This window comes from Pseudomonas sp. PvP009 (assembly GCF_017832995.1).
Taxonomy (GTDB): Bacteria; Pseudomonadota; Gammaproteobacteria; order Pseudomonadales; family Pseudomonadaceae; genus Aquipseudomonas; species Aquipseudomonas syringae.
This window is the reverse complement of the sequence record NZ_JAFIBG010000001.1, coordinates 57672-173014: the sequence shown is the minus strand read 5'-3', so window position 1 is coordinate 173014 and position 115343 is coordinate 57672. Positions and strand designations below refer to the sequence as shown.

Genomic DNA, 115343 nt, shown 5'->3' with positions numbered 1-115343 from the left:
TTTCTTGACGTACTGTTCAAGCATCGGGGTGGCATCACTGACGAAGCGGGCAAGGTCGGGAAGTCTACTCTGCGCACCGAAAGACGACCATACGAATGACAGGGCTTTGCGGCGCAGTCGCCGCTATAATGCGGGCCTTTTTGCATCCCCCTCTTCTACCTACATCAGGCACCGTGGAGCCCGCATGACCCAGGATCAACTCAAACAGGCAGTCGCTCAGGCAGCTGTCGACTTCATCCTTCCGAAGCTCGATGACAAAAGCATTGTGGGCGTCGGCACCGGCTCCACGGCCAATTGCTTCATCGACGCGCTGGCCAAGCACAAGGCCGCGTTTGACGGCGCTGTCGCCAGCTCGCAAGCCACTGCGGCGCGCCTGAAGGCGCATGGCATTCCGGTCTATGAGCTGAACACGGTCAGCGATCTGGAGTTCTATGTCGACGGAGCCGACGAAAGCGACGAGCACCTGAACCTGATCAAGGGCGGCGGCGCGGCACTGACTCGCGAGAAAATCGTCGCGGCCGTGGCCAAGACCTTCATCTGCATCGCCGACGGCAGCAAGCTGGTACCAGTGCTGGGCGCGTTCCCGCTGCCGGTCGAAGTCATTCCGATGGCCCGCAGCCACGTTGCGCGACAACTGGTGAAACTGGGCGGCGACCCGGTTTATCGCGAAGGTGTTCTGACCGACAACGGCAACATCATCATTGATGTGCACAACATGAGCATTACCAACCCGGTGGAGCTGGAAGCGCAGATCAACGCTATCGTCGGCGTGGTTACCAACGGCCTGTTCGCCGCCCGGCCGGCCGACCTGTTGCTGCTGGGCACCAACGACGGCGTGAAAACCCTGACGCGCTGATAAAACCGGTCGTGCCCACGCAAGGTGGGCATGACCCTCACAGGCTCAAGGCTTGCGGAACACGTAAAACAGGTTCGGCTCGCTCACCAGATACAACGCCCCTTCAGCATCCATGGCCATCCCTTCAGCCTGCGGCACGTCCTTGCTCAGCCCCATCGCCCCTTTTGCCAGCGAGCCGCTGCCAATCGGATGACCACTGGTGTCGAGTTCGAGAATGCGCTTCGACTCATCGGACAACGCCAGCAAATGGCCGCTGGTCTCATCGAATTGCAGGCTGGAGAGGTCACGAACCGACAGTCGGCCATCGCGCTTGCTGTTGGAGATGACCTGCAGATTGCCGGGAGCCTCGGTGTTGGTCTTGGGAAAGCCGCGCACCTCGATGATCTGCACCGGATCACGCTCCCGGGCGACAAACAGGCGCTTGCCCACCGAATCATAGGCCAGCCCTTCATAGCCCTTGTTGCCGCTGGCGGTGATGCCCAGCGTCAATTGTTCTGCCTGGGCGGCGTCCAGACTTTTGGTGTTGTCATCGACGTGAATCTGAATCAGCCGGAGCCGACGCTCATCGCTGATCACGTAAGTGCCCGGGCTGATGTATTCGACGGCCTCTGCATCACCGAAACCCACCAGCGGAATGCGCCGCAGCACACGACCGTCCAGGCTCAGCTCGACCAGTTCGGGGTTCTGATTGGTCACCGTAAACAGGCTCTTGCGGTCCGGGTCGTAGCTCAGGCCCGAGACATCATCCTGCAGCCCGTCGATCACCTGTGCTTCTGTGACGACGCGGTACTGATCCAGACCAATGGACTGAAGCGAGTCGGACTGCCAGAACACCTGCCAGTCGAACAGGGCGCTTTCAACATAGCGGTATCGCTGATTGGCGATCACGAACACGACGATCAGGGGTACAAGGGCCAGAAGCAGAACTAAAGAGCGAGTAGAGCGACGCATGAAGGGTGACTCGGACAGATTGAGCGGACGGGATTGATACCATGCCATCCTGAAAGCAAGCTTAATGGCATGGTGCTATATGTTTGCCGAATGTGTATCGGCGACCTGTGTAGCGGCCGTCCTGGCTCAGTGCTTGTGAAGCGCCCTGTGAAACGAATAGAACAGGTTCGGTTCGCTGACCATGTACAGCGTACCGGCCTCATCGAGGGCCACGCCTTCTGCGCGCGGAATTGTATCCTTCAAACCGTTCATGCCGCCCAACAATGTCATGAAGCTCACCTGCTCGCCTTGCTCGTCGACTTCCAGCAACATGTGCGAATCGGCAGACAGCGCGAGCATGTGGCCCGTGCGCGGGTCGATGCTCAGCGAGGACAGATTGCGCATGTCCAGCGAGCGACTTGATAGCGGCTGCTTGTCGCCTGTCAGCACGTCACTGCCATCACTTTTCCACGTATACAGCGCGGGAGGTCGCTCCTCGCCCAGTATCAGCTGCTGACGCTGTGGGTCCCAGGCGATGCCTTCGTAGCCCTTGTTCTGGTTGGCGGACTTGCCGAGTTCATACTGGGGGAAATCCGCGATGTTCAGGGTGGTGGTGTCGGCATTCACTTTAACGATGGTCAGCTTGTGCTGGCGCTCGTCAGTGATCGCAATCAGGCCATCGTTCATGACGGCAACGCCTTCCGGATTGCTCCAGCCCACCAACGGGATCTTGCGCAGTACATCGCCCGTGAGCGTCAGCTCCACCAGAAACGCATTTTTGCCCATGACCGCAAACAGCGTTTTGGTCACCGGGTTATAGGACAGGTCCGACGCCTCGTCCTTTTCCATGCCGGGCAGCACCTTGGCGTCGATATCCACGTGGTAGTCCGGCAGCCAGATGCTGGCGTGACGGCCTGCCTTGCTCTCGAACCGCTCCTGAAACCAGAGCAGCGCGCGGTCATCCCAATGCATGATGAACGCCAGCCCATAGCCCAGCAAAGCAACCACTAACAACCACGAATACCAACGCATGTTGCGCAGATAAGCGAAGCGTTTTTTGGTACGAGGCGGCGTTGCGGCAGTACTGGCCATTCATGTGTTCCTGAGCAAATGAGACTTCATGACGACGTGGTGCCCTTGCAGGGACGGCCGGATTATCCAGAACAGGTGTGAAAAAAACGCAAAACCGACTGGACTATCAGTCACCCCACAAACAAAAGCCACCCGAGAGTGATCCCGTGTGGCTTTGGGCGCTGCCTGAAAGACTGTCGGCTTACCTGACGACGCTCTCGAAAGGCGTCTGCCCGACCAGTTCCAGCGCGATCTGGTCGCCGGCTTCAAACGGCCCGACACCGGCAGGCGTGCCGGTCATGATCAGGTCGCCGGCCTGCAGCGAGAAGTTGGCTGCCATGTGCTGGATCATCGGCACGATCGGGTTGAGCATCATGTTGCTGTTGCCGTCCTGAACCACCTTGCCATTGAGGGTCAGGCGGATACCGATGTCCTCCAGATCCGGGAAGGTCTCGGCGGGCACGAACGGCGGGATCACCGCAGCGCCGTCGAAACACTTGGCCAGCTCCCACGGCAGGCCTTTCTCACGCAGACGAGACTGGACGTCACGCAGCGTCAGGTCCAGACCAGGTGCAAAGCCGCTGATCGCGTCGAGCACCTCTTCACGCGACGGGCTCTTGCTCAGGGGCTTGCCGATCAACACCACGATCTCGGCTTCGTAATGCACCGAACCGCGGTCTGCCGGGATGGTGAAGCCACCCTCCAGCGCAACCACCGCGCTGCCGGGTTTCATGAACAGCAGCGGCTCGGTAGGCACCGCGTTGCCCAGTTCCTTGGCGTGTTCGGCGTAGTTACGCCCGATGCAGACCACTTTACCCAGCGGGAAGTGAATGTTGGTGCCATCGACATATTTGTGCTGGTAGCTCATGACGTCTCCTGAGGCTGTAAGAGGTAGCCTGCTTATTGTTGCGACGGATCAAATGGTTGCGACGGATCAAACGGCGAAGATTTTGCCGGGATTCATGATCCCGTTGGGATCGAACACCGCTTTCAATGCCTTCATGTATTCGATTTCGACCGGCGAGCGACTGTACGTCAAATAGTCACGCTTGGTCATCCCGACGCCGTGCTCGGCCGAAATCGAGCCGTTGTACTTTTCGACGGTCTCGAACACCCACTTGTTGACCCGGGCACATTTGACGAAGAACTCGTCCTTGTCGAGGCTCTCGGGCTTGAGGATGTTCAGGTGCAGGTTGCCGTCGCCAATGTGGCCGTACCAGAGCACTTCGAAGTCCGGATAGTGTTCGGCAACGATGGCATCGATTTCAGCCAGAAACTCCGGCACTTTCGAGACAGTGACCGAGATATCGTTTTTGTAAGGCGTGAAATGCGAGATGGTTTCGGAGATGTACTCGCGCAGCTTCCACAGGTTGCGTAATTGCTGTTCGCTCTGGCTCATCACGCCGTCCAGCACCCAACCCTGCTCGACGCAGTGCTCGAAAGTCGCCAGGGCCTGATCGGCGAGGTCTTCGGTGGTCGCTTCGAACTCCAGTAACACGTAGAACGGGCACGGCGTGTCGAAAGGCGACGGCACATCACCGCGCGCCATGACGCGGGCGAAGGATTTGTCCGAGAAGAATTCGAAGGCGGTCAGGTCGAGCTTGCCGTGAAAGGCATGCAGCACCGGCATGATCGAGTTGAAGTCGGAAGTGCCCAGCACCATCGCAGTGAGGTTCTTCGGCGCACGGTCGAGGCGCATGGTCGCTTCGACGACAAAGCCCAGCGTACCTTCGGCACCGATGAACAACTGGCGCAAATCGTAGCCGGTGGCGTTCTTGATCAGGTCCTTGTTCAGCTCCAGCAGGTCGCCCTTGCCGGTGACCACCTTGAGGCCGGCGACCCAATTGCGCGTCATGCCGTAGCGAATAACCTTGATACCGCCTGCGTTGGTGCCGATATTGCCGCCGATCTGGCTGGAGCCCGAAGAAGCGAAGTCGACCGGGTAATAAAGACCGTTTTCTTCAGCCAGTGCCTGCAATTGCCGGGTGATCACGCCAGGCTGACAGACCGCCGTGCGGTCGGTGAGGTTCAGATCCAGCACCTGGTTCATGTAATCGAACGAGACGACCACTTCACCGTTGGCGGCCACCGCAGCTGCCGAAAGCCCGGTGCGTCCACCCGACGGCACCAGCGCCACTAGCCGCTCATTGGCCCAGCGTACGATGGCCTGCACCTGTTCGGTGGTCTTGGGGAATACGATGGCCAGTGGCGCGGGGGTGAACTGCTTGGTCCAGTCCTTGCCGTACGTCTCCAGAGAACCGGCATCAGTGAGTACCTTGCCAGGGTCAACCAGGGTCTGCAGCTCATCAATCAAAACGCGATCGGTCATTGAATCAACTCTCGAACGATTCATGGGCATCCTGAGAACGGTTCACGTTCGGGATGAGGTTTCGCGGGGCTCATATGCTAGCATACGCCCCCCGCGAGTCGTGCCCAGAGCCGATCCGGCCACCCCCTGCCAATTTTCTTCGGGACACAGGTTTACGCAGATGAGCAAGACTTCCCTCGACAAGAGCAAGATCAAGTTCCTTCTTCTCGAAGGCGTCCACCAATCCGCTGTCGACGTCCTCAAGGCAGCCGGTTACACCAGCATCGAGTACCACACCAAGTCTCTGCCGGAAGCCGAACTGAAAGAAAAGATCGCCGACGCCCATTTCATCGGTATCCGCTCCCGTACTCAACTGACCGAAGAGCTGTTCGATTGCGCCAAGAAACTGGTTGCGGTCGGCTGCTTCTGCATCGGCACCAACCAGGTTGACCTGAACGCGGCGCGCGAGCGCGGTATCGCAGTGTTCAATGCGCCCTACTCCAATACCCGTTCGGTCGCCGAACTGGTGCTGGCCGAAGCCATCCTGCTGCTGCGCGGTATCCCCGAGAAGAACGCATCCTGCCACCGTGGCGGCTGGATCAAAAGCGCGGCCAATTCCTTCGAGATCCGTGGCAAGAAGCTGGGCATCATCGGTTACGGTTCGATCGGTACGCAGCTGTCGGTGCTGGCCGAAGGTCTGGGCATGCAGGTGTACTTCTACGACACGCTGACCAAACTGCCGCTGGGCAACGCCACTCAGGTGTCGAGCCTGAACGAGCTGCTGGGCATGTCCGATATCGTCACGCTGCACGTTCCGGAAACCTCGGAAACCCAGTGGATGATCGGCGAGAAAGAAATCCGCGCGATGAAAAAGGGCAGCATCCTGATCAACGCCGCGCGTGGCACGGTGGTCGAGCTGGACGCACTGGCTGACGCCATCAAGGACAAGCACCTGATCGGCGCCGCCATCGACGTGTTCCCGGTCGAGCCGCGCTCGAACGACGACATCTTCGAAAGCCCGCTGCGCGGTCTGGACAACGTGATCCTGACGCCGCACATCGGTGGCTCGACTGCCGAAGCGCAGGCCAACATCGGTCTGGAAGTGGCGGAAAAACTGGTCAAGTACAGCGACAACGGTACGTCGGTGTCCTCGGTCAACTTCCCGGAAGTGGCGCTGCCTGCGCACCCTGGCAAGCACCGCCTGTTGCACATCCACGAAAACATCCCGGGCGTGCTCAGCGAGATCAACAAGGTCTTCGCCGAAAACGGTATCAACATCTCCGGTCAGTTCCTGCAGACCAACGAGAAAGTCGGCTACGTGGTCATCGACGTCGACGCCGAATACTCCGACCTCGCCCAGGCCAAGCTGCAACAGATCAAAGGCACCATCCGCAGCCGCGTGTTGTTCTGATCAGAGCGCCGTGCCCACCCTGTGTGGGCACGAGCGATGGTCTTGCGGGCACCTATCGTTCCTCACACCACTCCAGCGTGGAAATGCAGTTCACGACGCTCCGCGTCGCAAGAGGACGCAGAGCGTCCAGAAAGGCATGCGACGCAGAGCGTCGCACGATAGTTGCGATAATCGTTCCTCACGCTCCAGCGTGGGAATGCCGTTCGTGACGCTCTGCGTCACACCAGCACTGACAGCCCTACTTCACATTGATGGTGATCTTCTTCGACTCGACCGAAGGGTTCAGCGGCATGTGGCCTTTGTCGCCCATCAGCAATTGCAGGGTGTGCTGGCCCGGCGGCAGGTTGATTTCGGTTTCGGTCTGGCCCTTGCCGAAGTGACGGATGTTGTCGCTGACCGGCAGTGGTGCATTCATCGACGGCTGGTCCTTCACGTCGATCAGCAGGTGATGGTGACCGGTCTCGGGAACATCGACACCCGCAGGCGCGACGCCCATGCCCTTGAGGCCGAATTGCACCTTGAACGGTGAAGTGACCGTTTCACCGTCCTTGGGCGAGATGATGTACACCTCGGCGCCTTCAGGGGCTGCGGTGCGTGGTATATCGGCGGCGCTGGCCAGCATGGATGCGCTGAGCAACAGGCCGGCGACCATCGTTCCAGAAAATAAGGATTTCATGATTGCTCCGGCTGCAGTTGGCGTAAGTCGACCCTCACACGACGAATCCGTCGGTTCAGGAGTGCTCACGATAGACCGCAGTCCGGCTCAATGGCTCATTACGTTGATGAAACTGTTTTCATGAACGCAGCCTGCAGGTCACTGGAACAGCTCGTTACCCCGGCGTCTGAACCACCCCGTCAGTGACAGGCGATCACGATTGGCGGGCATGACTTCGTGGGGAATTTCGCCGGACAGAAAGACCACCAGGCAGCCGCCCGTAGGCTGAACGTCGTAAGCTACCTCGTCCTTGAGGTACATGCGCAACTGACCGCCGTGCTCGGGCAGCCAGGCGTTGTTGAGGTAGAGCACCGCCGACACCATGCGCCTGTCGTCATCGCGGAATCGGTCCACATGCCTGAGGTAGCGGGCACCCGGCGGATACAGCGCGAAATGGCTTTCGTAATCTTCCAGCCCGAGGAAAAGGCCGCGATTGAGCGCCTGACGCAAACTGTCCATCAGCTCGAGATAGCGGTCGCAGCACTGCACCTGCCCCGGCTCGAGCCACTGGATGCGGTCGCCACGAATCCCCTCGCGTATTTCCAGCGCGGTTCCCTTGCCAATCGCGGCCGGCTCGAGCTCGCCTTCGGCCGCACGTTTGCGGCACTCTTGCTCAAGTTCCAGAGTCAGAGCTTCGGGCAGGAAAATATTCTGCTGCGACCAGCCGTTGGCGGCCAGATCGTCGACGATTCGTAACAGCAGTGGGTGGTCAGAGGGTATGCGCATGGCGTGCATAGTATCCATAAGCCCTGAAATCGGACAGAGGCTTATACAGGCGGCATCACACGCATGAGATTTCATTCACCGAAGCCACTCATAACTCGACAAATCCACGCCAACACCGGGAGAATAGCGGCCTGCCGACAGGAGTCCCCAATGCGTCGTTTGTTTGTTTTGCTGTTGATGTTCTGCACCTCACCTGCCTGGGCAGACAGCTACGATCAGTTGTACAAGTCTGCAGGCTGGCCGGAACAGCGCGCGCATTTCAACGATGCCCTCAAGGCTGCCCAACAGCGTTACAGCAACAACCTGCCGCCCGCGGTTTATCAAGCGCTGGTCAACAACAGCAATCAGCGTTTCGCCCCCCAGGCCATGGACCAGCGCGCCTCGAAGCGCCTGCGTGAAAGCCTCAAGGACCCTGCCCCGTCGCTGCAGTTTTTCCAGTCACCGCTGGGCCGCAAGATCGTCAATGCCGAGCTGACCGCCACCCGCGCCGATCAACTGGCCAAACATGCCCATGGGCTGCCGCATATCGAAGCGGACGCGACGCGTCAGTTGTTGATCGGCCATCTGGCCCAGGCGCTGCCTGCCAGAGAGGCCGGCGCGGAAGTCAGCCTTGCCATCGCAGGCGTTGCCGCAGACAGCCTGAGCCAGATGATTCCCGGCCTGCTCGGTGGAGGCCAGGCGCAGGGCATGCTCGAAGGCCAGCGCGAGCGCCTGATGGCGCAGATGAGTGCTGATCTGAACAACACGCTGCTGTACGTCTATCGCGACCTGTCGGACCCTGAGCTCGAAGAATTCTCGACCTTCGCCGAGTCGCCGGAAGGCAAAGCCTATTACCAGGCCGCTCTGGCCGCGATTCGTGCCGGCCTGGCCGTCGGACAGAGTGCGTCGAGCCTCAATCCCTGATCATCACCAGAACGCCTAGCGCAAGCGCCCTTTCAGAAAATCAAAGTACCGAGCCCGCAGCTCTGGCGTTTCGTTGGCCAGATGATGCCGGGCGTGCCCGAGCATCAGAATCTGCGGCTGGCTGAACTTGTCTTTCAGGATCGCCAGATTGTGCGACCAGTCGACCGTCATGTCCGCCTCGCCCTGGATGATCAGTGGGCTGCGCAGGCTGCGCGGCGCGCTTTCAACACGCACGATCCATTGCGCCAGCGCGCCGACCCAGGCCGTGGGCAGTCGCAGCGGCTGTAACGGATCGGCCATCAGAAAAGGCAGGAACGCGGGTGCATTGGAGTTTTCGGTGAAACGGCGGGCAATGCCGTTCACGAACGGTTTGAGCAGGTGATAACTCAGACGCGACCAGCCCCAGGCGCGCGGCCTGACCAGCGGCGCCAGCAGGATCACCTCCCCCTGCGCGGGCGAATCTGCCCCCTGATGAAGCAGGTGATCCGTCACGATGGCACCGCCCATGCTTTGGCCGCACAGGTGCCAGGGATGTGGCAGCCCAAGGCCTTCGGCTTCGAGCAGCAGGCGTTGCAACACCAGCTGATACTCAGAGAAGTCATTGATGCAGGCACGACTGCCGCTCGACAGACCATGCCCCGGCAGGTCGCAGGCGATCACGGCAAAGCCCTGCTCCAGAGCCCACTCGATCACATGCCGGTACAACCCCATGTGGTCATAGAAGCCGTGAAACAGAAACAGCGTGGCGACCGGGCTGTCAGGCAGCCAGACCTGCCCGACCACCTCGTAGCCCGCCACATCGAGGCGCCCCAGCCAGCTGCGTATGACGTTCTCGCCACACAGTCCGGCAAGACCGTAGAAGCGCTGATAGGCCAGTCCTTCCATGGAAAGCGGATCAATAACGCTCAGCGGCAGCAGGCTGGCACGCAGGTTATCGGGGTCGAACGTGGCGGACATGTGGTTTCCAGATTTCAACAAATGGCTCGTAAAGTTGTGTAACGATATTCTTCTGTCTGCCACGGCATGGCAAGCTAAGCCGCTGTAATCGCAGACATCTGTCATTGAACGTGCACATTACTGTCTGCACACTGGGCCGTGCTTGCGAGCTCGCCCGCCCGAATTCGCCCTGAAGCCGCTTCAAACGGCTCTTGTGTCGGGTTTCATCGAGTCAACTGCGTCACAACGATAGTCTCCATTCCTGCCTACGCCATTTACAGAGAAACCGGATGAAACGCAGCCTCTTCATTCTAGCCATCATCATCGCCCTGCTTGCAGGTGTCGCGGGCTGGTACGTAAATAGCAAGTTGCCGGTACGCGACGGCGAGATCGCCATGAGCCGTCTTCAGGCCCCCGTCACCCTGAGCTACGACGAGCGTGGCGTGCCGCACATCCGCGCCGAGAACGAAGCCGACCTTTACCGTGCGCTGGGCTATGCCCATGCTCAGGACCGGCTGTTCCAGATGGAAATGCTGCGTCGCCTGGCACGCGGCGAGCTGGCGGAGGTACTGGGGCCGAATCTGGTCGAGACCGACAAACTGTTTCGCACCCTGCGCATTCGTGAACACGCGGACGCGTATGTCGCACGTCAGGACAAGAACACCCCGACCTGGAAAGCGCTGGAAGCCTACATTGACGGCATCAACCAGTATCAGGACACCCATGCAAGGCCGATGGAGTTCGACGCACTGGGCATCCCCAGACGACGCTTCACCACAGAGGACACGGTCAGCATCGCCGGCTATCTGGCTTACAGTTTTGCCGCGGCGTTCAGAACCGAGCCGCTGCTGACCTACGTGCGCGATCAGCTTGGGCCGGAGTACTTGAAAGTCTTCGACCTGGACTGGCACCCGGACGGCATGCTCGACTCGAAACCGGCACTGGCCGACGCCGACTGGAAGGGCCTGAATCAGCTGGCGCAGTTGAGTCACAAGGCGCTTGAAGACGCTGGCCTGCCGCAATTCGAAGGCAGCAACGCCTGGGTGATTTCCGGCAGCCGTACGCAAAGCGGCAAGCCGATCCTGGCGGGTGACCCGCACATTCGCTTCTCGGTGCCTTCGATATGGTACGAAGCGCAGCTGTCTGCGCCGGGCTTCGAGCTGTACGGGCACTTTCCGGCGCTCAACCCGTTCGCGCTGCTGGGCCACAACATGGATTTCGGCTGGAGCCTGACCATGTTCCAGAACGATGACGTGGACCTGATTGCCGAGAAGACCAACCCGGATAACCCGAATCAGGTCTGGTACCACGGGCAATGGACGGACATGAAACGCTCAGAGCAGCAGATCGCCGTCAAAGGCCAGGCCCCGGTCACACTGACGCTGCTGGAGTCGCCGCACGGCCCTATCGTCAATAACGTGATGGGCAAGAACGCCGACCAGACACCTATCGCGATGTGGTGGTCGTTTCTGGCGTCTGCCAACCCGGTGCTGGACGGTTTCTACGAGGCTAACCGCGCCGATACACTGGACAAGATGCGTAGCGCAGCCGAGAAGATTCAGTCGCCGGGCCTCAATATCGTCTGGGCCAACGCCAAAGGCGATATCGGCTGGTGGGCGGCGGCGCAACTGCCGATCCGTCCGCAGGGCGTCAACCCCAGTTTCATTCTGGACGGCAGCACGGCACAGGCCGATAAGCTCGGCTTTTACCCGTTCAGCGCCAACCCGCACGAAGAAAACCCGGCGCGTGGCTACATCGTGTCGGCCAACTTCCAGCCGCAGTCGCCGACCGGCATGCCGATTCCCGGCTACTACAACCCGGCCGAACGTGGCCAAGAGCTGAACCGGCAACTGAGTGACTCCAGCATCAAGTGGGACTTGGCCGCCAGCAAAGCGCTGCAACTGGGCACGCAGACCGACTATGCACCGAGCATTCTCAGGCCATTGATTCCGGTACTGCGCAGCGTTGTCAGCGACCCGGACGAACGGGCACTCGTGGAGCGACTGGCCAGCTGGAAAGGTGATTATCCCGTCGATTCGGTGGGTGCCACGCTGTTCAATCAGTTCCTGTTCGACCTGACCGAAGAGACCTTTCACGACGAATTGGGCGACGCGATGTTTGAAACCCTGCTGTCGACCCGCGTGCTGGACGCCGCCCTGCCGCGCCTGGCCGCCGATGCCGATTCGCCGTGGTGGAACAATCGCAATTCACCCCACGAAGAAAGCCGCGCCAACACCGTCAAGGTGGCCTGGCGCGCCAGTGTTTCGCATTTGCGGTCGCTGTACGGCACCAACCCGGACGAATGGGTGTGGGGCAAGGCGCATACCCTGACTCAAGCCCATCCGCTGGGTTCACAAAAGCCGCTGGACATGATTTTCAACGTCGGCCCTTACGCAGCGCCGGGTACGCACGAAGTGCCGAACAACCTGTCGTCGAGCATCCGCCCCGCCCCGTGGCCAGTCGGCTACGGCCCCTCGACCCGCCGCCTGATCGACTTCGCCGACCCGGCGCACAGCCTGGGGATAAACCCGGTAGGACAAAGCGGCGTGCCGTTCGACAAGCACTATTCCGATCAGGCCAAAGCCTTCGTGAACGGCGAGTACCTGCCACAGCGCTTCAGCGAGAAGGACATTGCCGAGCATACGGAAGGGGTTTTACGGTTGGTGCCGGGGGCTTAGCGATACTCTCTGTGCCGAGCCCGGAAATGGGGCTTCTGCCCGGAGGGCGTGGGAGCGAACTTGTTCGCGAACTGTCGGGAACCGACAGTGAAACCGTCACGTACGGTACATCAGGCACAACCGAGGTCGCTGGTTTGGCTGCCGGTCCCCGGCAGTTCGCGAGCAAGCTCGCTCCCACGCCCTACGGGCAGAATCAAGAGCGGGCTTGTGTATCGCGCATGATCAGGCTGCTTCCAAGGGTTTTACGGCTGGTGCCGGGGGCGTAGCGATACTCTCTGCGCGGGCCCGGAAATGGCGCTTCTGCCCGGAGGGCGTGGGAGCGAACTTGTTCGCGAACTGTCGGGAACCGACAGTGAAACCGTCACGTACGGTACATCAGGCACAACCGAGGTCGCTGGTTTGGCTGCCGGTCCCCGGCAGTTCGCGAGCAAGCTCGCTCCCACGCCCTACGGGCAGAATCAAGAGCGGGCTTGCGTATCGCGCATGATCAGGCTGCTTCCAAGCATTTTGCGGCTGGCGCCGGGGGGCGTAGCGATACTCTCTGCGCGGGCCCGGAAATGGCGCTTCTGCCCGGAGGGCGTGGGAGCGAGCTTGCTCGCGAACTGTCGGGAACCGACAGTGAAACCGTCACGTGCGGTACATCAGGCACAACCGAGGTCGCTGGTTTGGCTGCCGGTCCCCGGCAGTTCGCGAACAAGTTCGCTCCTACGCCCTACGGGCAGAATCAAGAGCGGGCTTGTGTATCGCGCATGATCAGGCTGCTTCCAAGGGTTTTACGGCTGGTGCCGGGGGCTTAGCGATACTCTCTGCGCCGAGCCCGGAAATGGGGCTTCTGCCCGGAGGGCGTGGGAGCGAGCTTGCTCGCGAACTGTCGGGAACCGACAGTGAAACCGTCACGTGCGGTACATCAGGCACAACCGAGGTCGCTGGTTTGGCTGCCGGTCCCCGGCAGTTCGCGAACAAGTTCGCTCCTACGCCCTGCGGGCAGAATCAAGAGTGGACTTGCGATCAACGTCTTCGCGAGCAAGCTCGCTCCTACGCCCTACGGGCAGGATCAAGAGCGGGCTTGTGTATCGCGCATGATCAGGTCTTCACGCCGCCGGAGCACGTCTCGGATCAGGCTGTTTCCAGGCGTCTGCCGCGCTTTCCTCGATAGCCTGCTGGATCGCACGCTTGCGGTTGTTTTCGGCGCGGCGGGTGAAGAACCAGACCAGGAAGGTCGCCAGTGACACGGCCAGCAGGATCAGGCTCGCCACTGCGTTGATTTCAGGCTTCACACCCAGGCGCACGGCAGAGAACACTTCCATCGGCAAGGTCGTCGAGCCGGGCCCGGAGACGAAGCTGGCGAGTACCAGGTCGTCCAGCGACAGCGCGAAGGACATCATGCCCCCGGCTGCCAGCGATGGCGCGATCATCGGGATGGTGATCAGCAGGAACACCTTCCACGGACGGGCGCCCAGGTCCATTGCGGCCTCTTCGATCGACAGGTCCAGCTCACGCAGGCGCGCCGAGACCACCACCGCCACGTAGGCCGCACAGAACGTCGTGTGCGCGATCCAGATGGTCATGATGCCGCGTTCCTGCGGCCAGCCGATCAATTGCGCCATGGCCACGAACAGCAGCAACAGCGACAAACCGGTGATTACTTCCGGCATGACCAAAGGAGCCGTGACCAGCCCGCCAAAGAACGTGCGGCCTTTGAAGCGGCTGATGCGTGTCAGCACAAACGCCGCCATGGTCCCCAGCGCCACCGCAGCAACGGCGGTGTAGCAGGCGATTTCCAATGAGCGCATCACCGAGCCCATCAGTTGCGAGTTGTCCAGCAGGCCGACGTACCACTTCACCGACCAGCCGCCCCAGACCGTCACCAGTTGCGAGGCGTTGAACGAGTAGATGACCAGAATCACCATCGGCGCATAGATGAACAGCAAACCCAGCACCAGCATCAGGTTCGAGAATCGAAAGCGGTTCATGCCTTGCCCTCCAGTTCTTTGGCCTGACTGCGGTTGAACAGGATAATGGGCACGATCAGCACCAGCAGCATGATGACCGCCAGCGCCGAAGCAACCGGCCAGTCACGGTTGTTGAAGAATTCCTGCCACAGCACGCGGCCGATCATCAGGGTTTCCGGGCCGCCGAGCAGCTCGGGAATCACGAACTCGCCCACCACCGGAATGAATACCAGCATGCAGCCGGCGATCACGCCGTTCTTGGACAGCGGCACGGTGATTTTCCAGAAGCTGTTGAAGGTGCTCGAGCCCAGATCGGAGGCGGCTTCCAGCAGGCTGGTGTCGTGCTTCACAAGGTTGGCGTACAGCGGCAGGATCATGAACGGCAGGTAGGAATAGACCACGCCGATGTACACCGCCAGGTTGGTATTGAGGATCTGCAACGGCGTGTCGATCAGCCCCAGCCACATCAGGAACGCATTGAGCAGCCCGTTGTTGCTGAGGATACCCATCCAGGCGTAGACGCGGATCAGGATCGCTGTCCAGGTCGGCATCATGATCAGCAGCAACAGCACCGTTTGCAGGTCCTTGCGCGCGCTGGCAATGGCGTAGGCCATCGGATAGCCGATCAGCAGGCACAGCAAGGTGCTGATGAAGGCCATCTTCAGCGAACCCAGATAGGCCGAAACGTACAGATCGTCGCCGCTGAGCAAAGTGTAGTTGGCGAAGTTGAGGACCATCTGCAGCTTTTCATCGGCGTAGCTGAAGATTTCGGTGTACGGCGGGATCGCGACGTCGGCCTCGGCGAAGCTGATCTTGAGCACGATCAGAAACGGCAGAGCAAAGAACAGGAACAGCCAGAGGAACGGCACGCCGATGACCATCTGCCGCCCGTTGGGCTTTATGCGCTCGAACGCGCGCTTGATCTTGCGCATTTTCATGAGCGCAGTACCACGCCGCTGTCGTCTTCCCACCAGACGTAGACTTCATCGCCCCAGGTAGGCCGCGCGCCTTGACGCTCGGCGTTGGCGACGAACGACTGAACCAGCTTGCCGCCCGGCAGCTCGACGTAGAACACCGAATGACCACCCAGATAGGCGATGTCGTGGACCTTGCCGCGCGACCAGTTGTATTCGAAGCCTGGCTGCTCGGTGGTGATCAGCAGTTTCTCCGGACGCAGTGCGTAGGTGATGTGCTTGTCTTCCACCGACGTACTGACGCCGTGGCCGACATAGATATTGCGCTCCAGCTCGGGGCTGCGGATCAGCGCATGGGCTTCCATGTCTTCGATCACGTCACCTTCGAACAGGTTGACGCTGCCAATGAATTCGCAGACCAGACGGCTGGTCGGGGTCTCGTAGATGTCGATCGGGCTGCCGATCTGCGCGATCCAGCCCAGGTGCATGATCGCGATGCGCTCGGCCATGGTCATGGCCTCTTCCTGATCGTGAGTCACCATTACGCAGGTCACGCCGACGCGCTCGATGATCTCCACCAGTTCCAGCTGCATCTGCGACCGCAGTTTCTTGTCCAGCGCGCCCATCGGCTCGTCGAGCAGCAACAGCTTGGGCTTTTTGGCCAGCGAACGGGCCAGGGCCACACGCTGACGCTGACCGCCGGAGAGCTGATGCGGCTTGCGCTTGGCGTACTGGGTCATCTGTACCAGCTTGAGCATCTCTGCCACGCGGGCTTCGATTTCCGGCTTGCCCAGCTTGTCCTGCTTGAGGCCGAAGGCGATGTTGTCCGCCACGGTCATGTGCGGGAACAGCGCATAAGACTGGAACATCATGTTGATCGGGCGTTCGTACGGCGGCATGTCGGTGATGTCGACACCGTCGAGGTAGATGCGCCCCTCAGTCGGCCGTTCGAACCCGGCCAGCATGCGCAGCAGTGTCGATTTGCCGGAGCCAGAGCCGCCAAGCAGGGCGAAGATCTCGCCCTTGTTGATCTGCAGGGACACATCGTCCACCGCGATCGTCTCGTCGAACTTTTTCGTGACCCGATCAATCTTGACCAGCACCTCTTTGGGTTGCTGACCGCCTTCGATGGCTTTCTTGTAGGCGCCGGAGGCAACTGCCATGGGTGAAACTCCCAACAGGTAGGCAACCCGGCCCATATGGCCGGGTGCTGGATTTTTATTTGCCCGACTTGACCTTGGTCCAGCTGCGGGTCATCAGACGTTGCACCTTGGGTGGCAACTCGCTGTTCACGAACAGGCGGTCCAGCACTTCCTGAGGCGGATAGACCGCTTCATCGGTACGGATGCTCTGGTCCATGAACTCGCCGGAGGCGGGATTGGGGTTGGCGTAGCCGACTTCATCGCTGACCTTGGCGATCACCTTGGGGTCGAGCATGTAGTTGATGAAGGCACTGGCCGCCTTGATGTTCTTCGAGTCCGCCGGGATCGCCAGCATGTCGAACCACAGGTTACCGCCCTCTTTCGGAATGCTGTACGCGAGCTTCACGCCCTTGCCCGCTTCTTCTGCACGGGCCTTGGCCTGGAACACATCGCCCGAGAAACCTGCAGCAACGCAGATGTCGCCATTGGCCAGGTCGGTGATGTATTTGGACGAGTGGAAATAGGTCACGTAAGGACGAATCGCCAGCAGCTTGACTTCGGCCTTCTTGTAATCGGCTTCCTTGGTGCTGTTGGGGTCCAGCCCCATGTAGTTGAGCATGGCTGGCAGCATTTCATCGGCGGAATCAAGAAACGCTACGCCGCAACTGGACAGCTTCTTGATGTTCTCCGGCTCGAACAGCACGGCCCAGGAGTCGATCTTGTCGACGCCCAGTGCCGCCTTGACCTTCTCGACGTTGTAACCGATGCCGTTGGTACCCCACAGGTACGGTACGGCGTACTGGTTACCCGGATCGTTCTTCTCCAGACGCTTGAGCAGCGCCGGGTCGAGATTCTTGTAGTTGGGCAGCAGCGACTTGTCGAGTTTCTGGAACGCACCGGCCTTGATCTGCTTGCCGAGGAAGTGATTGGACGGCACCACCACGTCATAGCCTGTGCGTCCGGCCAGCAGCTTGGCTTCCAGGGTTTCGTTGGAGTCGAACACGTCGTACATCGGCTTGATGCCGGTAGCGGCTTCGAAGTCGGCCAGGGTGGTCTTGCCGATGTAATCGGACCAGTTATAAATATGCACGGTGGACTCAGCCTGGGCACTGATCGACAGTGTCAGCCCGGCAGCCGCCAGCAAGGCTTTGGAAAGAATAGAAATAGACAAAGAATGAGTCCTTTTAACAGAGGGGCCTGAGCGCCGGAGGGCGTCCCGAAAACCAAACCGGCGCGCAACTTACCGTCTATGCGTCCAACCAGCAAAGGTTTAGGCGATATTCCTGTCTACTGGATGTTGCGCGGCCGAGGCTACGCAGCATCCACAGGTTTGATGACAGGCTTATTTACCCGATTTTATCTTGGTCCAGCTGCGGGTCATGATCCGCTGCGTGGCAGCAGGCAGATCAGCGATTGCATACAGTTTGGCCTGGACGTCGGCAGGTGGATAAACGCCAGGGTCACTGGTGATTTCCTTGTCGACCAGCGCCGTAGCCGCCGCGTTACCGTTCGGGAAGCGCACGGCGTTGGTGATCTCGGCCATGATTTCCGGCTTCATCAGGAAGGTCATGAACTTGTAGGCACCCTCGACGTTTTCGGCACCCTTGGGAATGGCGACCATGTCGTAGAAGCTGCCGGCGCCTTCTTTCGGAATGTTGTAAGCAACTTTGACCTTGCCACCGGCTTCGGCAGCGCGGGACTTGGCCTGATAGATATCACCCGAGTAGCCGACCGCTACACAGATGTTGCCGTTGGCCAGATCCGAGATGTACTTGGACGAGTGAAAATAGCCAATCGACGGACGAATCTTCAGGAACAACGCTTCAGCTTCGGCGAGCTGCTTCTTGTCCTGAGAGTCGGTCGGGTAGCCCAGGTAATGCAGGGCGATCGGCAGCATTTCGGTTGGAGAATCGAGGAAGCTGATGCCGCACGACTTCAGCTTGGCAGCGTTCTCCGGCTTGAACAGCAGGTCCCAGGAATTGACTGGCGCGTCAGCACCCAGGGCGGCCTTGACCTTGTCCGGGTTGATGCCGATACCGATCGAACCCCACATGTACGGGAATGCGTGCTTGTTATCCGGGTCGCTGACCGACACGGCCTTGAGCAGCGACTCGTTGAGGTTCTTCCAGTTCGGCAGCTTGGACTTGTCCAGCTCCTGATAAACGCCGGCCTTGATCTGCTTGGCCAGGAAGTTGTTGGACGGCACGACGATGTCATAGCCGGATTTGCCCGCGAGCAATTTGGCTTCGAGCGTCTCGTTGCTGTCGAAAACGTCGTAGACCACCTTGATGCCCGATTCTTTCTCGAATTTGGCAACGGTGTCCGGCGCGATGTAATCGGACCAGTTATAGACGTGCAGCACTTTGTCATCGGCCTGCGCAGCAGTGGCCACAACGCCCATCAGTGACAGCGCGAGAAGGGTCTTGCCAAATTTTTTCATGCGTAGCTCCAATGTATTTTTATCACTGACCGTCAGTTAGCGGCGTGTAGCCATTAGTCTGGCAACTTCCTGGGCAGGCTTTCAAGCCGAAGCCCCTCAAACAATGCACATTGCGCTTGAATCGACGCTTTTTTTGGCATTTTCAGCCCTGCAACACCGCCAGCGTCAGATCCAGGCATTTGCGCGCCTTCTCTACCAGCTCATCAATTTGCGCAAAACTGATCACCAGCGGTGGCGCAATGATCATGGTATCGCCCACAGCCCGCATGATCAGGCCATTGTCGAAGCAGAAGGTTCGACAGATCATTCCCGCGCCCTTGTCGGTATAGCGCTCGCGGGTGGCCTTGTCCTTCACCAGTTCAATGGCCCCGAGCAGCCCGACACCGCGGACTTCGCCCACCAGCGGATGATCGCTCAACTCACGCAAACGCTTTTGCAAATACGGTGCCGTTTCCGACTTGACCCGTTCGACGATCTTCTCTTCGCGCAGGATACGGATGTTCTCCAGCGCCACCGCGGCAGCCACCGGGTGCCCGGAGTAGGTAAAGCCATGATTGAAATCGCCGCCCTCATTGAGCACCGCGACGATTTCATCGCGCACGATCAGGCCGCCCATCGGCACGTAACCGGAGGTCAGTCCTTTGGCGATGGTTATCATGTCCGGCTTGAGGCCATAGAAATCGCTACCGAACCACTCACTGGTACGCCCGAAGCCACAAATCACTTCATCGGCGGCGAACAGGATGTCGTAGCGGGAGAGGATTTCCTTGATCTTCGGCCAGTAGGAATCAGGTGGGACGATCACACCGCCTGCGCCCTGGATCGGCTCGGCAATGAACGCACCGACGTTCTCGACGCCCAGCTCGAGAATTTTCTTCTCCAGTTGCTCGGCAGCCCAGATGCCGAACTCGTCCGGCGTCATGTCGCCGCCTTCGCCGAACCAGTAGGGCTGGGGAATGTGCACCACCCCCGGAATCGGCAGATCGCCTTGCTCGTGCATGTACGTCATGCCACCCAGACTGGCACCGGCGACGGTGGAGCCGTGGTAGCCATTGACGCGGCTGATGATGGTTTTCTTGTTAGGCTGGCCTTTCAGCGCCCAGTAATGACGAACCATGCGCAGCATCGTGTCATTGCCTTCAGAGCCAGAACCGGTAAAGAACACATGGTTCATGCCCTGCGGTGCAATCTCGGAAATGGCCTTGGCCAACTCCAGCACCGGCGGGTGGGCGGTCTGGAAAAACAGGTTGTAGTAAGGCAGCTCGCGCATCTGTTTGCTGGCTGCGTCGGCCAGTTCTTCGCGGCCATAACCGATGGCCACGCACCACAGCCCGGACATGCCATCGAGGATCTTGTTGCCCTCGCTGTCCCACAGATAAACGCCCTCGGCACGGGTGATGATGCGCGGGCCTTTCTCTTTCAATTGTTTGTAGTCGCTGAACGGTGCCAGGTGATGCTCGCTGCTCAGGGCCTGCCATTCGAGGGTTTGCGGGTTGTTGGCACTCATGCAGCACTTCCTTTGATCAGGTCAGTTGGCAGAGCGCCGCGCATCAACCGCAGCGGCGCTCTGCGTGATCAGACGGCGAAAAGCAGGAATTCCCGCTCCCACGAACTGATCACGCGCTTGAAGTTTTCATGCTCGGCGCGCTTGACCGCGACGTAACCGATGATGAATTTCTTGCCCAGGTATTTTTCGATGGTCTTGCTGTTTTCCATACGCTCCAGCGCGTCTTCGATGGTCAACGGCAGACGCAGATTGCGTCGCTCGTAACCCCGTCCGACCACTGGTGCGCTCGGGTTAATACCTTCGACCATGCCGATGAAGCCGCACAGCAGACTGGCGGCGATGGCCAGATAAGGGTTGGCATCCGCGCCCGGCAGACGGTTTTCCACGCGACGGTTCTGCGGCACGGCATCCGGCACACGCAGGCCGACGGTGCGATTTTCTTCGCCCCACTCGACATTCACTGGCGCCGAGGTGTCGGGCAGAAAGCGGCGGAACGAGTTGACGTTGGGCGCGAACAGCGGCAACAGCTCGGGGATGAACTTCTGCAGGCCACCGACGTGGTTCAGGAACAGCTCGCTCATGGTCCCGTCTTCGTTGGAGAAGATATTCTTGCCGGTCTCGATGTCGATGATGCTCTGGTGCAAGTGCATGGCACTGCCTGGCTCGCCGGTCATCGGCTTGGCCATGAAGGTCGCCGCGACATTGTGCTTGAGGGCGGCTTCGCGCATGGTGCGCTTGAACACCAGAATCTGATCGGCCAGCGACAGGGCATCACCGTGCCGGAAGTTGATCTCCATCTGCGCCGTGCCGTCCTCGTGGATCAGAGTGTCCAGGTCCAGGTTCTGCAGTTCGCACCAGTCATAGACGTCTTCGAACAGCGGATCGAACTCGTTGGCCGCTTCGATCGAAAACGACTGACGGCCCGTTTCAGGACGCCCGGAGCGCCCGATCGGCGGCTGTAGCGGGTAGTCAGGGTCGTCGCTACGCTTGGTCAGGTAAAACTCCATCTCCGGCGCCACGATGGGCTGCCAGCCCTGATCGGCATAGAGCTTGAGAACCTTCTTCAGCACGTTGCGCGGCGACAGCTCGATGGGGTTGCCTTGCTTGTCGTAGGTGTCGTGGATCACCTGTGCAGTGGGCTCGACCGCCCAGGGCACCAGATACACCGCGTTCTGGTCGGGGCGGCAGATCATGTCGATGTCTGCCGGGTCCAGCAGCTCGTAGTAGATATCGTCCTCCACGTAGTCACCGGTCACCGTCTGCAACAGCACGCTTTCAGGCAGACGCATGCCTTTTTCAGCGATGAACTTGTTGGTCGGCGAGATCTTGCCGCGCGTGATCCCGGTGAGGTCGGACATCATGCATTCGACTTCGGTAATCTTGTGTTCTTTCAACCAATCGGTGAGCTGGTCGAGGTTGGTACTCATAAATACCTCAGGGTTTTATTGTCCTGATCGTGATCAGGCGTTCCAGACGCATCGGCGTCATGATGTACAACTCGTTTCGGCAGACGCCGAATAGGGGTAAGGTGACAGCTGCGGGGCCGGATTTCCAGACGGCCGCGGTCACACTGACGATGCCGTTATAGTGGTAATGTCCAGCGTTGAGCGTAGAGCAGACTGGCTTCGATAGCCGTTCAGGGATGTCGCAAAGTGTGGCAGCCCACCACGAGCACCGAGATCACAGGCATGATGGGCGCCGTACGGACTTGATAGTCGCGTGTCGACCAGGGAAAGGTGAAGCATGGGACCCCCGCTAGTGTTGCTCTACTGGGTTGCGATCGAGCTTAGCCTCGTTCATTTTTTTATACAACAAGCCGTTAAGAATAGAAGACAGGCCGCTCTAGCTCGTATTTAACAACGGTCAAAAACGGAATTAAACGCCCTAAATAGCAGCAAAAAAGGCCATTTGGCGCAGTTTTAGGGCAAAAAAAGGCTCTATTGACTTCATCATGGCTTTCGGATTGACTGAGATCCGCAATCATTGATGATTGATATTTTTAACAACAAAGGTGTTGCATCATGTCGGTACCCCCGCGTGCCGTTCAGCTTAACGAAGCGAACGCGTTCCTTAAGGAACATCCTGAGGTTCTGTACGTTGACCTTCTGATTGCAGATATGAATGGTGTGGTGCGTGGCAAACGCATCGAACGCACCAGCCTCCATAAGGTTTACGAGAAGGGCATCAACCTGCCTGCCTCTTTATTTGCTCTGGATATCAATGGCTCCACGGTGGAAAGCACCGGCCTGGGCCTGGACATCGGTGATGCTGACCGAATCTGTTATCCCATCCCCGACACCCTGTGCAACGAGCCATGGCAAAAGCGCCCTACTGCGCAATTGCTGATGACCATGCACGAACTCGAAGGCGATCCGTTTTTCGCCGACCCGCGTGAAGTATTGCGTCAGGTCGTCGCTAAATTCGACGAAATGGGCCTGACTATCTGCGCAGCGTTCGAGCTGGAGTTCTACCTGATCGATCAGGAGAACGTGAACGGTCGCCCACAACCGCCGCGCTCGCCGATCTCCGGCAAACGCCCGCATTCGACACAGGTCTACCTGATCGACGACCTCGACGAATACGTCGATTGCCTTCAGGACATCCTCGAAGGTGCGAAGGAACAAGGCATTCCTGCCGACGCCATCGTCAAGGAAAGCGCCCCGGCCCAGTTCGAAGTCAACCTGCATCACGTCGCCGACGCGATCAAGGCGTGCGATTACGCCGTATTGCTCAAGCGCCTGATCAAGAACATCGCCTACGATCACGAGATGGACACGACCTTCATGGCCAAGCCCTATCCGGGTCAGGCGGGTAATGGTCTGCACGTTCACATTTCGATTCTGGATCGCGACGGCAAGAACATCTTCACCAGCGAGGATCCCGAGCAGAACGCCGCATTGCGTCACGCAATCGGCGGTGTGCTCGAGACCCTGCCGGCACAAATGGCTTTCCTGTGCCCGAACGTCAATTCGTATCGACGGTTTGGTGCGCAGTTCTATGTGCCCAACTCGCCGACCTGGGGTCTGGATAACCGTACGGTCGCCGTTCGCGTACCGACCGGCACCGCCGATGCGGTACGTATCGAACACCGCGTTGCTGGTGCCGATGCCAACCCGTACCTGGTGATGGCTTCGGTCCTGGCGGGCGTGCACCACGGCCTGGTCAACAAGGTCGAGCCTGGCGCCCCGGTAGAAGGCAACTCGTACGAACAGCACGAACAAAGCCTGCCGAACAACCTGCGCGATGCATTGCGCGAGCTGGACGACAACCCGGTGATGGCCAAGTACATCGACCCGAAATACATCGACATCTTTGTGGCGTGTAAAGAGAGCGAGCTGGAAGAGTTCGAACACTCCATCTCCGACCTCGAGTACAACTGGTACCTGCATACGGTCTGATTGAGGCTGAGCAACACAAAACGCCGCAAAGCCTTTAGCTGTGCGGCGTTTTTGTTTGGTGTGTATCCCGACGCTTATCGTTCCTCACGCTCCAGCGTGGGAGCGATAATCGTTTGGCAACGACAGCGATTCATCCCGTTGTAATCCCTTACAATGCCCGCAGCCCAACCAAGAGCCACGCCCATGACCCGCGCCGCCACGCCTCGCAAACCTCAAGCACGTAGCCAGGCCAGAATCGATTCGATTCTCGACGCCGCGCGCACGCTGCTTGCCGAACAAGGCGTGGCCAGTCTGTCGATCTACAGCGTTGCCGAGCGAGCCGGCATTCCACCCTCGTCGGTGTACCACTTCTTCGCCAGCGTCCCCGCGCTGCTTGAAGCACTGACCGCCGACATCCACGCCGCCTTTCGCGCGTCGCTGCAGGCCCCCATCGATCACGACCAGCTTACCACCTGGCGCGACCTGTCACGCATCGTCGAGCTGCGCATGCTGGCCATCTACAACGCCGACGCCGCCGCTCGCCAATTGATCCTCGCCCAGCACGGCCTGACTGAAATCAACCAGGCCGACCGCCAGCACGACATTGAGCTGGGGCAGCTGATGCTTGAGGTATTTGATCGCCACTTCCAGTTGCCCGCACTGCCGGACGATGTCGACGTGTTTGCGCTGGCGATGGAACTGGGGGATCGGGTGTATGCGCGGTCGGTGCAGTTGCATGACGAGATCACACCGCGCATGGCTGAGGAAGGGATGCGGGTGTTTGATGCTTATTTGGGGTTGTATTTGCCGGTGTTTTTGGTGAAGAGAGCCGATTGAGAATTATGACCGAGTGGATTTATTTTTTTCTCTCGGGTTCTGTAGATACTTAGCCTGGTCCCTTTTTTCTCGCTTCAATGCTGTGACCTGATTTGCATAGGTGGTTGGATTATAATTATCAGTACCTTTAATACTGGACATATAATTTATCTTCGCTTGAAAATACTTAATTCTTGTAGCAAACGCTTCAGTTTCCAGCTTGCCATCAATATAGACAGGACTATCAGGCTTAGGCTTTTTAATACCAGCAGCTTTAAGTGCAGCATAATATTTTTGGCGTGCACTCCTCACGGCAGGATCTCTGCTGGCAAAGCCTGTTTGATAGCCTCCTCGTCTTCTACTCGGCCTCGATGAAGCTGCTTTACTACCATTGGATGGGGCCAACGAATTTAATTTTGTAGTTGAGCCTGCTGAAATGACATCGCCAATACCGCCCGATGAAGTTGTCGCGCTTGACGAAGCAATCGGCGAAGGGCTGGATAAAGTAGCGGGGAGCCAGACGGTCCAGCGGGTCGTAGCGATACGTGCATAGCACTGTCTGGTCGGGGGAGGTCATGGCAGTTGTTTCACATAGAACCAGCCGTCAGCATCCAGCAAAACCGATACGTCGCCTACCTCGCATAACTGCTAGGTAAAAAGCAAAAAAACCCGGAGGGTCAGGACCGTCCGGGGTGTTTTTTGCCCATCGTTTACAGCTTGGCGATGGAGACTTCAGTGGACTTCACGAAGGCGATGACTTCGCTGCCGACGACCAGCTCCAGCTCCTTGACCGAGCGGGTGGTGATGACCGAGGTCACGACGCCCGATGCGGTCTGTACGTCGATTTCCGACAGTACGTCGCCGTGGACGATTTCCTTGATGGTGCCTTTGAACTGGTTGCGAACGTTGATGGCTTTGATAGTCATGGCATGTCTTCCTTTGGGGATCAGGGTTAATTTGCCCAGCGCAATTGCGTAGGCAGTGGCGAAAACGGTTCCGGGTCAGGTGGCGAACCCGGCAGGGCCAGCACGCGGTTGAGCACTTCGGCCTCCAGCGCCGCGAGGCGATGCGAACCACGAACACGCGGGCGTGGCAGGTCGACCAGCAGATCGAGGCCGATCTGCCCTTCTTCGATCAGGATCACCCGGTCGGCAATGGCCACGGCCTCGCTGACGTCGTGGGTTACCAGCAACACCGTGAAACCATACTGGCCCCACAGTTTTTCGATCAGTTGCTGCATTTCGATCCGGGTCAGGGCATCCAGCGCGCCCAACGGCTCGTCGAGCAACAGCAGGCGCGGCTTGTGAATCAGCGCACGGGCCAGGGCAACGCGTTGCTTCTGGCCACCGGACAATGCGGCAGGCCATTCATTGGCGCGCTCGGCAAGGCCGACGGCCTCAAGCGCTTCAAGGGCCTGCGCCCGCCAGTCGCCGCTCAGGCCAAGGCCGACGTTGTCGATGATCTTTTTCCAGGGCAGCAAGCGCGCTTCCTGAAACATCAATCGCGTGTCTTCGCGGGCATCGTCCAATGGCGCAGAGCCTGCAAGTAGCTGGCCCTGCGTCGGTTTGTCGAGGCCGGCGAGCAGGCGCAACAGGGTGCTTTTGCCGCAACCGCTGCGGCCGACGATGGCGACAAACTGACCGGCAGGGATGTGCAGGTCGATGTCCTTGAGCACTTCGCGGGCGCCGAACGCTTTTTTCAGCTTGCGTACCGCCAGCGGGATGCCACGAAGCAAGTGTGGAGGTTGCTGTTTCAGACTGGTCATGCGGCACCGCCTTTGCTCACTTGATAGGCCGGGTGCCAGCGCAGGCAGACACGTTCCAGGCCTCGCGCCGCCAGATCGGCCAGCTTGCCGAGTACGGCGTACAACACAATGGCCAGCACCACGACGTCGGTCTGCAGAAATTCCCGTGCATTCATCGCCAGGTAGCCGATACCGGAGCTGGCGGAAATGGTTTCCGCGACGATCAGCGTCAGCCACATGAAGCCCAGCGCAAAGCGCACGCCGACCAGAATCGAAGGCATGGCGCCCGGCAGGATCACATGACGGAACAGGCTGAAACCTGACAGGCCGTAGCTGCGGGACATTTCTACCAGCGCCGGATCGATGTTGCGGATGCCGTGGTAGGTGTTCAGGTAAATCGGGAACAGAGTGCCCAGTGCGACCAGGAATATCTTGGCGGTCTCGTCGATGCCGAACCACAGGATGACCAGCGGAATCAGCGCCAGGTGCGGCACGTTGCGAATCATCTGCACCGAGCTGTCCAGCAGACGCTCACCCCATTTGCTCAGGCCGGTGATGAAGCCCAGCGCCAGACCGATGCCGCCGCCAATGGCAAAACCGATCCCGGCACGCCAGCCGCTGATCGCCAGATGCGTCCAGATTTCGCCGCTGGCGACCAGGTTTATGCCCGCTTCGATGACCGCGCTGGGTGCGGGCAGAATGCGTGTGGATAACCAGCCGGCGCTGACTGACAGCTGCCAGACTGCCAACAACAGGACTGGAAGTGCCCAGGGCGCCAGTCGGTGAATGATGCGTTGCGAAGCACTGAGGCTCATGGAGTTGTCTCCTCGAAGGGCCTGACGATCACTGTGCTTGAGCAACAGCAGCAGGAGGTGTCCAGACCACATCAGCAATGCTGAGCGGCTTCGGAATCAGCTTGAGCTGGTAGAAGGTGTCAGCGATTTTCTGCTGTGCTGCCACCACCGGCGGGGTAAGGAACTGCGCGCCGTAGCCCTGCCGCTTCACTGAAGTCAGGGTGATGTCGGCCGGCAGCCCCAGCAACGGCGCGACCTGTTGGGTCACTTCATCGGGATTGGCCTTGGACCACTCGCCCACCGCTCGGACCTCTTCGACCAGCGCCTGAATCACCTTAGGGTTTTTCTGCGCGTACGGCTTGGTGGCGAGATAGAACTGATGGTTGTCGACAATGCCGGTGCCGTCTTTCAGGGTTCGCGCCTGCAATTGCTTTTCAGCAGCGGCCTGGTACGGGTCCCAGATGACCCAGGCATCCACACTGCCGCGCTCGAAAGCGGCACGCGCATCGGCCGGAGGCAGGAAGACGGTCTGGATATCGGTGTATTTCAGACCCGCATCTTCCAGCGCCTTGACCAGCAGGTAATGGACGTTCGAGCCCTTATTGAGGACGACTTTCTTGCCCTTCAGGTCTTTGACCGAAGTAATCGGGGAGTCTTTGGGAACCAGGATGGCTTCACTGGTCGGTGCTGGCGGCTCGTACGCCACATACAGCAGGTCCGCGCCCGCGGCCTGAGCGAAGACCGGCGGCGTTTCGCCTGTTACGCCGAAGTCGATAGAACCGACGTTCAGGCCTTCAAGCAACTGAGGGCCACCGGGGAACTCGGTCCACTGGACTTTAACGCCCTGCTCGGCCAGGCGTTTTTCCAGCGAGCCCTTGGCCTTGAGCAGCACCAGCGTGCCGTACTTCTGGTAACCGATGCGCAGATCTTCCGCCTGAGCCTGAGTGACCGCACCAAGAGCGACCGCAGCAGCAAACAGCGCGACAAGGCTTCGACGCAAAATGACAGTGCGCATATGCGCTCCTTTACCTATTTGGGGTGGTCCCCTGCTCGACCGCTGAGGAACGAGCAAGGTGGGAATAGGCACGACATTAACAGCCCTTTTTTATATCTATAAATCTTATTTATTCATTTAGTTATTCCATAAATGAATATAAAGAAAATGCCGTTGCCTGCACCCTCCGGACCTGTGACGCAAAGCGTCACGACATGCATTCCCACGCTGGAGCGTGCGGAACGATAATCTCGACTATCGTGCCCATGCTCCGCGTCCGCGATTGATAAAGCGACGCAGCAGGCGGCTATGAGGAAGGAATAAAAAAGGGCCGATAGATCGGCCCGAATAACCCCACGCTTGGTAGATCGGAAATCAGCGGTTTGGCTGTGGTGTCAGGCGCAGATAAGGCGTGACCGCTTTATAGCCCTTGGGAAAGCGTTGTTTGATCTCGGCTTCATCCTTGATCGACGGCACGATCACTACGTCATCGCCGTCCACCCAGTTGGCGGGCGTGGCAACCTTGTAGTTGTCGGTTAATTGCAGGGAGTCGATGACGCGCAGAATCTCGTGGAAGTTACGCCCGGTGCTGGCCGGATAGGTAATGGTCAGACGCACCTTCTTGTTCGGATCGATCACGAACAGCGAGCGCACAGTCAGCGTGTCGTTGGCATTGGGGTGAATCAGGTCGTACAGGTCGGAAACTTTGCGATCAGCGTCGGCAAGAATCGGGAAGTTGACCAGGGTGTTTTGCGTGGTGTTGATGTCGTCGATCCACTTGATGTGCGAATCGACAGGGTCCACCGACAGCGCAATGGCTTTCACGCCGCGCTTGGCGAACTCCTCTTTCAGTTTGGCAGTGAAGCCCAGCTCTGTGGTGCACACCGGCGTGAAGTCAGCCGGATGAGAGAACAGCACACCCCAGCTGTCGCCGAGCCACTCATGAAAACGTATACGCCCCTCACTGGATTCCTGCTCGAAATCAGGGGCGATGTCGCCAAGTCGCAGTGTCATGGTGTTGCTCCTTGTCTGTATCGGGTAGGCCTTGGTATAGCACTACTGTGCGCCCTGTCGAGAGAAGTTAAAAAGAATAAATAATGCGCCCAATAGACCTGTCAGGAATATCAAAAAACAGGCAAAAGAAACCCCGCACGGGGCGGGGTTCCTTTAAGCCTCAATGCACTTACATGAAGTTGTAGGTGTAGTTGAAGATCAGACGGGTTTGGTCGGTGTTGGTCGAGTTGTTCAGGTCGCCATCGGCACGGTAAGTACCGTGACGCAGGGTGGTGCCGAAACCTTTCATCGGACCGCTCTGGATCACGTAGTCAACACGCATGTCGGTTTCCCACTCGGAGTATTCTTCTTTACCGGTAGTGCGATCACGAATGTCGTCTGCGTGCAGGTAAGCGATGGCTGCTTTCAGGCCTGGAACACCCACCTTGGCGAAGTCATACGAGTACTGACCGAACGTGGTGTTTTCACCCGCGCGGTTGAAGCCGTTGATCATCGAGTCAGTGAACAGGTAGAAGCTCGAACCGCCGTTGCCTTCAAGACTCGAAGTGCTGGTGCCGTTCTTGGTGACGTTGCCCTGGTTCAGGAAAACCATGCCGCCGTCATCGCCAATCTGCTGATGGCCAACCATGAACGCATGGCCGCCCAGGGCGTAGGTGAACATGGCGGACCAGGTGGAGTTATCCACTTCGCCAGCGTTCTTGGCATAACCGTTGTTGTTGTTGAAACGGTAGCCGGTTGCTGCGTCGCTGTTCTTGCCGTCAGAGCTGCTGTTGAAATAACGCAGGTCAGTCTTGAAGGACTGGTTGGCGTCGATTTGGTAAACGTGCACCAAACCGAGGAAGTGTTGCTTGTAGAAGTCTTCCAGATTTGCGTAGTAGTACTGCAGGGTCAGGTCTTTGGTGACTTTCCAGTCAGCACCGGCGAAGCGGAACTGATCGGCAGTCTCGGAAGCGCCGGCAATGGACAGGTCAGTCCAGTTGCTCGAAGCACGGCCGATGGATTTGTTCAGCTGACCGGCAGTGAAGGTGACGTTGTCCAGATCCTTGGAAGTCAGGATGCCGCCCTGGAAAGCCTGAGGCAGAAGACGACCGTCGTTGCTGACCAGAATTGGCAGGTTAGGTGCCAATGCGTTACCGACTTTCAGCTCGGTTTTCGAGAAGCGTACCTTGCCGTTGGCGCCCAGACGGCTCCACTCGCTGACAGCAGAACCGTCGCTGTCGGTAGGCAGAATGCCGCCGTTCGCTGCAGGACCGTGGTTGCCACGGCCGCCATCAAGGTGAACACCGACCAATCCCTGGACGTCCAGACCAAAACCGACAGTACCCTGAGTGAAGCCCGACAGGTAGTCGAATTTCAGGCCAGTGGCCGTCTCACGGTTGTTGTGAGTAGTGCCTTCGCGGAAATCGTTGTCAAAATACAGGGTACGAGAACTGACGGACGCTTTACTGTCTTCCAGGAAACCAGCTGCGCTGGCCTGCTGAGCCAATACACCAACGGTGACGGCCAAAGCCAGGGTGGACTTCTTCATTACTACGCTCCTCGTGAATCTAATTTTTTATATCCATGGTGCCGGGCTTGGCCCTGACCCACGGATTAGCGATAGGCGACAGTCCCGATCCGAGATCAATGGATTCTGTTCGCCCTGACTTTTGACTAGACCGCTTTGGTCGATGCCAACACGTCGGTGCAATGCTTTTATGCGCTGAAGAAACCGTTGCTGGAATCTTGAGAACATCCAGTCATTTGTCACAACTCGTGTCAGCAAAGACGTCACGGAGTGTATCGACCTGACTACCCATTTCCCAAAACTTATTTTGGTACCGTTCGTCAGATCTATCGTTTTCGTGCCCCCGACCGGAAAAATGCCCCTTCACCGGTCTCGATCTCCGCCAGCAGAGTGCTGATGCAAAACTGGCGAAAGCCTTGTATTACGGGAACTTCGGGGAGATTAGTCAGTTAATGTGACAGTTGTCATCACTTTGACGGCGCGCCTTGTTCAAGCACAAAAAATTTTTTTCACTTTGCTTTTTTGGGCCATTTTCAAGCGATTTTCGGCCTTCAGAGCCGTCCTTCACTGTAGTCCATGTGAACAAAAAGGCAATTCTGGTGTCGGGCACCATGGCAGCCAGCCGATTGGCCAATGCGCAAACGGCTCATTTGTGCACGTGAGGGGCACCGATCCATCATCGAGTTCGGATGGACGAGTGCATCAGTATGGGTTTCTGCACGCTAGTGGTGCGCAAATTGAGTGCGCTTCTGGAAAACCGGAAGGCTGGAACGTGTACTGCGTTATCAAGGATGAACGACGCGGCACTACAACTCCGCTCTATAGCCAAATCACTTCCGGCACACGAGCAACATGTATAAATATTTATAATTCAAAGAGTTATGAGTTTCAGGAATAAAGCATGGCCTCACGCAGTGAGGATCCGCTTCTCACGCGAATACGTTTTTTCTGAAACGATTTGAAAACTGGCACGCCCCCTGCAACAGGTATTACATCACCAGTTTTGGGGACCTTGGTACAGGCAGGCCGGGGATTCCCCTCTTTTATTCCTCCCGGAGACTGACCTCCAGTCTCCAGCGCCCGTCCACCTTCTCAGTGCGCCAGTCGCCGTGAAGCGGACGGGCTGCCAGGAGCGTCAGCACCAACCCCTTCTCTCCTCGTTCCACCTTCCAGCGCGCAACCCGATTGTCGAACCTCAGTTGGCCCGTCCACGGCTGTCCTGACGCATCGACGTTGACTACCACTGCACCATCGACTGTCGCGCCGCGATACTTCGGTTCTTCGTTGAACCAGAGCGCCAGACCGGCAGGCAATTCTTCGATCTGCTCCAGCTCGACCGGATCAGGCTGCTGCAGGCGGCCGATAATGGTGCCCACGGTAAACCCGACAATCGCCATGGAACCAAGAACACGCGGCCATAGCTTCGGCCTCGGGTCCTCTTCAAGGGTAGAATGCATCCCGTCCTTTCGTTCGGAGCCGTGCATGTTTCACGTCATCCTTTTTCAACCAGAAATTCCGCCGAATACCGGCAATGTCATCAGGCTATGCGCCAACAGTGGCTGCACCCTGCATTTGATCGAACCCTTGGGTTTCGAGCTGGACGACAAGCGCTTGCGCCGTGCCGGGCTCGATTATCACGAGTATGCCACGCTGCAGACACATGCTGACCTGGCAAGCTGTCTGGAGAAGATAGGCAACCCGAGGTTGTTTGCCTTCACCACCAAAGGCTCTCGGCCTTTTCATGATGCGCGCTTTGAGCCAGGCGATGCCTTTCTGTTCGGTCCGGAGAGCCGTGGCCTGCCCGCCGATATTCTCGACTCGCTGAGCAGCGAGCATCGCCTGCGGCTGCCCATGCGTGAGGGCTGCCGCAGCTTGAACCTGTCCAACACGGTGGCCGTGGCTGTCTATGAAGCATGGCGTCAGCACGGTTTTGCCTAGACCGAGCGGCCATGCACAAAAAAGCGCCCCGAAAGGCGCTTTTTGTTTGCAGCGGTAACGCTTACTGAACAGTCGGCGTTTCGCCAGCTTCCTGCATGCGCTGCAGTTCTTGCGCGTACAGGGCGTCGAAGTTCACCGGAGCCAGCATCAGCGCAGGGAACGAGCCACGTACGACCAGGTTGTCGATGGCTTCACGAGCGTAAGGGAACAGGATGTTCGGGCAGAACGCACCGAGGGTGTGGCTCATTGCGCCGTCGTCCAGGCCCTTGATCAGGAAGATACCGGCTTGTTGCACTTCAACGATGAAGGCAACTTCGTCGCCATTGTTGACGGTCACGGACAGGGTCAGTACGACTTCGTAGAAATCGCCTTCCAGCTGCTTCTGACGGGTATTGAGGTCCAGGCTGACGGTCGGCGTCCACTCCTGGCGGAAGATCGCCGGGCTTTTTGGCGCTTCGAACGACAGGTCGCGAACGTAGATACGCTGCAGGGAGAATTGTGGGCCGTTTTCTTCGTTGGCAACGGCGTCGTTGTTCGGTTGATCGGTCATCTCGGATCCTTGTCAGATTAGGCTGAAAGATTAAGGGGTATCAGGCCAGCAGCGCATCGAGCTTGCCGGCACGCTCCAGAGCAAACAGGTCATCGCAGCCGCCCACGTGGGTCGAGCCGATCCAGATTTGCGGTACGGAAGTACGACCGGCCTTCTTGGTCATTTCGGCACGCAGCTGCGGCTTGCCGTCGACCCGGATTTCCTCGAAGGCCACGCTCTTGCTCTGCAGAAGCTGTTTGGCACGTATGCAATACGGGCAGTAGTCGCTGGAATAGACTATGACTTGAGCCATGTTCACTTCACCAGAGGAAGGTTATCGCCGCGCCAGCTGGAAATGCCGCCGGACAGCTTGGCCGCCTTGAAGCCGGACTTGAGCAGCTCGCGGGCGGTGGTGCCAGCATGCTGCCCCATTGCATCGACTATGATCAACGTCTTGTCCTTGTATTTCTCCAGTTCGGCGGTACGGGTCAGTACCTTGTCCTGCGGGAAATTCAGAGAGCCGACGATGTGCCCTGCGGTGTAATCCTTTTTCGAGCGCACGTCGATGACCACACCCTGATCGCTGTTGACCAGCGCGGTCAGCTCGCGAGTGCTCAGGCTGGCGCCGCCCTTGCTCATTTCGTAAGCAATCAGCAGTCCCAGCAAAATGACGAAGGCACCGGTGATCAAATAGTGGTTAGTGGCGAATTCAAGCAGGTGAGCAACCATCAGTAGGTTCCAGGGCGTTAAAATGTCGGCCAGTATACACAGCAGCCAAGGTCGGCCAAAGTCCGTACGGCGGTGACGCCGTTTGAACTTGTCCTTAAAATGCCGTTCCCTTGTACTTTGTTCATCTCTTTATCCAATCAGCATCGAGTGGGTTCTATGACTGCCACGCCAAAACCTCTGGTTCTTATCATCCTGGATGGCTTCGGACACAGCGAAAGCCACAAGGGCAATGCCATTCTGGCCGCGAAGATGCCCGTCATGGATCGCCTCTACCAAACCATGCCCAATGGCCTGATTTCCGGGTCGGGCATGGATGTTGGTCTGCCGGACGGGCAGATGGGCAACTCCGAGGTCGGGCACATGAACCTGGGTGCCGGGCGCGTGGTGTATCAGGACTTTACTCGGGTGACCAAAGCGATTCGCGATGGCGAGTTCTTCGAGAACCCGACCATCTGCGCCGCTGTGGATAAAGCTGTCAGCGCCGGCAAGGCCGTGCACATCATGGGCCTGCTCTCCGATGGCGGCGTGCACAGCCACCAGGACCATCTGGTGGCGATGGCGGAACTGGCGGTCAAACGCGGAGCAGAAAAAATCTACCTGCACGCCTTTCTCGACGGCCGCGACACGCCACCGCGCAGCGCGAAGAAATCCCTTGAGCTGATGGACGCAACCTTCGCCCGCCTGGGCAAAGGCCGCACCGCCACGATCGTCGGCCGTTACTTCGCCATGGACCGTGACAACCGCTGGGACCGGGTTTCGTCTGCCTATAACCTGATCGTCGACAGCACCGCCGATTTCCACGCAGACAGCGCCGTTGCCGGGCTCGAAGCCGCCTACGCACGCGACGAGAACGACGAGTTCGTCAAAGCCACCCGCATCGGCGAAGCCGCCCGCGTGGAAGATGGCGACGCGGTGGTGTTCATGAACTTCCGCGCCGACCGCGCCCGTGAACTGACCCGTGTGTTCGTCGAAGACGATTTCAAGGACTTCGAGCGCGCCCGTCAGCCGAAGGTCAACTACGTGATGCTGACCCAGTACGCGGCCAGCATTCCTGCGCCGTCCGCTTTTGCTGCGGGCAGCCTGAAAAACGTGCTGGGCGAGTATCTGGCGGACAACGGCAAAACCCAGCTGCGCATCGCCGAAACCGAGAAATACGCCCACGTCACGTTCTTTTTCTCCGGCGGGCGTGAAGAACCGTTCCCGGGTGAAGAGCGCATTCTGATCCCGTCGCCGAAAGTCGCCACCTACGACCTGCAGCCGGAAATGAGCGCACCGGAAGTGACCGACAAGATTGTCGATGCCATCGAACATCAGCGTTATGACGTGATCGTCGTCAACTACGCCAACGGTGACATGGTTGGCCACAGCGGCATCATGGAAGCCGCGATCAAGGCTGTGGAATGCCTGGACGTGTGTGTCGGGCGCATCACCGAGGCGCTGGAGAAAGTTGGTGGTGAGGCGCTGATTACCGCGGATCACGGCAACGTCGAACAGATGACCGACGACGCCACCGGACAGGCGCATACTGCGCACACCTCCGAGCCGGTGCCGTTCGTTTATGTTGGCAAACGTCAGCTGAAAGTTCGCCAAGGCGGCGTTCTGGCCGATGTCGCGCCGACCATGCTGCATCTGCTGGGCATGGAGAAACCGCAGGAAATGACCGGCCACTCGATCCTCGTGACCGAGTAACCCGGTAAAAACCGGCCTTTAGCCATCAGGCAAGGCCGGTTTTTTATGTTTCAGGCCTCAAAGCAGTGGCTGCGAGGCGTTTTTTTTGCAGCGCATGGCGGGCATACTAGGCCTGACATTTTTTCTCACAATTCCTCGGTATCGCCCACCCACATGCTTCGCGCCTTGATTGCCCTTGCTCTGATCTGCCTGCTCAATCCGGCGTTTGCCGAAGACGAGCGTGTGCAAACCCAAAAACAGATAGATGCTGCGCGTCAGGATGTGGCGGAGCTGCAAAAAGTCCTGGGCAAGCTTCAGGAAGAACGTGCAGGCGTCCAGAAGGACCTGCGCACCACTGAAACCGAAATGGGCAAGTTGGAAAAGCAGGTCGAGGTCCTGCAAAAGGAACTAAAAAAGACCGAAACCGAGCTGCAAAAGCTCGACAGTGAAAAAAAGAAACTGAACAGCGCCCGCGTTGAACAGCAACGCCTGATCGCCATCCAGGCCCGCGCCGCTTACCAGAGTGGCCGCCAGGAGTACCTCAAGCTGCTGCTCAACCAGCAACACCCCGAGAAGTTCGCCCGAACCCTCACGTATTACGATTACCTGAGCCAGGCGCGCCTGGAACAGCTACGCAACTTCAATGAAACCCTGCGCCAGCTGGCCAATGTCGAAAAAGACATCGACCTGCAACAGGCCCAACTGCTGGTGCAGAAAAGCAGTCTGGACAGCCAGAGCGAAGAGCTGGCCAAGGTTCGCCAGGAACGTCAGCAGGCGCTGGCCAAGCTGAATCAGGACTACAAGGCCCGCGATCAGAAAATGCAGGCCCGTCAGCAGGATCAGGCCGATCTGGCCAAAGTCCTCAAGACCATCGAAGAAACCCTGGCCCGCCAGGCACGGGAAGCCGAAGAAGCTCGCCAGAAGGCGCTGGTTGCCGCCCGCGAGGCGGAAGAGAAGCGTCAGCGCGAAGCTGAAGCCGTCGCCCGCAATAACAGCAGCAACAGCAGTAGCAAAAGCGATGATGAACCGGCACCGCGTCGCCCGGTCAAAGCCCCCGGCGCAGTCGTTTCCAGTGCCGGAGTTTCCTACGGCGGACCTTTTGCACAGGCCAAGGGAAAACTTCCATGGCCTATCGATGGTCGACTGCTTGCGCGTTTCGGTGAAGCCCGCGGTGATGACGAACGTACCAAATGGGACGGCGTCATGATCAGCGCCGCAGCCGGAAGCCAGGTACGTGCCGTGCATGGCGGACGAGTGGTGTTCGCCGACTGGTTGCGCGGTGCCGGGCTTCTGGTCATTCTCGACCATGGCAACGGTTATCTGACCCTTTACGGGCATAACCAGAGCCTGCTCAAGTCGGCAGGTGACATTGTAAAAGCCGGTGAAGCGATTTCCACGGTCGGCAATAGTGGCGGTCAGGACACGGCAGCGTTGTACTTTGCTATTCGTCAGCAGGGTCGCCCCAGCGATCCGGCCCAATGGTGCCGCACTCAAGGATAAGTCGGCGTCAATATTTGTAGGAGTTCGTTAGACATGCTGCATTTGTCCCGCCTCACCTCGCTGGCCCTGGCAATTGCCATCGTTATCGGCGCGCCTCTGGCGCAAGCTGCCGAAAAGACCGCGCCAGCCACGCCTGCAGCAGTCTCGCCCGCCAAAACCAATGCCACCGCAAAGCCACCGCTGCCGCTCGACGAGTTGCGCACCTTTGCTGAGGTCATGGACCGGGTCAAGGCGGCCTATGTGGAGCCGGTCGACGACAAGACCCTGCTGGAGAACGCCATCAAAGGCATGCTCAGCAACCTTGATCCGCACTCTGCCTACCTCGGCCCGGAAGATTTCCAGGAGCTGCAGGAAAGCACCAGCGGCGAGTTCGGTGGGCTGGGCATCGAAGTCGGCGTCGAGGACGGTTTAGTCAAGGTGGTTTCGCCCATCGACGACACACCGGCGTCCAAGGCTGGCATCGAGGCAGGCGACCTGATCGTAAAGATCAACGGCACGCCGACCCAGGGCCAGAACATGCAGGAAGCGGTCGACAAGATGCGCGGCAAGATCGGCGAAAAGATCACCCTGACGCTGGTTCGCGATGGCGGCACGCCGTTTGACGTGACCCTGGCGCGGGCAACCATTCAGGTCAAGAGCGTCAAGGCGCAGATGCTGGAAAATGGCTACGGCTATATCCGCATCACCCAGTTCCAGGTCAAGACCGGTGACGAAGTCGGCAAGGCGCTGGCCAAATTCCGCAAGGACAACGGCAAGAAGATGAGTGGCCTGATTCTCGACCTGCGCAACAACCCGGGCGGCGTGCTGCAATCGGCGGTGCAGGTGGCGGATCACTTCCTCACCAAGGGTCTGATCGTCTACACCAAAGGCCGCATCGCCAACTCCGAACTGCGTTTCTCGGCAGACCCGGCGGACGCTAGCGAAGGCGTGCCACTGGTAGTGCTGATCAACGGCGGCAGCGCCTCGGCATCGGAAATCGTTGCCGGCGCCCTGCAAGACCAGAAGCGCGGCATCCTGATGGGCACTGACACCTTCGGCAAAGGCTCGGTGCAGACCGTCCTGCCGCTGAACAACGATCGCGCCCTGAAGATCACCACCGCGTTGTATTACACGCCGAACGGCCGCTCGATCCAGGCCCAAGGCATCAACCCGGACATCGTGGTACGCCGGGCCAAGGTCACCAACGAAGCGGACGGCGAGAACTACAAGGAAGCCGACCTGATGGGTCACTTGGGCAATGGCAACGGCGGCGCAGACAAACCGACCGTCAAGAGTGGCGCAGCCGCCAAGGCGCGTCCGCAGGATGACGACTTCCAGCTCAGCCAGGCACTCAGCCTGCTCAAAGGGCTGAGCATCACCCGCGGCAACTGACGGATGCGCTTTCTGGCTCTGCTACTGCTGACCCTCTCGATCACTGGCGTTGCTCATGCAGCGCCAGCCGAGAACAGCGGCAAACCGCCCAAGGCTTACCTGAGCCTGATCATCGACGACCTGGGCCAGAACCAGGATCGCGACAGCCGCACACTGGCGCTTCCCGGCCCGGTCACCCTGGCGATCATGCCCGACACCCCGCATGCCACCGAGTTTGCCCGCCAAGCTCATCGCGCAGGCAAAACGGTCATGCTGCACATGCCCATGGACCCAGCGACCGGTCCTTACGCCTGGCACCCCGAACTGCCACTGCCCGAGCTGGAAAGCCGTCTCAATGCTGCCCTGCTGAAAGTGCCGTATGCAGCCGGTATCAACAACCACATGGGCAGCCGGATGACCGCCGAGCCGGTCGCCATGACCTGGCTGATGGCCGAGCTACAGCGCCGTCACCTGTTTTTCGTCGACAGCCGCACCAGTGCGAAAACCGTGGCAGCCGCCGAGGCGCAGCGTATCGGGCTGGCCAGCGTCTCGCGCGACGTGTTCCTGGACGACGAACGCACCGCAGAAGCCATCACCCGCCAATTGCAGACCGCGATAAAAATCGCCCGCAAATATGGTTCCGCCGTGGTTATCGGCCACCCCTACCCTGTCACGCTGGACGTCCTGGAACGCGAACTGCCCAACCTCAAAGCGCAAGGCGTCGAATGGATCGACCTGCGCAGCATGATCAGCGAACGCGGCAATCAGGCGAGTGCGGCGCATGGCAAGAATGGGATTTATCGCTGATCGCGCCTCTTGCGCGTCAGCACTTTCCATACGCTAAGTCCGACAAATCTACTTTCCGTGTCCACCACCGTTTCTGCCTTGATAGACGTGTCAATTCCGGCTTAAAGGAAGGTGCCCCCAATGACGGGGGCCAGACACATTTATCAGGGATTGATGATGAAACCGAACATGATGACGGGTGCGTGCTGCATTGTCGCACTGCTGCCTTTTTCCATCCACGCCACGCCTGAAGACCTGGGCGAAGGGCTGATGGCTCTCGCACCTTCGACAGCCCTGCTCAACGCTGACGGCTCACGCGACCACTGGAACGGCATCGGCCGTATCGACAGCAGGTCAGGGTCAAACTGTACGGCGACGCTGATCGATAGCCGAAGCGTCGACAGCCCGTCTGACGCGCCCGCCTACGTACTCACCAGCGGCCACTGTATCAATCGTCAGAATGGCGTGATCATCGCCGATGGCGAAGTCGAAGGCAGCGTGCAGTTCAATTTCTTCACTGACAGCAAGGCCCGCAGCTATCCATTGAAGCGCGTCAGCTGGAGCAGCATGCAGGGTGTCGACCTGGCGGTCGTCGAGTTGCAGCCCACGCTTGAAACGCTCGTCAACGACGGTATTCAGCCGATCAGGCTCGCCAGGGAGATGCCCGAACAGGGTCGCGACATTTTGTGGGTGGGCGCACCGCTCGACAAGGATACCGGGCACCTGCGCATGGCGGCCTGTGTTCACCAGACGTCGGAGGTGATCATGGAGCAGCCTTGGGTCTGGCGTCACACCGTACGCAATCAGTGCCGGGATGTCGGTACGGGCGCGTCCGGCAGTCCGCTGCTGACCCGTGACAACGGCGAGCTCTATGCGGTCATGAACCTTACCAACCAGGCTTCGTCGGATAACCCGACCGAAGACCTTAGTGATGAAATACCCGGCTTTCCGCCCATGGTCGCCGACAGCAACTATGGCAACCCGGTCACGCTGTTGAAGAAGTGTTTTGTCAGCGGCACGCTGAGTACGGACCCGGCGACGTGCGATCTGTTTCCAGTCTTCTCGGTCGATTTCGAAACACTGGGCCGGCAGCCTGCACAGCATGCCAGAGTACAACTGGATGCCGAGGGCAGGAATGTCTATCCATCCTGGGACTTGCGCTTCATGGTCGACACGCCCTTGTATCGCTACAAGAAGGTCGCTTCGGCCATGCAGTGCGAAGACCCGGCGGGTTACAGCCATACCATGAGCTCGCAGGACGCGGCCATCGATGACTCTGTGGACAAACAGATCGGCATCAACTGGCTGTGCATGGTCGGTGTGTCTTCGGCCGAGCAACGCCCCAGCATCGGTCTGATGCGCAACGCACTGACGCTTGCGATAGAGCTCCAAGCGGCAGGCCCTACTCCGGAGCCGCACGTGCAGATAGGCAAAAACCGCTTTGGTACGACATCGGTCATCTGGTCGCACGAGCACCGGCTGATCGACTACTACACGGTCAAAATGGGCAAGCCGGACACCACCGACTGCTCAGCCTCTGACGGTTTCAAGCCGCAGTTTCGCAATCTGTTATTACGCGCGAAGTCGTTGCCGTTGAAGATCTGCACCTACGCCCACGACATCAACGGCCAGCCATCCGCCTTGCGCGAAGACATCATCCCGTCGCCCACAGCAGGTTGAGGGGCTACTGATAGCGCGCCTTGGCGGCATCGACCCAGCCTTCGGCGCGCATCTGATCGAGGGCCTTTTGCAAGCGTCTGACGACCTCGTCAGGCGTGCTCTTGTTGACTGCCAGGTAAAGTTCGGCGCTGTTGAACCGCAGCGCCGTCTTGAGGCCCGTCACGCCTTCCAGTTTCGCCAGATAGCGGCCCACTGGATCGCCTACTGCCCACAGGTCGATCTGGCCGTTGGCGAGTTTTTTCACGTTATCGCGGTCACGCAACATCAGAATCGGGTTCAAGCCCATGGCTTTCAGACGCTCGCCAATGGCATCGCCCTTGTAGGCGCCGATCCGGTAATCCCTGGCCTGTCCCAGCGACGTCAAGGTGATCGGGCTGTCGCCGCGCGCCAACATGATCCAGTCGTAGGAACCTACCGGGCCGACCCATTTGAAGAGGTTTTCACGTTCGGGCAGGCGGGTCGTGGAAAACACGCCGTAACCGGGCTTTTCCAGGGCCAGTTTGTAGACCCGGTCCCACGGAAAGCGCAGCGTCATGCTGTAGCCGATATTCGCGCGCTTGAACATCTCGCGCACCACCTCGGCGGCGCTACCGTCGATGTTGTTTTCCTGGGCGAAATTCTTGCCGTCGACCGCCATGTTGAACGGCGGGAAGTTCTCGGTCAGCAACACCATGGAATAAGGCGTCGACTCGCTGGCCCGGACACCCTCACTCGACAAGACACCGACCCCGATCAGTGCAAGCAATAGGCGTTTGAACATGTTCCGGCACTCGATCGTGAACGACGCATGCAGAGTGCCGTGAACCCGGCGCACTGTCTAGCACGCTGTCCGGCGATGTCGCTTAGAGGCAATAGTCAAATGCCAAAGGGCTGAAACAAAGCGAGCGCCGGCTGTTTCAAACCCTTGGCCTGAAACAAGCGGCGCCCGCCTTTATGCGCAGTGACTTAGCGCACGACAATCCCACGGCTGGCCATGTAAGCCTTGGCCTCGGGGACCGTGTATTCGCCAAAGTGGAAAATACTCGCCGCCAACACTGCGCTGGCGTGGCCCTCGATGACGCCGGCAGCCAGGTGCTCGAGGTTGCCGACACCACCCGAAGCAATCACCGGAATACCCAGCGCATCGCTGATGGCGCGCGTGACGCCCAGGTCGAAGCCGTTCTTCATGCCGTCCTGGTCCATGCTGGTCAGCAGGATCTCGCCAGCGCCCAAGTCTTCCATCTTTTTCGCCCAGAGCACCGCGTCCAGCCCGGTGGGTTTGCGCCCGCCGTGGGTGAAGATTTCCCAGCGCGGGGTTTCGCCCGGACCGGAGACCTTCTTGGCATCGATAGCGACCACGATGCACTGCGACCCGAAACGCGCGGCGGCCTCACCGACGAACTCGGGGTTGAACACCGCGGCCGTGTTGATCGAGACCTTGTCGGCACCGGCATTGAGCAGGTTGCGGATGTCCTGCACGGTACGCACGCCGCCGCCAACGGTCAGCGGGATGAACACCTGACTGGCCATGCGCTCGACGGTATGCAGCGTGGTGTCACGGCCATCGACGCTGGCGGTGATGTCGAGGAAGGTGATTTCGTCGGCACCCTGCTCATCGTAACGACGAGCGATTTCCACCGGATCGCCTGCGTCGCGGATGTTCTCGAACTTGACGCCCTTTACCACTCGACCGTTGTCGACGTCCAGGCAAGGGATAATGCGTTTGGCTAGGGCCACAGGGTCAATCTCCAGCTGTTCAGCGTTGTTCGCGGTCGCAAAGCGCCTGAGCTTCGGCCACATCCAGTGTGCCTTCGTAAATCGCACGGCCGGTGATTGCGCCGATGATGCCCGGAGCCTTCGCATTCAGCAGCGCCTGGATGTCGCCCAGGTTATGGATGCCACCCGAAGCGATCACCGGGATCCGCGTGGCAGCCGCCAATGCCGCGGTGAACGGGATGTTGCAGCCCTGCATCATGCCGTCTTTGGCGATGTCGGTGTAGACAATGGCCGACACGCCATCGGCCTCGAAACGCTTGGCCAGATCGATGACCTGCACCGAGCTGACTTCAGCCCAGCCGTCGGTGGCGACGAAACCGTCTTTGGCATCCAGACCGACAATCACCTTGCCGGGGAACGCACGGCAGGCTTCGGCCACGAACTCGGGCTCCTTGACGGCCTTGGTGCCGATGATGACGTAGCTCACGCCCGCCTTGACGTAATGCTCGATGGTTTCCAGCGAACGGATGCCGCCGCCGATCTGGATCGGCAGGTTCGGGTAGCGTCGGGCGATGGCCGTGACCACATCACCGTTGACCGGCTGACCTTCGAACGCACCGTTCAGATCGACCAGATGCAGACGACGGCAGCCACCCTCGACCCACTTGGCGGCCATGGCCACCGGATCATCGGAGAACACCGTGGAATCTTCCATCCGGCCCTGACGCAGACGGACGCAAGCACCGTCCTTGAGATCGATAGCGGGGATAATCAGCATGCTTATTCCTTGGTCTGAAAGAGCGGCAAGCTGCAAGCGGTTAGCTGCAAGTATGCGTACTCACTGATTCTTGCGGCTTGAAGCTCAACGCTTGAAGCTGCTTTATCTAATTCTTTTCGAGTGCCCACAAGTCACTTTCGATACTCTCGAAGCGCTCCTTGAGCTGCTGCTGAACATCGAAAATGGCGCGATTGTAGTAATGCGGGGCAATCTCGCGCGTGAACAGCTCGAGGACTTCAGCCACTTCGAACGAGCCCAGATCCAGCTCGAAACGCTCTGCGAACAGGCGCTTGAGCTTGTCGATCGCCTGTTGCTCGTGCTCGGGCGAGAGGGTCAGGATCGGCGGCTTGCCCTTGGCTTTGCTCATGTGCTTACCAGCGACCATCCCAGGCGGCGAAGTTCTGCAGCAACTGCAGGCCGTGGGTGTGGCTCTTTTCAGGGTGAAATTGCACGGCAAAACGCGAACCGTCGGCCAGCGCGGCGGCGAAATCGAGGCCGTAATGGCCACGCCCGACCACCTGACGCTGATTGGCAGCATCGATATAGAAACTGTGCACGAAGTAGAAACGCGCCTGGTCCGGAATGTCATGCCACAGCGGGTGATCCACCGCCTGAGCGACCTGGTTCCAGCCCATGTGCGGCACTTTCAGGTGCTCGCCTTCCTCATGCAGGTCCTTGCCGAAGAACTTTACCTGGCCGGGAAACATGCCGATGCAGTCCACGCCGCCGTTCTCTTCGCTGCTGTCGAGCAACGCCTGCATGCCGACGCAGATTCCCAGAAAAGGGCGATCCTGGCTCACTTCCTGAACCAGCGAATCAAAGCCCAGACGGCGAATCTCGGCCATGCAGTCGCGAATCGCGCCCACCCCCGGAAAGACGATGCGGTCGGCTTCGCGAATCACCTTGGCGTCACTGGTAATCAGCACACGGCCTGCGCCCACATGCTCCAGCGCCTTGGCGACAGAGTGCAGGTTGCCCATGCCGTAATCGATGACCGCAACTGTCTGCATCAGAGCACACCCTTGGTGGATGGCATCTGCCCGGCCATACGCTCATCCAGCTCGACCGCCATGCGCAGCGCACGACCGAAAGCCTTGAAAACGGTCTCGATCTGGTGGTGAGTGTTGGTGCCACGCAGGTTGTCGATGTGCAGCGTCACGTTCGCGTGGTTGACGAAGCCCTGGAAGAACTCCTGAAACAGGTCCACATCGAAGCCGCCTACAGTGGCGCGGGTATACGGCACATGCATCTGCAGGCCCGGACGTCCGGAGAAGTCGATGACCACGCGCGACAGCGCTTCGTCGAGCGGCACGTAGGCGTGGCCGTAACGTCGAATGCCCTTCTTGTCGCCGATCGCCTGGCTGAACGCCTGGCCCACGGTGATACCGACGTCTTCCACCGTGTGGTGATCGTCGATTGCCAGGTCGCCCTTGCATTCGATGTCCAGATCGATCAGCCCGTGCCGGGCGATCTGGTCGAGCATGTGCTCAAGGAAAGGCACGCCGATATCGAATCGGGCCTTTCCGGTACCATCCAGGTTGATCGAGGCTTTGATCTGGGTTTCCAGAGTATTGCGCTCGACGTACGCCTTACGTTCGGCCATCACCAGCTCCGCAAAATCATTGGGCGAAAAAAAGGCGAGCATTATAGGCCCAGAAGCGCCCGCCATGAAGCAAACAGACGACCAGCAGGGTATTTAACGGGCGAAGAGGCTCGCGATTGCGTCACATACCTTGTCGATATTCCCTTCATTCAAACCTGCCATACACACTCGGCCACTGCGCAGCATGTAAATGCCGTGAACATCTTTCAGTTCGTCGACCTGCTGCGGGGTCAGACCGGTGTAGCTGAACATCCCGTTCTGCCTGAGGATAAAGCTGAAATCGTGGCCGGAGACCTTCTGCGCCAGCACCTCGACCAGCCGCGTGCGCATGTCGATGATACGCAGGCGCATGGCCTCGACTTCACCCAGCCACTGCTCGCGCAAGTGCGGCGTGTTGAGCACTTTCGAGACCAGGAAGGCACCATGCGCAGGCGGGCTGGAGTAGTTGCGGCGCACGGTCGCCTTGAGCTGGCCGAACACGTTGGCCGCGGACGCCGCGTCTTCACAGACCACCGACAGCCCACCTACCCGCTCGCCATACAGCGAGAAGATTTTCGAGAATGAGTTGCTGACCAGCGTTGTGATACCTGCGTTGGCCATCGCCCGGATGGCATAGACGTCTTCGTCGATGCCTTTGCCGAAGCCCTGATAGGCGATATCCAGGAAGGCGATGAGCTGACGATCCTTGATCACGTCGATCAGGCGGTCCCATTGCGCCACCGTCAGATCGGCACCGGTCGGGTTATGGCAGCACGGGTGCAGCAGGAGAATGCTCTGCGCAGGCAGCCCCTGCACCGTGTCGAGCATGGCCTCGAACCTGACGCCGCCGGTCTGGGCATCGAAGTACGGGTACGCGTTGACCTTGAAGCCCGCCCCGCCGAACAGCGCGTTATGGTTTTCCCAGGTCGGATCACTGACCCAGACCTGTGAGTCCGGAAACGCATACTTAAGGAAATCGGCACCTATCTTCAGCGCGCCCGAGCCGCCCACGGTTTGAATGGTGGCGACGCGGCCTGCCTGAACCAGCGGGTGATCGGCACCGAACAACAGGGTTTGCACCGCCTGCCGATACGCTGCCAGGCCTTCCATCGGCAGGTACACGGACGCTGCCTGTTCGCCCTCGGCCAGTTGCTGTTGCGCCGTTGCTACGCATGCCAACTGCGGGATGCGGCCCTGTGCGTCGTAATACAGGCCGATGCTCAGATTGACCTTGTCCGCACGCGAGTCCTTGCCAAAGGTCTCCATCAGCGAAAGGATCGGATCACCGGCGTATGACTCCACGTGGGCTAGCATGCAAACAACTCCTTCGGGCAATAAAATCAGGGCTGACTAATGTAGCAGCGTATGCACCGGAACGGGCAGTGCATCGAATACATAGGGTCAACTGAATATCGCTATCGCGACGAATAAAATCCGGACGCGATGATCAAAAGCGCAGCGCACCAAAAACCCAGGCAAAAAAAAGCGCCTGCACCGAGGTGCAAGCGCTTTTCTGTTACCGGCAGGCTTTTAGTGGAACAGCACTGCGGTTTTTTGCAGGGTAATCCAGACGCCCCACGCCAGCGGGATGCCTACGGCCAGCCAGGCGGCGATGACCAATGGCTTGCTGCCTGCGGATGCTTTCCACTCCAGCGAAGTCGTGGCGTTGGCACCCTTGTCGTGACCGATGGCTTGTTCAGCCGCCAGTTCGGCGTCGGTCATGAAGTACTTGTCGGCAACCGGACGAATCAGCAGGTTGCAGATAAAGCCCAGCACCAGCAGACCCGAGAGGATGTACAGGGTGATGTCGTAGGCGTCGGCACGTGCAACACCGTGGGCGAGTTGATACTCACGCAGGTAGTTGACCAATACCGGACCCAGCACACCGGCCGCAGCCCAGGCAGTCAGCAGACGACCGTGGATCGCGCCGACCATCTGCGTACCGAACAGGTCAGCCAGATAAGCCGGAACCGTCGCAAAACCGCCACCGTACATCGACAGCACGATACAGAACGCGGCTACGAACAGCGCAATGCTACCCATATGGCTCAGGGTCGGAACCGACGCATAAAGCAGGAAGCCCAGTGCGAAGAATACGAAGTAAGTTGCCTTGCGACCGATGAAGTCCGAGCACGAAGCCCAGAAGAAACGACCGCCGATGTTGAACAGACTCAACAGACCGGTGAAGCCGGCTGCAATCGCAGCAATGGCTTTCAGCTGGTCGGCATTGAGCTGGCTGAAGGTCAGGTCGAGGCCCAGCAGTTTACCGGCGAAGACTTCCTGCAGCAGCGGCGAAGCCATGCCCAGAATACCGATACCGGCCGATACGTTAAGGCACAGCACCAGCCAGACCAGACGGAACTGCGGTGTTTTCCAGGCCACGCTGACGTGCACGTGACGGTTGGTGATCATCGAGTTCTTGGCCTTGGCAGCCGGAGCGGTCCAGCCTTCAGGTTTCCAGCCGGTTGGCGGAACGCGGTAGCCCAGTGCACCGCCGATCATGAAGATGAAGTAGATCACCGCCATCACCACGAAGCTCTGCCATACGCCAACGCTTTCAGCCGAAGCGAAGTGCCCCATCAGAGCCGTAGCCAGCGGTGCACCCACCATCGCGCCGCCGCCAAAGCCCATGATCGCCATGCCGGTCGCCATGCCGCGCTTGTCCGGGAACCACTTGATCAGGGTCGATACCGGGGAGATATAGCCCAACCCCAGACCAATACCGCCGATTACGCCCGAGCCCAGCCACATCAGCCAGATCTGGTGCGTATAAATGCCCAGTGCGGAAATCAGCAAGCCACCACACCAGCAGAGGGCCGAAACCACACCCGCCTTGCGTGGACCTGCGTGCTCCAGCCAGCCACCCCAAATGGCAGCCGAGCAACCCAGGAAGATGAAAAACAGTGTGTAGATCCAGCCCAGCATGGAGATCTGCCAGTCACAGGTCGACGCGAACATCTGCGCGAAAAAACCCATGTCCGGTGTGCAAGCGACAGGTGCCGTAACACCGATAGCCTTCGACAGCGGCAACCAGAATACCGAGAAGCCGTAAGCCATACCGATACAAAGATGGATGGCCAATGCTGCAGGTGGAACAAGCCAACGGTTGAAACCTGGCTTGGCGATAATGCGCTCTTTGGACAAGAACGCAGGCTGAACGGCATCGCCGCCCAAGGCTGTGCTTGTGCTCATTATAATTACCCCAATGTGTGAAGCTCGCAGATGGTCCGCTGGTCCGCCACAGACTCAGTGCCGAGCGGCCATGTCTGTTTTATCGGCAGGTTATTCAGATACGTGACAAAAAGACGCACCCGACCCAGCAAAAACGGAGACTATCACTCTCTGATGGCAAATAAGCATCTCGTCATATGCTTTTTATTGTCTATTTTCGCAAGTTAATCCACGTGCTCTATCGAGTCATAGATACAACCAATTAAGCACTCACGAAAACCTGTCTTGAGCTTAGTTGGACCGGCACCTGCGTGCTGTACGGCCGGCTTGCGAAGATTCGGAAGATATATCGCAACAAGACCACTCGCACTTTTCATCGGCTCCCAAACGTAGTGGCGCACGGTGCCAGCGTCCCGAACCGGAGACCAGACAGCAATAACGGTATCCGCAGCCCGGTCGGCTCGTCAGAGCGGTATACTCGTGGGCTATTTTTGAACATCGACACAAGGACTCGCCCATGAAAGCGTTCGGCAAAATCCTGGGGCTGTTTATTCTCGGGTTGTTGCTGATCATCGTGGCTCTCGGCTTTGCCCTGACCCACCTGTTTGATCCCAACGACTACAAAGACGAGATTCGCCAGCTGGCACGCGACAAGGCCAACGTCGAGCTGACGCTCAATGGCGATATCGGCTGGAGCCTGTTTCCCTGGCTCGGCCTGGAATTGCACGACGCCCATGTCGCCACCCTGACCGCTCCCGATCAGCCGTTCGCCGATGTGCAGATGCTCGGCCTGTCCGTACGTGTCCTGCCTCTGCTTCGTCGCCAGGTACAGATGAGCGACATTCGCGTCGAAGGCCTGAACCTGACCCTGCACCGCGATGAAAACGGTCATGGCAACTGGGAAGACATCGGCAAGCCTGCCGTGGCAAGCACTGAAGCACCTGGCGAGACAACGCCAGCCCCGGCTCCGGACGCGCCCAAAGCGGATCGCCCTTCCCAGCCGATCCGTCTGGATATCGACAGCCTGACCGTCAACAACGCCCGCGTGGATTACAGCGATGCCCGAAAAGGCCGGACCTTCATGGCCGAGAGCATTCAACTGAGTACCGGGCCGATTCGTGAGGCGTCCGATATCCCGATCAAACTGACGGCGTTCCTGAGCACCAACCAGCCCGTCGTGCGCGCCAAGACCGAGCTGGTCGGCGCATTGCGCATGGACCGTGTGCTCAAGCGTTATCAATTCGAAGACATGCGCCTGTCCGGTGAAGTCGCCGGCGAGCCGCTGCAAGGCAAGACCGTGACCTTCTCGGCGCAGGGCCAGTTGCTCGTCGACCTGGCCGCCAACATCGCTGAATGGAACAGCCTCAAAGTCTCGGCCAACCAGTTGCGTGCACTCGGCGAACTGCGTGCCCGCGATCTGGACAAAACGCCTCAGATCAGCGGCGGCCTGTCCATTGCCCAGCTTGATCTGCGCGCGTTCTTCGAGAACATCGGCCAGCCGTTGCCAGCCATGTCCGAGGGCGCGCTGAGCAAGGTTGAAATGGTCACGCGTCTGGCAGGCACGCCTACCAGCCTTGCGCTGGAAAACCTCAACCTGAAAGTCGACGACAGCACCTTCACGGGTCGCATCGCGGTGGACGACTTCGCCAAGCAGGCGCTGCGTGTCCAGCTCAAGGGCGATACCTTCGACGCCGACCGCTACCGTCCGGCTGAAAGCGAAGAAAGCAAAGGTGCCAAGGCCGCGCGCAAATCCGAGGTGCAGTCCGGTGAAGCCGCCGCCGCTGCGGGCGACTCGCCGCTGCCCGAACAACCGACCAAGGCCGCCTGGAGCACTGCAAAACTGCTGCCGCTGGAGCGCTTGCGCACGCTGGATGTCGAGGCTGACCTGAGCTTCGGCAAACTGACCCTGAACAAACTGCCTATCGACAACGCAGCGCTCAAGACCCAGGCCAACGGTGGCCTTATCAAGGTCGATACGCTGAGTGGCGATCTGTACAACGGCAATTTCGAGGTCAAGGGCAATCTGGACGCGCGTCCGGACACGCCTGTGGCCACGGTGCAGACGCGCATTGCCAAGGTACCGGTCGAACGCATTCTGGAAAGCCAGGGCCAGACACCTCCGGTGCGCGGCATGCTGAACCTCGACAGCAACCTGACCGGCACAGGCAACAGCGAAAAAGCCCTGATCGACAGCCTGAACGGCACCGCCAGCTTTGCGCTCAATAACGGCGTACTGGTCAATGCCAACCTGGAGCAGCAGCTGTGCAAGGGGATTTCGATCCTCAACCGCAAGACGCTCAGCGGCGAACCGCGCGCCAAGGACACTCCTTTCCAGCAGCTCAACGGCAATCTGGTGATACGCAATGGCGTCGCCAGCAACCCGGACCTCAAGGTCCGTACGCCGGGCATGGCCGTCAACGGTAACGGCGATGTCGACCTGCGCGTCCTGGGCATGAACTACCGCGTCGGCATCATCGTCGAAGGCGACAAGAGCGACATGCCCGACCCAGCCTGCGAGATCAACCCGCGCTTTGTCGGCATCGAGTGGCCGGTGCAGTGCCGTGGCCCGCTGGAACTGGGCGCCAAGGCCTGCCGTCTGGACAAGGAAGGCGTCGGTCAGATCGCTGCGAAACTGGCGGGCGACCGGATCAGCGAGAAGCTTGAGGACAAGCTGAACGACAAACTCGGTGACAAGGTCAGCCCCGAGCTCAAGGACGCCCTCAAGGGACTGTTCAAACGCTAGGGCAACGTGAACTGCTCAGGAGCGCCCTCGCGGCGCTCCATTTCATATCCCGACTCACATCTCGACGAGAGCCCTCCAGGCCATGCAACCCGAACAATTCTCCAGCGCCGTGCTGGACTGGTACGACCGTCATGGCCGACATGACCTGCCCTGGCAACAAGACATCACGCCGTACCGGGTCTGGGTATCGGAAATCATGCTGCAGCAGACCCAGGTCAGCACCGTTCTGAGCTACTTCGACCGTTTCATGGAGGCCCTGCCGAGCGTGCAGGCGCTGGCCGACGCGCCCGAGGACGAAGTGCTGCACCTGTGGACCGGGCTGGGTTACTACACTCGCGCTCGCAACCTGCAGAAGACGGCAAAAATCGTCGTCGCCGATCATGGCGGCGAGTTTCCCCGCGATGTCGAAAAACTCATCCTGCTGCCCGGCATCGGCCTGTCCACCGCAGGCGCGATTGCCAGCCTGAGCATGGGCATTCGTGCGCCGATCCTCGATGGCAACGTCAAACGGGTGCTGGCGCGCTTCACCGCGCAAGAGGGCTACCCTGGCGAACCGAAGGTGGCCAAACAGCTGTGGGCCACCGCTGAACGCTTCACGCCGCACAGCCGGGTCAACAACTACACCCAGGCGATGATGGACCTGGGGGCCACACTCTGCACCCGCAGCAAACCCAGCTGCCTGCTCTGCCCGCTGGAGCGCAGTTGTGAGGCGCACATGCTGGGCCTGGAAACGCGCTACCCGATCCCCAAGCCGCGCAAGACCGTGCCGCAGAAACGCACGCTCATGCCGATGCTCGCCAACGAAGACGGCGCGATCCTGCTTTATCGCCGCCCTTCCAGCGGCTTGTGGGGCGGCCTGTGGAGCCTGCCGGAACTGGATGACTTCGATGACCTTCAGCACCTGGCCACGCAACACGCGCTGCAACTGGGCGAGCACCATGAACTGCCGGGACTTATCCACACCTTCAGCCACTTCCAGTTGAGCATCGAACCCTGGCTGGTCAAGGTCCGCGAGTCCGCCGATCACGTGGCCGAGGCCGACTGGCTCTGGTATAACCTCGCCACCCCGCCACGCCTGGGCCTTGCTGCCCCGGTGAAAAAGCTGCTCAAACGCGCAGCCGACGTATTGAACGCAGGAGAGTCGTCATGACCCGCACCGTAATGTGCCGCAAATACAAAGAAGAACTGCCCGGCCTGGAACGCGCCCCGTATCCGGGAGCCAAGGGCGAAGACATCTTCAACCACGTCTCGCAGAAAGCCTGGGCCGACTGGCAGAAACACCAGACCCTGCTGATCAACGAGCGTCGCCTGAACATGATGAACGCCGAAGACCGCAAATTCCTCCAGACCGAGATGGACAAGTTTCTCTCGGGCGAAGAATACGCCCAGGCCGAAGGCTACGTTCCCCCCGAAAAATAAAGCGTTTCACGCAGTGAAGGTCGTAAGCGTCGGTAATAATTCAAATTTTTTAAAAAACACGCTTGACGACCTCCTGAAAAACACGTCTAATGCGCCCCGTTGCCCAGATAGCTCAGTCGGTAGAGCAGGGGATTGAAAATCCCCGTGTCGGCGGTTCGATTCCGTCTCTGGGCACCACCTTCCGTTTTCAGGTGATGCCAAGCACACCTGAAAGCACACAAAAAGCCCGCCTCGTGCGGGCTTTTTGTTGTCTGGGGTTTGCGGATGCTCCCCGGCAGGCCACAAAGATCGAGGGCGGACCCAGCTCGGTCTGGAAATCTAGTCAAAACAAGCCAGCAAAGCGCTCACCTCACCAAGGTCAGATACCACAAAAACGAAGTGAAGCTTATACCTTGGACGGGAGGATGCCAGCTCATGACACAAGACGCATCTACCGCTTCGTGGCAACCCGGTTTGACTTCATCACTGCTAATCGCGCGCATGAAATCGTTGGCACCATATTTTCGCTTGCTCGAATTTCTTAGCACATGACAGAGTAACCAGCTGCCACCGAAATGGAGGCTGTGTCGTAGGGCGCGGCGGGATTTTCAACCTGCGCCACTATAAAACAGTCATGACTTAAGAAAAGGACGTCGCATGAAAAGGCCATTTGTCGCACCGCGGCTTGTCGGCGCACGGTTTGATGACCATACGATTCCATTGGAGCTGCTCAAGGATTTGGCAGCCCTCGAAGAATTCGTGGTGGCCGTAGCCAAGTGGAAGTTCGTACAGCAACACGGCAGAGTCCGAGCGCCTAAAGGGTTTACGGATCACTTATCCATAAACCTGTCTTCTGTCGGCGAGGGAAGCGCTGTCCCCAGCATCGTGATTGAATACAATGACCCCACCGCCGGGCTATTCGCTGCTGCTAATGAGGGCTATTTCTTTCAAGCGGCGCAGTCGATCGGCAATGCAATCGACGCTGCCGAACAGGGTTTTTCGATTACAGAGCACATACCCGCTACGCTGCTTGGCTATTTCGACAGATTCGGCAGAGGTTTGCGTGATGGGGAGGTATTGGAATTTAGACCAGGTACTGATCGGCCTGCCAGGCTTTCAAAGGTAACCCGGCGTAGGCTTCTGCTAGCATCACAGAATCAGGTTCTTACGGATGAAGTCACTGTCCGAGGGTTAGTACCTGAGATTGATCAAGCGAAAATGAGCTTTGAGCTGCTGTTACCCGATAGCAAAAAAATTACTGCAAAAATGGATGCAATACATCTCGACACCATCCTTGAGGCTACGCGAGGATTTCGTGAAGGCCTTAAAATCTCAGTGTCGGGTGTTGGCAGATTCGACCGGATGGAAAAGCTCCACTCTCTGGACCTTATTGAGGACGCAGTCATTATTGAATCTAATGACCCGCTAGCACGACTGGATGAGCTCAGACTTTTGAGAGTCGGATGGCTTGACGGTCGCGGCGTGGTTCCCAGCCCTCAAGAGTTTGATTGGATAGAGTCATTCTTTAGGGACCAGTACCCAGCTACGCTGCCAACACCATTTATCTACCCTACTGCCGAAGGTGGCTTCCAGCTGGAGTGGAGGACAGGCAACCAAGACGTCAGCCTTGAAATCTTTCCAAAAGAAAAAACAGCTGAGCTACATGGGCTTAACATCCAGGATGGAGCAGACACCTTTATGGAGCTGAATCTCGAAGCCAAAGCTGACGTTGATTCGCTAATAGATTTCATTTCCAAGGCGGCAAAGGGTGAAGTGTGATGGATGATCAAACTCAGTTGCTGCGCCAGGTTCACCCTAGTTTTGTTCAAGACGGGAAAATCACCTCTCAAGTGTTTCGCCCAACCCCCAAGGACGACAAAAAGCTTTCTTCGTATGACGGTGACTTGATTACGCCAGACGCTTCGTACGCTCACTTCACCGCAAGGGAGGACTGCCGTTCTGCCTGCGTTGTTTCTATCACCGCGGGAGAGTGCCTAGCACTTGGACTGCCAACCGTGGCCGACCCAGAAGAGTTTCCCGAGCACGTCCTGATCGATTTCAGTGATTACGAAAAGAAAGAGATCGAGAAAAAAGCAAAGATCCTTAGGGCTAATGCCGAGTCTCGCGACTGGCTCTATAAGCCATAGCGTAGAGCCCGGCTTGGCGTCGGGTTTCTCATTGCGCACATTTGCGCCTCTGATTCAGCTAAGCGGTAGAGATACATTCCTAATCAGGGTTGGTGATAGCAAATGAGCTAGATAGTCAGCCATTCGCTTTCAACATTCTCTGCTTGAACTCATCGGCGCTGAATGGACGAGGTTCCCCGCTGGACTCGCCTTCGATCAGCGCAAGCCGGATGGCTTCGATGTCTGCGCTCCGGGCCTGTTTGCGAAGAATCAAGTCGCGAATATGTTCGCTGTCGCGGGTGTACGTGTCCACGTCAGTCTGCGCGCTTATCGAGGCGACTTGTTGATCGGTCATCCGTACGGTCTCCATAATTGAACTCAAGAATCGGTTATCGACTGCGAGAGGCCTTCGCGTGGAGGAGGCATGCTCACACATGCGTTATGCAGCGCGGAAGCCCGATGCTTCGACCGCCTCAAGACCAGCCATCCAGAGCTCTGCCACCTCCATCCCATTGAACTAACTCCCGCCGTCCACCCTCGAAGCCATACATTTGCTTCCACAAGGAAAATTCCGTGCTCAAGTTAACCGCCTCCGCCCTCATCCTCGCCGCCACTCTGGGTCTGGCTGCCTGCGACAGCAAATCCGAACAGAAGGCACAGGACGCTCAGGCGCATCAGGAGAAATCCCAGGAGAAGATGGAGTCTGCTCAGGACAAAGTGAACGAAGCGGCCAAAGAGAACACCGAAGCGGCCAAGGATAAAGCCGAGTCCAAGGAAGCGGCTGCCGAAGAGTCGAAGACCTTCGTGCCGACGTCCGAAGTGACAAATACCATTCAGCCTGAAAAAAAGTAAAACAGTGAAAACTCTTCACAAAGTTTTCACAGCGGCCACGTCATTGTAGAGCTGCTCCCAAGTGTGAATCCTTAAGCCCGCTCCCCCATCGCGGGCTTTTCTTTGTCCGGAATCTGGCGGGCAAATCACCTCCGCATTAGCCCCGAACTCATTGCCGAATGCTTTTCCTGGCAAATCAGACCTGCGCGTCTTCTGGCGTAAAAAAAATACTTGATTTATTTTTTCGATTGTAGCAATGCACATTCATGCTGCAGCCTTTCGAGTCGATAGCCTCATCACAGTAAGTCCGCAAATACACCAAGGGGCACGTTATGTTCGGAAATAAGAACAAAGCTGAGCTGACGGCCATGAAGGCCCAGGTAGATGGACTCAACGGACTGACAAGCGCGCTGGAAAAATCGATGGCGGTGATCGAGCTGAGTCTCGATGGCAAAATACTCCGTGCCAACGATAACTTCCTCGCAGCGATGGGCTATCGGGCCGAAGAACTGACAAGCAAGACGCATCGCGACTTCTGCGAACCGGAAATGCTCCGCAGCCGCGAGTACGCTGATCTCTGGGCGTCCTTGAAGGCCGGGAAATTCATCTCGGGCACCTTCAAGCGCGTCGGCAAGAATGGCCACAGCGTCTGGCTCGAAGCCAGCTATAACCCGGTAAACGATGCGCAGGGCAACGTAGTCAAGGTGGTCAAGTACGCCCTGGACGTCACCACACGCGTGATGTCGGAGAACGAAACCAGCAGCAAGCTGGCAGCGGTAGACCGGGCGATGGCTATCTGCGAATTCGAACCCAACGGCAATGTGATAACCGCCAACAACAACTTCCTGAACGTCATGGGTTATGCGCTGACCGAGATCAAGGGTAAGCACCATCGATCGTTCTGTGAGCCGACACTGGTCAACAGCCCGGAATACGCCGAGTTCTGGCGCAAACTGAACCACGGCGAGTTCATCGGCGACCAGTTCAAACGTATCGGCAAACATGGCCGGGTCGTCTGGCTGGAAGCAACCTATAACCCGGTTTTTGATGTCGACGGCAAACTCTACAAAATCGTCAAGTTCGCCAGCGACATTACCCAGCGCGTCGAAAAACAGGAAGCAGACGCGCACGGTGCATCGCGCGCTTACCATATCTCGGCAGAAACCGAGAAAGTGGCCGAACAGGGAACCCTGGTCATTCAGGACACGGCGCGGGAGATGCGTCAGATCTCCGAAAACATCGGTGCATCGGCGAAGCTGGTGAGTCAGTTGGGGGATCGCTCCGAGCAGATCACCGCCATCGTCAACACCATTCGTGGCATTGCAGATCAGACCAACCTGCTGGCGCTCAACGCAGCCATCGAAGCGGCACGGGCGGGCGATCAGGGCCGCGGGTTTGCCGTGGTGGCCGACGAAGTCAGGCAACTGGCGGGACGTACCAGCGGCTCGACCACCGAAATTGCCGAAATGATTGGCAAGATCCTCGCCGAAACACGTGAAGCGGTGGCAAGCATGGACGCCACGCAGGAAGGAGCCATTCGCGGTGTGACACTGGCAGACCAGGCCGGGCAGGTCATCGTGCAGATCCGCGACGGCGCTAGCGATGCGGTCGAGGCGGTCAGCATGTTCGCCAACCGCATGGATGAAGCCGAAGCGTTCGCAAAGCCGGGTAAGCGGTGACGCGCCGGTAACACCCCGCAAATCAAAAACCCGCACGTTGCGGGTTTTTTATCGACTGCTGATTACTGCACAAACCTTGGTTATCAGGCCCGTCTGCGCTTCAATAGCGCCCATTGCACCCCACGCCAGCCAAAGGACCGCTCATGGCCTCGCCAGACAAGCAGCAAAAACGTGCCAAGCGCGCAAAGATCAAGGCCAAGCAGAACCGCTCGGGCAAGGCTGCAACCAGCCTGGTTCATCCGGTGTTTGCCTCGGCGCTGGTCAACCAGCCGTTCGACGACATCGAGCTCGACCTCAATACCTTCGACTTCAGCGACATTGTCGAGAACGGTTTTGACCCGGCCGACTACGACGACCTGTTCACGGCCATGAAGCAAGCGGAGGCCATCAGCCAGCTCGCGCTGTGCGTCGTCTTCCTGCAGTACCCGGTGCTGGCACTGGTGATTTCCGAAGAGGACGAAGACCCGGCCACGGACTTCATGATGGGCCTGCTCATCGTGTACCGCGCCATGTACCACGATGAAGACGAAGACAGCGCAATCGAGTGGATCGAAAGCCCTGCCTTCCAGAAGGATTACACGCTGGCGTCCGACCTGCTGATGAAGAGAGACACCAGAGCCGCACGCTGATGCAAGCTCGTGCCAATGCGTGGCATTGGCACGAACGTCACCCGCCCAAGGGCGCGATCAACTCAGCGCAGCAGCGCCTACGCGACCGGCCTTGCGGCGACGCGATACGATCAGGCCAGCGCTGATCACCAACAGGCTGAGCACGCCGGTGGCGATGATTTCGAGGCGATGCTCTTCCTGCAGCAGCATGATGGTCAGCACCGCGACGATGAACGCGATCACGGCCCAGGTCAGCCATGGGAACAACCACATCTTGAAGTCGATGGCCTCGCGCGCAGCAATGCGCTTCTGGCGCATACGTAGTTGCGACACCGCGATCACCAGGTACACCAGCAGTGCGATGGCACCGGAGCTGGCGAGCAGGAAGTCAAACACGGCCGCAGGCGCAATGTAGTTGGCGAACACGGTCAGGAAAGCCGCCGCAGTCGACATGATCACCGCCCAGTGAGGCGTACCGCCCTTGCTGGTGCGTTTGGACAGCGCCGGAGCATCGCCGCGCTTGCCCAGCGAGAACAGCATGCGCGAAGCGGTGTACAGGGCCGAGTTCAGGCAACTGGTCACAGCGACCAGGACCACCAGGTCGACGATCAGCTTGGCGTTCGGAATGCCCATTGCATCGAGCACGGTCTGATACGAGCCCACTTCGGCCAGGCGCGGGTCGTTCCACGGCACCAGCGACACAACGATGAAGATCGAAACCAGATAGAACAGGAAGATCCGCCAGATCACCGAGTTGGTGGCCTTGGTGATCTGCTTGCCAGGGTTCTTGGACTCGGCCGCTGCGATGGTTACGATCTCGGTGCCCATGAACGAGAACATGGTGGTCAGCATTGCTGCCAGCACCGCGCCCATACCGTTTGGCAGGAAGCCGCCGGAGTCGAACAGATGGCTGACACCGCTGACGTTGCTGGTGGGTAGCAGACCGAAGATCGCCGCAACACCTAGCACCACGAAGGCGATGATCGCCACGACCTTGATCAGCGCGAACCAGAACTCGAATTCACCGTAGTTCTTCACGCTGAACAGGTTGGTCGCCGTCAGCAGCAAGGTGATGACCAGCGTGAACATCCAGATCGCGATGTCGGGGAACCAGGCGTGGAGGATGGTTGCAGCAGCGTTGGCCTCCAGCGGGATGACCAGCACCCAGAACCACCAGTACAGCCAGCCGATGGTGAACCCGGCCCAGTGACCGATAGCGCGATCGGCATAGGTTGAAAACGAACCGGTGTCAGGCGAGGCAACGGCCATTTCGGCCAGCATACGCATCACCAGCACCACCAGCGTACCCGCAGCGGCATACGCCAGCAGCACGGCAGGCCCGGCTTCGGCAATCGCGTGGCCGGAGCCGACGAACAACCCGGCGCCAATCACGCCAGCAATCGACAGCATCGTAATGTGTCGAGGTTTCAGCCCTTGTTCGAGCTCGGAAGAGTTAGCGGTACTGCTCATAAAACCACCTGTGCAAGACGAGCGAGGCACACCGGAGCGTTACGTAAAAAGAAACCTACGGTGCCGTTCTTTATATTTGACGCAAGAATTGCGCCAAAATATTTCGAAAACGACGTCGCTTAGAGAATACGAGGCCTGTGGCTTGACCCGTGAAGCATGCAAGACGATGGCTTTTATACGCAGTCTGTAGGATTTGTTACCAAACGCCTCAGATTCGTCTCTATGCACGCACCAAAAATGCCCCAAACCTTCTTCTAAGCGCGAACATGGTGCAGAAATCAGACCGCCGCTCAGCAAATGCTACTTCCAACACCCGGCCAAAGCTGGCAACATCGCGCCTTTTTCGCGCACGTCCCCGTTTTACAGGGCACCGTGCTTGCCTTCTTGCGACCGTCCGCTGCCCGGATGAGACAACCCGTCGAGCGCCTCCACGCTGGACACAATACGTCGATGGTTGTCCTTTAAACGCTGTGCTAGCTTGGCGTTCGCTGGCAGCCAGCGCGCACACTTCAATGAGGACCCCACATGGCCGAGGCCACGCCCGCCCTGGAAATCCGCAACCTGCACAAGCGCTACGATCAGCTGGAGGTGCTCAAAGGCATCTCGCTGACGGCTCGTGACGGCGACGTCATATCGATCCTCGGCTCCTCCGGTTCCGGCAAGTCCACTCTGCTGCGCTGCATCAACCTGCTGGAGAACCCGCATCAGGGCCAGATCCTGGTGGCCGGCGAAGAGTTGAAGCTCAAGGCTGCGCGCAACGGCGACCTGATTGCCGCCGATAACCGGCAGATCAATCGCCTGCGCAGCCAGATCGGCTTCGTGTTCCAGAATTTCAACCTGTGGCCGCACATGAGCGTGCTCGATAACATCATCGAAGCCCCGCGTCGCGTCCTCGGTCAGAGCAAGGCCGAAGCCATCGCGGTGGCTGAAGAGCTGCTGGCCAAGGTAGGTATCGCCGACAAGCGCCATGCCTACCCCGCACAACTTTCCGGCGGACAGCAGCAACGCGCCGCCATTGCGCGTGCGCTGGCCATGCAGCCAAAGGTTATCCTGTTCGACGAGCCGACCTCGGCCCTCGACCCGGAGATGGTTCAGGAAGTACTCGGCGTCATCCGCGCACTGGCTGAAGAAGGCCGGACCATGCTGCTGGTGACCCACGAAATGAATTTTGCACGTCAGGTATCAAGTGAAGTGGTGTTTTTGCATCAGGGAATGGTCGAAGAACAGGGCACACCGCAGCAAGTATTCGAAAACCCGCTGTCGGCAAGGTGCAAACAATTCATGTCGAGTCACCGCTAACGGAGCAACACCCATGCAGTCGTACAAAAAGATCTTGCTGATCGCAGCGGCCACCCTTGCCTTCAGCGGCAGTGCCTTTGCTGAAAAAATGAAAATGGGCATCGAAGGTGCCTACCCGCCGTTCAACAACAAGGACGCGAGTGGCCAGGTGGTGGGCTTCGACTATGAAATCGGCCAGGCCCTGTGCGCCAAGATGAAGGTCGAGTGCGAAGCGGTGACGTCCGACTGGGACGGCATCATCCCGGCGTTGATGGCCAGCAAGTTCGACTTCCTGATCTCGTCGCTGTCGATCACCGAAGAGCGCCAGCAGGTGGTCGATTTCACCAACCCGTATTACTCGAACAAGCTGCAATTCATCGCGCCGAAAACCTCCTCGATTGACGTATCGAGCATTGAAAAGGCCAAAGAGAGCCTTGCCGGCAAGTCAGTGGGTGCACAGCGCTCGACACTGGCCGCCACCTGGCTGGAAGACAAGCTCGGGATCATGGACCCCAAACTCTATGACACTCAGGAAAACGCCTTCCTCGACCTGTCCTCCGGTCGCGTCGACGCCATGCTGGCCGACAAATACGTCAGCTTCGAGTGGCTGAAAAGCGAAGCGGGTCAGAACTTCGAGTTCAAGGGCGAGCCTGTCGTGGAAAACGACAAGATTGGCATCGCCGTGCGCAAGGGTGACGATGCCTTGCGCGAACGCCTGAACGTTGCCCTGAAAGAAATCATCGCTGACGGCACCTACAAGAAGATCAACGACAAGTATTTCCCTTTCAGCATCCTCTGATTCACCTGACCGCGTCGCCGCTGCTTCCTGTTGAAGCGCGGCGACCGGCCCTGACAAAGCCTGCCCATGAACATTGATCTCCACGGATTCGGCCCGGCCCTTGCGGCTGGCGCGCTGATGACGGTCCAGCTTGCACTCTCGGCCCTGTGCCTGGGGCTGATACTCGGACTGCTCGGCGCCTTGGCCAAGACCTCGCCCTACAAGCCGCTGCAATGGCTGGGCAGCACCTACTCAACCCTGGTGCGCGGCATTCCCGAACTGCTTTGGGTGCTGCTGATTTACTTCGGCACCGTCAACGGCATGCGCGCCTTGGGCAAACTGTTCGACATTCCCGACCTGGCCCTGAGCGCCTTCGCTGCCGGGGTCATCGCCCTGGGCATTTGCTTTGGTGCCTACGCGACCGAAGTGTTTCGCGGCGCGATTCTGGCCATCCCCAAAGGCCATCGTGAAGCCGGGCTGGCGCTGGGCATGTCACGCTCGCGCATCCTCTTCAAACTGGTCCTGCCGCAGATGTGGCGCATCGCCCTGCCCGGCCTGGGCAACCTGTTCATGATTCTGATGAAAGACACCGCGCTGGTCTCGGTGATCGGCCTGGAAGAAATCATGCGTCACGCGCAGATCGCCGTGGGCTTCACCAAGCAAGCGTTCACTTTCTATATGGTCGCGGCCTTCATGTACCTGGGCCTGACCGTGCTGGCCATGGCCGGTATGTACTTCCTTGAAAAACGCGCCAGTCGCGGCTTTCTGAGGAGCGCGTCATGAACTGGGAAGTCATCATCAAGTGGCTGCCACGTCTGGCACAGGGCGCGACCCTGACCCTGGAGCTGGTGGCGATTGCCGTCATCGCCGGGCTGATCCTCGCCATCCCGATGGGCATCGCCCGCGCATCGCGGCACTGGCCGGTGCGCGCCCTGCCCTACGCCTACATCTTTTTCTTCCGCGGCACACCGCTGCTGGTACAACTGTTTCTGGTCTATTACGGGCTGGCGCAGTTCGAGTCGGTGCGCCAGAGTGCGTTGTGGCCGTACCTGCGCGACCCGTTCTGGTGTGCCGTGGTGACCATGACCCTGCACACCGCCGCCTACATCGCCGAGATCCTGCGTGGCGCCATGCAGGCGGTGCCGCCAGGCGAGGTCGAAGCGGCACGGGCGCTGGGCATGTCGAAATGGAAGGCGCTGTTCTACATCGTCCTGCCACGCGCAGCACGTATCGGCCTGCCGGCCTACAGCAACGAAGTGATCCTGATGCTCAAGGCCAGTGCGCTGGCCAGCACCGTCACCCTGCTGGAACTGACCGGCATGGCGCGCACGATCATCGCCCGCACCTACCTGCCGGTGGAAATCTTCTTCGCCGCCGGCATGTTCTACCTGGTCATGACCTTCGTGCTGGTGCAAGGCTTCCGGCTGCTGGAAAAACTATTGCGTGTAGACGCCAGCCAGGGTCGCTGATATGAAAGGTGCTGGCGTCGATCCAGTCAGCACCTTGCCCCACGAGGCCGCCACCATGCCCTCTGAACCTCCCTTGCAGGATGAACACCTCGACAGCCACTTCGGTGCGCTGGACAGCTTCCTGTTCGCGCATCAGGCCTTGTGGCGGCCCAAGCCGTTCACGCACCTGGCCCTGCCGTGGGAAGACAAATACCCGGACCTCGCGCACTGGCTGCGGCAACGCACGCTGGAACAGGCCGAGGCCGCGCACAACCACCCGGAACACCTCGACGCGCCCTTCCCGTTCAAGCAACTGGCCGCCGAAGCCGTCGCGCTGAGCCATGTTGCCGAACTGCCCGTGCACGCTCTGCAGCCGGTCGAGCCGCGCATGAGCGTCGATGTGCCGGGGCGCAAGTGGCAGCAGATCGAAGCCTTCGCCAGCCATCTGGACATGCGTGACAGCACAATTCACTGGCTGGACTGGTGCGCTGGCAAAGGCCATCTGGGGCGCCGCCTGACCGGGCCCGGCCAGCGTCTGACCTGTCTGGAGCACGACCCGGCGCTGATCGAAGCAGGCCTGGCCCTGAGCACGCGGCAAGGCATCGACGCCAGACATGTGCAGCAGGATGTCATGGCCGACGACACGTGGCGCTACCTGCAACCCGAACACACGCCTGTGGCGCTGCATGCCTGCGGCGACCTGCACATTCAGTTGATGGAGCTGGCCAGCCAGACGGGCTGTAGGCGTATGGCGATTGCGCCGTGCTGCTATAACCGCACCCGGCACGAGCTTTATCAGGCGCTGTCCAGCGATGGCAAGGCGTCCGGCCTGAAGCTGTCGCGAGACGAGCTCGGTCTGCCCCTCAGTGAAACCGTGACGGCCGGGGCGCGCGTGCGCCGTCAACGCGACATCTCGATGTCCCGTCGCCTGGGCTTCGACCTGCTGCAGCGCCGCCTGCGCGGCATCAATGACTACTTGCCCACACCGTCGCTGCCGACATCCTGGCTGGATGCGTCCTACGCGGACTACTGCAACCATCTGGCAAAACTCAAACATCTGCCTGCACCGGGTCAGCAGGACTGGGCAGCCCTGGAGGCCGCTGGCTGGAAAAGACTGGCCGAAGTGCGCAATCTGGAACTGGTCCGCGATCTGTTTCGGCGTCCGCTGGAGATGTGGCTGGTGCTGGACAGGGCGATGTATGTGCGTGAGCAGGGTTACAGCGTGAGCGTTGGCACTTTCTGTGACAGCCGAATTACACCGCGCAACCTGCTGATTTTGGCCCGAAAATTGTGACTCAAATCGGTTGAGCAACCTGTGGATAAGTCTGTTGATGAAAATGTGGATGAGTGCGTTAAAGCTTGGCGCGCCAGTTACTGAAGCCCCTTATTTTTTTCCGCAATCCTTCCCGTAACCCGCAAAAACAATGCCTTGCGGCTCAATGCGCCCGACTGCACATAATTACCCGGCTGCGCAAATCTTTATCAGCAAATTGTGCATAAAGATTTGGTAAAGGCTCTGGCGCAAGCGTTTTGCGTGGCCCAATCGTGCACATGCAGGCGCTTGTGCACGAGCTGTCCGACGTGAGATTTCAGGCCTCTTCGACACACTCCAGCGAGCGCTCGACCATGACTTTGGCCATTTCCAGCATGTGCATGGAAGCGAACGCCAGATCGCGTTGCGAACCGGTCAGTTCATCGCCGAGTTCGTGAGCGGTGGCCGATGCGCAGCGCAGAAAATCCAGCGCGTGCACCAGGGTGGCTTCCAGGCTGATGAAGTCGAACTTGCTGTCGTGGGGTTCCTTGGCCGGTCGGGAGATTGGCAGGTAACACTCCATGGCGCGCTTGACCACAGCCTTGTCGAAGACCGGTGCGGTGCTGGACTGTTTGTCGGGTGGATCGGGGGTTACTTTGACCATGCTTTAGCTCCTTCTATTGAAGTCGCTGCCTTTCCGCTACTAAACGAAAAGGCGGCAACTGTACGCGAGTTAGTAGACCGGTGAGCTAAGAACCGGCGCACCCGAAGGTGCCAAGCGCACAGTCGCCATAGCATCAGGACGAAGCCTAATGAAACGCGGCTGTGTTACGCCTTAACTCACTGCGGGCTACTAAACCCGATCGCTGATAGGCAGCGACGGGCGGAGAGTAGAAGCCCAGACAGAGGGGCGCAAGCGGTCGGGGATTCTCTCGGAAATGTCCTTCAAAAGAAAGAGACGGTGCCTGCAAAAACGCGCCTGAAAGCGTTGCAAAAGGTGAGTTCACAGTACGACGCTTTGATTCTGGCCGAAGGCCGTAGGAGCGAACTTGTTCGCGAAGACTGAATACGCAGCGCCGCATTCCTGTCATGACTCACTACTAAAACTGATCATCCTTCAACCGCGCAAACGGCACACTGCGGTTCTGCAGCTTGCGCAACGTCAGCTTGTAGGCACTGGACTTGATCTGACTGCCCATCGGCGTCTCCTCCAGCAAAATCCGACCCGAGGCAAAGGCGCAGCCCGTACTCATCATCTTGTACTTGAGCAGGTACAGCCCCGGGTCCATCTTGGCGAACGTAAACACCGCCCCGGCCGGCACGAACGCATGCCGAAACGCCCTGCGCCCCACCGCATCCGTGACCTTGGCATACACCGCCGACTCGCCCGCCGAGTTATCCACAGTGATCTGCGACCAACCGTTGTCCTTGAGCACCGGCATGTCCTTCACATAGCCCGCCTTGTCCGGCCACGGCGCGCCCATCGGATCGAGCGCCGGCACGCCACACTCGGACGCCGCCGCATCCACCGGCTTGGCCGGGCTCGCTAAAGGCTCCTCAACCGGCGCGGCAGGCGTGGCAGGTGCGGGCTTGACCCACGTCTGCGCAACCGGCGCAGGCTCGGACGGCACAAACGACTTGCCTGCACCCGGGTCATAGCCCATCCACGCGCCACCCGCGCAAAACACCACAAACAACAGCGCCCAACGCCACGCACTGCGACGACGCTTGTCACGGGAAGGGGATGCAGAAGCATAGGAAGAAGACTTGGGCGCAGGTCCCGAACGAGCCGCCTGAGACGGCGCGGCAGCAGTGGCTGCAGAAGTGGCCGCATACACATGCACCGCCTGCCCGCGCGCTGCATGCGCCTGCTTACGGCGCGCAGCGTCCATACGCGCCTTGTGCTCATTGGCAGCGAGCTGCGCATCATAAGCCGCACGCCGCGAAGGGTCAGCCAGCACATCGTGAGACGCGTTGACGACGCCCATCATGTCCGAGGCGTAAGGATCTGGATTCTTGTCCGGGTGCAGCTTCTGCGCCAGCTTGCGATAAGCCTTCTTGATCTGCTCAGGAGAGGCATCGCGAGCGACACTCAGCAGCTCGTAATGCGTAGGCGTTCTCTGCATTGCACTTGCTGTCCATGGCTGACTGCCATTTTCGATACAGCTGTATCGGCCAAAAAGCCGGTAGCTCCAGTGCAAATCCGACGCAACAGCAACCAGCCCACAAGAAAATGCCCGAATCCAGAGGATCCGGGCATTTCTTGAAACATCGATGAAGCCTTCGTCGGCATCCAGACGCACATTCATGCGATTCAGACAGCCATCCTCAGCCCCACCCTGCGCAAAGCCGACAGGCCAGGCGCACCTGCAAATATCCTTCAACAACTCTTCAGCGAATGACCAGCCTGCGGCAAACAACACCCCAACCCCGGTTACGATCCATCGCATCACTCATCAGATAGTCCTTTATCTGCATGGCTGAAAAGCTAACGACCCGTGCTGCTGACTCAGTAGCCTGGGCCGTTGAGAACAAGCCTATGCAAAGCCCTCCTGCCCCGCAACTGCCCAAAAATGGCGGGGTCGGATGGGTGCCTGTTCATACGCCAAATCGCCATCAACGCTGGACCCATTGGTTTGCGCGACCAGGTTAAAAATCCAGCGTTCTGTCAGGCACAAGCGACGAGCGCCAAAGGCAAAATCAACGCCCGAATTCAACGCCATCCGCCCTGCCACGCAGACCAATCTGTCAAAACCGAAGGACACGTCCTGCACCACCACCCGCCCGCATCCGATCCGAGGCGCCAATGGTCGATTTTTTTCAACTGAATCAGACAGCTATGCTTTACAAGCGCATCAGACTCTATATACTCGCAGCCCATTAGCCGGTATAGCTCAGTTGGTAGAGCAACTGACTTGTAATCAGTAGGTCCCGGGTTCGACTCCTGGTGCCGGCACCATATAAATCAAGGGCTTGCAGCGATGCAGGCCCTTGTTTTTTCCCCCAGACGTAATAAGCCACGTAACAAGGCCACCGATCGGGCCTGTCTTACGCGCTCCACGTCGAGCTCCAACCGCAGCTACAGACGCTCATGAGCAGTAGCGCGAGACCCTGGCCAACCGCTCGGCACAGGGTGCCCCGCTCAAAATCTGAGGGGGGTCAGAAAAAAGGTAATATTAGTAATACGGCTCGGGAAAAATGGCTGCAGCCCTTGCAGGCCGTGGCTTTCAGCGTCTCCGGGCAAAGGTAATATTGAAGCGAGACAAAGGCGATAATATTACCTTTTACTAAAGCTATATTTTCATTTCCTAAAACCCAATGAATCCGGGGGTTTCAGGAAAATATTACCTTTCATATCGCTTCATATTACCTTCCAATGTAATACGCAGAGCCCAGTAAAACCTGGGCCTCCAGCCTAGATTCATATGCGTATCGCTCATATCGCTATTTTTTCGACCCCACCCCGTTAATCAGAACGAATTCCCGCATATCAGTCAAATTTCACCTAGAAAAGCGAAGTCTCCCGGGGGAGAGGCGCTTCGGACGAAACGCTGCAGATACCCATAAGCACGTTTCGCTGGGCTGCCCGAACGATGCCAAAAATAAACTTTAGGTTTTTTGGTCTGTCCCGGAGGAGACACGCTTCCTGGCAGCATTGCTGCCTAGGTGACTAGCGGTTCTTCCCTGCGCCCAAGCGCTTCCAATTTCAGATTCATAATGCCACTATCCATGTCTAACTCAGTAGCTGTTAAAAAACATGGAATGAGTGATGGAAGACGTAATCAGGAAGACAGTTGTAACGACGTATGACTATAGATACGACTTCGGAACAATGAATGTATTTAGGCAATTTATAGGTAGACAACGTGACGCTTGGAGATGGATAGATGATCTGCCCTCTCCTTTTGCAACTGAAGAATACAGAAGTAACTTCATAGACGAACCCTTAAAACTAGCTGAGCTGGAATTCGCGGCAGATGGTCCGACGAATCGTCATATACACATACAATCTTATGTCTCCTCCGATGGAGAGCTTGGTACTCTTGCACAAGAGATAAAAAAGGAACACGGTGCCATCGTAGGATTTATGTTTCTGCTCGTATCACACCCAGAGATTACTGGCAAATTAAACCTGTATAGCTCGCTAAATACCTTCTTAAAAAATGAAAATCTTTACTATGAACGCGCCCTAGCAATGCAACTTTATTTCGAATCAATTGACGCTACTAAAATCACCACTGCTAGCCGTCATAATGCAAAAGAAAAGGAGATTCTTAATTTTAGACGTGCTCATGAAGCAGCAATTGAAAATGCTTCCTCTAGATTGAGAAATGCGGTCACAGAGATCGAATTTTTGCGGGATGCGCAAATCCAGGACACTCAAGCTGCATCACGTAAAAACAAGCGTCGTGTAGAGCTTTACCGAGCTTTACTTACTAAAGCCGCAAGATCAGGGAATGAAAGCTTAAAAAAATCCCAGACTGCTTTACAGGCGGCACGAGAAGATTTGGTAACTGCCCAGGATACATACCATGCTCAGATTGATTTAAAGGCTTCTGTTCAGTACTGGACGGATGAAATGAAGCGACACAGCAGGACAGCTTCAATATGGCTAATCGCGGTGGTAGTCACCACCGGCCTGACCTTCCTCGCCCCTGTTATCTATTATCATCTAGGAGGGGTAACTGCCTTATCTCCCTCGACCAGTGAGCAGGCTGCACTCGTTGACAGCTCCAAGACTGTCACAACTCATTATCCGGCTAGCGCTAATGCTCCAGCACTAAACGCAAATGTACCTGGCGATCAGAAAACAACTCAGGATCCGACCTATTCGCCCCTTGTCGCTCACATTGCTGATTTGACCGGTGCGGCGTTGCTTATAGCCCTTCTAACGATATTTATCAGGTTGACCCTTCGGCAATTCAATACTCATTCTTATTTGAAACATGAGTCTGCTGAAAGACTGGTAATGACTAAAACATACCTAGCCCTATCAAACGAAGGTAAACTCAGCGCAGATGGAGACAGAAAGCTTGTACTAGAAGCTTTATTTCGTGCGACCCAGTCTAATGGTGTGCCCGAGACATCCATATCTACCCCAATAGAGCTAATTATCAAAGCTGTGACAGAAAAAAGATCGGCTCAGGACTAGACAGCTTTGAAAGCTTGGCGTCTGAGACGCCGAGCTTAACTTGATAAACAAAACTTTCAGAACAACCCTCCAAGCAATGACAAATCCCAGTTTGCAATCACTAACTCCCCGCTTATATCAGCCTTGCCTACACGCTGGCTAGTACTACTGTAACGGATACTCAGACTCTCAATATAGAAGCCCTTAAATACCTCTTGAATATCAGGATGATCGTTGATACTCACCATCACCTTCCCTTTGCAACGACGCATGAAATCAGCGATTCGCTCATAGTTCTCAAACGCAAAGTCCACTCCATATCCTGCGGTCTGCCAATAAGGCGGATCCATGTAGTGGAACGTATGGCTGCGGTCGTATCGTTCAGCACACTCCAGCCAGGGAAGATTTTCGACGTAGGTTCCGGACAGCCGCTGCCAGGCTGCGGATAAATTCTCTTCGATGCGCAGAAGGTTGATAGCCGGAGCTGTAGTAGCCGTACCGAACGATTGCCCAGTGACCTTGCCGGCAAATGCGTGATGCTGCAGATAAAAAAAGCGCGCTGCTCGCTGGATGTCCGTGAGCGTTTCAGGCCGGGTCATTTTTTGCCACTCGAAGATCTGGCGTGAACTGAGCGCCCATTTGAATTGGCGCACAAACTCTTCTAGGTGGTTCTGCACTACCCGGTACAAAGTCACCAGGTCACCGTTGATGTCATTGAGGACCTCAACAGGCGCACCTTGCGGCCTCATGAAGTAGAGTGCGGCACCTCCCGCGAAGACCTCGACGTAGCACTCATGTGGCGGGAACAGCGGAATCAGGCGGTCAGCAAGACGACGCTTTCCGCCCATCCAAGGGATGATGGGTGAAGACATAAAACAGACCTTTTTACTGTATATATAAACAGTATTTGATCATGCTAGAATTGTGCATCCCGCGATGTGATTTTGTGAAAAAGCCGGGTATCGGAAAATAGCCTCTAAGCCCCGGTTTAGAAGGGTCTACGGCCTTAGTGGCTTTTAGAACGCCTGCACGAAAGAGCCGCGCACCTAGCCAATTAAGTATTGAAAATACGCCACAACCAACCTTTTTATTTTTTCGGCTCAACGGGGCCGGGGAGCATAGCGAACAGAGACACTTCACCATACCGTTCGCCCGTGCACGTCCAGCGCTGCATTTGTTGTCAAATCCTTGCATTCAGTGCAGCTTGCGATCTTCGCCGAAAGCCCCCGGACTGCGGTGGCTACAGCCTTGTTTGCACACCTCTTAGATTTGCAAAAAAAACAGACACAAAGCTCGTCGGCGGGAGGGGGATAAGTGCTTTTCCCGAAGCTTTTTTATTCCTGAGCAAATTTTGTCGTCCATGATTTTCTGAGTGCACTCAGTCATTTCATCGGAAAGCGCTGGAAAAGTACCGCACCTGAAAATACTGTTTGTACATACAGTATATTTGAGAGTGTACCCCCCATGACCACCTCGATCACGGAGAAGAAAGCAGCAGTGGCGAAATGGGCTTCGCTGCTCAACGACAGCACAGCATTGCTTGCAACTCCAGGCGTCCACCACAAGATTTTGATCAAGCGTGCGGCGAGCTACATAGCTTGCAGATCGTCAGTCCAGAAGAGTTCAGTGACATGCTGGAGCTCGCTGACGGTGCTTTGACCTATGCGATTGAGGCTCAGTTGGACCTTCCGGCACTAGATGATGGTTCGTGATGCATGTCCTGGTCGTTCCAATGAGGCGCGAAGGTGTGGCACTGAAACCAAAGGAAAGGTATTGCTACGAGGCTATCAAGGGCAACGTCATCGTCAGATCGGCCCACTGTGAACGCCTCGGCAGATATTCCAATATTGCCTGGCTCGATGCAGGTATGCACAAAGAGGGCAAGCGGTTACCGGATCTGCTGGACGTCACACTGGCTACGATGGCTCACAACGGCTTGTTTTGAGTGGGATTGAATACGTCGACGGCTGTGCCTATGCTCAGTCATGGTGGTGCAGGCATCAGCGATGCGAAATATAGACACAAACAGGTTATTCGCATGCTCCTACATAAAAATTAGGCATCCAATACATTTAAGGCTTCTTTTTTAGGTACTAAACATGAATATATTTGAGATAACTGTCCCGGGGATGTCTTTGGATTATGCAGACAGAGACTGGTGTCGGAATGTCGAAAACCTTTTACGTGGTCTTCGCTCAGAATTCTCTAAGGCGAACTGCGCTCTTATTCTGTTTGATCAAACGACACAATCTGAATGGGATTTTGAGACAGCAAAAGCTAGGTGGCAAGCGGACCGTACTCGAGTTAGCGATCTTGTGAGTTCGACGACTCAGGACAGAACATTCACTTATGATCGCGATAAATATCAAGATATTTACCTTCAGGCCCAAACAATCGTAAAGAGAGAGCACTGGGCCTCTGGAGAGTTACCTAAAGAATTTGACTCTCAATTACCCTCCATCTACGCACAAACCTTTGTTTACGCTCTTGATTCATTTGAAAAGCTTTTGGGTGTCATATCAAAAATCGAGAACATTCCCGAAGAAATCTCCAACCTTCATGAGGAAATTACTGAAGTATTTCCGCACCTTCGAGAGGTCCGGAATTCTGCGCATCATATGGAGGACAGATTACGTGGACTAGGACGAAACAATAAAACTATGGATCTGAAGCCATTTAATACTGGGCCAGGGGGGATAGTGAGCCTTGGTAACGGGTTAGTGTTAAACAACCTCACTGGTTCATCGTATGGGTATACCATGGCAGATGGATCATTTGGTGATGTTTCTATCACACCTCAGTCCATGGCAGCTCTTCAAGATATACTTACACGAACCTTGAATACATTCCGGTGGACTGGCCCGAAGGTACACCACCCAAGTTAGTACTTAGCCCTACTTCTTAAGCAATAACAAAGGAGGACTGACAACCCAAATACAAAGTCAACTTAGCTTCGAGCTGTAACCAACTTTAATTTATTTGCTAACAGCGTCGCCCTGGTTGCGCCAACTGTAAAAGTGGATTCGTTGTTTGGGACTGGCGATACTCCATGAGTATACCCCGCCACGCGTAAGACGTTTCCGATTTCCTCAGATATCTCCGCTCACGCCTCAAAATCCTATAGCTATTTCGCAGCCCATCGTAGTAGCGTTGCGCCTCTATCGATTATCGATAGGACTGAGGGCTCATGAGCCCGGCACGGAGCAATAAAAATGGATTTTCTTGAAGCACTCAATTCCCTTTCCGCAAAAGTCCGCCAGCAAGCTGCTTCCATCCGCACCGAAGAGGCTACCAAAACGGCTCTGGTCATGCCGTTTATCCATACCGTGCTGGGCTACGATGTATTCGATCCTTCTGAGGTTGTGCCGGAATACACCTGCGATGTAGGCACCAAGAAAGGCGAGAAGATCGACTATGCCATCGTTAAAGAGGGCAATATTCAGATCCTCATCGAGACCAAGAAAATCGGCGAGCCGCTGAACATCAATCATGCCAGCCAGCTTTTCCGTTACTTCCATGTGACCACTGCAAGGATTTCGATCCTCACCAATGGCCGGGTCTACAAGTTTTTTACAGACCTGGACGCGCCTAACAAGATGGATGAAAAACCATTTCTTGAACTGGACCTGCTGGCGATTGATGACCATGCCATTCCGGAATTGCAGAAGCTGACCAAGTCGTCCTTCGACGTTGAGTCAATTCTCAATGCCGCTGGCGAGTTAAAGTACGTAGGTCAGATCAAGCGTGTAATTGCGGCCCAGTTCAGTCAGCCGGACGACGATTTCGTCCGGTACTTCGCGTCACGCATTTATGAGGGCGCTATTACTCAGAAGGTACGTGAGCAGTTCACGATTCTGACCAAAAAGGCCACCTCGCAATTTCTGAACGATCAGGTCAACGACCGGTTGAAGCTGGCAATGAGTGGAGTTCAGGCGCCCACGGTGGCCGAAACCATCATCGAAAATAACACTCAGCCTGAAAAGGAAGAGCCGATAGACGACCGGATCGTGACGACTGTGGAGGAAATGGAAGGCTTCCATATCGTCAAGTCGATCATCCGCACTGTGGTTGAAGCGAAACGTATTGCTCATCGTGATACACAAAGCTATTTCGGCATTCTTCTGGATGACAACAACCGTAAACCCATCACCCGCCTGCATTTCAATCGCGCTCAGAAATACATCGGCATTTTTGAAAAGGACAAGGGCGAAACCCGCCACCCAATCGCTTCCCTGGATGATATTTACGGTTTTGCCGATGCCCTCAAGGACACCGTATTGAGCTACGCAGAGTCTTGAAAAAGCATCAATTCCGTTAACAAATATTTGCAGGGCGTGTGGCAATGCGCGCCCTGCAAGTACGTCGGGATATTTTCCGTCCCCCGACCTCCCCTCAAGCTCCCCCCTCCTTCGTCGATACCCTCCATACAACCCCGCAATCATGGATCGATGAAATGGTTATCTCACTCACCCCCGGCAACAACACATCTCCCACCATCACCCTGCCCAATTCCGGCATCACCCTCACTCCAAAGCCGCTCACCGATGCGCAGAAAGAAGCGTTTAAGAACGCTGCTGCCAGTACGCCCGCTGTCGTCTATCACCCGAGCACCGAAGTGCCTGCGACCACTGAGCCGATGGAAGCAGTGGATACCTGGATAGGCCGTTCGCAGTCACCTGACTTCCCGCAGAAGGCGGCGCAACATACTAACTCTACGGAGGCGTTGAAGACTTCGTATGAAGCGTTCACGTCGACGCTGGCGTCGGTGTATCCGGATCTGGCCAGCAAGAAGTTCGGCTTCACGATCGAGGCGGACGGTAATCTGAAGGCGATCAACAGTTCCGGTGAGTTGAGCGAGGCGGATACCAAGCAACTCAATACATTGTTGAATGCGTCCAGTGGGCTGAAAGCCGCTGCGGCTACCTATCGGGAGACGGCCATTGATCTGGTCGACGCCGATTCGCCCTGGAGCGGCAGTTATCTGGGTCGCTACAACCTGAACAAAGAGAACTTCGCCAATTCTCTGGACTTGGGCGCGCTGTTTATTCCCAAGACGTCGACGCCATCGAAAGATCAGATCGACGGCATGTTCTTCAATCAGTTGGCCTACAAAGGTGAGCTGCATACCCAGGAATCGGAGGCGGCGATGCTCGCTGCACGTGCGGCGGAGAAAGCTGCCTAGGCGGGTTGATCCCAACCCTTCAGCACATCGGCAGACGTTGCGGGCGGAGGTAGTAGTTGTCGAACTCGCCGCTCTCAACGAGCTGAAACCCGTGGCGGACGTAGAAGCGGTTGGAGTCGCTTTCTTTCAGGGCGCCCACTCGTACTGTGGATGCGGTTGCGTCCGCTTGTGCGAACACTTGCCGAAGCACGGCAGCACCAATGCCCTGCCCTTGAACAGCAGGCTTGATGTACAGGTGATCCAGCAACAGGCCGTCGCTGGTTGGTTTGACGACTACGAAGCCGACCTTGCTGCCGTCTACCTGGATGTAGTGTGTGCATGATGCAGAAAACCCTTCACGAAAACGCTCTCGGGCGCGCACCGGATCGAACCGGCCAACGCGCTCGAGGCTTTCGCGCATGGCTTCGATACGTATGGCCACCAAGGTTTCGAAGTCTTCGGGCTGGACCGTTACCAGGGTGATGTCGAGCTCGGTGTTGCGGGTCAACGGCATTCGGGTCGCTCCCTGTTTATTGAGCAATATCACTTGGGCTGGTGGTTTTTGGCAACAGGATAACGCCCGGTCGGCCTCTATGTCAGACGTTCGAAGTGCCTGCTTGCAGCGCTCGCGCCAACCACTCCTCCCGCGTCATCTCCCAAGTTTCCACCTCGAACCGTCCGCCGACGAACTCCCCTTCCTGCGTGCTCACCTTGCGCATGCCTTCGTTGATCGAGATGCGCCGCGAGGCTTCATTGGGGGCGGCTTTGGGTACTTGCATCAGGGGCATGCCCATCACGTCGAACCACTGTCGATTGATCACGCGGCAGGCCTCTTTCATGTAGCCGTGGCCTTGCCAGTCCGGGTGCAGCCAGAAGCCGCGGTTGTTGCCGGGATGGGTCATCAGGGTGATGCTGCCGATGATGTCGTGCGGCGCGCTCTGCAGGCGGATCATCCAGTGCCATTCGGTGCCGTTTGCTATGGCGGGCAGTGCGACGTCCTGAATGTAGCGCAGCGCACCGTCCTGTGGATAAGGCCACGGGACGCGGTTGTTCAGGTAGCGCACGATGTCCCAAAGCGGAAAGCGTTGCTGAACCGCAGGCGCATCCTCGAGCTGCAGTGGCGTCAGCAGCAGACGGTCGGTGTGCAGCGTGGGGGTAATGGTCATGACGATGTCCCTGTTCGTCGAAACGTGCTCACTGGATGAACGGTCCCGTATGCCGGGGATTTAAGTCGAACTGCCGGCCGCAGGAGGGGGTCTATCCAGCACCTTTTATACATCGGTAACACCAGTGCCCAGAATCATAACGGATGAAACACCCGCGAAGGTCGTGGATGAGCAGCAGGTCAAATTGTTTGGCTCGCCCAAGGAACGGCTGGACTTTTATCGACGCGAAATTCACTACGAAACCACCAACCTTTCCAACCGTACCAATGCCTATTTGTCGGCGCAGTCATTTCTGGTGATCGCTTACGCGTCGTCGATGGCTAACATGAACACGGCCTGGGGCGCGATGTTCACGCTGGTGGTGCCGCCGATGCTGGCCTTGCTGGGGCTGCTCAGTACGCTGTTCGCCTGGCCGGGTATTCGGGCGGCGTGCGACATCATCCAGCACTGGCACCACAAACAGGCGCAACTGCTGCTCAGCGAGCCGGTTATCGGGCTGACCTATGACGATTCGCCGTTGTTCAGCGATTGGGAGTCCAGCGAAACCGGGCCGAAAAAGTCCTTGCTGTTCTCCAAGCGCAGTCCTTGGCTGTTCAGCTTTTTCTGGATATTCCTCGGCAGTTTCGCAGTGTTTGTTCAGTTGGTCGCGGACTGAGTCGGGCGACGGCCTTTGCCAGGCCGTCGCCTTCAGGTCAGAAAACGTTGATCGGGTAGTCCACGAAGATGCGTGTCTCGTTGCCTTCGCTGTTGTAGGCCTGTGCGTCGTCTGAGACCCGCAGGAACGAGTTGCGCAGGCGGATCGAGAGGTCTTTGGCCGGCCCGCTCTGGACCACGTAGGTCAGCTGGCTGAATATCTCGCGCTCAGTGCCGTCGCCACTGCCTGCGGTGCCATCGTCGATGTTGTCGCCGCGTACGTAGGCAGCCTTGTAGCTCAGGCCAGGCAGGACCAGCCCGGACAGGTCCACGCCATAAGCCGCCTGCCACGAGCGTTCGTCCTTGCCGTTGAAGTCGGACCAATAGGAGTTGGCGAGGTAGATGGTGTTGCCGCCATCACCAAAACCACCGTCGTTGCGATAGCCTCCGTAGGCGTAACCCATGTCACCGGTGCTGCGCTGATGCGCCAGGGTGAAGGAGTGGATGCCCACAGCCCAGGTCGCGGCCAGGCTCCAGATTTTGTTGTCGCGTGCGTCGCTGGCAGTGAAGTCTTTATCCAGTCGAGTCTTGTAGCCGTTGAAGTCGAAGGTCAGCGACTGGTCTTGCGGCAGGGCGAAGACGTAGTTCAGGTTCAGGTACTGCTTCTTGAACACGTCTTCGTTGTCGGAGGCGTAGAAAGCGGCGCTGAACTCATCGGTGAATTTGTAGCTGGCGCCGTAGACGTTGATGCTCTTCAGGTCACCACTGTCGCGACCTTCGGCGCTCTTGCGCGCTTCCTGAGTGAAACGCCCGGCGACCACTTCCAGCCCATCGATCTCTTTGGAGGTGATCAGGGTGCCGGTGTAGCTTTCCGGCAACAGACGGGAGTTGTCGTAGTTCAGCACCGGCAATTGCGGCATCTGATCGCCGTATTTGATGACGGTATTCGAGAAGCGTGCTTTTACCGCAGCGCCTGCACGGGACAGGTCATCGGCAGCCGCGCCGCTGTCGCCCTGCTTGAAGAAGTCGATGCCGCCGTTACCACTGCGGCCCTTTCCGCCATCGAGGCGAATGCCGTACAGCGCAAAGGCATCGACGCCCACGCCAACCGTACCTTGAGTGAAGCCGGACGCGAAGGTGCCCATGAAGGCCTGGCCCCATTCGGATTTGTCTTCTCGGTCGTTTTTGTAGTCGCGATTGATGTAGGCGTTACGCAGGTTGACGTTCAGGCTGCTGTCTTCAACGAAGCCCTTCGAATCCGCCTGGCCCTGAGCCACGGCCTGACCGGCGCTGATGATGCCCAAAGCGAGCATACCCATACGTGTGTTAAGCATCTTGTCTTCCTTGTTCTGCAAATGACATGCGCTGTGGCGGCGGCCAATGGCCGTCTGGCTTCCCGCCGCTGATCAGGCTGTGGAAGCCGCACGAGGTCATCGCAGTGGACTACGAAGCACGTACAGGGGGTTGGGCCACAGGCAGTGGGGCGCGAATCCTAGTTCGGGTGCCTGGGGGTGTCAAACGTGTAGATGGCCGGGGCAAGGTCTGGTGTATTGCTTAATCTGTCAGCACGCGCGCCAACGCTTCGAATTCGGCATCGTTGAACAGACCTGCCGGATAGCGCTTCAGGAGCATGGCCCGTACGTCCGGTCTGGCTTTCACGGGCCTGGTCGTCCTCAACCAATCCGCCACTCGCTGGCGTGCCTCATTACTGAGCGAAGCAGAAAAACCACGAACTCGCTGTTGGTTCATACCTGCATTCATAACCAAAACCTCTTGATTCGTGAGGGGCTAAATCTACTGGTGCCATGTGACAGTCAAGCTAAGGAAACGGAGTTTCGCCAGTGGAATTTAGGAAAACTGCCGATAAATCTGATGAACTTAGTTATAACGTAACGCATAAAAAAGCCCATCTGATGATGGGCTTAATACAGCAAAAACGGGACCAACTATCCAGTCGTTAGATACAACTAGTTACTAAGCGCTAGCGGTTGTGGGGCGCTGGCTGTTGCTGTGTCAGGCAGTGGATATTGCCCCCACCCAGCAGCAACTCACGGCCCGGCGCCATCACGACCTCATGCTCTGGAAACAGCTTTTGCAGGATCTCGCGGGCCTTTCCGTCCATCGGATCGTCGAAACTCGGCGCAATGATGCCGCCGTTGACGATCAGAAAGTTCACATACGACCCGGCCAGACGCACCGAAGGATTGCGCTCCTGGCTGCCATGCACCTGATCGACGCCTGCGCATTCTTCTTCTGTTGCGAACAATGGGCCCGGAATCGGCATTTTATGCACGATAAACGCACGACCCTTGGCATCCAGGGTGTTTTCCAAAATACTCAATGCCGCGTGGCAGCGTGAGTAGTTGGGGTCTTCGGGATCATCGGTCCAGGCCAGTAACACCTCGCCCGGACGGATGTAGCAGCAGAAGTTATCCACATGCCCGTCGGTTTCGTCGTTGAACAGGCCGTCCGGCAACCAGATGACTTTATCCACAGCCAGGTAATCGCCGAGGATCGTTTCGATCTGTTCGCGGGTAAGGTGCGGGTTGCGGTTGCGATTGAGCAGGCACTCTTCGGTGGTGATCAGCGTGCCCTCACCATCCACATGGATCGAACCGCCTTCGAGCACGAAGCCTTCGGTGACGTAACGCGGGCAGCGCTCGATTTCGAGTACCTTGCTGCCAAGCTGGGAATCGAGGTTCCACGGCGCATACAGGCCGCCATCGAAGCCGCCCCAGGCATTGAATTCCCAGTTGACGCCACGCACTTCGCCACGGTCGTTGATGACGAAGGTCGGCCCGCTGTCGCGCACCCAGGCGTCGTTGCTGCTCATTTCCACAACGCGGATGTTCGGCATGTCCAGCCGCGCACGGGCGTTGTCGTATTGTGCAGCGGACACCGCCACCGTGACCGGCTCAAAGCGGGCGATGGCCTTGGCGATGGCGACGTGGGCAGCCTGGGCGGGCTTGCCACCCAGGCGCCAGTTATCCGGGCGCTCGGGCCAGACCATCCAGACCTGGGTTTGCGGTGCCCATTCGGCCGGCATATGAAAACCGTCGGCGCGTGGCGTGCTATTGAGCGTGGTCATGGCGATCAGGACTCCAGCGAACCGTCGAGGGTCTTCACCGCGCCGTACAGGTTAGGGCGGCGATCACGGAACGTGCCCCATGCACTGCGGGTGTGCTCCAGCTCGTCCAGGTCGAAGCTGTGGACCAGCACGCCTTCTTCGGTTTCGTTGAGCTCGGCGACTTTTTCACCGAACTGGTTGGCGATGAACGACGAGCCGTAGAAGGTGATGTCGTAGCCGTCCTGCTCTTCGTTGCCGATGCGGTTGCTGGCGATCAGCGGCATCAGGTTTGCGCCGGCGTGACCTTGCTGCACGCGCTGCCAGTGGTCGCGCGAGCTGATGGTCTTGTCGTGCGGCTCGCTGCCGATGGCAGTCGGGTAGAACAGAATTTCCGCGCCCTGCAACGCCATGCTGCGCGCGCACTCCGGGAACCACTGATCCCAGCAGATACCGACGCCGATTTTCGCGTAACGGGTCTGCCAGACCTTGAAGCCGGTATCGCCCGGGTTGAAGTAGTACTTTTCGTGGTAGCCAGGGCCGTCCGGGATGTGGCTCTTGCGGTAGATGCCCAGGTTGCTGCCGTCTGCGTCGATGATCGCGATGCTGTTGAAACGCGCACGCCCTGCCAGCTCGAAGAAGCTGATCGGCAAGACGACCTGCAGTTCTTTGGCGATTTTCTGGAAGTGCTTGATCGCGACGTTGGATTCGAGAGAAGTCGCCAACTGCAGATAGTCCGGGTTCGGCTTCTGGCAGAAGTACGGGGTTTCGAACAGTTCCTGAATCAGGATGATCTGGGCGCCCTTGGCGGCAGCTTCACGTACCAGCTTTTCAGCGGTCTCGATGTTGGCTTCCAGATCCCAGGAGCAGGCCATCTGGGTAGCAGCGACAGAAACGATACGGCTCATGAAAATATCTCCAGGGGCGGTTGCAAAGGACTTATCACCATAGCAGACAGGCGATGACGATTATGAACGCCTTTATAGCGGATATAAATCGGCACTAAAAGCAAAAAAAATGTTTGGAGCGCATTAATTTTCGAATTTTACCGATATTAATCTGTTTAATACCCATGACGGGGCTCATTTCTACGAGCTGGGTAGGACGCGGAGGCCCTTTTCGCGAACAAGTTCGCTCCTACGGCCTTCGGCCAGAATCAAAAACAGATCCGGGTATGACGGTAGTGTCCGGCGGCGGCCCCTTTCGCGAACAAGTTCGCTCCTACGGCCTTCGGCCAGAATCAAAAGCAGATCCGGGTATGACGATAATGTCCGGCCAACCCCTATCGTACCCATGCTCCGCGTGGGTATGCCGTTCTGGACGCTCTGCGTCCTCTATTCCAGTTCGCGCAAAACCTTCGATACGTTGTCGACGAAAAAGTCCACGCTTCGCCGGGTGGTGCACATCGGGGGTTTGATTTTCAGGATGTTCAGGTAGTCGCCGGTCGGCTGCATGAAGATGCCCAGTTCACGCAGGCGCTCGCACAGGCGGGCGGTTTCTTCTGTAGCGGGTTCCAGGGTGTGGCGGTCGCGGACCAGTTCCATGCCCAGATAAAACCCCATGCCGTGCACCGCGCCCACCAGCGGATGTATATCGGCCAGGGCCTGCAGCCGCGCCTTGAAGTGGTCACCCACGATTCGGGCGTTGTCCCAGAGCTTTTCTTCCTCCATGACATCCAGCACCGCCATGCCGATTCGGCAACTGACGGGGCTGCCACCGGATGACGAGAAGAAATAACCCTCGGCCTCCAGCGCCTCGGCGATCTCACGGCGGGTGATCACCGCGCCCAGCGGATGGCCATTGCCCATGCCTTTGGCCATGCTGATGATGTCCGGCACCACGCCCTGCTCTTCGAAGCCCCAAAAGTAATGACCCAGCCGGCCATAACCCACCTGCACCTCATCGGCAATGCACACGCCACCCACCGCGCGGACCTTCTGATACACCTGTTGCAGATACCCCGGCGGCAAGGAAATCCCGCCCGCATTGCCATACACCGGCTCGCAGATGAAGCCCGCCACCTGCCGTTGCTGCTCAGCCAGCGTGGCAAGGGCCTGATCGACACTGCGCAGGTACTCCGGCGCACTGTCCGCGCCCCTGAACGGCCCGCGATAGGTGTTGGGCGCGGTGACCGGATGCACCCAGTCCGGGCGGGTGCTGAGTGCCTGCGGGTTGTCGGCGATAGAGGTTGAAATGGCATCGGTCGCCACCGACCAGCCGTGATACGCCTCCAGCACACTGAGCATGTCGCGGCCACCGCTGTAAGCCCACGCCAGCCTGATCGCGAGGTCGTTGGCCTCGGTGCCGCTGTTGACCAGAAACACGCGGTCCATGCCCTCGGGCGCCAGCTTGAGCAGGCGCTCGGAAAACTCGGCGATCGCGGCATAGTGAAAGCGCGAGTTGGTGTTGAGCAGCGACCACTGCCGCGCCGCCTCGTGGGCCATGCGCGGGTGGCCATGACCGAGAACGGCGACGTTATTGAGCATGTCCAGGTAGGAGCGGCCCTGCATGTCGATCAGGTGATTGCGCCAGCCGCGCTCTATCTGCGGCGGGGCCTGGTAGTAGTGCTTTTGCGAGCGGGCAAAGCTGGCATCACGGCGCGCCAGCAATTGCGCGGCGTCTTGCAAGGCTGGCGCGTCACAATCAAACCCGAGCAGAGCCGACGGCGACGGGCACACTGCGCGCCAGACATCTGCCCAGGCCGGTGTAGTGAACAGCGGCGGGCTGAGGTCTGGCGCCGTACACAATTGCAGCAACAGCGAACCACCGCCCAGCCCGATCAACGTGCCCGCCGCCACCTGACCCGCTAGCGAAGCCTCCGGCAACACACCCCACAGCTTCAAACTGATGCGCTCGCCGACCAACAGCACCGCAGCATCGGCCGTCAGCCGCAAGGTGCCATCGAAAGGCGCATGCAGCGGCGTTGCTGCGGGCACGTGTAATTCGACGTGCAGCGCAAAGGTCTCCGGCTCGCTGGCGCAATCAGGCAAGGTGCGTGACAGACGGTATTCACCGAACCTGCTGGCCGCCAGACCATTGTCCCCGGCCGCTTGCGACAGCAGATATTCATCGATGCCGCTCTGCTCCCAGTTGCCTGCCATGAAGTGTTCGCTGAGCACACCCAGATCCACCAGCACCGGCTGAAGCCCCGCCAGGCTGGGCAACAACGGCGAATAGGCAGGTTGCTCGACGGGCGGCAGGTCCAGACCCACCGCGCGCAGAATGGCAGCTTCCATCAGCGCCATCGGCACCGAAGTGGCGACATCGAAAATGTTCCATTCGCCGGCAAGGTTGGCCTGGATATACGCATTGCCAGGCTCGACGCTGGCCTGTTGTTCGCTGCTGAGCACAAGCACTGCGGATCGAGCAACGATCAGCGGCCAGAGCGCCTGCAATTCCTCGATCTTCAGCGGATTGAGGGCGTGATAGGCGGCAATGGCCGGGAGGATGTACAGCGGATCGCCCTCGGCATGGTGCAGCAGCGCCGCGCAGGTCACCGACAGGTCAGCCACTCGCCAGGTACTGAGCAGATCGCCGAAATCAATCAGCCCCTGCAAGTGCCACGGGTGCCCCGCCTCGCGCCGCCAGACCGCGTTGTGCTCGGAGATGTCCAGATGCACCGCCTGTATCGGCAGCGCCGCAATCAATGGCAACAAACGGCGATGAGCCTGCTCGCCCGCTTCGATCAGACAAGCGCGGGCGTCGGCATCCTTGATCACCGGCAGCAGGTGCTTGATCAATGCGTGGGCGTGGCGCGGGTCCCACTGCAGGATGCGCTGCAGACCGGGGTGGTCGAAATCGGCCAGCGCGATATCCACATGGGCACACAGCTCGCCCAGCTCGACCACGATGTCACGCCCCAGATGCTCGACATGCCCCAGCGATTGCCCGTCGATGAACTCCAGCAGGCGCACATGCACCGCCTGCCCGTCGATGTCGACCGACAGTAACTGCTCGGCGTCGTTGGCGCGGATCACGCCCGGCACCTTGAATGCACTGTGGCCGGCCAGATGATGCAGCGCCGCGTGCTGGGCGTTCAGCTCGGTGGTCGAATACGCGCCGTGGCAGATTTTCAGCACATAACGCCGCGTGCCGGTATCCAGCAGAAAGTTGCGATCCTGCTGGCTGCCCAACGCTTTCAGCGTGCCGCTCAGCCCGTAGTGCTCAGAGAGCAATTGCAAAGCCTGGTCCACGCTGACCTCGGGGCAAGGCAGACTGGATCGGCGGATAAGCGTGGCAAGCGGCATGGAGAACCTCGTTCTTGTTGTCAGGCCCAGGCTCGTCGAGCAAGGCGTGAGGGGCAGTCGCGCAACTATAGGGGCATTGACTATAGGGGGATTGTGCTGCGCGACCAATCCGCACCTGCACCCCGGCGCGTAAACTACCCGGAGTTTTATTCGACCTGCTGCTCGGGTTTAATGGTCCGATCATGCCATACGCCCTCAAGCGCTATGCTGCATTACTCCAGAACACACAAGAAGGTCAGTTCATGCGAATACTCGTTACCGGAGGCGCAGGTTTCATCGGCTCTGCACTGATCCGCCACCTGATAAACAACACCGAACACGAAGTGCTGAACTTCGACAAATTGACCTACGCGGGCAACCTTGAATCGCTGCAGTCGATTGCGACCGACACGCGCTATGAGTTCGTGCAGGCGGATATCTGCGATCAGGCCCGCGTCAGTGCGGTGCTTGAGCGCTTTGCGCCGCAGGCGATCATGCACCTGGCGGCTGAATCCCACGTCGACCGCTCCATCGATGGCCCGGCCGAGTTCATCCAGACCAACATCGTCGGCACTTACAGCCTGCTGGAAGCCACGCGCGCCTGGTGGCTGAAACTGCCGGAAGCGCAACGCCAGGCGTTCCGTTTTCACCATATTTCCACTGATGAAGTGTATGGCGACTTGCACGGTGTCGATGATCTGTTCACCGAAACCACGCCCTATGCGCCCAGCTCACCCTACTCGGCGAGCAAGGCTGCGTCCGACCATCTGGTGCGCGCCTGGCACCGCACCTATGGCCTGCCGGTGGTGGTGACCAACTGCTCCAACAACTACGGGCCGTTCCACTTCCCGGAAAAGCTCATCCCGCTGGTGATTCTCAACGCCCTGGCGGGCAAGCCGCTGCCGGTATATGGCAATGGCCTGCAGGTGCGCGACTGGCTGTACGTCGAGGATCACGCGCGGGCCCTGCTCAAGGTGGTGACCGAAGGTGAGGTCGGCGAGACCTACAACATCGGTGGCCACAACGAGCAGAAAAACATCGACGTTGTGCGCGGTATCTGCGCGCTGCTCGATGAGCTCGCCCCGCAGCACCCGGCAGGCGTCGCTCAGTACAGCGACCTGATCACCTACGTGGTCGACCGTCCGGGCCACGATCAGCGTTACGCCATCGACGCCAGCAAGATCGACAAGGAGCTCGACTGGACGCCCGAAGAAACCTTCGAGTCCGGGCTGCGCAAGACTGTGCAGTGGTACCTGGATAACCTGGACTGGTGCCGCAGGGTTCAGGACGGCAGTTATCAGGGCGAACGACTGGGCTTTACCGAGCCTAAAGACCTGATTGCCTGATCAGCACCCTTCTCGGCAGGCGCGCCTCAGGGCAGACTGTCGAGTCGCCACGACTTATTCAACATTGCAGGGGAAGCCACGTGAACGTAGTCGCAACAAAATTGCCGGAAGTCCTGATTCTCGAACCCAAGGTATTCGGTGATGAGCGAGGCTTTTTCTATGAAAGTTTCAACGCCAAGGCTTTTCAGGCGGCCACCGGTCTGACCCGTGAGTTCGTGCAGGACAACCACTCCCGCTCGCAGCGCGGCGTCCTGCGCGGGCTGCATTATCAGATCGAAAATGCCCAGGGCAAACTGGTGCGCGTCACGGTCGGCAAGGTGCTGGATGTAGCCGTGGACATTCGCCGCAGCTCGCCGAACTTCGGCCAGTGGGTCGGCGTCGAGCTGTCCGCTGAAAACGCCCGTCAGCTGTGGGTTCCGGAAGGCTTTGCCCATGGTTTCGTAGTGCTCAGCGAACACGCCGAGTTCCTCTACAAGACCACCGACTACTACACGCCTTCGGCCGAACGCTGCATCGCCTGGGACGATGCGGATCTGGCCATCGACTGGCAGTTCGACGGCCAGCCCAACCTGTCGGCCAAGGATCAGCAAGGCAAGCGCCTGAAAGAAGCCGACCTGTTTCCCTGAGCCCGCCACCAAAGGCCGCCCGGCGTAATGTCCGGGTGCCTGACAAGCCGGCGGCGGGCATAATACGCGCCTGATGCCCACGTCAGGATCGACCGGGTGTTTCTGTTGCCTGCGACGGCGTGATCGCCAGCAGGCATCGTCAACCCTTCGGCGACGGCCAATCGATGACCATGACTCCCGCACTGCCGCGCCGCCCTCGCTGGCGCAGCCTCGCCCTTCTGGCACTCTGCCTGGCGCCGTTGCTGTGGCCGCTGGAACACCTGGCCGAACGTTATTACCGCAACGTGCTGGCCAACCAGAACCGTCAGACCCTGGACCTGTACGTCGCCAACCTGCTTGGCACCCTGCACCGTTACGAAACCCTGCCGCAGATCCTCGGCGACCTGCCTGCCTTGCGCGCTGCACTGGCAGCGCCGGGCGACACACCGACCCTGGTAAACGCCAACCGTCTGCTCAGCGAAATCACGCGTCAGACCGGTGCCGATGTCATGTATCTGATGGACGCAAATGGCCTGACTCTGGCGGCTTCGAACTCGGAGCAGAAAGACAGCTTCATTGGCCGCAACTTCTCTTTCAGGCCCTATTTCATCGATGCGCGGGCGGGCAGAACCGGGCGGTTCTTCGGCCTCGGCACGACCTCTGCCAAACGTGGCTACTTTTTCGCCGGCCCGGTGCGTGACGGTGAGCGAATCATCGGCGTGCTGGTGGTCAAGGTTGATCTGGACCACACCGAAACCCTGTGGGGCAAGACGCCCGAACAACTACTGCTGACCGACCAGAACGGCGTGGTGATTCTGACTTCCAACCCCGAATGGCGCTTTCGGGCGACCCGCGACCTGACCGATGACGAGAAAAAAGCCATCGTCGCGATCCAGTCCTACCCGACCCGCGATCCGCGTCCGTTGAGGATCGATGAACACGCCTGGCTGACTCAGACCCAGGCCATCGAAGAAACCGGCTGGAACGTCAACATCCTCGCGCCTCGCGCCCTTGTCGACCGTCAGGTGCGCACAGTGGTGGCGATTGGCGGCGCAGCGCTGCTGGTGCTGATGTTGTTGCTGGGCCTGATGATGCAACGTCGTCGTCATTATCTGGATCGCATCGCGTTCGAGGCCAAGGCGCGCCGCGAGCTGGAGATGCGGGTTATCGAACGGACCAGCGATCTGGAGGGGCTCAACAGCCGTCTGCGTCAGGAAGTGCTGGAGCGCGAACAGGCGCAACAGGAGCTGGTGCAGGCTCAGGATGAACTGGTGCAGACCAGCAAACTGACGGCGCTGGGCACCATGTCGGCGAGTATCAGCCATGAGCTGAATCAGCCGTTGGCCGCCATCCGCAGTTACGCCGAAAACGCCGAAGTGCTGCTCGATCATAAGCGCACCGAGGATGCACGCGGCAACCTCAAGCTGATCAGCGAACTGACCGGGCGCATGGCCTCGATCATCGCGCACTTGCGCGCCTTCGCCCGTCGCGACCGCCACGCCCCTGAAAGCGTGGCACTGCAACCGGCGCTGGAAGATGCGCTGGCGCTGCTGGCCAAGCGGCGGCGCGCCATGGAAGTCGAGCTGATCCGTGACCTGCCGGACGCCACGATCTGGGTGCAGGCCGGTGAAACCCGTCTGCGTCAGGTGCTCGGCAATCTGATCGCCAACGCGCTGGACGCCCTCACTGAAAAAGGCCCACCGCGCAGGCTGTGGATAAGTGTCGAGCAGACCGCCGAGGGCGTTAACCTATACATTCGTGACAACGGCCCCGGCTTTTCCCAGGAAGCACTGGCGCGGGCCCGCGAGCCCTTCTTTACGACCAAGACCCGCACCCAGGGCCTTGGCCTCGGTCTGGCCATCTGCGATACGCTGATGCGCGCGCTGGGCGGCGAGTTGCTGTTCGCCAACCATCCCAGCGGCGGTGCGCTGCTGACCCTGCGCCTGCGGGCCGGTGCTTCCGGAGCCAATCTTCAACCGCCAGAGGACCTTTCTGCATGAGTTCGGACACAGCCATCGACAGCCAGATTCAGGTGGTGCTGATCGACGACGATTCGCACCTGCGTCAGGCCCTGCGCCAGACGCTGGACCTGGCGGGCCTGAACGTTCTGTCGCTGCCCGAAGCGACCGGGCTGGCCGAGCGCATCGGCCGCGACTGGCCGGGCGTGGTGGTCAGCGATATTCGCATGCAGGGCATGGATGGCCTGGAACTGCTCGACCAGCTTCACGCGCAGGACCCCGACCTGCCGGTGCTGCTGATCACCGGGCATGGCGATGTACCGTTGGCGGTAAAGGCCATGCGCGCCGGGGCCTACGACTTTCTGGAAAAGCCCTTCGCCAGCGACGCCATGCTCGACAGCGTGCGCCGTGCCCTGGCGTTGCGCCGTCTGGTGCTGGATAACCGCAGCCTGCGCCTGGCCCTGAGTGATCGCCAACAACTGAGCACACGCCTGATCGGTCAGTCGCCGCCGATCCTGCGTCTGCGCGAACAGATCGGCGCATTGGCCGGGACGCGGGCCGACGTGCTGATCCTCGGCGAAACCGGCGCAGGCAAAGAAGTGGTCGCCCGCGCGCTGCACGATCTGTCCAACCGCCGCAGCGGCCCGTTCGTGGCGATCAACGCCGGCGCGCTGGCTGAATCGGTGGTGGAAAGCGAGCTGTTCGGCCACGAGCCAGGGGCCTTTACAGGCGCGCAGAAGCGGCGTATCGGCAAGTTCGAGTTTGCCAACGGCGGTACGCTGTTCCTCGATGAAATCGAAAGCATGAGCCTGGACGTGCAGGTCAAACTGCTGCGCCTGCTGCAGGAGCGCGTGGTCGAGCGAATGGGCAGCAATCAGCAGATCCCGCTGGACATCCGCATCATCGCCGCGACCAAGGAAGACCTGCGTCACGCGGCCGATCAGGGCCGCTTCCGGGCGGACTTGTATTACCGCCTGAACGTGGCCTCGCTGCGTATCCCGCCGTTGCGCGAACGGGGTGAAGATGCGCTGATGCTGTTCGAACATTACGCCGATGCCGCGAGCATGCGCCACGGCATCCCCAAGCACGAACTCAAGCCAGGCCAGCGCGCGCTGCTGTTGCGGCATAACTGGCCGGGCAATGTCCGGGAACTGCAAAACGCTGCTGAGCGTTTTGCGCTGGGTCTGGAGCTGGAGCTGGAAGGCGCTGATGCAGAACAGGCGCCACCGCCGGGCGGCGGGCTGAGCGATCAGGTGGAAAGCTTCGAGCGCGCGTTGATCGCCGCCGAACTGGCGCGCCCGCACAGCTCGGTGCGCAGTCTGGCGGAAGCGCTGGGTGTGCCGCGCAAGACCCTGCACGACAAACTGCGCAAGCACGGCCTGACGTTTGGCGACAGCAGCGGAGCTTCCGATGACAACGATTGAGCCTGAACATGACGCCGCCCACGCACTGGAGCAGGTGCTGCACCACGACATCCCGCTGACCCGCGAGATGGGCATGCGCGTGATCGACTGGCACAACCAGACCCTGCGCCTGCACCTGCCGCTGGCACCCAACGTCAACCACAAGAGCACGCTGTTCGGCGGCAGCCTGTATTGCGGCGCAGTACTGGCGGGCTGGGGCTGGCTGCACCTGCGACTGCGTGAGGCCGGGATCACCGATGGGCATATCGTGATTCAGGACGGACAGATCAGTTATCCACTGCCGGTACGCAGCGACGCCATCGCCCGCTGCGACGCGCCCGAGCTGGCGCAGTGGGAAAAATTCATCGCCACCTACCAACGCCGAGGCCGCGCCCGCCTGACCCTGCACACCTGCATCAGCGAGCAGGACAGCGAAGAACAGGCCGTGCGCTTTGTCGGGCAGTTTGTGTTGCACCGGTGAGGCTGCGTGCAGTTGATGCACTGGTGAAACTGTCTCAGCGCCATATGCAGACCTGTGGGAGCGAGCCGGGCGACGCTTCGCTTGCTCGCGAAGAGGCCAGTGCGATCCGCAAAAACTCATCGCCTGAACCATAGCCTTCGCGAGCAAGCTCGCTCCCACAAGAACGCGCCTGACCCTGCATACCTGTATCAAGCGAAGAACACGCCGTGCGCCTTTGCACTGGTGAAACTGTCTCAGCGTTGTACGCAGACCTGTGGGAGCGAGCTTGCTCGCGAAGAGGCCAGTGCGATCCGCAAAAACTCATCGCCTGAACCATCGCCTTCGCGAGCAAGCTCGCTCCCACAAGAGCGCGCCTGACCCTGCATACTTGTATCAAGCGAAGAACAGGCCGTGCGCCTTTGCACTGGTGAAACTGTCTCAGCGTTGTACGCAGACCTGTGGGAGCGAGCTTGCTCGCGAAGAGGCCGGTGCAATCGGCAAAAATTCATCGCCTGAACCATAGCCTTCGCGAGCAAGCTCGCTCCCACAAGAGCGCGCTCGCCACTGCATACCTGTATCAAGCGAAAAACACGCCGTGTGCTTTGTCGGGCAGTTCGTGTTACGCCAGTGAGGCTGCGCGTAGTGGATGAACTGGACGCAGACCTGTGGGAGCGAGCCGGGCGACGCTTCGCTTGCTCGCGAAGAGGCCGGTGCAATCGGCAAAAATTCATCGCCTGATCAATCGTATTCGCGAGCAAGCTCGCTCCCACAAGAACGCGGCCGCCCCTGCATCAGCGAAGAACAGGCCATGCGCTTTTGCACTGGTGAAGCTGTCTCAGCCAAGCGTCTCAGCGCTTTTGTAGGAGCGAACTTGTTCGCGAAGGCGTCGTTTCAAGCACTGGATTTGCTGTGGATGCACCAGCCCTTTCGCGAGCAAGCGAAGCGTCGCCCGGTTCGCTCCTACGCTCGCCGGGCAGAGGCCTTGAAGCTGGCCTCAGGACTGCGCCAGCACCAGCAGTTTGTCGCGCCATTCGGCGTTGGCGGGCAGGGCCAGGAAGAACGGGTTGAGCAGCGATTCGCGGGCCGGGTAGCTGAACGGCTGGCCGTCCAGTTGCAACACTTCGCCTCCTGCACCCTCAAGCACGCCCTGCGCCGCAGCGGTGTCCCATTGCGAGGTCGGGGCCAGGCGTGGGTAGCAGTCGGCGGCGCCCTCGGCCAGCAGGCAGAATTTCAGTGAGCTGCCGATGTTGGTCAGTTGCAAATGACCCAGCCCGTTCGACAGGCCGGCGAGCAAATGCTCCTGCTCCGGGCTGGAATGGCGGCGGCTGGCGACCACGGTAAAGGTCTGCCCTTCGCCAAGCTGGTTGCGCACTGCGATCGGCTGGATGTGGTCGACGCTATCACTGCGCCAGGCACCCAGCCCCGCGCCGCCGAAGTAGCAGCGGTTATTGGTGGGCATCGAGACCACGCCGAATACCACGCGGCCACGCTCGATCAGCGCGACATTGACGGTGAACTCTTCACTGCCGGAGATGAACTCCTTGGTGCCGTCCAGCGGATCGACCAGCCACCAGCGCTCCCAACCTGCCCGCTCGCTGAAGGGGATGTCAGCGTCCTCTTCGGAGAGCACATGAATGTCCGGATCAAGCGCCTGCAAACCCTCGACCAGCACCTGATGGGCGGCCAGATCAGCGGCGGTCACCGGCGAGTCGTCAGTCTTGGTGGTCACGGTGACGTTGGCGCGCCAGAACGGCAGGATCACTTCGCCCGCCAGTCGCGTCAGTTCAATCACCGGGGCGAGCAGCGGATGTGGCAGGTTGTGCAACGAGTCGGTCATGGCTGAAACAATCCACGCTGGGTCAGCAGGTCACGTGTGAGGTACAGCGCGGCCAGCGCCCGGCCTTCGCTGAACTGGGCATTCTGGGCAAGGCTCGACAGCTCGCGCAGGTTGATCCGGTCGACCCGGATCGGCTCGGGCTCGTCGCCTTCCAGCCGCTCTTCGTACAGGTCGGTGGCCAGGACCACCTGAATTTTCTGGCTCATGTAGCCTGGGGACAGCGACAGCTCGGTCAACAGTTCCAGCTCCCGCGCACCGAAACCGGCCTCCTCCTTGAGTTCACGGTTGGCAGCCGCCAGTACGTCTTCGCCCGGCTCGATCAGGCCCTTGGGCAGGGACAGCTCGTAGGCATCGGTGCCGCCGCAATATTCTTCGATCAGCACAGCGTGATCGGCATCGAGCATGGCCACGATCATCACCGCCCCGGGGCCCGTACCTTTGCTGGCCAGACGCTCATAGGTCCGCTCGACGCCATTGGCAAAGCGCAATTGCAGCTCTTCAACGCGGAACAGACGACTACTGGCGACGATTGCGCGGGCAAGTACGGTAGGTTTCTGACGCATGACAGGCTCCTTTACATGAACGAGGTACTATACCGAGCTTTTCCCGATGTCTGTGTCGGATATGCTTACCCGCTATCAACCCCTTGACGAGGCCAGAATGCTTTCCATGCCCTGGAGCGAAATCGATACCGTCCTGCTGGATATGGACGGCACGTTGCTCGACCTGCATTACGACGAACACTTCTGGATGCAGCACCTGCCGCAGCGCTACGCCGAACTGCATGGCGTCAGTTTCGCCATGGCCTGGCTGGAATTGAAACCGCTGTTCGAAAACAACGCGGGCACGCTCAACTGGTACTGCCTGGATTTCTGGAGCGCCGAGCTTAACCTGTCGGTCCGCGACCTGAAACGCGAAATCGCTCACATGATTGCGCTGCGCCCGGACGCCGAGACGTTTCTCGCGGCCCTGCAAAAAGCCGGCAAGCGGGTGATCATGATCACCAATGCGCACCGTGATTCGTTGTCGCTGAAGATGGAGCGAATCGAGCTGGCGCCTTATTTCGAACGCCTTATCAGCTCTCACGATTACGGCTTTCCCAAGGAAAGCCAGCATTTCTGGGACGCCTTGAAGGCCGAAACAGCGTTTGACCCGGCACGCAGTCTGTTCATCGACGACACCCTGCCGATCCTGCGCAGCGCTCGACACTTCGGTGTAGCCCATTTGCTGGCAGTCAGCCAGCCCAACAGCCAGAAAGGCCCGAAAGACACCGAAGAGTTCGCCGCAGTGGACGACTATCGAGAGCTGAGCAAGGGATTGTAAGCAACGCCGTGTGCCCGCCTGAAAAAGGCGGGCAGCGTCTTCAGATCACTTCGGAATGCGCAGCTTCTGACCCGGATAGATCTTGTCCGCGCTCTTGAGCATCGGCTTGTTGGCTTCAAAGATTTTCTGGTACTGGTTGGCATCGCCATACACGCGCTGGGAAATTTTGCTAAGGGTGTCGCCCGACTTTACTTCCACGTAGTCGGACTCTGCGCCTGCGCTGCCCTCGACGGTCATCTGGTCGTCGACTTTTTCCACGCCGTGGATATTGCCCAGGATCAGAACGATCTTTTCCCGCTCTTCCTGGCTGGAGACTTTGCCTTCGACGATGACCGTGCCGCCGTCGACCCGGGTCTGCACATTAGGGTTGCCCAGACCGACTTCGGAGATATGCTTTTTCAGCAACTCATCGGCGTTGGCTTTATCTGGCAGAAGTGCATCCAGAATTTTCTCGCCTGCTTCTTTGATGAAACTGATAAGACTCATTTTCTGGTTCTCCGTAAGTAGGTTTGAGGAATAGCGTGATGAGTGTAGCCCTTGTAAATCAAGGGCTACAGGCTTCCGACCAATGTAGCCCGACCATCGTTCAGCCTGAACGCGTAGAATCGGCTGTCTGGACGGCTTACCGGAGTGAACATGGACATCAAGCAACTTAAATTTCTGATCGCCCTCGACGAGACGAGGCACTTCGGCCAGGCGGCTGCGCGCTGCAATATCACCCAGCCGACGCTGTCGATGCGCCTGCGCAATCTGGAAGAAGAACTTGGCTTGCCACTGGTCAATCGCGGCCAGCGCTTCGAAGGTTTCACCGCACCAGGCGAACGCGTATTGGCCTGGGCACGCACGGTACTGGCTGCCTACGACGGTCTGCAGGCTGAAGCGGCCGCCTGCCGCGGTCATCTGGTCGGGACGCTGCGCCTGGGCGTGGTGCCGCTGTCGAGCTTCGATCCGCTGCCATTGCTGCACCGATTGCACCAACTGCACCCCAATCTGCGCTTCGAGCTGTCGTCACTCAGCTCCGAGCAAGTGCTGGAACAACTGGCGAGCAATCGTATCGACCTGGGCGTCTCGTACCTGGAACGGCTGGACAACGAGCGTTTCGATTCGCTGCCCCTGGACGACACGCGCATGGGCCTGCTGTACGACCGTCGGCACTTTTCGTTTGGCGACGATCCCTTGAGCTGGGCCGATCTGGTCGAGCTGCCACTGGGCATGCTGACCAGCGGCATGCATTTTCGCCAGTCAATCGATCACAACTTCCACAGCCGCGGCCTGCAACCCAACCCGCTGATACAAACCGATGCCGTTCATCAGTTGCTGCAAGCCGTACATGGCGGTTTTTGCTGCGCGATCATGCCGCTGGATGGCGGTCTGGAAACGCTCACCGAACATCTGCGCCTGCATCCGATTGCCGATTCCCGGACTTTGGCCCGGCTGGGGTTGATCATGCGCCGCAGTGCGCCGCGCTCGGCACTGGCTGAAGCCTGTTTTGCGCTGGTAGCCGAAATACCGCGCTAGGGCGTTGATCGACGTCATCTATCGGGGCATCAGCACTAGCGATTAGACGATTTCACATAACGGGCCTAGTCTTGCAGATGTCATTCTGCCGGTATTTCAGCCCATGCCCGTTACGCGCAAGGTCAGCTCGGCGTCCTTTGCTACGCCAGCCCCCGAAGCAAGCCAGTCCTACAGCTACTCGAATCTCGAGGGCACGGCCTCTGCACGTAACGAACTTGCCGAAGAAGTGGCACTGGCGATTGCCTACAACGGCATCAGCCAGGCGGTGATGCTGGTCAGCCCGACCGATCTGGAAGACTTTATCGTCGGCTTCAGCCTGGGCAGCGGCATCATTGCCTCGCATGACGAAATCTACGACTTCAAACTCAGCGGTTGCGGCTCGGCGATGCAGGCCGAGGTCGAGATCGCCAGCCGCGCGTTCTGGGAACTCAAGCAGCAGCGCCGACAGTTAGCTGGCACCAGCGGCTGCGGACTGTGTGGCGTTGAAGCCGTCGAGCAGGCATTGCCTGATCTGAAGGCCCTGCCCGGCGCGCCCCTGCCACCGATCGAGTGGCTGGAAGGCCTGCGTCAGCGCATCGGCGAGTTCCAGCCGCTTGGCCGCCATTGCGGCGCTGTGCACGCGGCGGTGTTCATGGACGGCAACGGCCAGTTGCTGCTGGGCCGTGAAGACATCGGCCGCCACAACGCGCTGGACAAACTGATCGGCGCCTTGATCCGCCAGGACATCCCCTTGGCCGGCGGCGTCGCCATCGTGACCAGTCGCTGCAGCCTGGAACTGATTCAGAAAGTATTGCGCGCCGGCATCCAGACGCTGGTCAGCCTGTCGTCGCCCACCGGCCTGGCCCTGCAATGGGCCCGCCGTCATAACCTCAATTTAATTCACCTGCCGCAGCACAGTGCGCCGCGGGTCTATAGCCCTGCGATGGAGATTCAAGCGTGAGCACTCATCATCAAGCCGACAAGACACCAACCCCTCGCTACAAGCCGTACAAAGGTGCGGCAGGCGGATGGGGCGCACTGATCAGCGTGACGCAACACTGGCTGGGCAGTGACAACGCGCTGAAGAACCTGCGCATGATGCTCAAGACCAACCAGAACGGCGGTTTCGACTGCCCGGGCTGCGCCTGGGGTGATTCGCCGGAAAGCGGCATGGTCAAGTTCTGCGAGAACGGCGCCAAGGCGGTGAACTGGGAAGCGACCAAGCGCCGTGTCGACCCGGCTTTCTTCGCCCGCTACAGCGTCAGCTCGCTGATGGAGCAGAGTGATTACTGGCTCGAGTATCAGGGTCGCCTGACCGAGCCGATGACTTATGACGCGGAAACCGACCGTTACAAGCCGATCAGCTGGGACAATGCGTTTGCGCTGATCGCCAAGCACCTGAAGAACCTGCCCAGCCCGAACATGGCCGAGTTCTACACCTCGGGTCGCGCCAGCAACGAAGCGGCGTACCTGTATCAGCTGTTCGTGCGCGCCTACGGCACCAACAACTTCCCGGACTGCTCGAACATGTGCCACGAGGCCAGCGGCGTAGCGCTGTCGCAAAGCGTCGGCGTCGGCAAGGGCACCGTGACCTTCGAGGATTTCGAACACGCCGATGCCATCTTCGTCCTCGGTCAGAACCCCGGCACCAATCACCCGCGCATGCTCGAGCCTTTGCGTGAAGCGGTCCAGCGCGGTGCCCAGGTAGTGTGCGTGAACCCGCTCAAAGAGCGTGGCCTGGAGCGCTTCCAGCATCCGCAACACCCGGTCGAGATGCTCACTAACGGCGACCGCCCGACCAACACCGCCTACTTCCGCCCTGCCCTGGGTGGCGACATGGCGCTGTTGCGCGGCATGGCCAAGTTCCTGCTGCAATGGGAGCGCGAGGCGCAGGCCAACAACGCACCGTCGGTGTTCGATCACGCGTTCCTCAACGAACACACCGAAGGCGTACTCGAATACCTGGCCGCCATCGATGACACGTCCTGGGACGCCATCGTCGAGCAGTCCGGCCTGCCGCTGAGCGACATCGAACAGTCGGCACGCATGTACGCCAAAGGCAAGAACGTGATCATGTGCTGGGCGATGGGTATCACCCAGCACCGTCACTCGGTACCGACCATCCAGGAAATCGCCAACCTGATGCTGCTGCGCGGCAACATCGGTCGTCCGGGTGCCGGCCTGTGCCCGGTGCGCGGTCACAGTAACGTGCAGGGTGACCGCACCATGGGCATCAACGAGCGCCCACCGGTGTTCCTGCTCGATGCTCTGGAAAAACGCTTCCAGTTCAAAGTACCCCGCGAAAACGGCCATAACGTCGTCGAAGCCATTCACGCCATGGCCGAAGGTCGCGCCAAGGTGTTCATCGCGCTGGGCGGCAACTTCGCTCAGGCCACCCCGGACAGCCATCGCACTGCCGAAGCCCTGAGCAATTGCGACCTGACCGTACAGATCAGCACCAAGCTGAACCGCAGCCACCTGTTCCACGGCAAGGACGCGCTGATCCTGCCGTGCTTCGGCCGTACCGACATCGATATCCAGGCCAACGGCCCACAAGCCGTCACCGTGGAAGATTCGTTCAGCATGGTTCACGCTTCCAATGGCCAGTTGAAGCCGTCGTCGAAGCAAATGCGTTCCGAGCCTGCAATCATCGCCGGTATCGCCAACGCTACGCTGGGCAAGGCGCCTGTGGACTGGCTGTGGCTGGTCGAGGACTACAACCGTATTCGTGACCTGATCGCCGACACCATCCCCGGCTTCAAGGATTTCAACGAGCGCGTCAAGCACCCGGGCGGCTTCTACCTGGGTAACGCTGCTGGCGCACGTCGCTGGAACACTGCGTCGACCCGCGCCAACTTCAAGTCCAACGCGCTGCCGTTGACTCTGATCAATGAACACGTCAGCTCGACCGGGCAGATCCCGGACCTGATCATGCAATCGATGCGCTCGCACGATCAGTACAACACCACCATCTATGGCCTGGACGACCGTTATCGCGGCGTTAAAGGTCAGCGTGACGTGCTGTTCGTCAACGAAGCCGACATCATCCGTCTGGGCTTCCAGCCGGGGCAGAAGGCGGACCTGATTTCGATCTGGAGTGATAACCGCGAGCGCCGCGTCAAAGGCTTCACATTGCTGCCGTTCGATATTCCAGCCGGTCAGGCTGCCGCCTACTACCCAGAGGTCAACCCGCTGGTGCCGCTGGAAAGCGTGGGCGATGGCAGCAGCACGCCGACATCGAAGTTCGTTGCCATTCGCCTCGAGCGCTCGGCAGAGTCGGCACGCATCCTCTGACGTCCCTGAAAGACGCCCACAAAAAAGGCCCGCTTCACTGGAAGCGGGCCTTTTGCAAGTAACCTCAGACTGTCTTTTTCGACTTAAGTTCCTTAGCCAAAACAATAACTTAGCAGTTTGTGTGGCAATCGTGTTACTCGTCGGAATTGCATTGCTACATTCTTCACTTGACACCAATATCGCGCCGTCATCCCTATGAGATTCAATACATGAAGTATTCCTCGATACTGTTGTTGTCTCTTACCTTGATCGGCGGTGCAGCGTCTGCAGGCAACCTCGAGTCAGGCGTAGGCGGAGCATTGGGTGGGGTACTCGGTTCGGCCGTCGGTCAACAGCTCGGTGGCAGTACCGGTTCAGCGATTGGCGCTGGCGTTGGCGGTGCAGCCGGTGGCGCGGTCGGCGCAGACCGACGCAATCGTACAGAAGCCGCTATCGGCGGTGGTCTGGGCGCAGCGGGTGGTAACGTGCTGGGCCGCAGCGTCGGCGGCAATACCGGCAGCCTGGTCGGCTCGGCGGTAGGTGGCGGCGGCGGTGCTGCAGCCGGTAACTACATGGGCAACGAAAGCCGCAGCGACGATCGTCGTTATCGTGGTGGCCGTGACCATGGCCATCGTCCAAAGCACCACGGCCATCGCCGTCATCGTGACTGATACCACCGTCAGTTGCTGAAGCACAAAAAATCGGCCGCTCTTGAGCGGCCGGTTTTCATTTGTCTGTCGCAACGCAGGCGCAGGACTGGATGCAGAGCATCGCCCCCTTGGTCAGATCACTTTGTGTGCATAGTCAGTTGCCAGCTATGGCCTGCACCCACGTCCTGACCTGTGCGTACGGATAATCCTCCAACACGGCAAACCCGGTGGTGGCGCGGGCTTTGAGCTTGGTGAACAGCGGCACGCTGATGCCGCACAGAAAACGCGTCAGGCAGTCGGCGCTGGGAGGCTGGCCGGTGTAGTCCTGGTGCTTGTGGATAAACTCGCTGCACAGCTGCTGAAAGTCCCGATTCGCCAAGGGCTCCAGCGCGGGTGGTTCGGGCAAGTGGGCGACTTCGCCAAGGCATACCGAGCAATGCCCGCAACGCTCGGGCGCATTGTGATCACCGAAGTACTGCGCCAGCCGATGGGTCAGGCACTGGTCACTGGCGAACACGTCCAGCATGGTGTGAATGCGCGCAACTTCAGTGGCTTCGTGATGAGCGAAATAATCGTGCAATTCGATGCTCAAGGCCTGTGCGTCAAAGTCGCTGCGCAACAGGCTGTAGACCTCGGTCATCTGTTTGCTTTCAAGCTCGATCCAGCCTTTTTCCTGAAAGTAATCCAGCGCCTTGACCACTCGCCCGCGCTCGGCGCCGTATTGCTGGTACATCGCCTCGAAATCGACGGTGGCCCAGGTCCGTGCCCGGTTTGAGGTGTCGATCAGGGCCTGAACGAACTCGCGTCGCTCCCCTTCGAAACGCGCCATCAGGTCTTGCGGCTGGAGCAGAAACTTGAAGCGGTACTCGGCAAAATACGCGTAGCGCGGCGCAATGATCCCGCGCAGCTCCAGTTGCACCAGCAGGGTCTTCAACGGCAATTGACGAATGTTGCTGAGGTCGGCGAGCGGCCCCAACAGAAATTCCCACTGCCCGTCATGACGCGCCCCGAGCAAATCCTCCAGCACACGGGCAATCCCCTCGCGCTCCGGCGTATCGCCATACACGAAGTTCTCCAGCACGTTGAGGCTGTCGCGGTTGGCCAACACCAGACAATCCGAAGCAGCACCATCACGCCCTGCCCGACCGATTTCCTGGCTGTAGTTCTCGATGGATTTGGGCAGGTCGAAATGCACCACGTTGCGGATATCGCTCTTGTCGATGCCCATCCCGAACGCGATGGTTGCCACGATGCAGTTCAGACGGCCGCCCATGAACTGCTTCTGGATCGACTCGCGCTGATCGTTGGGCAGCCCGGCATGGTAGGCGCTGGCGGGCAGGCCATGCTGTTCCAGGTGCGTGGCGATATGTTCGGCTGTCTTTTGCAGGGTCACGTAAACGATGGTCGGTTGCCCGCGACGTTCATTGAGCCACTCCACCAGCAGGCGTCGCTTGTCTCGTCCGCTGACCGGCTTGACCCACAGGTGCAGGTTGGCGCGGTAGAAACCGGTGGTGATGACATCCTCGGGGGCGATGGCGAATTTGTCCTGCATGTCGATGATGACTTGCGGGGTCGCCGTGGCGGTCAGCAGCAATGTCTGGGGAATATTGAATTCGCGCTGGTAGTCCGGCAGTTTCAGGTAGTCGGGGCGGAAATTATGCCCCCACTCCGAGATGCAGTGCGCTTCGTCGACCACTAGCAAGGAAATCGGCACTTGAGCGATGAAATTGCGGAAGCGCTCGTTCTTCAGGCGCTCGACCGAGATCATCAGAATCTTCAGCTCGCCGGAACGTGCGCGCGCCATCACGTCAGCGATCTCGTCGCGGCTCTGCGCCGAATCAATGCTCGCCGCCGAAATGCCATGGCGGTGCAGGAAGGCAAGCTGATCCTGAATCAGCGCCAGCAACGGCGACACCACCAGCGTCAAATGCGGCAACATCAGGGCAGGCAATTGGTAACATAGCGACTTGCCCGAGCCAGTCGGAAAGATCGCCGCAGCCGAGCGTCCGGCCAGTACCGCACTGATGGCAGCCTCCTGCCCCGGCCGGAACTGTGTGTAGCCGAATACCTGTTCGAGACGCTGGTGCATTCGCGGTCCATCCATCAGTCAAAAAACGGCCTCAACCTTAACGCGCCAGGCCGGATGCACATAGCACCAAAGCGTTGCAGAAACTCTACCCACCGGCCGATATCATTGTAATATCACACCAGAACATCGCTTGATCAGGAGCAGGAATGGATTCCCTACAGCAACCAGAGGACGACGGGATCATCCGCATTCAGCGCCTCGTGCCCGGTCAGGTCGATGTGGTGCTTGGCTCGCATCCACGCCGCAAGCGCGTCGATGCGCCTCGCCGCTCACGCCCTTATGGCCTGTGGCTGGCGTGCCTTATTGCTGCAGCCTGCGTGGCCGGACTGATCACCTCACACGCGAGAGACCCCAAAGCACTGGCAGTACCGCCTGTTGTGCAGTCCACACCCGAAACCCGGACAGTCGACGCCGAGGCGCAGCCCGTAGCCGCCGCCGATCCTGCGCCCGCACACATTCGAAAAACCGCAGAGCTTGTGCCGATAGCGGCCACTGTAGCGCCGCCTGCTCCTGTGCAGCCCTTGGATGACTGCATGAAAAAAGGCAACGTCATCGATGAGGCGGTGGCGAACTGCCGATTCGGCCAGCTTCCACGCCCCGCTCAGGCAGAACCGGCAACAGGCATGGTGTCTGCCGACTACATGGCCGATTTCAAGGCCAATGCTTCACGCAACTCCACGCGTTCTTCCAGGCCTTACAGCTTAGCGACGGCCTCCATCCGCGAAGCGGACGGCAGAAACCGCTACCGCGCGCAGTGGCGGGTGTACGGCAACACGATCGATGGCGACAGCGTCTGCGAAAACTTCGCTATTCGTTCATTCGAACGGCGCGAGTGTCGCAAGGCGGCAGCGGTCAATTTCAGAGAAGAGTGCCGTGAGTGGACCAAACGTGCGGCCAGAAATCGCGACGAGGACAGTAAAAACGCCCAGCAGCGCTATTGTGAAGTAACCGCGAATTTCTCACCCTGAAAACAAGCCTGCGCCGCTCTGGCACAGCAGTTTCACCGGTCTCTTCTACGTTCCCGATGCACGGCCGAGCATCTGAGAATTCGCAAAAACGGACACATGTATAGCCAAAGGCTTACACGCAATGAAGCGAATGGCTATTTTGCACCTGCCGTCAGAGCCGTAGTATTGGATCCAACAACTGGCGAACAAGGAGTTCGCCAGGATCAGGGACGATCGACCATCGCCGGGAAGGCAGCCGACAGGGAGTTGGAATGGTCTTGGTACAAACCCGCTTCGGCGGGTTTTTTATTGCCTGCGATTTTTGCCGTCAGCAGCCATACCGCCTCAAGATTTTTCCTGACGCCAGATTTCCCGCTCCTCAAAGGGCCGTTCGAAGCTGAGCCTGCGAGGTATAGCGAAAGGCTTACACGCGCTGGAGGAATTTGGCTATTTCCGGCCGGACTCGCGCTCCGTAGTATTGGATCCATCAAGGGGTGAACAGGAGTTCACCCGGATCAAGGATGATCGACCATCGCCTCGGAGGCGTCCGACAGGAAGTCGGGATGGTCTTGGAAAAACCCGCTTCGGCGGGTTTTTTGTTGTCTGCAGGAAAGCTGCGCGCCTTACGCTGCACCGTTCACAGCCATCCGCTTAACGCTTGCCCTGCTCGAAGCGCTCTTGCAGCAAGTGTCGTGCATTACCCGCATTGACGTAATCCGCAATCAACTCACCAAGCTCGTCTGGCTTGAGCTTTTTGCCGTCCCGGCTGAACCGCGCCAGCGCCAGGAGTACCCGGCGTTTTTTCCCGAACACTTTTGCGTTCGGTGCAGAGAACGAACGTGAGACTCGCTCGGGTAAAGGCGCATCGTCTTGCAGATGCAGGGTCAGAAACGTGCCATAGGCTACATTCAGCTCAAAATCAGCGATGTGCTGGATCGGGACGGGGGACTTCAGGTTTGCGAAGACAAAGTGATCGGGCGTGAGCAGCAGAGCGGTCTTGTCAGCACGCAGACACATGCGCAGCGCAAATGGCAGCAGCATCAGCATGAACGCCGTCAAGATGCCGCCCGCTATCAGCATAGAATTGCGCTTCTCGGCCAGCCCTTGGGGAAATGACAGCGCTTCGGCTATCAGATAAATACCCAGCCCCAGCAGAGGGGTGAGGAATAGCGTTAGCAACAGCCCCCGCAGGCGAGCGCCCTCATGCAGAACGACATCACCGCTTACCGTTTTCGCGCGGGCACGCAGTTCGGTCACCACCTCAGCATCATTTGCGACATGATGCTTGATGAAGTCCTCGGTCAGACGAATGCGCAGTGCCTGGGGATTGCTGAAGTAATGGTCCATCGCCGCGCGGGCCTGGGCCGCCACTACCGGCCGGGTGCCGCTGCGGATCGCCTCGTCGGCAGCAACCTGCAGCGCGGCGATACGTTCGCCGTTTGAAGGGTGCGTATCCGAGGGGTGCGGCAGCTGGACGGCCATTTCTTCGTCAGGCAGCGTGAATGTCTTGCCGGCCAGTTCGTGCAGCACGCTGTTCGGCAGATCCTTGGTGAACACCTCCCCGCGCCTTGGGTTGGTGGCCCGCGTGATGTGCGTGTAGATCCGCTCCTGCAAAAGCGGATCAATGGCCGAGATGCGCACCAGCGCCGAGGCCGCCGACGCGTTGCCAGCCAGGCTCGCCCCCGCGGCATCGGCGGCCAGCTCGCGCACGCGGCTCCAGTGATTGACCGCGTGATCGAAGCTTTCCATGAAATACACGCCCAGCATGAACGCCGGACGCAGAATGGTGCGCTGCAACCACCCGCTGACCACCATGTTTTCAGCGATCACCCCAAGGCTGCGACCTATGCCGTCGTAGATCGGCAGAAAGCGCAGGCTGTACTCGGTGTCCTCACCGGCAAAATGCGACAGTTCATGACCAATCACTGCGCTGGTTTCAGCCGCATCGATCAGCCCCAGGTACAGGATGGGCACATGCAGAGTTCGACCCTTGAGCACGGCGTCGGACGGCAGAAGGGAAACGTCGCTCGAGGTGACGTAGAAGCCTTCGGTCATGCCCAGCACGATGTGATCAGGTGACAGCGCGCCGAGCCGTTCGGCCAGATCGCGCACATAGGCCCAGAGCACCGGGGCCTCTTCAGGCGTGACCTGCTGCCCCAGAACCTCCATCGCGGTGGGCTCGAACATGTGCAGCATGACGCCCAACTGCTTGCCCATCCGCCAGATCGAATACAGGCATGCAGCGACCAGCATCAGCACGACGATGATCAACTTGAGCTCGCCCGCGGACATGCGCCCCACATGCCACAGGCCCAGGGCTTCGAAACAGAGGATTGCCGACACCGCCGCGCCCATGGCGACGATGTGCCCCACCAGGACGAAGGGCAGAATCCGCCTGACCCTGCTGAAGGTGTGCAGCAATCGCTCGCGGGATTGACGTGCACGCGCGGCGGCCCAGTTGAGCCCTGCCAGCCCGGCGCCGCCGACCAGAGCCGCCAGCAGGCACAGCGCGATGACGGCGCGTGCCAGCCATGTGGTGACACTGCCCAGCACCACTACGAAGTCGAGACCCTGTTCTGCCTCATGAAGACGCGACAGAGCCTCCTTGAGCGTGATGTTTTCTCCGTCTATATCCATCGTTCGCGTGAGGGCGTCGGGCGACCTGGCGAGCCTTTCGAAATAGGGACGTGCGCGCGCAAGGTCGGCCTGGATCTCGACCAGGCGCTCAGTGTTTTCGACACTGCGCTGCAACTGCCAGGCACCGATGAGGTTCAGGCCCAAAGGGAGCAGGATGAGTACAGCAATGAGCTTGTAGATTTTCATGAGGCAAGGCTCATAGAGGTGCGTCGCCGCCGGCTGTCCTTAGCGCGCACAAGGTCCGTCAGGCAAAACGCCTCTGGCGTCTGCGTGCATGCACCCTGCTGTTGCTCAAGTACAAGCGTGAGGGCGCTGGCGGCGTTATACCCTGATTTGCAAACTGATGTAACAAAGCTGCCCGCCTGACCTGCGTCGACCCACCTGAATCCGTCCGCCTGAGCGCTCGCAGTGCCATCACTCCTCATCCAGGAAAAATCGCCTGATAAGGCGAGTCTGTACATTTACCCGCTTCAGAAACCTGAAAACCTGCAAATAAGTTCATCTTTCTAAGCTTAATTTACGCCCGTCATCGGATCCAAATACACCCCAAAGCCCTTTAAAATCAATACTTACAGCTATATTAAGGGTACAATCAAATACAGTGATGGCACATAGGCATCATTGCTTACTGTAACGAAACCGAGAAAATATCTACCGTCTGTAGGAACTTTCCTACTAAAAATAGTGCCATAGACCACACTGCTGGCTAGACGACATCTATATGCCAGCACGAACTCCTCCCTCATTGTGGCGGTGTGTCTCGCAGTGACACACATGGCAAAACCACTTCATGAGCAGGTGTGCAGTCGAGAAATTCGCAACTTTTCCCCGTCCCCGGCCTGATCCGGGAAACGGTCGTGAAGGGTTCAAGGACGATGTACCGATGACTCAGACGTTCGATATAGAAGCATTGATCAAGCTGCGCAAGCAGACGCGCGCTATCTCCGACGCGCTCAAGGTGCAGGCGTCCGACTATCTGTCGACCCTCGCGCTGTTGATACGCCCGCAGACATTCTTCGGTGAATACCTGCAGGGCGCGCAGCGCAGCAGCGGCCGCGAGACTCAGCACCATTTCAAAGAGCTCAAGGAGCTCTATGACCGCATTGCTTCGGCAGAGCCGTTCAAGCTGGTCAATGAACTGGAAGTGCCCCTGAACCTGATCAGTACGACACCCGAGCTGTTCCCGCTCGAATACGACATGGTGTTGTCACAAAGCGGGCAGACCATTCGCATCACCAGTCCGGTGCGTTGGGTGGTGGGCTTCAACTCGTTCGATCTGGCGCAGTTTCGCAAGGTCATCAAAGACCCGAATCGCAGCAGCGCCGAGCTGTATCGTTATGTAGTGCATTATCTGGTGCTGTTCTACTGCCTGAGCAAGTCGCCGGGCATGAGCCGCCTGTTCGAAGGGCTGCGCTTCCCGGTCAGTTTCGAGCGATTGAAAGACTTCGGCGACCTGCCGTTCTGTGTGATCAGCTCGCCAGTGCGCTCAGAATTGCCGGATGAATCGGTGATTCGCAACAGCACGCAGATCGCAGGCAATACCAGTTTCGAAGAATTGGTCGGACACGAAAACATTCTGGAAATGAACGATGAAATCCGTCAGCGTCTGCTGCTGACGATTGAAGGACTCTAATCGCGCCCGGCCCGCCACAGGCCCGGTACGCAAACGACTTGCAGCGAGTTGCTCGCACAGGAGATGACGATGGCGAAGAAGGAAAGTACCCAGCACAAACTTGACCGCGTTCGCGCGCCTCGGGTCCACATCACTTACGACGTGGAGATTGGCGATGCTCAGGAAAAGAAAGAGCTGCCATTCGTTGTGGGCGTTATGGGCGATTTCTCCGGCAACCCGCTGGAGCCGCTGCCCAAGCTCAAGGATCGCAAGTTCATCTTCATCGACCGCGACAATTTCAACGGCGTCCTGAAAGGCATCAAGCCGCGCCTGGCGTATCGCGTCGACAACACCCTGGCAAAAGACGGCACCCAACTCGGTGTCGAGCTGAACTTCAATGCGCTGGAAGACTTCGAGCCGCAGAACGTCGTGCGTCAGGTCGAACCGCTGCGCAAGCTACTGGAAGTGCGTAACAAGCTGGCTGACCTGCGTAACAAGATGGGTGGCAACGACAAGCTTGAAGAGCTGCTGATGGACGTGTTGCAGAACACTGAAAAGCTGAAAACCCTGGGCAAGGAATTCGGCCGTGAAGCCGCCGTTCCCGCCACCGACAACAAAGAGTAAGGAGGAGCCTGACGATGACCGATAAGCAACCCGTGACTCAGCAGGACAGCGCTCTGGTTGAAGTTGAAAACTTCGCCCCGCAATCTTCCTTGCTCGACAGCATCATTTCCGAAAGCCGCGTTGCACGCTCCGAAACCGAGCGCACCCGTACCCGCGATCTGATCGGCGAACTGGTGGCCCAGGTACTTGAAGGCGAGATGACGCCGAGCAAGGACCTGATTGCCGTGCTCGACGCGCGCATCGCCGAGATCGATTCGATGCTCTCCGAGCAAATGAACGAAATCATGCACGCCCGTGAATTCCAGCAACTGGAAGCGTCCTGGCGCGGCCTGAAATATCAGGTTGACCAGACCGAGACCAGCACCACGCTGAAGATTCACCTGCTCAACGCGTCGAAAAAAGACCTCGTGCGTGACCTCAAGGCGTCGTCCGAATTCGACCAGAGCGCACTGTTCAAGAAGATCTACGAAGAAGAGTACGGCACCTTCGGTGGTGCGCCGTTCGGCATGCTGCTGGGTGACTACGAGTTCAACCGCAGCCCGGAAGACATGTACCTGCTGGAAGAGATCTCCCACGTGGCAGCCGCCGCCCACGCGCCGTTCATTTCGGCTGCATCGGCCGAGCTGTTCGGCTGGGACTCGTTCACCGACATGGCCGGCCCTCGCGACCTGGCGAAGATCTTCGACACCGTCGAATACGCCAAGTGGAAGTCGTTCCGCGCCTCTGAAGACTCCCGCTACGTCGGCCTGACTCTGCCGCACGTGCTGGGTCGTCTGCCGTATGGCCCGGATACCACGCCTGTCGAAGAATTCAACTTCGTCGAAAGCGTCGATGGCCGTGACCACAACAAATACCTGTGGATGAACGCTGCCTACGCGCTGGGCACCCGCGTGACCGATGCGTTTTCCCGCTACGGCTGGTGCGTGGCGATCCGTGGTGTGGAAGGCGGTGGTCTGGTCGAAGGCCTGCCGACGCACACCTTCAAGACCGATGACGGTGAAATCGCGCTCAAATGCCCGACTGAAATCGCCATCACCGACCGTCGCGAAAAAGAGCTCTCGGACCTCGGCTTCATTCCGCTGGTTCACTGCAAAGGCACCGACTACGCCGCGTTCTTCGGCACCCAGTCGACCCAGAAGCAGAAGCAGTACAACACCGACATTGCCAACGCCAACGCGCGTCTGTCGGCGCAACTGCAATACATCTTCGCGACCTCGCGTATCGCTCACTACATGAAAGCGATCATGCGCGACAAGATCGGCAGTTTTGCATCGCGTAAGGATGTCGAGTCGTTCCTCAACGAATGGCTGTCCGACTACGTCCTGCTTGATGACACCGCGAGCCAGGAAGCGAAAGCCAAGTTTCCACTTCGTGAGGCAAGCGTAGAGGTTGTTGAAGTGCCAGGTAAACCAGGCGCTTATAAAGCGGTTGCTTTCCTGCGCCCGCACTATCAGCTGGATGAACTGACAGCATCCCTACGCCTCGTGGCAGAGCTGCCTCAGTCGACGCGCAGCTGACCTACTTCATCAGCCAGGGAGGCATAGTTGAATGAGTCGTTCTCCTCAATTAGTACCTACGCTACTTGATCGCCTGCTTGATGATGCTCCTCATCAAGCGAGCGAGGCGGTTTCCAAACGCCTCTGCTCGTTAGGCGAATACAAGGCCAGCCTGATCAGAGATCTCGAGACACTGGTTAATACACGTCAGTGCCTCGTTGCATCGAGACTCGATGACTATCCGGAGTTGGCGGGAACGATTCTTGAATATGGCATGCCCGACTTTACCAGCAAAGGCGTGCTCAACCCTGAAGACCGACGCCTTATACAGGCTCAACTGGAGCGCGCTATCACAGTCGGTGACCCACGTTTTCGCGCTGTAAAAGTGCAATTGCTTAACCAGCAGATTGGTCACCGCATGCTTACTTTTCGGGTTGACGCAGTGCTGCATCTTCAGGATGCGACGCGTCAGGTTTCCTTCGACGCGGTGTTGCAAGTCAATACCCAGGAATACAAAGTGCAGAACCTCAATTGATTCTCGACGATCTGCTGCCTTATTACGAAAAGGAGCTCTCGCACCTGCGCTTTCTTGGGCAGGAGTTTGCGCGTGAGTACCCGAAAATTGCGTCGCGGTTACTCATCGAAGGTGACAACTGCGAGGATCCCCATGCCGAGCGCTTGATTGAGGGCTTCTCGTTTCTGGCGGCTCGCATACACAAGAAGCTTGATGACGAGTTTCCCGAAATTGTCGAAGCCTTTCTTGAAGTACTTTACCCACACTACCTACGCCCGACGCCCGCATTATCCATCGCGGAATTCAGTAGTGGGACAACCTCTACGCTGACTGCCTGCTACACCATCGAGCGGCATACGGAGATAAGTTCCAAGACCGTAGAGGGCGTGGCTTGCAAGTTCAGAACCTGCTACCCGGTTGACCTGTGGCCTATCGCGGTGCGCGATGCATCGTTTGTCGAACTGGAACGCTCTGCTTTCAATGGGCACAGTGCGGATCTGGTGGCCTGCCTGAAAATTGGCCTGACCGCCACTACCCATCTCCATTTCGGCCAACTGGACATTGAGACGCTGCGCTTTTTCCTCGACGGCGAAAGCACGCTGATGCTGCAATTGTACGAGCTGCTATTCAACAATTTGGCCAAGGCCACTGTGAGTTTTACAGAACAGGGAAAACGCCGGGAAATCGGTTTGCCACAAGGTGCGTTGAAAGCGGTTGGTTTTGAGCGCGATGAAGGCCTGGTGGATTACTCGGAGCGCTCGTTTCTCGGGTACAGGCTGCTGCACGACTACTTTACGTTTCCGGACAAATTCATGTTCGTCGATATTGGAGGGTTCAAGAGAAGCCTGGCTGATCGAGACCTCAAAGATATCGAGATCAACTTCTATTTTGCCCATTACGAAATGGGCGATCGGCTTGCGCGGCTTGCACAAAATCTGGGGCGCAATAATTTCAAACTCGGCTGCACCCCGATTATCAACCTGTTCAAACAACAGGCCGAGCCGGTCAAGCTTACTCATACACGGCACGAATACGCCGTTACCCCCGATGTCAGGCTGCAGGGACATGCAGAAGTAGTCTCCATCGACCGCGTACAGCGGGTCAAAAAAATAGCCGGTACTGACACCGTCAGCGAGTGCAACCCGTTTTTCGAGCCTAGAGGTGACCTGGGGCCAGACGCCTGCTATTGGATCGGCCGGCGACGCCCCTCCAGACACGGCAAGCAGGGCGGCACAGAAATGGTTATACGAGTCGTGGATCGCGAACTCGATCTGATCGACGCAGGTAGTGATTCGTTGAGCATATCCCTGACTTGCAGTAACCGGGACTTACCGCAGTTGCTCAGTTACGGAGGCAGCCAGAGCGACTTCATATTTGAAAATGATGGTGTGGTCGACGGTATCCGGCTATTGCGCAAACCTACAGTGACAGCGCGCGTGCCCCTGGGCGACGGCTTGATCTGGCGGCTGATTTCTCACTTGTCCCTGAACCACATGTCGCTGGTGTCACAGGGCAAGGAAGTGCTTCAGGAAATGCTGAGCCTCTACAACTATCGACGCGGACTGGCAGTTAGAAAGCAAATCAGCGGAATCCTGTCGATCAAGAGTGAGGCTGTTGTCGTGCGTATCGGCCACCCCCGTCCTAACTTCGTGCGTGGGGTAGGCATCACCCTGGAACTAGACGAAAGCCAATACATCGGCAGCGGCGTATTTCTGTTCGGCAAAGTCCTTGATCACTTTTTCGGACAGTACTGCACCGTCAACAGTTTTACCCAACTTACCCTTCGTACCCGCCAGCGGGAAAAGAGAATTGTGCAATGGCCACCCAGAACGGGCGATCAACCTCTGGTCTGATCGATCAGGCACGCGCAGAGCCTTACCGGTTTGAGTTTTTCCAACTGGTCAGGTTGCTGCGTCTGCATTACAGCAGAGCAGGACGTATTGATCCCGAAGCGCGCCCGCATGAGGACCCGCTGCGTTTTCGTACTCAGCTGTCGCTGAACTTTCCCGTGAGCGAAGTCAGCGATCTCAAATTCGAGCGCTTCGAGGATTCGACTGCTGCTGAACAGGCATTGACCGAAGTGCAGGTAACGTTTATGGGGTTGATAGGGCCCTCAGGAGTACTGCCCCGTCCTTACACTGAAATGCTCATGAACCGGCATATTCAGCAGCGGGACGATGGTGCCCATGCGTTTCTGGATGTGTTCTCTCATCGCATGATCGCTCTCTTCTATCAGTCATGGCAGAAATACAAGTTTCACATCGAACATGAGCGCAAGGGTTCATCGGATTTTGAGCGCTATATGCTCAATTTGGTGGGTTTTGGCAAGCAAAGCCAGAAGCGAAAATTTGGCGCGAGCGGCTCACCTGTTCGACAGGAGTTATTCACCTACTTCTCGGGATTGTTCACCCAGCGGCCTCGTAATCCGCACAACCTGGAAGTGATGTTGAGCTTCTACTTCGGTCAACCCTTTTCACTGCGCCCCTTTGCCGGACGCTGGCTGAAACTTGAACCGGAGCAGTGCTCGCAGCTGGGACGTGCCAATGCAACGCTCGGTGAAAGCGCGGTGGCTGGCAATCGCGTATGGGACTACCAATCCTGCGTGCGTATCGACATTGGTCCGTTGGATCTCGCTGAATACAAGCGTTTTCAACCAGGTAATGACGACTATAGAAAACTGGTTGATGTGGTGCGTTTCTACCTCGGTCCCACCCTTGACTTTGAACTTGCTCCGCAGCTCAAGCCTGAGGCGATCCCTCTGGCGCGTCTAGGCCGTAACACAAACACAGCGCTGGGCTGGCTTGGCTGGCTAAAACGGCCTGGCGAGAAAGTAAATCCGTCACGTTGCGCTGTTTTCCGTATTCCTTTTGATGGGGTCGCCCTGTGAACCTTAAGTCACTCTTTGCCAAGCTCAATGACACCTGCCGCAATGCGACCGAAAGCGCCGCTGCGCTGTGCCTCGCGGAACGTCACTACGAAGTCGATATCGAGCATGTATTGCTGCAGCTTCTTGAAGGCGACGATAACGACCTGCTGCCGATCTTGCGTCATTACGATGTAGTGATAGAGCGTCTGCAGTCGCAGTTGGCGAGTGCCATGAGTGACTTCAAGACAGGGAATACTCGCACCCCCGCGTTGTCCCCGCACATAACCCAACTGATCGAGCGGGCTTGGGTATTGGCTTCGATCGAATATGGCCAAAGCCTTATCCGAAGCGGCTTTTTGCTACAGGCTTTGCTCGACGACAAGGAACTGCGTCGAGTCATAGCCGCGTCAGCTCCTGAACTGGAAAAGATCAATGTTGACGATTTGAAAGCCAATCTCGAGGACTTCATTTCAGCCAGCAGCGAGTCACAGCAAAGCGCTTCTTTGCCAGCGGGAAACGATACTCCTCGACCGGCAACCAAGGGCAACGGCAAGACTCCTGCCCTGGATCAATATACTGTGGACCTTACCCGCAGCGCGCGGGAAGGACGTATTGATCCGGTACTGGGACGCGAATTCGAAGTGCGCCAGATGGTCGATATCCTCACCCGTCGGCGGCAGAACAATCCGATTTTGACGGGAGAAGCAGGTGTCGGTAAAACCGCAGTAGTTGAGGGCCTGGCATTGCGTATTGCTCTGGGCGATGTGCCAACGCCACTCAAGGATGTCGCTATTCATACACTCGATCTGGGCCTGCTGCAGGCAGGAGCCGGGATTAAGGGCGAATTCGAGAACCGTCTCAAATCGGTGATTGAAGAAACAAAGCGCAGCGTGCATCCAATCATTCTTTTTATCGATGAAGCCCATACGCTGATTGGCTCAGGTGGCCAGGCAGGACAGAACGATGCGGCCAACCTCCTCAAACCAGCCTTGGCGCGCGGCGAACTGCGGACTATTGCCGCCACTACGTGGGCCGAGTACAAAAAATACTTCGAGAAGGATGCTGCCCTCGCCCGCCGCTTTCAGGTCGTAAAAGTAGAGGAGCCGGAAGAAGATCAGGCAATCTACATGTTGCGTGGCCTCTTGGAAAAAATGCAGGAGCACCATCGGGTAGCGGTCATGGACGAAGCGCTCGTCATGGCTGTCCGCCTGTCCAATCGCTACATCACAGGCAGGCAATTGCCGGACAAGGCCGTCAGCGTACTGGATACCGCCTGCGCGCGTGTCGCGCTAGGCCAGACATCACAGCCCGGCATGCTGGAAGATTGCCGGCGCATGATTGACAACCTGCGCACTGAAATATCTCTGCTGGAAAAGGAACAGATCAAAGGCAGCGACCATCAGCGCCGACTTGCTCAACTCGGTGCAGAACTGACCGACGCCGAGAAACGCGAACAGGAACTGGTCACACAGTGGCAACGCGAATTGGAACTGGTCAAACAGTTGCACGAACTTAGCGAACAGACCACAGGGCAGGACCACCGCACCGAGCTTGCCGACCTACGGGCCGAGCTTGCAAAAGTTCAGGGTGAGCAGCCATTGGTGCATGCGCTGGTAGACGGGGCCACCATTGGTGAAGTGATCTCCGGCTGGACGGGTATCCCACTGGGCAAAATGCTGCGCGACGAGATTGATACCGTCCAGCGCTTACCTGCACTGCTGGCCGAACGCGTTCTTGGTCAGGACCATGCTCTGCATGAAATAGGCAAACGCATCAAGATTTCCCGTGCGCGCATGGAAGACCCTAATAAGCCAATCGGCGTATTTCTATTGCTTGGCCCAAGCGGTGTTGGCAAAACGGAAACCGCGCTGGCATTGGCCGATACGCTGTACGGCGGTGAACGCAATGTCATCACGATCAATATGTCCGAGTATCAGGAAGCCCACACTGTCTCCAGTCTCAAGGGCTCACCGCCGGGCTACGTCGGATACGGCGAAGGCGGCGTACTGACTGAAGCTGTGCGTCGCAAACCCTACAGCGTCGTATTACTGGATGAAGTCGAAAAGGCCCATCCGGACGTGCTCGAACTGTTTTTCCAAGTATTCGACAAAGGCGTACTGGATGACGGCGAAGGACGCGAAATCAACTTCCGCAACACGGTGATTATCCTCACGTCCAATGTCGGCACCGAACACATCATGCAGACGTGCCTCGGAGTCAGCGAGCTACCCGCCCCCGCCCAGATCGTCGAAGACCTGCGCGACCAGCTCAACAACGTTTTCAAACCTGCATTTCTCGGGCGCTTGAGTATTGTTCCGTATTACCCGGTACAGGACGCCGTGCTCGAGCGCATTGTCGGTCTGAAGCTAGCGCGTATCCGTGCGCGTTTCGAACGAAATCATCAGGCCTCTTTAGAGTTCAGCCCGGAGCTGGTGCCCACGATTGCCGCGCGCTGCACGGAAGTCGACAGCGGAGCCCGGAACATCGACAACATCCTGTCCGGCACATTGATGCCTGAATTGGCAGAGCACGTGTTGGCACGTATGGCAGAAGACAAACCCGTCAATAGCATGAGCATCGGCCTTGATGAGGCCGGAGGCTTTTCGTACACCGTGGCGTAGACGACAACCGGGATCCGGATGAGATTCAGCGTCGCCCGAATTGCCGGGCGTCGATAGGAAGTGTTTCAGGAGCAGCAAAATGGGCAGGTATTTGGGTGTTTTGATTATGTTGCTAGGGCTGACCGCCTGCGGCATCACTGACCGTGTAGGCAAGCGAGTCGATGACACATGGGCAGGCGACATGCTGTTCAGCAGCGATGAAAAGATCGTTCTGACCGTGGACGGCGGCAACCAGTTGAACCCCAATACCTCCGGCATGCCTTTGTCCGTCGTGACCAGGGTTTATCAGCTGACCTCACTGGACAAGTTCAACAGCGCGGACTCAAACACGCTGCTGGACCACCCCGAACAAGTGCTCGGCAACACCGTGCTCGATACCCGCGAACTCGTGGTTTTGCCCGGGATGGGTCAGGTCCAGACCTGGCCACTCGCCAAGGAAGCACGGTACATCGCAGTAGCGGCCTTCTTTCGTGATGACAGCGGCGGCCGCTGGAAAATGGCATTCAATGCAGACGCGTTTCGCAAGGACGGGATTCTGTTTTCATCCGAGGGCGGCCGCGTGCTTTTGGACGTGAACCGCATCAGTGCCGAGCGAGGGCAAGATGTGCTGCAGATGCCCGAAGAACAAATCATCGCGCCATTACAGCCAGCCCAGCCAGAGCATACGGAGCCTGGGCTTATGGAGCGCATGCAGTCAAAGGCCGCCGAATCTGCAGAAGACGCTGCCAACAATTCTATTAAGAAGTCGCTGAGCAATACATTTGACTCAGCTCTGGAAGGTGCTAAATGAGTAAAAAGAGCCGTGTGATGTGGTCAGAGGGCATGTTCCTTCTGCCACAGCACTTCCAGTATCAGGATGAGTTCCACCAGAACCAGCTGGCTCAGGCGACACTGCGCTCGTCACCATTTCATTGGGGCGTGCAGCTTCTGGAAGTGGATGAGCAAGCCTTGGTCAACGGAGTGCTGCAACTCAAGCGGCTACAGATGGTTTTCCCGGACGGCTCGCTCTTTGACGCACCGCAGCATGACCCGCTGCCTGCTGCGCGCGATTTGAAAGATGTGCAGCACGGTTCGGAGCTGAAAGTGTATGCGGCGTTGAAATTGGCTGAACCGTACAGTGCCAATTACCTGGACGAAGGTGAAGAGCGCAAAGGCGCACGTCGCTACCGTAAAGCATTTGATATGTTGCCTGATATCAATGAAGGCGAGCTGGAAAACGAAATTACCAGCCTGCGACTTAATGTGGTGCTGCTGATCGATGGTGATTCACTCGATGGCTACAGCTATTGCCCGCTGACCCTGCTTCAGCGCAACAACATTAATGGATTTAGCCTGGACACTCAGTTCATTCATCCTGCCCTGCACATCGGGTCGCATGAAACGTTGCTGAAAATTGCCCAGCGCCTGCTCGCACTTCTGCAGAGCAAGAGCGAAACACTGTCTGGCCGCCGCCGGGAAAGAGCTGACCAGATCGCTGAATTCGGGTCTAGCGATGTCAGCCTGTTCTGGCTGCTTTATACCGTCAATCGCGCGTATCCAGGTCTTGCTCACCTGCTTCAGCATCCGAGGCTGCACCCAGAGCAGTTGTATCGCTTTCTGGCTGAGCTGGCGGGCAGTCTGCTGACTTTTTCCCTGAGCGCACAGCTCAATGATATCCCTGCCTACGATCATCATGATCCCGCCACTTCGATGATAAAGCTCGACAGGCTGGTTCGCGAACTGCTCAACAGTGTTGTGCCCAACCAATATATTCCGATCAGCCTGGAACAGACTCGTACGTCCTATTTTGTGGGCCGCCTGAACGATCCACGCTTGAGTGAGGCTGACTTTTACATTGCGGTTCATGCAGACATGCCAGGTGCTCAGGTTCTTGAACTGGTACCACGTGCCTTCAAGGTCGGCTCGCCGGAAGACATTGAGGTAGTGGTTAATACGGCAATGCCGGGGGCGGCGCTCAGTCACTGTGTGCGAACCCCAAATGCCATTCCCGTTCGTCTGGACAACCAATACTTCTCGATCGAACCCCATGGCCGGGTCTACGAACGCATGATGAAAGCTAACGCCATCGCGTTCTATGTGCCCAGCGCATTTAAAAATCTCAAGCTTGAACTGATGGCGGTGCTCAAATGAATGATGCCGTGATGCAAGGCGGCGTTACTGCCCCAGCGCAAACACTGACACTCAAGGATATGGTCAAGGACTTCATGACCATGGCGCTGATGATTCGTCGCGGAAGCAAGGTGCGCGACGTCTCAAGGCTGCGTGCCAGCGTCGACGAATTCTTTCCCGCGCTTGAGCGGGATGCGCGTCGTGCCAACTACAGCGTCGAACAAGTCAGGGATGCGCAATACGCGCTATGTGCGTTTCTGGATGAAAGCGTCTTGAATGCCGGGCAGAGTGAAATACGTAATCAGATTGAAGTTAATCCACTGCAATTTCAATATTTTGGCGT

Annotated in this window: 102 protein-coding genes, 2 tRNA genes and 2 pseudogenes (2 of these 106 cut by a window edge); 55 read left to right on the top strand and 51 right to left on the bottom strand. The window is 58.5% G+C overall.

Going from position 1 to position 115343, the window contains the following annotated elements; all coding sequences use genetic code 11:
• Nucleotides 1-24: the 5' end (the start) of a threonine ammonia-lyase, biosynthetic gene (gene ilvA / locus JOE29_RS00750; protein WP_058877217.1), read on the bottom strand. 1491 nt of this gene lie to the left of the window's left edge; only the first 24 of its 1515 coding nucleotides appear in the window; its start codon is at nt 22-24; the stop codon falls past the left edge of the window.
• A 160-nt stretch (nt 25-184) separates the two neighbouring features.
• Here ilvA and rpiA point away from each other — a divergent pair, with 160 nt between their 5' ends.
• Nucleotides 185-856, top strand: coding sequence for a ribose-5-phosphate isomerase RpiA (gene rpiA, locus JOE29_RS00745; RefSeq protein ID WP_003396784.1), 672 nt, complete (start codon nt 185-187; stop codon nt 854-856).
• A 45-nt stretch (nt 857-901) separates the two neighbouring features.
• Here the strand turns inward: rpiA and JOE29_RS00740 are convergent, their stop codons facing one another.
• The 4 genes from JOE29_RS00740 to JOE29_RS00725 all read right to left on the bottom strand — a co-directional run bounded on the left by JOE29_RS00740 (nt 902) and on the right by JOE29_RS00725 (nt 5186).
• The gene (locus tag JOE29_RS00740; RefSeq protein ID WP_024661944.1) at nt 902-1807 is read right to left on the bottom strand and encodes an SdiA-regulated domain-containing protein; all 906 of its coding nucleotides are present in this window, start codon (nt 1805-1807) and stop codon (nt 902-904) included.
• 126 nt (nt 1808-1933) lie between these two features.
• Nucleotides 1934-2878: an SdiA-regulated domain-containing protein gene (locus JOE29_RS00735; RefSeq protein ID WP_010406618.1), complete on the bottom strand. Its 945-nt coding sequence runs from the start codon at nt 2876-2878 to the stop codon at nt 1934-1936.
• A gap of 181 nt (nt 2879-3059) precedes the next feature.
• On the bottom strand, nt 3060-3725 hold the full coding sequence (locus JOE29_RS00730; protein ID WP_003316478.1) for a fumarylacetoacetate hydrolase family protein: 666 nt from the start codon (nt 3723-3725) through the stop codon (nt 3060-3062).
• Between the two features lie 66 nt (nt 3726-3791).
• A complete protein-coding gene (locus tag JOE29_RS00725; RefSeq protein WP_029571842.1) occupies nt 3792-5186 on the bottom strand; it encodes an FAD-binding oxidoreductase in 1395 nt (464 codons plus the stop codon).
• A gap of 160 nt (nt 5187-5346) precedes the next feature.
• On the opposite strand from JOE29_RS00725, the gene serA reads away from it, so the two are divergent.
• The gene (serA, locus tag JOE29_RS00720) at nt 5347-6576 is read left to right on the top strand and encodes a phosphoglycerate dehydrogenase (RefSeq protein WP_002555754.1); all 1230 of its coding nucleotides are present in this window, start codon (nt 5347-5349) and stop codon (nt 6574-6576) included.
• A gap of 238 nt (nt 6577-6814) precedes the next feature.
• Here serA and JOE29_RS00715 read toward each other — a convergent pair whose 3' ends face one another.
• Nucleotides 6815-7252, bottom strand: a complete 438-nt coding sequence (locus tag JOE29_RS00715) for a DUF4399 domain-containing protein (protein WP_003420188.1) — start codon at nt 7250-7252, stop codon at nt 6815-6817.
• A gap of 138 nt (nt 7253-7390) precedes the next feature.
• Entirely contained in the window at nt 7391-8026 is a 636-nt protein-coding gene (locus JOE29_RS00710) for a 2OG-Fe(II) oxygenase (protein ID WP_057406593.1), read from the bottom strand.
• Nucleotides 8027-8167: 141 nt separating this feature from the next.
• Here JOE29_RS00710 and JOE29_RS00705 point away from each other — a divergent pair, with 141 nt between their 5' ends.
• Nucleotides 8168-8920 (top strand): DUF2059 domain-containing protein, encoded by a 753-nt coding sequence (locus tag JOE29_RS00705; RefSeq protein ID WP_003396772.1) that lies wholly within the window; start codon nt 8168-8170, stop codon nt 8918-8920.
• A 15-nt stretch (nt 8921-8935) separates the two neighbouring features.
• On the opposite strand, the gene JOE29_RS00700 is transcribed toward JOE29_RS00705, so the two are convergent.
• On the bottom strand, nt 8936-9877 hold the full coding sequence (locus tag JOE29_RS00700) for an alpha/beta hydrolase (protein ID WP_004415480.1): 942 nt from the start codon (nt 9875-9877) through the stop codon (nt 8936-8938).
• Between the two features lie 269 nt (nt 9878-10146).
• On the opposite strand from JOE29_RS00700, the gene JOE29_RS00695 reads away from it, so the two are divergent.
• The gene (locus JOE29_RS00695) at nt 10147-12534 is read left to right on the top strand and encodes a penicillin acylase family protein (RefSeq protein ID WP_044312443.1); all 2388 of its coding nucleotides are present in this window, start codon (nt 10147-10149) and stop codon (nt 12532-12534) included.
• Nucleotides 12535-13625: 1091 nt separating this feature from the next.
• On the opposite strand, the gene JOE29_RS00690 is transcribed toward JOE29_RS00695, so the two are convergent.
• The 7 genes from JOE29_RS00690 to JOE29_RS00660 all read right to left on the bottom strand — a co-directional run bounded on the left by JOE29_RS00690 (nt 13626) and on the right by JOE29_RS00660 (nt 21916).
• On the bottom strand, nt 13626-14507 hold the full coding sequence (locus tag JOE29_RS00690; protein WP_003318275.1) for an ABC transporter permease subunit: 882 nt from the start codon (nt 14505-14507) through the stop codon (nt 13626-13628).
• Entirely contained in the window at nt 14504-15424 is a 921-nt protein-coding gene (locus JOE29_RS00685; RefSeq protein ID WP_003420198.1) for an ABC transporter permease subunit, read from the bottom strand. The genes JOE29_RS00690 and JOE29_RS00685 overlap by 4 nt, the downstream gene beginning before the upstream one ends.
• A complete protein-coding gene (gene potA, locus JOE29_RS00680; RefSeq protein ID WP_003394418.1) occupies nt 15421-16563 on the bottom strand; it encodes a polyamine ABC transporter ATP-binding protein in 1143 nt (380 codons plus the stop codon). The genes JOE29_RS00685 and potA overlap by 4 nt, the downstream gene beginning before the upstream one ends.
• A gap of 55 nt (nt 16564-16618) precedes the next feature.
• Nucleotides 16619-17713, bottom strand: a complete 1095-nt coding sequence (locus JOE29_RS00675) for a polyamine ABC transporter substrate-binding protein (protein WP_044312442.1) — start codon at nt 17711-17713, stop codon at nt 16619-16621.
• A gap of 171 nt (nt 17714-17884) precedes the next feature.
• Nucleotides 17885-18982 (bottom strand): polyamine ABC transporter substrate-binding protein, encoded by a 1098-nt coding sequence (locus JOE29_RS00670; protein ID WP_044312441.1) that lies wholly within the window; start codon nt 18980-18982, stop codon nt 17885-17887.
• Between the two features lie 142 nt (nt 18983-19124).
• Complete coding sequence (locus JOE29_RS00665) at nt 19125-20489, bottom strand: aspartate aminotransferase family protein (RefSeq protein ID WP_210078705.1); 1365 nt, start codon at nt 20487-20489, stop codon at nt 19125-19127.
• Nucleotides 20490-20557: 68 nt separating this feature from the next.
• A complete protein-coding gene (locus JOE29_RS00660; RefSeq protein WP_004415470.1) occupies nt 20558-21916 on the bottom strand; it encodes a glutamine synthetase family protein in 1359 nt (452 codons plus the stop codon).
• 594 nt (nt 21917-22510) lie between these two features.
• Between JOE29_RS00660 and JOE29_RS00655 the strand changes: the two genes are divergently transcribed.
• Nucleotides 22511-23887 carry a glutamine synthetase family protein gene (locus JOE29_RS00655; RefSeq protein ID WP_003413528.1) on the top strand — a complete coding sequence of 459 codons (1377 nt, stop codon included), beginning with the start codon at nt 22511-22513 and terminating at the stop codon, nt 23885-23887.
• 183 nt (nt 23888-24070) lie between these two features.
• Nucleotides 24071-24703, top strand: coding sequence for a TetR/AcrR family transcriptional regulator (locus JOE29_RS00650; RefSeq protein ID WP_010406564.1), 633 nt, complete (start codon nt 24071-24073; stop codon nt 24701-24703).
• Nucleotides 24704-24706: 3 nt separating this feature from the next.
• Here JOE29_RS00650 and JOE29_RS00645 read toward each other — a convergent pair whose 3' ends face one another.
• From JOE29_RS00645 to JOE29_RS00610, 8 genes are all read right to left on the bottom strand, one after another.
• Nucleotides 24707-25087 carry a hypothetical protein gene (locus JOE29_RS00645; protein WP_143521095.1) on the bottom strand — a complete coding sequence of 127 codons (381 nt, stop codon included), beginning with the start codon at nt 25085-25087 and terminating at the stop codon, nt 24707-24709.
• A gap of 305 nt (nt 25088-25392) precedes the next feature.
• Nucleotides 25393-25608 (bottom strand): TOBE domain-containing protein, encoded by a 216-nt coding sequence (locus JOE29_RS00640; RefSeq protein ID WP_002555770.1) that lies wholly within the window; start codon nt 25606-25608, stop codon nt 25393-25395.
• Nucleotides 25609-25634: 26 nt separating this feature from the next.
• Complete coding sequence (ssuB, locus tag JOE29_RS00635) at nt 25635-26447, bottom strand: aliphatic sulfonates ABC transporter ATP-binding protein (protein ID WP_003427335.1); 813 nt, start codon at nt 26445-26447, stop codon at nt 25635-25637.
• Nucleotides 26444-27241, bottom strand: coding sequence for an aliphatic sulfonate ABC transporter permease SsuC (gene ssuC, locus JOE29_RS00630; RefSeq protein ID WP_003394402.1), 798 nt, complete (start codon nt 27239-27241; stop codon nt 26444-26446). Before ssuC ends, ssuB begins: the two co-directional genes overlap by 4 nt.
• A gap of 28 nt (nt 27242-27269) precedes the next feature.
• Nucleotides 27270-28235, bottom strand: coding sequence for a sulfonate ABC transporter substrate-binding protein (locus JOE29_RS00625; RefSeq protein ID WP_003342194.1), 966 nt, complete (start codon nt 28233-28235; stop codon nt 27270-27272).
• 354 nt (nt 28236-28589) lie between these two features.
• Nucleotides 28590-29228, bottom strand: coding sequence for a peroxiredoxin (locus JOE29_RS00620; RefSeq protein ID WP_003342196.1), 639 nt, complete (start codon nt 29226-29228; stop codon nt 28590-28592).
• A gap of 169 nt (nt 29229-29397) precedes the next feature.
• On the bottom strand, nt 29398-30756 hold the full coding sequence (locus JOE29_RS00615; protein ID WP_003342199.1) for an OprD family porin: 1359 nt from the start codon (nt 30754-30756) through the stop codon (nt 29398-29400).
• Between the two features lie 1022 nt (nt 30757-31778).
• The gene (locus tag JOE29_RS00610; protein ID WP_003427333.1) at nt 31779-32219 is read right to left on the bottom strand and encodes a hypothetical protein; all 441 of its coding nucleotides are present in this window, start codon (nt 32217-32219) and stop codon (nt 31779-31781) included.
• On the opposite strand from JOE29_RS00610, the gene trmL reads away from it, so the two are divergent.
• Nucleotides 32218-32673 (top strand): tRNA (uridine(34)/cytosine(34)/5-carboxymethylaminomethyluridine(34)-2'-O)-methyltransferase TrmL, encoded by a 456-nt coding sequence (trmL, locus tag JOE29_RS00605; protein ID WP_099314739.1) that lies wholly within the window; start codon nt 32218-32220, stop codon nt 32671-32673. The two genes, JOE29_RS00610 and trmL, sit on opposite strands and share 2 nt — an antisense overlap.
• Nucleotides 32674-32734: 61 nt before the next feature.
• Here the strand turns inward: trmL and secB are convergent, their stop codons facing one another.
• The 3 genes from secB to JOE29_RS00590 are packed head-to-tail and all read right to left on the bottom strand — an operon-like array spanning nt 32735 to nt 33931.
• A complete protein-coding gene (secB, locus tag JOE29_RS00600; RefSeq protein WP_003372189.1) occupies nt 32735-33223 on the bottom strand; it encodes a protein-export chaperone SecB in 489 nt (162 codons plus the stop codon).
• Between the two features lie 40 nt (nt 33224-33263).
• The gene (gene grxC / locus JOE29_RS00595; protein ID WP_002551467.1) at nt 33264-33515 is read right to left on the bottom strand and encodes a glutaredoxin 3; all 252 of its coding nucleotides are present in this window, start codon (nt 33513-33515) and stop codon (nt 33264-33266) included.
• A 2-nt stretch (nt 33516-33517) separates the two neighbouring features.
• Nucleotides 33518-33931, bottom strand: coding sequence for a rhodanese-like domain-containing protein (locus tag JOE29_RS00590; protein WP_003318290.1), 414 nt, complete (start codon nt 33929-33931; stop codon nt 33518-33520).
• Between the two features lie 156 nt (nt 33932-34087).
• On the opposite strand from JOE29_RS00590, the gene gpmI reads away from it, so the two are divergent.
• The 5 genes from gpmI (at nt 34088) to JOE29_RS00565 (ending at nt 40915) form a co-directional block, all read left to right on the top strand.
• On the top strand, nt 34088-35620 hold the full coding sequence (gene gpmI, locus JOE29_RS00585) for a 2,3-bisphosphoglycerate-independent phosphoglycerate mutase (RefSeq protein WP_003427331.1): 1533 nt from the start codon (nt 34088-34090) through the stop codon (nt 35618-35620).
• A 153-nt stretch (nt 35621-35773) separates the two neighbouring features.
• Entirely contained in the window at nt 35774-37099 is a 1326-nt protein-coding gene (locus JOE29_RS00580; RefSeq protein ID WP_003427330.1) for a murein hydrolase activator EnvC, read from the top strand.
• Nucleotides 37100-37132: 33 nt separating this feature from the next.
• Nucleotides 37133-38470 (top strand): S41 family peptidase, encoded by a 1338-nt coding sequence (locus JOE29_RS00575; RefSeq protein ID WP_003427326.1) that lies wholly within the window; start codon nt 37133-37135, stop codon nt 38468-38470.
• A 3-nt stretch (nt 38471-38473) separates the two neighbouring features.
• The gene (locus tag JOE29_RS00570; protein ID WP_004415454.1) at nt 38474-39256 is read left to right on the top strand and encodes a divergent polysaccharide deacetylase family protein; all 783 of its coding nucleotides are present in this window, start codon (nt 38474-38476) and stop codon (nt 39254-39256) included.
• Between the two features lie 156 nt (nt 39257-39412).
• Nucleotides 39413-40915: a serine protease gene (locus JOE29_RS00565; protein WP_210079991.1), complete on the top strand. Its 1503-nt coding sequence runs from the start codon at nt 39413-39415 to the stop codon at nt 40913-40915.
• A gap of 4 nt (nt 40916-40919) precedes the next feature.
• On the opposite strand, the gene JOE29_RS00560 is transcribed toward JOE29_RS00565, so the two are convergent.
• The 8 genes from JOE29_RS00560 to JOE29_RS00525 form a co-directional block, all read right to left on the bottom strand.
• Complete coding sequence (locus JOE29_RS00560; protein ID WP_058444517.1) at nt 40920-41675, bottom strand: ABC transporter substrate-binding protein; 756 nt, start codon at nt 41673-41675, stop codon at nt 40920-40922.
• 185 nt (nt 41676-41860) lie between these two features.
• Nucleotides 41861-42631 carry an imidazole glycerol phosphate synthase subunit HisF gene (hisF, locus tag JOE29_RS00555; protein WP_002551458.1) on the bottom strand — a complete coding sequence of 257 codons (771 nt, stop codon included), beginning with the start codon at nt 42629-42631 and terminating at the stop codon, nt 41861-41863.
• 19 nt (nt 42632-42650) lie between these two features.
• Nucleotides 42651-43388: a 1-(5-phosphoribosyl)-5-[(5-phosphoribosylamino)methylideneamino]imidazole-4-carboxamide isomerase gene (gene hisA, locus JOE29_RS00550; RefSeq protein ID WP_003372206.1), complete on the bottom strand. Its 738-nt coding sequence runs from the start codon at nt 43386-43388 to the stop codon at nt 42651-42653.
• A 106-nt stretch (nt 43389-43494) separates the two neighbouring features.
• Entirely contained in the window at nt 43495-43755 is a 261-nt protein-coding gene (locus JOE29_RS00545; RefSeq protein WP_003342219.1) for a DUF2164 domain-containing protein, read from the bottom strand.
• Between the two features lie 4 nt (nt 43756-43759).
• The gene (hisH, locus tag JOE29_RS00540; protein ID WP_003318304.1) at nt 43760-44398 is read right to left on the bottom strand and encodes an imidazole glycerol phosphate synthase subunit HisH; all 639 of its coding nucleotides are present in this window, start codon (nt 44396-44398) and stop codon (nt 43760-43762) included.
• Complete coding sequence (hisB, locus tag JOE29_RS00535; RefSeq protein ID WP_002551454.1) at nt 44398-44991, bottom strand: imidazoleglycerol-phosphate dehydratase HisB; 594 nt, start codon at nt 44989-44991, stop codon at nt 44398-44400. Before hisB ends, hisH begins: the two co-directional genes overlap by 1 nt.
• A 93-nt stretch (nt 44992-45084) precedes the next feature.
• Complete coding sequence (locus tag JOE29_RS00530; protein WP_004415446.1) at nt 45085-46284, bottom strand: amino acid aminotransferase; 1200 nt, start codon at nt 46282-46284, stop codon at nt 45085-45087.
• Nucleotides 46285-46500: 216 nt separating this feature from the next.
• On the bottom strand, nt 46501-48162 hold the full coding sequence (locus JOE29_RS00525) for an OFA family MFS transporter (RefSeq protein WP_017278304.1): 1662 nt from the start codon (nt 48160-48162) through the stop codon (nt 46501-46503).
• A gap of 496 nt (nt 48163-48658) precedes the next feature.
• On the opposite strand from JOE29_RS00525, the gene JOE29_RS00520 reads away from it, so the two are divergent.
• The 6 genes from JOE29_RS00520 (at nt 48659) to JOE29_RS00495 (ending at nt 54429) form a co-directional block, all read left to right on the top strand.
• Complete coding sequence (locus JOE29_RS00520; RefSeq protein WP_044312432.1) at nt 48659-50884, top strand: AsmA family protein; 2226 nt, start codon at nt 48659-48661, stop codon at nt 50882-50884.
• 82 nt (nt 50885-50966) lie between these two features.
• The gene (gene mutY, locus JOE29_RS00515) at nt 50967-52034 is read left to right on the top strand and encodes an A/G-specific adenine glycosylase (RefSeq protein ID WP_017278306.1); all 1068 of its coding nucleotides are present in this window, start codon (nt 50967-50969) and stop codon (nt 52032-52034) included.
• Entirely contained in the window at nt 52031-52303 is a 273-nt protein-coding gene (locus tag JOE29_RS00510) for an oxidative damage protection protein (RefSeq protein ID WP_002555777.1), read from the top strand. Before mutY ends, JOE29_RS00510 begins: the two co-directional genes overlap by 4 nt.
• Nucleotides 52304-52404: 101 nt before the next feature.
• Nucleotides 52405-52480 (top strand) — tRNA-Phe (locus tag JOE29_RS00505).
• A 459-nt stretch (nt 52481-52939) separates the two neighbouring features.
• On the top strand, nt 52940-54061 hold the full coding sequence (locus JOE29_RS00500) for a hypothetical protein (RefSeq protein ID WP_058444513.1): 1122 nt from the start codon (nt 52940-52942) through the stop codon (nt 54059-54061).
• The gene (locus JOE29_RS00495) at nt 54061-54429 is read left to right on the top strand and encodes a hypothetical protein (RefSeq protein ID WP_210078704.1); all 369 of its coding nucleotides are present in this window, start codon (nt 54061-54063) and stop codon (nt 54427-54429) included. Before JOE29_RS00500 ends, JOE29_RS00495 begins: the two co-directional genes overlap by 1 nt.
• A gap of 115 nt (nt 54430-54544) precedes the next feature.
• Here JOE29_RS00495 and JOE29_RS00490 read toward each other — a convergent pair whose 3' ends face one another.
• Complete coding sequence (locus JOE29_RS00490) at nt 54545-54763, bottom strand: type II toxin-antitoxin system ParD family antitoxin (RefSeq protein WP_226488952.1); 219 nt, start codon at nt 54761-54763, stop codon at nt 54545-54547.
• Between the two features lie 218 nt (nt 54764-54981).
• Between JOE29_RS00490 and JOE29_RS00485 the strand changes: the two genes are divergently transcribed.
• From JOE29_RS00485 to JOE29_RS00475, 3 genes are all read left to right on the top strand, one after another.
• Nucleotides 54982-55260: a lipoprotein gene (locus JOE29_RS00485; protein ID WP_003318312.1), complete on the top strand. Its 279-nt coding sequence runs from the start codon at nt 54982-54984 to the stop codon at nt 55258-55260.
• A gap of 311 nt (nt 55261-55571) precedes the next feature.
• Entirely contained in the window at nt 55572-56918 is a 1347-nt protein-coding gene (locus JOE29_RS25560; protein WP_210078703.1) for a PAS domain-containing methyl-accepting chemotaxis protein, read from the top strand.
• Between the two features lie 143 nt (nt 56919-57061).
• The gene (locus JOE29_RS00475; RefSeq protein ID WP_057406606.1) at nt 57062-57547 is read left to right on the top strand and encodes a hypothetical protein; all 486 of its coding nucleotides are present in this window, start codon (nt 57062-57064) and stop codon (nt 57545-57547) included.
• A gap of 57 nt (nt 57548-57604) precedes the next feature.
• On the opposite strand, the gene gabP is transcribed toward JOE29_RS00475, so the two are convergent.
• Nucleotides 57605-58996, bottom strand: coding sequence for a GABA permease (gene gabP, locus JOE29_RS00470; protein WP_010406435.1), 1392 nt, complete (start codon nt 58994-58996; stop codon nt 57605-57607).
• Nucleotides 58997-59521: 525 nt separating this feature from the next.
• Here gabP and JOE29_RS00465 point away from each other — a divergent pair.
• The 5 genes from JOE29_RS00465 to JOE29_RS00445 all read left to right on the top strand — a co-directional run bounded on the left by JOE29_RS00465 (nt 59522) and on the right by JOE29_RS00445 (nt 63794).
• Nucleotides 59522-60295 (top strand): ABC transporter ATP-binding protein, encoded by a 774-nt coding sequence (locus JOE29_RS00465; RefSeq protein ID WP_210078702.1) that lies wholly within the window; start codon nt 59522-59524, stop codon nt 60293-60295.
• 13 nt (nt 60296-60308) lie between these two features.
• Entirely contained in the window at nt 60309-61073 is a 765-nt protein-coding gene (locus JOE29_RS00460) for an ABC transporter substrate-binding protein (protein WP_003318318.1), read from the top strand.
• A gap of 66 nt (nt 61074-61139) precedes the next feature.
• Nucleotides 61140-61835: an ABC transporter permease gene (locus JOE29_RS00455; RefSeq protein WP_003318319.1), complete on the top strand. Its 696-nt coding sequence runs from the start codon at nt 61140-61142 to the stop codon at nt 61833-61835.
• The gene (locus tag JOE29_RS00450) at nt 61832-62521 is read left to right on the top strand and encodes an ABC transporter permease (protein ID WP_003318320.1); all 690 of its coding nucleotides are present in this window, start codon (nt 61832-61834) and stop codon (nt 62519-62521) included. The genes JOE29_RS00455 and JOE29_RS00450 overlap by 4 nt, the downstream gene beginning before the upstream one ends.
• Before the next feature lies 1 nt (nt 62522).
• On the top strand, nt 62523-63794 hold the full coding sequence (locus JOE29_RS00445) for a methyltransferase (protein ID WP_210078701.1): 1272 nt from the start codon (nt 62523-62525) through the stop codon (nt 63792-63794).
• A gap of 295 nt (nt 63795-64089) precedes the next feature.
• Here JOE29_RS00445 and JOE29_RS00440 read toward each other — a convergent pair whose 3' ends face one another.
• The 3 genes from JOE29_RS00440 to JOE29_RS25320 all read right to left on the bottom strand — a co-directional run bounded on the left by JOE29_RS00440 (nt 64090) and on the right by JOE29_RS25320 (nt 66532).
• Nucleotides 64090-64416 (bottom strand): hypothetical protein, encoded by a 327-nt coding sequence (locus JOE29_RS00440; RefSeq protein ID WP_210078700.1) that lies wholly within the window; start codon nt 64414-64416, stop codon nt 64090-64092.
• A 436-nt stretch (nt 64417-64852) separates the two neighbouring features.
• Nucleotides 64853-65878, bottom strand: coding sequence for a J domain-containing protein (locus JOE29_RS00435; RefSeq protein ID WP_210078699.1), 1026 nt, complete (start codon nt 65876-65878; stop codon nt 64853-64855).
• Nucleotides 65879-66289: 411 nt separating this feature from the next.
• A complete protein-coding gene (locus JOE29_RS25320; protein WP_228380275.1) occupies nt 66290-66532 on the bottom strand; it encodes a hypothetical protein in 243 nt (80 codons plus the stop codon).
• A gap of 103 nt (nt 66533-66635) precedes the next feature.
• Between JOE29_RS25320 and JOE29_RS00430 the strand changes: the two genes are divergently transcribed.
• Together JOE29_RS00430 and JOE29_RS00425 are read left to right on the top strand one after the other, a co-directional pair.
• Nucleotides 66636-66711, top strand: a tRNA-Thr gene (locus tag JOE29_RS00430).
• Between the two features lie 810 nt (nt 66712-67521).
• On the top strand, nt 67522-68904 hold the full coding sequence (locus tag JOE29_RS00425) for a hypothetical protein (protein WP_210078698.1): 1383 nt from the start codon (nt 67522-67524) through the stop codon (nt 68902-68904).
• 56 nt (nt 68905-68960) lie between these two features.
• On the opposite strand, the gene JOE29_RS00420 is transcribed toward JOE29_RS00425, so the two are convergent.
• Nucleotides 68961-69755, bottom strand: coding sequence for a DNA adenine methylase (locus JOE29_RS00420; protein ID WP_210078697.1), 795 nt, complete (start codon nt 69753-69755; stop codon nt 68961-68963).
• A gap of 592 nt (nt 69756-70347) precedes the next feature.
• On the opposite strand from JOE29_RS00420, the pseudogene JOE29_RS00415 reads away from it, so the two are divergent.
• From JOE29_RS00415 to JOE29_RS00395, 5 genes and pseudogenes are all read left to right on the top strand, one after another.
• Nucleotides 70348-70595: pseudogene (locus JOE29_RS00415) on the top strand (hypothetical protein).
• Nucleotides 70595-70902, top strand: a pseudogene (locus JOE29_RS00410) (hypothetical protein). Before JOE29_RS00415 ends, JOE29_RS00410 begins: the two co-directional pseudogenes overlap by 1 nt.
• Before the next feature lie 80 nt (nt 70903-70982).
• Nucleotides 70983-71768 (top strand): hypothetical protein, encoded by a 786-nt coding sequence (locus JOE29_RS00405; RefSeq protein WP_210078696.1) that lies wholly within the window; start codon nt 70983-70985, stop codon nt 71766-71768.
• A gap of 327 nt (nt 71769-72095) precedes the next feature.
• Nucleotides 72096-73181: a type I restriction endonuclease gene (locus JOE29_RS00400; RefSeq protein WP_003342475.1), complete on the top strand. Its 1086-nt coding sequence runs from the start codon at nt 72096-72098 to the stop codon at nt 73179-73181.
• A gap of 155 nt (nt 73182-73336) precedes the next feature.
• Entirely contained in the window at nt 73337-74065 is a 729-nt protein-coding gene (locus JOE29_RS00395) for a hypothetical protein (protein WP_210078695.1), read from the top strand.
• A gap of 19 nt (nt 74066-74084) precedes the next feature.
• Here the strand turns inward: JOE29_RS00395 and JOE29_RS00390 are convergent, their stop codons facing one another.
• Nucleotides 74085-74558, bottom strand: a complete 474-nt coding sequence (locus tag JOE29_RS00390; RefSeq protein ID WP_210078694.1) for a GNAT family N-acetyltransferase — start codon at nt 74556-74558, stop codon at nt 74085-74087.
• A gap of 82 nt (nt 74559-74640) precedes the next feature.
• On the bottom strand, nt 74641-75210 hold the full coding sequence (locus tag JOE29_RS00385; RefSeq protein ID WP_210078693.1) for a GNAT family N-acetyltransferase: 570 nt from the start codon (nt 75208-75210) through the stop codon (nt 74641-74643).
• 124 nt (nt 75211-75334) lie between these two features.
• Here JOE29_RS00385 and JOE29_RS00380 point away from each other — a divergent pair, with 124 nt between their 5' ends.
• The gene (locus tag JOE29_RS00380; protein WP_072367094.1) at nt 75335-75865 is read left to right on the top strand and encodes a hypothetical protein; all 531 of its coding nucleotides are present in this window, start codon (nt 75335-75337) and stop codon (nt 75863-75865) included.
• Between the two features lie 37 nt (nt 75866-75902).
• Here the strand turns inward: JOE29_RS00380 and JOE29_RS00375 are convergent, their stop codons facing one another.
• From JOE29_RS00375 to JOE29_RS00355, 4 genes are all read right to left on the bottom strand, one after another.
• The gene (locus JOE29_RS00375; RefSeq protein WP_003420302.1) at nt 75903-77177 is read right to left on the bottom strand and encodes an OprD family porin; all 1275 of its coding nucleotides are present in this window, start codon (nt 77175-77177) and stop codon (nt 75903-75905) included.
• A 647-nt stretch (nt 77178-77824) separates the two neighbouring features.
• Nucleotides 77825-78931: an agmatine deiminase gene (gene aguA / locus JOE29_RS00365; protein ID WP_003394293.1), complete on the bottom strand. Its 1107-nt coding sequence runs from the start codon at nt 78929-78931 to the stop codon at nt 77825-77827.
• A gap of 5 nt (nt 78932-78936) precedes the next feature.
• Nucleotides 78937-79815, bottom strand: coding sequence for an N-carbamoylputrescine amidase (gene aguB / locus JOE29_RS00360; protein WP_003318264.1), 879 nt, complete (start codon nt 79813-79815; stop codon nt 78937-78939).
• A gap of 426 nt (nt 79816-80241) precedes the next feature.
• Nucleotides 80242-83154 (bottom strand): aminotransferase, encoded by a 2913-nt coding sequence (locus JOE29_RS00355; RefSeq protein WP_210078692.1) that lies wholly within the window; start codon nt 83152-83154, stop codon nt 80242-80244.
• A 242-nt stretch (nt 83155-83396) separates the two neighbouring features.
• Between JOE29_RS00355 and rfbB the strand changes: the two genes are divergently transcribed.
• The 5 genes from rfbB (at nt 83397) to JOE29_RS00330 (ending at nt 88926) form a co-directional block, all read left to right on the top strand.
• A complete protein-coding gene (rfbB, locus tag JOE29_RS00350) occupies nt 83397-84479 on the top strand; it encodes a dTDP-glucose 4,6-dehydratase (RefSeq protein ID WP_003394287.1) in 1083 nt (360 codons plus the stop codon).
• A gap of 80 nt (nt 84480-84559) precedes the next feature.
• Nucleotides 84560-85105: a dTDP-4-dehydrorhamnose 3,5-epimerase gene (gene rfbC, locus JOE29_RS00345; RefSeq protein WP_003318259.1), complete on the top strand. Its 546-nt coding sequence runs from the start codon at nt 84560-84562 to the stop codon at nt 85103-85105.
• A gap of 170 nt (nt 85106-85275) precedes the next feature.
• Nucleotides 85276-87084 (top strand): ATP-binding protein, encoded by a 1809-nt coding sequence (locus tag JOE29_RS00340; protein ID WP_210079990.1) that lies wholly within the window; start codon nt 85276-85278, stop codon nt 87082-87084.
• The gene (locus JOE29_RS00335) at nt 87081-88466 is read left to right on the top strand and encodes a sigma-54 dependent transcriptional regulator (RefSeq protein ID WP_003394281.1); all 1386 of its coding nucleotides are present in this window, start codon (nt 87081-87083) and stop codon (nt 88464-88466) included. The genes JOE29_RS00340 and JOE29_RS00335 overlap by 4 nt, the downstream gene beginning before the upstream one ends.
• Nucleotides 88453-88926: a YiiD C-terminal domain-containing protein gene (locus JOE29_RS00330; protein ID WP_029573091.1), complete on the top strand. Its 474-nt coding sequence runs from the start codon at nt 88453-88455 to the stop codon at nt 88924-88926. Before JOE29_RS00335 ends, JOE29_RS00330 begins: the two co-directional genes overlap by 14 nt.
• Nucleotides 88927-89899: 973 nt before the next feature.
• Here JOE29_RS00330 and cysQ read toward each other — a convergent pair.
• Both cysQ and nudE read right to left on the bottom strand, forming a co-directional pair.
• Entirely contained in the window at nt 89900-90742 is an 843-nt protein-coding gene (gene cysQ / locus JOE29_RS00325; RefSeq protein ID WP_074955767.1) for a 3'(2'),5'-bisphosphate nucleotidase CysQ, read from the bottom strand.
• Nucleotides 90739-91305, bottom strand: coding sequence for an ADP compounds hydrolase NudE (gene nudE, locus JOE29_RS00320; protein ID WP_003372295.1), 567 nt, complete (start codon nt 91303-91305; stop codon nt 90739-90741). The genes cysQ and nudE overlap by 4 nt, the downstream gene beginning before the upstream one ends.
• Nucleotides 91306-91402: 97 nt before the next feature.
• Here nudE and yrfG point away from each other — a divergent pair, with 97 nt between their 5' ends.
• Nucleotides 91403-92065 (top strand): GMP/IMP nucleotidase, encoded by a 663-nt coding sequence (gene yrfG / locus JOE29_RS00315; RefSeq protein ID WP_003343604.1) that lies wholly within the window; start codon nt 91403-91405, stop codon nt 92063-92065.
• Between the two features lie 45 nt (nt 92066-92110).
• Here yrfG and lysM read toward each other — a convergent pair whose 3' ends face one another.
• A complete protein-coding gene (gene lysM, locus JOE29_RS00310; protein ID WP_074997963.1) occupies nt 92111-92551 on the bottom strand; it encodes a peptidoglycan-binding protein LysM in 441 nt (146 codons plus the stop codon).
• 150 nt (nt 92552-92701) lie between these two features.
• Between lysM and JOE29_RS00305 the strand changes: the two genes are divergently transcribed.
• The 4 genes from JOE29_RS00305 to JOE29_RS00290 all read left to right on the top strand — a co-directional run bounded on the left by JOE29_RS00305 (nt 92702) and on the right by JOE29_RS00290 (nt 97506).
• Nucleotides 92702-93583, top strand: a complete 882-nt coding sequence (locus JOE29_RS00305; protein ID WP_003394270.1) for a LysR family transcriptional regulator — start codon at nt 92702-92704, stop codon at nt 93581-93583.
• 103 nt (nt 93584-93686) lie between these two features.
• Nucleotides 93687-94523, top strand: a complete 837-nt coding sequence (fdhD, locus tag JOE29_RS00300; RefSeq protein WP_003420321.1) for a formate dehydrogenase accessory sulfurtransferase FdhD — start codon at nt 93687-93689, stop codon at nt 94521-94523.
• Complete coding sequence (locus JOE29_RS00295) at nt 94520-96856, top strand: FdhF/YdeP family oxidoreductase (RefSeq protein WP_003413652.1); 2337 nt, start codon at nt 94520-94522, stop codon at nt 96854-96856. The genes fdhD and JOE29_RS00295 overlap by 4 nt, the downstream gene beginning before the upstream one ends.
• A gap of 209 nt (nt 96857-97065) precedes the next feature.
• Nucleotides 97066-97506, top strand: a complete 441-nt coding sequence (locus JOE29_RS00290; RefSeq protein ID WP_210078691.1) for a glycine zipper domain-containing protein — start codon at nt 97066-97068, stop codon at nt 97504-97506.
• 133 nt (nt 97507-97639) lie between these two features.
• Here JOE29_RS00290 and JOE29_RS00285 read toward each other — a convergent pair whose 3' ends face one another.
• A complete protein-coding gene (locus tag JOE29_RS00285; protein WP_210078690.1) occupies nt 97640-99574 on the bottom strand; it encodes a RecQ family ATP-dependent DNA helicase in 1935 nt (644 codons plus the stop codon).
• Between the two features lie 146 nt (nt 99575-99720).
• Here JOE29_RS00285 and JOE29_RS00280 point away from each other — a divergent pair, with 146 nt between their 5' ends.
• The gene (locus JOE29_RS00280; RefSeq protein ID WP_074955776.1) at nt 99721-100542 is read left to right on the top strand and encodes a hypothetical protein; all 822 of its coding nucleotides are present in this window, start codon (nt 99721-99723) and stop codon (nt 100540-100542) included.
• A gap of 630 nt (nt 100543-101172) precedes the next feature.
• On the opposite strand, the gene JOE29_RS00275 is transcribed toward JOE29_RS00280, so the two are convergent.
• Nucleotides 101173-103344 carry a M48 family metallopeptidase gene (locus tag JOE29_RS00275; RefSeq protein ID WP_210078689.1) on the bottom strand — a complete coding sequence of 724 codons (2172 nt, stop codon included), beginning with the start codon at nt 103342-103344 and terminating at the stop codon, nt 101173-101175.
• A 697-nt stretch (nt 103345-104041) separates the two neighbouring features.
• Here JOE29_RS00275 and JOE29_RS00270 point away from each other — a divergent pair.
• From JOE29_RS00270 to icmH, 10 genes are all read left to right on the top strand, one after another.
• A complete protein-coding gene (locus JOE29_RS00270; protein WP_002551426.1) occupies nt 104042-104791 on the top strand; it encodes a hypothetical protein in 750 nt (249 codons plus the stop codon).
• Nucleotides 104792-104860: 69 nt separating this feature from the next.
• Nucleotides 104861-105394, top strand: coding sequence for a type VI secretion system contractile sheath small subunit (gene tssB, locus JOE29_RS00265; RefSeq protein WP_024684249.1), 534 nt, complete (start codon nt 104861-104863; stop codon nt 105392-105394).
• Between the two features lie 14 nt (nt 105395-105408).
• Nucleotides 105409-106911: a type VI secretion system contractile sheath large subunit gene (gene tssC / locus JOE29_RS00260; protein WP_010406272.1), complete on the top strand. Its 1503-nt coding sequence runs from the start codon at nt 105409-105411 to the stop codon at nt 106909-106911.
• A gap of 31 nt (nt 106912-106942) precedes the next feature.
• Complete coding sequence (gene tssE, locus JOE29_RS00255; RefSeq protein ID WP_010406269.1) at nt 106943-107425, top strand: type VI secretion system baseplate subunit TssE; 483 nt, start codon at nt 106943-106945, stop codon at nt 107423-107425.
• Entirely contained in the window at nt 107425-109257 is a 1833-nt protein-coding gene (tssF, locus tag JOE29_RS00250; RefSeq protein ID WP_170963770.1) for a type VI secretion system baseplate subunit TssF, read from the top strand. The genes tssE and tssF overlap by 1 nt, the downstream gene beginning before the upstream one ends.
• Nucleotides 109221-110291: a type VI secretion system baseplate subunit TssG gene (tssG, locus tag JOE29_RS00245; RefSeq protein ID WP_116895822.1), complete on the top strand. Its 1071-nt coding sequence runs from the start codon at nt 109221-109223 to the stop codon at nt 110289-110291. The genes tssF and tssG overlap by 37 nt, the downstream gene beginning before the upstream one ends.
• Nucleotides 110288-112891 carry a type VI secretion system ATPase TssH gene (gene tssH / locus JOE29_RS00240; RefSeq protein ID WP_137982852.1) on the top strand — a complete coding sequence of 868 codons (2604 nt, stop codon included), beginning with the start codon at nt 110288-110290 and terminating at the stop codon, nt 112889-112891. The genes tssG and tssH overlap by 4 nt, the downstream gene beginning before the upstream one ends.
• A 79-nt stretch (nt 112892-112970) precedes the next feature.
• The gene (tssJ, locus tag JOE29_RS00235) at nt 112971-113681 is read left to right on the top strand and encodes a type VI secretion system lipoprotein TssJ (protein ID WP_003372332.1); all 711 of its coding nucleotides are present in this window, start codon (nt 112971-112973) and stop codon (nt 113679-113681) included.
• The gene (gene tssK / locus JOE29_RS00230; protein WP_003372334.1) at nt 113678-115021 is read left to right on the top strand and encodes a type VI secretion system baseplate subunit TssK; all 1344 of its coding nucleotides are present in this window, start codon (nt 113678-113680) and stop codon (nt 115019-115021) included. The genes tssJ and tssK overlap by 4 nt, the downstream gene beginning before the upstream one ends.
• Nucleotides 115018-115343, top strand: the beginning of a protein-coding gene (icmH, locus tag JOE29_RS00225; protein WP_010406254.1) for a type IVB secretion system protein IcmH/DotU. Its footprint extends 388 nt past the window's final position; only the first 326 of its 714 coding nucleotides appear in the window; the start codon lies at nt 115018-115020; its stop codon lies beyond the right edge, outside the window. The genes tssK and icmH overlap by 4 nt, the downstream gene beginning before the upstream one ends.

Bases quoted from the DNA above. Each gene is read 5' to 3' on its own strand.
- JOE29_RS00670 (WP_044312441.1), bottom strand. From the start codon at position 18,982: ATGAAAAAATTTGGCAAGACCCTTCTCGCGCTGTCACTGATGGGCGTT.
- JOE29_RS00490 (WP_226488952.1), bottom strand. From the start codon at position 54,763: ATGACCGATCAACAAGTCGCCTCGATAAGCGCGCAGACTGACGTGGAC.
- potA (WP_003394418.1), bottom strand. From the start codon at position 16,563: ATGGCAGTTGCCTCCGGCGCCTACAAGAAAGCCATCGAAGGCGGTCAG.
- JOE29_RS00330 (WP_029573091.1), top strand. From the start codon at position 88,453: ATGACAACGATTGAGCCTGAACATGACGCCGCCCACGCACTGGAGCAG.
- JOE29_RS00740 (WP_024661944.1), bottom strand. From the start codon at position 1,807: ATGCGTCGCTCTACTCGCTCTTTAGTTCTGCTTCTGGCCCTTGTACCC.
- gabP (WP_010406435.1), bottom strand. From the start codon at position 58,996: ATGAGCAGTACCGCTAACTCTTCCGAGCTCGAACAAGGGCTGAAACCT.
- JOE29_RS00690 (WP_003318275.1), bottom strand. From the start codon at position 14,507: ATGAACCGCTTTCGATTCTCGAACCTGATGCTGGTGCTGGGTTTGCTG.
- JOE29_RS00705 (WP_003396772.1), top strand. From the start codon at position 8,168: ATGCGTCGTTTGTTTGTTTTGCTGTTGATGTTCTGCACCTCACCTGCC.
- ssuC (WP_003394402.1), bottom strand. From the start codon at position 27,241: ATGAGCCTCAGTGCTTCGCAACGCATCATTCACCGACTGGCGCCCTGG.
- JOE29_RS00435 (WP_210078699.1), bottom strand. From the start codon at position 65,878: ATGCAGAGAACGCCTACGCATTACGAGCTGCTGAGTGTCGCTCGCGAT.
- JOE29_RS00650 (WP_010406564.1), top strand. From the start codon at position 24,071: ATGACCCGCGCCGCCACGCCTCGCAAACCTCAAGCACGTAGCCAGGCC.
- cysQ (WP_074955767.1), bottom strand. From the start codon at position 90,742: ATGACCGACTCGTTGCACAACCTGCCACATCCGCTGCTCGCCCCGGTG.
- JOE29_RS00545 (WP_003342219.1), bottom strand. From the start codon at position 43,755: ATGAGCAAAGCCAAGGGCAAGCCGCCGATCCTGACCCTCTCGCCCGAG.
- nudE (WP_003372295.1), bottom strand. From the start codon at position 91,305: ATGCGTCAGAAACCTACCGTACTTGCCCGCGCAATCGTCGCCAGTAGT.
- tssB (WP_024684249.1), top strand. From the start codon at position 104,861: ATGGCGAAGAAGGAAAGTACCCAGCACAAACTTGACCGCGTTCGCGCG.
- JOE29_RS00525 (WP_017278304.1), bottom strand. From the start codon at position 48,162: ATGAGCACAAGCACAGCCTTGGGCGGCGATGCCGTTCAGCCTGCGTTC.
- JOE29_RS00565 (WP_210079991.1), top strand. From the start codon at position 39,413: ATGAAACCGAACATGATGACGGGTGCGTGCTGCATTGTCGCACTGCTG.
- JOE29_RS00735 (WP_010406618.1), bottom strand. From the start codon at position 2,878: ATGGCCAGTACTGCCGCAACGCCGCCTCGTACCAAAAAACGCTTCGCT.
- lysM (WP_074997963.1), bottom strand. From the start codon at position 92,551: ATGAGTCTTATCAGTTTCATCAAAGAAGCAGGCGAGAAAATTCTGGAT.
- JOE29_RS00460 (WP_003318318.1), top strand. From the start codon at position 60,309: ATGCAGTCGTACAAAAAGATCTTGCTGATCGCAGCGGCCACCCTTGCC.
- JOE29_RS00355 (WP_210078692.1), bottom strand. From the start codon at position 83,154: ATGCCGCTTGCCACGCTTATCCGCCGATCCAGTCTGCCTTGCCCCGAG.
- grxC (WP_002551467.1), bottom strand. From the start codon at position 33,515: ATGGCTCAAGTCATAGTCTATTCCAGCGACTACTGCCCGTATTGCATA.
- JOE29_RS00725 (WP_029571842.1), bottom strand. From the start codon at position 5,186: ATGACCGATCGCGTTTTGATTGATGAGCTGCAGACCCTGGTTGACCCT.
- JOE29_RS00285 (WP_210078690.1), bottom strand. From the start codon at position 99,574: ATGCACCAGCGTCTCGAACAGGTATTCGGCTACACACAGTTCCGGCCG.
- JOE29_RS00270 (WP_002551426.1), top strand. From the start codon at position 104,042: ATGACTCAGACGTTCGATATAGAAGCATTGATCAAGCTGCGCAAGCAG.
- JOE29_RS00495 (WP_210078704.1), top strand. From the start codon at position 54,061: ATGGATGATCAAACTCAGTTGCTGCGCCAGGTTCACCCTAGTTTTGTT.
- JOE29_RS00640 (WP_002555770.1), bottom strand. From the start codon at position 25,608: ATGACTATCAAAGCCATCAACGTTCGCAACCAGTTCAAAGGCACCATC.
- rpiA (WP_003396784.1), top strand. From the start codon at position 185: ATGACCCAGGATCAACTCAAACAGGCAGTCGCTCAGGCAGCTGTCGAC.
- JOE29_RS00700 (WP_004415480.1), bottom strand. From the start codon at position 9,877: ATGTCCGCCACGTTCGACCCCGATAACCTGCGTGCCAGCCTGCTGCCG.
- secB (WP_003372189.1), bottom strand. From the start codon at position 33,223: ATGACCGATCAACCGAACAACGACGCCGTTGCCAACGAAGAAAACGGC.
- JOE29_RS00385 (WP_210078693.1), bottom strand. From the start codon at position 75,210: ATGACCATTACCCCCACGCTGCACACCGACCGTCTGCTGCTGACGCCA.
- JOE29_RS00580 (WP_003427330.1), top strand. From the start codon at position 35,774: ATGCTTCGCGCCTTGATTGCCCTTGCTCTGATCTGCCTGCTCAATCCG.
- JOE29_RS00395 (WP_210078695.1), top strand. From the start codon at position 73,337: ATGGTTATCTCACTCACCCCCGGCAACAACACATCTCCCACCATCACC.
- JOE29_RS00335 (WP_003394281.1), top strand. From the start codon at position 87,081: ATGAGTTCGGACACAGCCATCGACAGCCAGATTCAGGTGGTGCTGATC.
- JOE29_RS00500 (WP_058444513.1), top strand. From the start codon at position 52,940: ATGAAAAGGCCATTTGTCGCACCGCGGCTTGTCGGCGCACGGTTTGAT.
- hisA (WP_003372206.1), bottom strand. From the start codon at position 43,388: ATGCTGATTATCCCCGCTATCGATCTCAAGGACGGTGCTTGCGTCCGT.
- JOE29_RS00655 (WP_003413528.1), top strand. From the start codon at position 22,511: ATGTCGGTACCCCCGCGTGCCGTTCAGCTTAACGAAGCGAACGCGTTC.
- JOE29_RS00400 (WP_003342475.1), top strand. From the start codon at position 72,096: ATGGATTTTCTTGAAGCACTCAATTCCCTTTCCGCAAAAGTCCGCCAG.
- trmL (WP_099314739.1), top strand. From the start codon at position 32,218: ATGTTTCACGTCATCCTTTTTCAACCAGAAATTCCGCCGAATACCGGC.
- JOE29_RS00465 (WP_210078702.1), top strand. From the start codon at position 59,522: ATGGCCGAGGCCACGCCCGCCCTGGAAATCCGCAACCTGCACAAGCGC.
- JOE29_RS00440 (WP_210078700.1), bottom strand. From the start codon at position 64,416: ATGGTCAAAGTAACCCCCGATCCACCCGACAAACAGTCCAGCACCGCA.
- JOE29_RS00665 (WP_210078705.1), bottom strand. From the start codon at position 20,489: ATGAGTGCCAACAACCCGCAAACCCTCGAATGGCAGGCCCTGAGCAGC.
- ssuB (WP_003427335.1), bottom strand. From the start codon at position 26,447: ATGACCAGTCTGAAACAGCAACCTCCACACTTGCTTCGTGGCATCCCG.
- JOE29_RS00660 (WP_004415470.1), bottom strand. From the start codon at position 21,916: ATGAGTACCAACCTCGACCAGCTCACCGATTGGTTGAAAGAACACAAG.
- JOE29_RS00575 (WP_003427326.1), top strand. From the start codon at position 37,133: ATGCTGCATTTGTCCCGCCTCACCTCGCTGGCCCTGGCAATTGCCATC.
- aguB (WP_003318264.1), bottom strand. From the start codon at position 79,815: ATGAGCCGTATCGTTTCTGTCGCTGCTACCCAGATGGCCTGCTCCTGG.
- JOE29_RS00275 (WP_210078689.1), bottom strand. From the start codon at position 103,344: ATGAAAATCTACAAGCTCATTGCTGTACTCATCCTGCTCCCTTTGGGC.
- tssG (WP_116895822.1), top strand. From the start codon at position 109,221: ATGGCCACCCAGAACGGGCGATCAACCTCTGGTCTGATCGATCAGGCA.
- JOE29_RS00520 (WP_044312432.1), top strand. From the start codon at position 48,659: ATGAAAGCGTTCGGCAAAATCCTGGGGCTGTTTATTCTCGGGTTGTTG.
- JOE29_RS00590 (WP_003318290.1), bottom strand. From the start codon at position 33,931: ATGGTTGCTCACCTGCTTGAATTCGCCACTAACCACTATTTGATCACC.
- JOE29_RS00445 (WP_210078701.1), top strand. From the start codon at position 62,523: ATGAAAGGTGCTGGCGTCGATCCAGTCAGCACCTTGCCCCACGAGGCC.
- fdhD (WP_003420321.1), top strand. From the start codon at position 93,687: ATGCCCGTTACGCGCAAGGTCAGCTCGGCGTCCTTTGCTACGCCAGCC.
- JOE29_RS00615 (WP_003342199.1), bottom strand. From the start codon at position 30,756: ATGAAGAAGTCCACCCTGGCTTTGGCCGTCACCGTTGGTGTATTGGCT.
- JOE29_RS00625 (WP_003342194.1), bottom strand. From the start codon at position 28,235: ATGCGCACTGTCATTTTGCGTCGAAGCCTTGTCGCGCTGTTTGCTGCT.
- JOE29_RS00710 (WP_057406593.1), bottom strand. From the start codon at position 8,026: ATGCACGCCATGCGCATACCCTCTGACCACCCACTGCTGTTACGAATC.
- JOE29_RS00455 (WP_003318319.1), top strand. From the start codon at position 61,140: ATGAACATTGATCTCCACGGATTCGGCCCGGCCCTTGCGGCTGGCGCG.
- JOE29_RS00475 (WP_057406606.1), top strand. From the start codon at position 57,062: ATGGCCTCGCCAGACAAGCAGCAAAAACGTGCCAAGCGCGCAAAGATC.
- hisB (WP_002551454.1), bottom strand. From the start codon at position 44,991: ATGGCCGAACGTAAGGCGTACGTCGAGCGCAATACTCTGGAAACCCAG.
- JOE29_RS00695 (WP_044312443.1), top strand. From the start codon at position 10,147: ATGAAACGCAGCCTCTTCATTCTAGCCATCATCATCGCCCTGCTTGCA.
- JOE29_RS25560 (WP_210078703.1), top strand. From the start codon at position 55,572: ATGTTCGGAAATAAGAACAAAGCTGAGCTGACGGCCATGAAGGCCCAG.
- JOE29_RS00610 (WP_003427333.1), bottom strand. From the start codon at position 32,219: ATGCACGGCTCCGAACGAAAGGACGGGATGCATTCTACCCTTGAAGAG.
- yrfG (WP_003343604.1), top strand. From the start codon at position 91,403: ATGCTTTCCATGCCCTGGAGCGAAATCGATACCGTCCTGCTGGATATG.
- JOE29_RS00620 (WP_003342196.1), bottom strand. From the start codon at position 29,228: ATGACACTGCGACTTGGCGACATCGCCCCTGATTTCGAGCAGGAATCC.
- rfbB (WP_003394287.1), top strand. From the start codon at position 83,397: ATGCGAATACTCGTTACCGGAGGCGCAGGTTTCATCGGCTCTGCACTG.
- serA (WP_002555754.1), top strand. From the start codon at position 5,347: ATGAGCAAGACTTCCCTCGACAAGAGCAAGATCAAGTTCCTTCTTCTC.
- JOE29_RS00290 (WP_210078691.1), top strand. From the start codon at position 97,066: ATGAAGTATTCCTCGATACTGTTGTTGTCTCTTACCTTGATCGGCGGT.
- JOE29_RS00530 (WP_004415446.1), bottom strand. From the start codon at position 46,284: ATGCTAGCCCACGTGGAGTCATACGCCGGTGATCCGATCCTTTCGCTG.
- JOE29_RS00390 (WP_210078694.1), bottom strand. From the start codon at position 74,558: ATGCCGTTGACCCGCAACACCGAGCTCGACATCACCCTGGTAACGGTC.
- JOE29_RS00280 (WP_074955776.1), top strand. From the start codon at position 99,721: ATGGATTCCCTACAGCAACCAGAGGACGACGGGATCATCCGCATTCAG.
- JOE29_RS00340 (WP_210079990.1), top strand. From the start codon at position 85,276: ATGACTCCCGCACTGCCGCGCCGCCCTCGCTGGCGCAGCCTCGCCCTT.
- JOE29_RS00560 (WP_058444517.1), bottom strand. From the start codon at position 41,675: ATGTTCAAACGCCTATTGCTTGCACTGATCGGGGTCGGTGTCTTGTCG.
- JOE29_RS00405 (WP_210078696.1), top strand. From the start codon at position 70,983: ATGAATATATTTGAGATAACTGTCCCGGGGATGTCTTTGGATTATGCA.
- JOE29_RS00375 (WP_003420302.1), bottom strand. From the start codon at position 77,177: ATGCTTAACACACGTATGGGTATGCTCGCTTTGGGCATCATCAGCGCC.
- JOE29_RS00305 (WP_003394270.1), top strand. From the start codon at position 92,702: ATGGACATCAAGCAACTTAAATTTCTGATCGCCCTCGACGAGACGAGG.
- tssE (WP_010406269.1), top strand. From the start codon at position 106,943: ATGAGTCGTTCTCCTCAATTAGTACCTACGCTACTTGATCGCCTGCTT.
- hisH (WP_003318304.1), bottom strand. From the start codon at position 44,398: ATGCAGACAGTTGCGGTCATCGATTACGGCATGGGCAACCTGCACTCT.
- JOE29_RS00425 (WP_210078698.1), top strand. From the start codon at position 67,522: ATGGAAGACGTAATCAGGAAGACAGTTGTAACGACGTATGACTATAGA.
- tssJ (WP_003372332.1), top strand. From the start codon at position 112,971: ATGGGCAGGTATTTGGGTGTTTTGATTATGTTGCTAGGGCTGACCGCC.
- tssK (WP_003372334.1), top strand. From the start codon at position 113,678: ATGAGTAAAAAGAGCCGTGTGATGTGGTCAGAGGGCATGTTCCTTCTG.
- JOE29_RS00570 (WP_004415454.1), top strand. From the start codon at position 38,474: ATGCGCTTTCTGGCTCTGCTACTGCTGACCCTCTCGATCACTGGCGTT.
- JOE29_RS00450 (WP_003318320.1), top strand. From the start codon at position 61,832: ATGAACTGGGAAGTCATCATCAAGTGGCTGCCACGTCTGGCACAGGGC.
- gpmI (WP_003427331.1), top strand. From the start codon at position 34,088: ATGACTGCCACGCCAAAACCTCTGGTTCTTATCATCCTGGATGGCTTC.
- JOE29_RS00420 (WP_210078697.1), bottom strand. From the start codon at position 69,755: ATGTCTTCACCCATCATCCCTTGGATGGGCGGAAAGCGTCGTCTTGCT.
- tssC (WP_010406272.1), top strand. From the start codon at position 105,409: ATGACCGATAAGCAACCCGTGACTCAGCAGGACAGCGCTCTGGTTGAA.
- JOE29_RS00685 (WP_003420198.1), bottom strand. From the start codon at position 15,424: ATGAAAATGCGCAAGATCAAGCGCGCGTTCGAGCGCATAAAGCCCAAC.
- JOE29_RS00510 (WP_002555777.1), top strand. From the start codon at position 52,031: ATGACCCGCACCGTAATGTGCCGCAAATACAAAGAAGAACTGCCCGGC.
- aguA (WP_003394293.1), bottom strand. From the start codon at position 78,931: ATGACCACGCTCAATAGCACGCCACGCGCCGACGGTTTTCATATGCCG.
- JOE29_RS00730 (WP_003316478.1), bottom strand. From the start codon at position 3,725: ATGAGCTACCAGCACAAATATGTCGATGGCACCAACATTCACTTCCCG.
- mutY (WP_017278306.1), top strand. From the start codon at position 50,967: ATGCAACCCGAACAATTCTCCAGCGCCGTGCTGGACTGGTACGACCGT.
- JOE29_RS00715 (WP_003420188.1), bottom strand. From the start codon at position 7,252: ATGAAATCCTTATTTTCTGGAACGATGGTCGCCGGCCTGTTGCTCAGC.